Below are 115,343 nucleotides of genomic sequence, written 5' to 3'. Positions count from 1 at the left end.
CGGCCTGGGAGCTGGTGAAGTACATCACCACGGACACGGACGCGGTGGTGGACTTCTCCAACGCCATCCACAACGTGCCCTCGACGCTGGCGGCCCTGAAGTCCCCGAAGCTGACGTACGACCCGCGCTTCAAGACGTTCCTGGAGATCGCCGCGAACCCGGCCTCCACCACGGCTCCCGCCTCGGTCAACGGCGGTGTCTACCTCACCACGATCCAGGAGTTCGGCTACGCCTACGAAAGCGGCAAGGCCACCGATCTCAAGGCCGGTTTGAAGAAGACGGCCGCGCAGATCGACACGGACATCGCGCAGGCGAAGTAGGCCATGAGCACCTCTGCCCTGCGGGCGAAACACCGCCGCTCGACCCTGCGCACCCTCGCCTTCCTCTCCCCCTGGCTGATCGGCTTCACGGGCTTCTTCGCCTACCCCCTGATCTCCACCGTCTACTTCTCCTTCATGCGCTACGACGGCTTCAGGCCGCCCGCGTGGAGCGGCCCGAAGAACTGGACGTACGTCTTCGCGCACTACCCCCTCTTCTGGCCCGCCCTGCGCAACACCCTGTGGCTGGTCGCCGTCATGGTCACGCTCCGGGTCGCCTTCGGCCTGGGCGTGGGCCTGCTGATCACCAAGATCAAGACGGCCACCGGTGTCTTCCGCACCCTCTTCTACCTGCCCTACCTCGCCCCGCCGGTGGCGGCCACGATGGCCTTCGCCTTCCTCCTCAACCCCGGCACGGGCCCGGTCAACTCCCTCCTCGGGAAGACCGGACTGCCGGCCCCGGGCTGGTTCAGCGACCCCGCCTGGTCGAAGCCGGCCCTCACCCTCCTGGCCCTCTGGGGCATCGGCGACCTGATGGTCATCTTCATGGCCGCCCTGCTCGACGTGCCGAAGGAGCAGTACGAGGCGGCGGAACTGGACGGCGCGACGCCCTGGCAGCGCTTCCGCTACGTAACGCTGCCGAACATCTCGCCGATCGTCATGTTCGCGGTCGTCACGGGCGTGATCCAGACGATGCAGTACTACACGCAGCCGCTGATCGCCGGGAAGGTCGCGTCGGGCGTGATCCAGGGCGCAGGCACGCAGTTCGAGCCCGGCTACCCGGACAAGTCCACCCTCACGCTCCCCCAGCTCGTCTACAACCTGGGCTTCCAACGCTTCGACTACGGCTCGGCCTGCGTCGTCGCCCTGGTCCTCTTCGCCCTCTCCATGGCCTTCACGGGACTTCTGATGCGCCGCAGGGGCGGCCTGATCCAGGCAGGTGAACGATGACGCAGGTACTCGACACACCCCTGGATTCGAAGGCGCCGCCCTCACCGGCGGAGCGCACGGCCCGTCGCAGGGGCCTCCTGGAATGGGTGGCGATCCACTCCCTCGGCATCGCGGCGGCCCTCTTCTTCGTCCTCCCGTTCGTCTTCGTCCTCCTCACCTCCCTCATGAGCGACAGCCAGGCGCTCAGCCGCGACCTGATCCCCCGCACCTGGGAGTGGGGCAACTACACCAAGGTCTTCGACACCCCCGGCTTCCTCACCTGGTGGAGGAACACCCTGGTCTACGCGGGCCTGGGCACGGTCCTCACGGTCGTCTCCTCGATCCCCGTGGCCTACGCCCTGGCCAAGTTCCGCTTCCGCGGCCGCAGTCTGGCCCTGATGCTGGTCATCTCGATGATGATGCTGCCGCCGCAGGTGATCATCATCCCGATGTACCTGTTCTGGGCGAAGCAGCTGGACCTGTCCGGCACGCTCTGGCCGCTGATCATCCCCATGGCGTTCGGCGACGCGTTCTCGATCTTCCTGCTGCGCCAGTTCCTGACGACGATCCCCGACGAGTACGTGGACGCGGCCAAGGTGGACGGCTGCGGCGACCTGCGCACGCTCCTGAAGGTCGTTCTCCCGATGGCCAGACCGGGCATCGCCGCGGTGGCGCTCTTCCAGTTCTTCTACGCGTGGAACGACTACTTCGGCCCCCAGATCTACGCCTCGGAGAACCCGGGCGCCTGGACCCTCTCCTACGGCCTGGAGTCGTTCAAGGGCGCCCACCACACCGACTGGAACCTCACCATGGCCGCCACCGTGCTGGTCATGGCCCCCGTGATCCTCGTGTTCTTCTTCGCCCAGAAGGCGTTCGTGGAGGGTGTCACGCTCACCGGAGTAAAGGGTTAGACCTGTATGAAACTCACCGTGGTCGGCGGAGGCTCGACCTACACCCCCGAACTCGTGGACGGCTTCGCCCGCCTGAGGGGCACCCTGCCCGTCGAGGAACTGGTCCTGATGGATCCCGCGCAGGACCGCCTGGACCTGGTCGGCGGCCTGGCCCGCCGCATCTTCGCCCGCCAGGACCACCCGGGCCGCATCACCACGACCAGCGACCTCGACGAGGCGGTGGACGGCGCGGACGCGGTCCTGCTGCAACTGCGCGTAGGCGGCCAGGCGGCCCGCGAGCAGGACGAGACCTGGCCCCTGGAATGCGGCTGCGTGGGCCAGGAGACGACCGGCGCCGGCGGCCTGGCGAAGGCCCTGCGCACGGTCCCGGTGGTCCTGGACATCGCGGACCGGGTCCGCCGCACCAACCCCCGGGCCTGGATCATCGACTTCACCAACCCGGTCGGCATCGTGACCCGCGCCCTGCTCCAGGCGGGCCACAAGGCGGTGGGCCTGTGCAACGTGGCGATCGGCCTGCAGCGCACGTTCGCGGCCCTGCTGTCCGTGGAGCCCTCCGAGATCCACCTGGACCACGTGGGCCTCAACCACCTCACTTGGGAGACGGCGGTACGCCTGGGCGGCCCGGAGGGCGAGGACGTCCTGCCGACCCTGCTGGGCGAGCACGGCGACACGATCGCGGCCGGCCTCCGCCTGCCCCGCCCTCTGCTCGACACCCTGGGCGTGGTCCCCTCCTACTACCTGCGCTACTACTACGCACACGACGAGGTCGTACGGGAACTCGGGACCAAGCCGTCCCGTGCGGCCGAAGTGGCCCAGATGGAACGGCGGTTGCTCGCGCTGTACGCCGACCCGGCCCTGGACGGGAAGCCGGAGCTGCTCGCCGAGCGGGGCGGTGCCTTCTACTCGGAGGCGGCGGTGGACCTGGCGGCGGCCCTGCTGGGCGGCGGCGGCTCGCCGTACCAGGTGGTGAACACGTACAACCGGGGCACGCTTCCGTTCCTCCCCGACGACGCGGTGATCGAGGTCCAGGCGGCGGTGGGCGCCAAGGGCGCGTCCCCCCTCCCCGTACAGCCCGTGAACCCGCTCTACGCGGGCCTGATGGCCAACGTCACGGCCTACGAGGACCTGGCCCTCCAGGCCGCCCTGCACGGCGGCCGGGAACGCGTCTTCCGCGCCCTCCTCTCCCACCCGCTCATCGGCCAGCACGCGTACGCCGAGACGCTCACCGACCGGCTGATCGCACACAACCGGGAGCACCTCGCGTGGGCCTGACCGTCCTCGCCATCGACGCGGGCAACAGCAAGACGGACGTCGCGATCGTGACGGCGGCCGGGGAGGTCCTCGCCACGGCACGCGGGGGCGGCTTCCGCCCACCGGCCGTGGGCGTGGACACGGCGATGGACGGCCTGGCCGAAACGGTGGCGCAGGCCCTCACCGCCGCGGGGCTCACCTCGGTCACCCACGTCTCGGCATGCCTCGCCAACGCCGACTTCCCCGTCGAGGAGGAACAACTGGCCGCGGCGCTGCGGGCGCGCGCCTGGGGCACGACGGTGACGGTCCGCAACGACACCTTCGCGATCCTGCGGGCCGGTGTCACCGAACCCCGGGGTGTCGCGGTCGTCTGCGGCGCGGGCATCAACTGCGTGGGCATGCGACCCGACGGCCGCACGGTCCGCTTCCCCGCGCTCGGCCGGGTCTCGGGCGACTGGGGCGGCGGCTGGGGCCTGTCCGAGGAGGCCCTCTGGCACGCGTCCCGGGCGGAGGACGGCCGCGGCGCCCCCACCGCCCTGTCCCGCACCCTCCCCGCCCACTTCGGCCTGCCCTCCGTGTACGCCCTCGTCGAGGCGCTGCACCTGGAGCGCCTCCCGGCCCTCCGGCGCCACGAGCTGACCCCGGTCCTCTTCGCGACGGCCTCCGGCGGTGACCCGGTAGCCCGGTCGATCGTGGAGCGCCAGGCCGAAGAGGTGGTCGCCATGGCCGTCGTCGCCCTGACCCGCCTGGGCCTCCTGTCCGAGGAGACCCCGGTCCTCCTGGGCGGCGGCGTCCTGGCGGCCCGTCATCCCCAGCTGAACGACCGCGTCGCCCACTTGCTCACGGAACGTGCCCCCAAGGCGGCACCGCAGGTGGTGACGGCGAGCCCGGTGCTCGGCGCGGCGCTGCTGGGCCTGGACAGAGTCGGCTCGTGTGAAGGGGCGCAGGGGCGGTTGCGGAGGTACTACGAGGTGTGAATCGCAGGGCTGTTGCCCCTCAGGCCGGGTGGGCGCGCAACTCGGCGTGACGAGGTGCCGCCTGCGCCCACCCTCCCCCAAGCTCTCGGCTTCGCTCGAGCAGGGGGACCCCCATCGCCCCAGGCGGCACACATGCCCGCAGCCAGGGCGGCCCGCACCCGCCGTACGACGCAAGGGGACGTGTCGGGGGTGTCCGCCCGCAGCGGTTGGCGCGTCAACGGACAGTCAGTCGGCGTGAGACCCCATCGCGCCGTTCCGAGGACGGACACCCCCCGACGCGGCCCCGACCCACCCCCGGCGGCAGGCGAAGCCGCGCACCCCCACCCACGGGAACCGAACCCCCTCCCCGTACGTGTTCCTGAGCGAGGGGTGGTACGAGGGGGCGCGAGGCACGCTCCACGCTGCGATCCGATCAAGATCGAGGCAAGGCCGGTGCGGATGTCAGTCCCGGCAGCGATACTTGCGGGCGACGGATGACCACGGGGGAGGTCACAGTGACGTACACGCCGAAGAGCAGCCCGCCACCACCCGGCCCGGGCCTGCCCGTCCTGCCGGCGGTACCGGCACAGGCGGCACCCCCGGCCCGGCCCCCCGACAACACCCCGGCGCCCTCGGCACCCCCGGCGGGCCCCCGCCGCACCGCGTTCGCCGAGGGCCTCGACCAGCTCCGCGCCGCCGCCACCACGGAACCCGGCCGGCTCCGCATCATCGGCGCTCTCCTGGCCCTCCTCGTCATCGGCTTCGGCGCCGTCGCCTCCTGGCAGATGACCGGCCGCGCGGCCGCCGCCGACGACGTCCTCACCCGCAGCCAGCCCCTCAGTTCGGACGCCGCCGACATCTACCGCTCCCTCGCGGACGCCAACACCGCCGCCTCCAGCGGTTTCCTCGCCGGCGGCCAGGAGTCGTCCACCACCCGCGACCGCTACGAGCGGGACATCCGCACAGCCGCCGAGAAGCTCGTCAACGCCGCCGCCAACGCCGACCCGGACTCCCCGTCCACGGCGACGATCGCGAAGCTCAACAGGCTCCTCCCGGAGTACAAGGGCCTGGTGGAGCGCGCCCGCACGTACAACCGCCAGGGCTTCCCCGTCGGCGGCGCCTACCTCCGCTACGCCAACGAGAAGATGCAACAGCAGATGCTCCCGGCGGCGGAGGACCTCTACAAGAAGGAGAACCAGCGCCTCAGCGCGGACTACGCCGCCGCCACGCCCTACCCCTGGGCGGCCATCGCCCTCGGCATCGCCGCCCTGGCCGCCCTCGCCTGGGCCCAGCACCGCAACTACCAGCGGACGAACAGGGTTCTGAACCACGGCCTGGTGGCCGCCACAGCGACGGCGACGGTCGTCCTCCTGTGGCTGGTCGTGGGCCACACCGTCGCCCGCGCGGGACTGGACGACTCCTACGACCACGGCGTCCGCTCCCTGAACGTGCTGCACGACGCGCGCATCGCCTCCCTGAAGGCCAGGGGCAACGAGAACCTCACCCTGGTGGCCCGCGGCGCGGAGACGAAGAAGGTCGGCGAAGAGACCTACGACGCCTACGACTACGACTTCGGCACGGACATCAAGGCCCTCGCCGCCCACCTGGCGGCAGCGGAGAAGCTCGCCGACGACTCCTCGGGCGAACGCCCCGTCACCGCCGCCGTGGGCAACATGACGGAGTGGAAGAAGCGCCACACCGCGGCCCGCGAGCAGGACGAGAACGGCAACTACCAGCAGGCGCTGGACAAGGTCATCGGCACCAAGGGCGCGACGGGCGAGTGCTTCGACAGCGTCGACGACAACCTGCGCACGGCACTCGCGCACGAGGAGACGGAGTTCAGGCGCGCGGCGGGCGACGGCCGTGACGCGCTGACGGGCATGCCGGCCGGTGCGGCCGTCCTCGCGGTGCTGGGCGCCGCGGGCGCGGTCCTGGGCATCGGCCGCAGGCTGTCGGAGTACCGATGAACGGGCCAGGGGCGAAGGGAGGAACGACCGTGCGAGACGCGCTCAGGGGCTGGGGCGGAGTGACCGCGATGGCAGTCGTCTGCGCCCTGGTGGCGCTGGTGGCCCTCTGCCTACCGCTCACCACGGCCACCACGGCCACCCAGAGCACCACCGCGACCCGGACAGCCCAGACCATGGCGGAGGAAGACTGCGAGGCCCCCGAGAAGCAGACCCTCTCCCCCTCCTCCGCCGACGGCGACACCATCCGGGCGATCAAGAACCGCGAGGGCGAGAAGCGCAAACTGATCGTCGGCGTCGACCAGAACAGCTACCGCTGGGGCTACCGCAACCCCAACAGCGGCAAGACCGCGGAGCTCGAGGGCTTCGACATCGACCTGGTCCACCGCATCGCCGAGGACATACTCGGCGACCCGGACGCCGTCCAGTTCAAGGCGATCCCCACCGACCAGCGCATCCCGGCGATCCAGGACGGCCGCGTGGACATGGTCGTCCGCACGATGACGATCAACTGCGCCCGCATCGCCGACGTCGCCTTCTCCGCGCCCTACTTCAAGACGGGCCAGCAGGTCCTGGCCCCGAAGTCCTCCCCCGTCAAGGGCTACGACGACACGCTCGCGGACCGCAAGATCTGCACGGCGGCCGGCTCCACGGCGTACTCCACGCTGGAGGCGGACCAGAAGGCGGGCGAACTCCCCGCCGGCACCGACATCTCCACCACCGTCCCCAACCAACTCGACTGCCTGGTGCGGCTCCAGCTCGGCGAGGTCGACGCCGTGGTGACCGACGGCGCGCTCGCGGCGAGCCAGGCGGCACAGGACCCGACGGTCCAGCTCAAGGGGGACGCCTTCACTGCCGAGTACTACGGCGTGGCGATGAAGAAGGACGCGGACGATCTGGTACGCCGGGTCAACCAGATCCTGGTGGACTACCGCAAGGACACCGCGAACGGCTGGCAGGCGTCGTACGACCAATGGCTGTCGGCAACACTGGGCAAGGATGCGAAGAAGTCGGAACCACCGGCACCGCAGTACCTCCGCACCACCTGACACCCTGCTGAACCCGCGCACATCGCACACCAGAAGACGACAGACGACACGCGACACACAACCGCAGCGAGAGGTGATCGATGGGCGTCACGGGACCCACCGGGCCGGTGATGGACCGGGACGAGGTGGACCGTGCGCTGGCGCGGCTCGGGGCGGAGCACGAGGCGATCGAGACCTCGCTCCTCGCCCTGCAGGACCACGCGGGCCGCAGACTCCTGGAAGGCGCCGAGCTCACCGGCGTCACCCAGGAGCGCTGGACGTCCACGGAGGCGTCGATCACGCTGCTGTGGACGTACTTCGACGCGTACACCGACGCGCTGCGCTCCGCCCGCGACATCCGGGCCCGCCGCCGCTGGTCCAGCCGCGAGGACCTGGTGGAGCTGACGGAACTGCTGAACGGCGACTCGGTCACCGTGGCGGGCAGTGCCACGGCGACGGCCAACGCCCCCACCCTGCACGGCAGTCCGACGAAACTCAGCGAGCGCTTCTCGCTCACCACCCTCGTCGACCGGATGAACGAGCTGTACGCGACGAGTCTGGACATGGTGGTCGCCGCGGACGCGGTCTGGTCGGCCCTGCCGGCCCGGATCGATCTGCTGGCGGCGGAACTCCAGCGCACCCGGCGGCTCGCGCACTCGGTCGGTGTGCGCCCCGGCGAGCACCCGGCGGGCGACGACCTGGAGCGCATCACGCGGATACTGACGAAGCTGCGCGAGCAGGTGGTCTCGGACCCGCTGGCGTTCTGGCTGGCCGCGGAGGGCAGCTCGGCGCCCGGCGGCGGCAGACCGGACACGACGGTGTACGACCGCGAGGCACGCGCGCTGGAGGACGTACGCCGTGAGATCGACGCCGTACTGACGGTTCGCCAGGACGCCGAGAAGCGGATCGTGCAGCTGCGGGACATCCTCAGCCGCGCGGACCGCACGCTCGCCGAGGCGCGCACGGCACGCGGCGAGGTCCTCGCGAAGATCGCGGCGACGGAGGTGCCGGTCGTCAGCGGCCCGCCCACCGTGCTGCAGGAGCAGGTGGCGGCGGCCGCCGAGTACCGCAGGCAGGCGCAGTGGCACCGGCTGTCCCCGCTGCTGGAGTCGCTGGAGCAGAAGGCCGAGGACGAACTGCTGCGCGCCCGCGAGTCCTTGACGGCGGTCACCGCCCCGCTGGCGGTCCGCGCCGAGCTGCGCGGCCGTCTCGACGCGTACAAGGCGAAGGTGGCCCGGCACGGCTTCGCCGAGGACACGTTGCTGGTGGAGCGGTACGAGAAGGCGCGCCGCATGCTGTGGAGCGCGCCCTGCGACCTGCGCGCCGCCGAGCAGGCGGTGCTGCGCTACCAGCACGCGGCCGCGGAGCTGCTCGGCGGCCCGCGGGTGCCGGGGCAGGGCGTGCCCGAGGACGACCGGAGGGGGCCGGGCGCATGAGCGACGAGGGTGAGTCCATGAGTCAGGCACCGCACGAGCCGGCCGGCACGCCTCCGCGCACCTGCCAGCGCCCCACCTGCGGCGGCACCTACGAGGACGTGGGCGGCGGCGAGCTGTACTGCGACACCTGCGGTCTCGCCCCGGTCGTCGCGGCGAGCGGCCTGGTCGGTTCGCCTCCCACCGGCATCACCGCCGGAGGCAGGGGCGGCTCCCGCGGGTCGGCCGGCAGCGGCAGTTCCCGCTCCAGCAACCGCAGTTCGCGGACGTCGTCCCAGTCCTCGAAGTCCCGCCGCTCGGTGTCGGGGCGCCTGTCGCGGTCCCTGTCGGGCAGGTCGACGGGCCGCTCGGTGTCGGTGCGCAGCTCCGGCTCGACCGCCGGTTCCGGGTCCCGGGGCCGGCTGGGCGCCGGGCTGGTGCAGGTGCCGCCGATCCCGCGGCCCGACCCGCGCGCGATGGTCCTGGACAACCCCGAGGTTCCCGAGCGGAAGCGATTCTGCTCGCGCTCCGACTGCGGCGCCCCGGTGGGCCGGGCGCGCGGCGACCGGCCGGGCCGTACCGAGGGCTTCTGCACCAAGTGCGGGCACCCGTACTCGTTCGTGCCGAAGCTGAGGGCCGGGGACGTGGTACACGGCCAGTACGAGGTGGTCGGCTGCCTCGCGCACGGCGGGCTCGGCTGGATCTACCTCGCCGTCGACCGGGCCGTCTCGGACCGCTGGGTGGTCCTCAAGGGCCTGCTGGACACGGGCGACCAGGACGCCATGGCGGCGGCGATCTCCGAGCGGCGCTTCCTCGCGGAGATCGAGCACGCCAACATCGTGCGGATCTACAACTTCGTGGAGCATCTGGACCAGCGCACGGGTTCGCTCGACGGCTACATCGTCATGGAGTACGTCGGCGGCAAGTCCCTCAAGGAGATCGCCAACGCCCGCCGCACCGCACAGGGCAGGCGCGACCCGCTGCCGGTGGAGCAGGCCTGCGCGTACGGCATCGAGGCGCTGGAGGCGCTCGGGCATCTGCACAGCCGGAACCTGCTGTACTGCGACTTCAAGGTCGACAACGCCATCCAGACCGAGGACCAGCTCAAGCTGATCGACATGGGCGCCGTGCGCAGGACGGACGACGAGGAGTCGGCCATCTACGGCACGGTCGGCTACCAGGCGCCCGAGGTCGCCGAGGCCGGCCCGTCGGTGGCGAGCGACCTCTACACCGTCGCCCGCACCCTGGCCGTCCTGACCTTCGACTTCCAGGGCTACACGAACGTCTACGTCGACTCCCTGCCCGACCCGGACCACATCGAGGTGTTCCGGCAGTACGAGTCGTTCTACCGGCTCCTGGTCCGCGCCACGGACCCCGACGCGGCCCGCCGGTTCGCCTCCGCGCAGGAGATGACCGAGCAGCTGACGGGCGTCCTGCGGGAGGTCGTCTCCCTCCAGACGGGCCGCGCCCGCCCTGCCCTGTCCACGCTGTTCGGACCGGAACTGCGGGTCACGGACACGGAGTTGTTCCCCAAGCCGGCCGGCGAGGTGTCCCGCCTGGGGGCCCGGGCGGTGCGGGCCCGGACGCGCGCCGGCGCTCCTGCCGCCCTGCCGCATCCGCAGCGGCCCGAGGGCCCGCACAGCCTCGTCAAGCCCGTCGATGCGCCCGCTGCCGCCTTCGCCCTGCCCGTCCCCCGCGTCGACCCGACCGACCCCAACGCCGGTTTCCTCGCGGGCCTGATGACCTCCGCCCCGGCCGAACTGCTCGGCGCCCTGGCAGCCGCCCCGGCCCCGTCGATCGAGACGCGGCTCCGGCAGATCCGGGCCTGGCTGGAGACCGGCGAGCCGGGCGCCGCGCTGCAGGCCCTGGTCGCGCTGGAGGGCGAGCGGCCCGACGACTGGCGGGTGGTCTGGTACCGGGGCGTGGCCGCGCTGGTGACGGGCGACGACGAGGGCGCCGCACTCGCCTTCGACGCGATCTACGACGCCTTCCCTGGCGAGATCGCGCCCAAGCTGGCGCTGGGCCTGTGCGCGGAGGTGCTGGGCCAGCTCGACAACGCCGCCGAGTACTACCGGCTGGTGTGGTCGACCGACCCCAGCTATGTGAGCGCGGCGTTCGGCCTGGCCCGGGTCCAGCTGGCGACCGGGGACCGGCGCGGTGCCGTACGGACGCTGGAGTCGGTCCCGGAGTCCTCCATCCACTACACGCCCGCGCGGGTGGCGGCCGTCCGGGCGCGGCTGCGGCAGCGCACCGCGACCGCGTCCGACGCGCCGTTCCTGGGGGATCTGACGGCCGCCGCGGCGCAGGTCGAGGCGCTGGAGGCGTACGGTCTGGATCCGGCGCGCCGGGAGCAGTTGTCGGCCGAAGTCCTCGGTTGCGCGCTGGACTGGGTACTCTCCGGGGGCCAGGGTTCCGCCCCTCCCGCCGCCGGGGGACGGACGCTGCTCGGCAGCGGCCTGGACGAGCGGGGCCTGCGTTTCGGCCTGGAGCGCTCGTACCGCACGCTGGCCCGGCTGGCGCGGGGCGGCGAGGAGAGGATCGACCTGGTGGAACGTGCCAATCGTTACCGCCCCCGGACGTGGGTGTAGTTGATGTCGCAGATGCCCCAGTTGTCCGCCTGCCCGAGCTGCGAGGAACCCCTCGAGTCGGGTGACCGTTTCTGCGGCGCGTGCGGATACGACCTGTCCGCCGTGCCGGCACGGCCTCAGGACAACCCGACCATCACCATGAACGGCTCGGTGCCCGCCCAGGGCGCCCCGGCCGGTGCGTATCCCGAGCCCCCGCCGGCGCCACCCGCCGGCGCGGCCTGGCCCGCACCGGGGCCGGACGGCGCCGGTGCCCCGGACGCGGTGCACCTGCCGGCGGACCTCCCGGGCACGGACTCGGGCGGCTCCGCCCTGCCGCCTCAGGCGCCCCCGCCGCCGAGCGCCCCGCCGGCCGCGGCCGCGGGTGTGCGCTTCGACCGGCCGCCGCAGCCCGACGGGTCTGCCGCGTCGCCGGAGATCTACCAGACACAGCCCGACGAGTACCTCCTCCAGGCACCGGACCCACGGGCGTCCGCCGAGCCGGCGGCCCAGGCCGCGGGCGCCGGCGGCAAGGTCTGCGTCGCCTGCCGGGCCGGCCGCGTGGACGACGACGGCTACTGCGAGAACTGCGGCCACGCCCAGCCGCGCGAACGGGACCACATGGAGCAGGAGTCCGGCCCGGTGGCCGCGGTCAGCGACCGCGGCCTGCGCCACCACCGCAACGAGGACGCGTTCGCCATCGGCACCACCGCGCTGCCCGACGGCTCCCCGGCCTCCGTCGCGATCGTCTGCGACGGCGTCTCCTCGGCGACCCGCCCCGACGACGCCTCCGCGGCCGCGTCGAAGGCGGCGGGCGAGACGCTGCTGGCGGCCCTGCCGCGCGGCACGCACCCGCAGCAGGCGATGCACGACGCGATCCTCGCCGCCTCGCGCGCCGTCAACTCGCTCGCCGCGGAGCCCGCCACGGCCCTCGAGCAGGCACCTCACCAGAACGCCCCCGCCTGCACCATCGTCGGCGCCGTGGTGACGTCGGGCCTGCTGATCGTCGGCTGGGTCGGCGACAGCCGCGCCTACTGGGTGCCGGTCGACCGCGGCGCTCCCCCCGCCCGGCTCACCGAGGACGACTCGTGGGCCGCGCAGATGGTCGCCGCGGGCCTGATGAACGAGGCCGAGGCCTACGCCGACGAGCGCGCCCACGCGATCACCGGCTGGCTCGGCGCGGACGCCTACGAACTCGAACCGCACACCGCCGCGTTCAAGCCGGACCGGCCCGGCGTGGTGGTGGTCTGCACGGACGGCCTGTGGAACTACGCGGAGGCGGCCGACGAGATGGCCAGGGTCCTCCCGCTCGACGCGGCCGGTCATCCGCTGCACAGCGCCCGGGTGCTCGTCGGCCACGCCCTGGACGGCGGGGGCCACGACAACGTAACAGTGGCGCTCGTGCCGTTCCCGGCCGTGCCCCAGGGGGCAGGATCGGCCTGAGGCCACGTACGGGGACGCCTCGGCGGACCGGAGGGGACCGGTCCGCCTACCGTCATCACCCCGCTGAAGGTGGGGGCTTTCGAGGGGGATCGAAGCAGGCATGGCCATTTTCTCGAAGTCGAACGTGCCCCAGTTCACGGTGGACGTGTACCAGAACGAGTACCTGCCGGAGGGCGCCGGCGAGGTCAACGCCATCGTCACGGTGACGGCGACCGGCGGCGGCACGATCGGCAGCGCGGTCGCGGCGCCCCACCTCTACTCGCCCGGCCAGGGCCCGTCCGCGGCCGTGGCGGTCATGGTCGACTGCTCGGGGTCGATGGACTACCCGCCGACGAAGATGCGCAACGCCCGCGACGCCACGGCCGCGGCGATCGACACCCTGCGCGACGGCGTGCACTTCGCGGTGATCGGCGGGACGCACGTGGCGAAGGAGGTCTACCCGGGCGGCGGGCGCGTCGCGGTCGCCGACGCCACCACCCGCGGGCAGGCCAAGCAGGCACTGCGCTCGTTCAGCGCGGGCGGCGGTACGGCCATCGGCACCTGGCTGAAACTGGCCGACCGCCTGCTGTCGTCCGCGGACGTCGCGATCCGGCACGGCATCCTGCTCACCGACGGCCGCAACGAACACGAGTCGCCCCAGGACCTGAAGGCGGCGCTCGACGCGTGCGCCGGGCGCTTCACGTGTGACGCACGCGGCGTGGGCACCGACTGGGAAGTGAAAGAAGTCACAGGGATCGCCTCCGCCCTGCTCGGCACCGCCGACATCGTCGCCGATCCCGCCGCGCTCGCCGCCGACTTCACACAGATGATGGAGACGGCGATGGGCAAGGAGGTCGCGGACGTCTCCCTGCGGCTGTGGACCCCCGTCGACACGACCGTGAAGTTCGTCAAGCAGGTCGCGCCGACGGTCGAGGACCTGACCGGCCGGCGCACCGAGGCGAGTCCGCGCGCCGGCGACTATCCCCTTGGTTCCTGGGGAGATGAGTCCCGTGACTACCACGTCTGCGTCGAGGTCCCGGTCGCGAACATCGGCCAGGAGATGCTGGCGGCCCGGCTCTCACTGGTCATTCCGCAACCCGACGGCAGCGTCCAGAACCTGGGCGCGCAGGGTCTGGTGCGGGCCGTGTGGACGGACGACATGGTCGCGTCGACGTCGATCAACCCTCAGGTCGCCCACTACACCGGGCAGGCCGAACTGGCGCAAGTCATCCGACAAGGGCTGGATCTTCGCAAGTCGGGCGATATGGATGGAGCAACGGCCAAACTGGGCCGGGCCGTTCAGCTCGCGAGTGCCTCCGGGAACGCCGATACTGCGAAACTGCTTGCGAAGGTGGTGGACGTGGTCGATGCCGCGACCGGTACTGTGCGACTGAAGGCGAAGGTCGCGGAGGCTGACGAGATGACGCTCGAAACCCGTTCCACCAAGACTGTTCGCGTGAAGAAGTGACCTGAAGAGATCGAAGGAGGGACGCGCCGACATGCCGACCTGCCCGAACGGACACCAGTCGGGTTCCGACGACTGGTGCGAGGTCTGCGGTCACCGCATGGCGGGTGCCGTGCCTCCGCCTCCTCCCCCGCCGCCGCCCGGCGGCTACGGCTTCCCGCCCCCCGCCGGCGGCCCGGGTGGCCCCCAGGGCCCCGGTGGCCAGCCCGGCGGACGCCCGCCGCACCTGTCCTCCGTGCCGAACGCCGAGCCGGAGCTCTGCCCGCAGTGCCGTACGCCGCGTGAGGGCGGCGCGCCGTTCTGCGAGGAGTGCCGGTGGAACTTCCTGACGAACACGGCGACGTCGTACACCCCCGCGGCCCCGCCGCCCGGCCCCGGTGTGCGTTTCCAGCCACCGGGCCAGCAGGGCGGCCCGCCCCCCGGCCCGTCGTACGGCGGCGGTGACTCCTACGAGTACCAGGGCTCCCGCCCGTCGCAGGTGAACCGCCCGGCCGAGCCGATCCCGCCGTTCGGCGGCGACCCGTCCGGCCGCCCCGGCCCGGGCGGCCCCGGCGGCCCTCAGGGCGGTGGCTACGGCTACCCGCAGCCCGGCCCTGCCCCGACCTCGCCCGGCCCGGGCGGCCCCGGTGGCTTCGGCGGCCCTCCCGGCCCGGGTGGTCCCGGTGGCTTCGGCGGCCCTCCCGGCCCGGGTGGTCCCGGTGGCTTCGGTGCCGACCCCTCCCGGCCGGTCCCGCCCCCGCCCGGACCCGGTGGTCCCGGTGGACCCGGTGGTCCCGGTGGACCCGGTGGTCCCGGCGGTGCTCCGCAGGCCTTCCACCAGTCCGGCCCCCCGGCCCCGCCCGGATTCCCGCAGGAGACCCAGCGGCCCGGGCAGCAGGGCGGTCCGTCCTTCGGCGGTGACGACGACTGGGTGATCTCCCCACCGACATCCGGCCCGGGCGGCCATGGCGGTCCCGGCGGTCCCGGCCAGGGCGGCTACGGCTACCCGCAGCCCGGCGCGACCCAGGCCCCGCCCGGCCCCGGTGGCTTCCCGCAGCAGCCGCAGGGACCCGCGACGTGGACGGCGACCATCGGCCCGGACCGCGACTACTTCATGGCGATGATGCAGCGCTCCGGCCCGGAGGCCACCGGCCTGAACCTGCCCGCGTACTCGCCCGAGCAGCAGCGCACGCTCACCGGCAACCAGCTCACGATCGGCCGCCGCCGGCACTCCACCGGCGACACCCCCGACATCGACCTGTCGACGCCACCGGAGGACCCGGGCGTCTCGCACCAGCACGCGGTGCTGGTCCAGCAGCCGGACGGCAGCTGGGCGGTCGTCGACCAGAACTCGACGAACGGCACGACGGTCAACGGCTCGGAGGAACCGATCCAGCCGTTCGTCCCCGTACCGCTGCAGGACGGCGACCGGGTGCACGTGGGCGCCTGGACGACCATCACCATCCGGCGCGGCTGAGACCCGTCACGACGGGAGGGGCCAGGCGTACGGCCCCTCCGGGTCGTCCAGCCAGGCCCACTCCCGCTCACCGCTGACCGTGATGCCGTAGCGCTCGCGCTGCGGCCTGCCCTCCTGCTCCCACAGCGCGTGCGCCTCCTGGGGGTCGAGGCTGCCGCGGGTCAGGGCCAGCAGGAACCGGAACAGGTCGTCCTCCCGGGCCCGGCGCGGCACCCCGCCCAGCTGGACCGGCTCGCCCCCGGGCCGGCCGGCGCCGCGCAGCGGCACGAAGTAGGCGGGCGTGTGCAGGAAGGGTCCCTCGGCATGCCCCGCACCGGTCACCGTGAGCACGATCAGGCCGGTGGCGAGCGGCATGAGGATCCGGCCGCCGGGGCGGCTCTGGGCCACCCAGGCGCGTGGCACGCCGCTCAGGGCGCAGGTGGCGATGATCCGGTCGAACGGCGCGCGCTCCGGCACGCCCCGGGCGCCGTCGCCGGTGACGACGACCGGGTGGTACCCGGCCGCGGCCAGGTGCCGGCGGGCCGACTCGGTGATCTCCGGGTCGAGGTCGACGGTGGTGACCTTGTCGTCGCCCAGCCGATGGGCCAGCAGCGCCGCGTTGTAGCCGGTGCCGGCGCCGATCTCCAGGACCGTATGGCCGTCCGCGACGCCCAGCGCGGCCAGCATGCCCGCCATCAGGGACGGCTGGCTGCTGGAGGACAGCAGCTCGCCGTCGCGCAGCCGGGTGGCCAGCGGGGTGTCCTCGTAGGCGCCCCGCAGCCACCGCTCGCGCGCCGCGGGGTCGGTGCTCTCGCCCCAGCGGCGTTCGTAGCCGCCGGCGACACCGACGTAGTAGTACGGCACGAAGAGGTGCCGCGGGACCGCCGCGAAGGCCTCCCGCCAGCCCGGATCGGCCGCCCAGGCCCCGCTCTCCTCGATCCGCCGCACCAGCGCCGCCCGCGCGGCGGCGGCGAGATCGTCGAGCTTCCTGCCGGGTGCGTAACCGCCCATGTCTCCACAGTAGGGGCGGGCAGGGTCCTAGGTCTTGAGTCCTATGCCGGGGCGTCTGAGACCATGGATCGCGTGAATGAGATTCGGCGCGGCACGCTTCAGGAGCAGACCTTCTACGAGCAGGTCGGCGGGGAGGAGACCTTCCGTCGGCTCGTCCACCGTTTCTACGAGGGAGTCGCCGAGGACCCGCTGCTGCGGCCCATGTACCCCGAGGAGGACCTGGGCCCGGCCGAGGAGCGCTTCACGCTGTTCCTCATCCAGTACTGGGGCGGCCCCACGACGTACAGCGAGAACCGCGGCCACCCGCGGCTGCGGATGCGGCACGCGCCCTTCGCGGTCGACCGGGCGGCGCACGACGCGTGGCTGAAGCACATGCGGGTCGCCGTCGAGGAACTCGGCCTGTCCGAGGAGCACGAGCACACGCTGTGGAACTACCTGACGTACGCGGCGGCCTCGATGGTCAACACCGAGGGCTGACGGACTTCGAGGGCCAGGTCAGCGGACGCTGACGTCCAGCGCCCCGAGCCCGGCACGTCGTACGGCGATGGACCCGTACGGCGTGCGCAGCCTCAGCCACGCGCCCGACGAGAACAGCGCCGGCGGCACCCCGGGCCGCAGGAAGCCGAGGGACTGCGCCGCGTGCACGGCCCGGACGGGGAGCCGGGTGTCCCCGACCGTACGGGACCAGATGTCCCGCCCGATGCGGTCCAGCTCGGCCCGTGTCCGCTGCTCGGAGGGCAGCTCCTGGGTACGGGAGCGGAACTCGGCGACCACGGCGGCGACCAGGGACCGCAGGTCGTCCGGCGCCGGCAGCCCCGGCTCGGCGCGCCAGCCTCCGCGGGGTGGCAGCACACCCGCCCATGGCGGCCCGGTCACCGCGCCCGGCACGACGGCCGTCGCGGCCTTCTCGTCCACCGACTCCAGGAACTCACCGGCGGACACGGTCACGTCCAGCGTGGCCTCGAGCCCCTTCTCGTACGGCTTGGCCAGCCGCACCGCCCGCACGGCGAGCACCTCGAAGGACGGCGGCCGCCCGAAGACGGCCAGTGCGGTGCCCGCCGCCTGCAGACGCACCGCGGCTCCACGGTCGTAGTGGAGCAGCCGGGAGAGGAAGGCCGCGAGATCCGCCGCCTCCCCCTCGTCGGCGAGGTGGAGCACCGTCATGCGGCGACGGCCTCCTCCTCGGCGTCATCCCTGTACTCGCGGAGGAACTCGCGTTCCTCCGCGGTGATCCGGCGCGGGCGCTGCGCTTCGAAGTCGAACGGCACGATCACCGTCGAGGCCCGCACATAGACCTGGTCGTCGTCCTTCACCTCGTAGGTGAGGGTGAAGGACGCGGCCCTGATCTCGGTGACCCACAGCTCGATGTCCACCGGGTGGTGCCGGTGGACGAGCTGCCGCTTGTAGTCGATCTCATGGCGTGCCACCACGGACCCCTGCTTGAAGTCCTTCTCCGGGCGGAACAGGAAGTCGATACGGGCTTCCTCCAGGTAGCGGAGGAACACCACGTTGTTGACGTGGCCGTACGCGTCCATGTCCGCCCAGCGCAGTGGGCAGCGGTAGATGTGCCGCAAGATCGATCAGCCCCGGGTCAGCTTCTTGTAGGTGGCGCGGTGCGGACGGGCGGCGTCCGGACCGAGCCGCTCGATCTTGTTCTTCTCGTACGACTCGAAGTTGCCCTCGAACCAGAACCACTTGGACTCGCCCTCGTAGGCGAGGATGTGCGTGGCGACCCGGTCGAGGAACCACCGGTCGTGGGAGACGACCACGGCCGCACCCGGGAACTCCAGCAGCGCGTTCTCGAGGCTGCTGAGGGTCTCGACGTCGAGGTCGTTCGTCGGCTCGTCGAGGAGCAGCAGGTTCCCGCCCTGCTTGAGGGTGAGCGCGAGGTTCAGGCGGTTGCGCTCACCGCCGGAGAGCACGCCGGCCGGCTTCTGCTGGTCCGGCCCCTTGAACCCGAAGGCCGAGACGTAGGCACGCGACGGCATCTCGACCTGGCCCACGTTGATGTAGTCCAGCTCGTCGGAGACGACGGCCCACAGGGACTTCTTCGGGTCGATGTTCTCGCGGCTCTGGTCGACGTAGGAGATCTTGACGGTGTCGCCGACCTTGATGGCGCCGGAGTCCGGCTCCTCGATGCCCTGGATCATCTTGAACAGGGTGGTCTTACCGGCACCGTTCGGGCCGATGATCCCGACGATCCCGTTCCGCGGAAGCGTGAAGCTGAGGTCGTCGATGAGCAGCTTGTCGCCGAAGCCCTTGCTGAGGTTGTTGACCTCGACGACGACGTTGCCCAGACGCGGGCCCGGCGGGATCTGGATCTCCTCGAAGTCCAGCTTCCGCATCTTGTCGGCCTCGGCGGCCATCTCCTCGTAGCGGGCCAGACGCGCCTTGGACTTGGCCTGGCGCCCCTTGGCGTTGGAGCGCACCCACTCCAGCTCTTCCTTGAGCCGCTTCTGCCGCTTGGCGTCCTTCTGGCCCTCGACCTTGAGGCGGGCGGCCTTGGTCTCCAGGTACTTGGAGTAGTTGCCCTCGTAGGGGTAGAGGCGACCGCGGTCGACCTCGCAGATCCACTGGGCGACGTTGTCGAGGAAGTACCGGTCGTGGGTGACCGCGACGACGGTGCCCGGGTACTTGGCCAGGTGCTGCTCCAGCCAGTTCACCGACTCGGCGTCGAGGTGGTTGGTGGGCTCGTCGAGCAGCAGCAGGTCGGGCTGCTCCAGCAGCAGCTTGCACAGCGCGACGCGGCGGCGCTCACCACCGGACAGGTTGGTGACGGGCCAATCGCCGGGCGGGCAGCCCAGGGCGTCCATGGCCTGCTCCAGTTGCGCGTCCAGGTCCCACGCGTTGGCGTGGTCCAGATCCTCCTGGAGCTTGCCCATCTCGGTCATGAGCTCGTCGGTGTAATCGGTCGCCATCTGCTCGGCGATCTCGTTGAACCGGTCGAGCTTGCCCTTGATCCCGGCGACACCCTCCTGGACGTTCTCCAGGACGGTCTTGTCCTCGGTCAGCGGGGGCTCCTGGAGCAGGATGCCGACCGTGTAACCGGGAGTGAGGAAGGCGTCACCGTTGGACGGCTGCTCGATCCCGGCCATGATCTTCAGGATCGTCGACTTTCCGGCGCCGTTCGGGCCGACGACGCCGATCTTCGCCCCCGGAAGGAAGCTGGTCGTCACGTCGTCGAGGATCACCTTGTCGCCGTGCGCTTTGCGCGCCTTGCGCATGGTGTAAATGAACTCAGCCAAGAGAAACCGTCCGGCAGCTTGAAACTGGCAGTGGGCAGATACACCCCATCTTGCCGTACCGCTACCCCTGGGTGGAAACGCGTATGGGTGGGGGGCTGTGACCTGGGGGTTCGTGGTGGCGACCGGGGGACTCGACCGTCGTTGACGGTCGCCGCCGGTACCGCGCCGGGCTATGGTGCCGCCGTGACAAGCGCGGAGCGCACCCTTCTCTTCCTTGACGTCGATGGTCCGCTCATCCCCTTCGGCTCGTCGTGCGGTCACCCGCAGGCCGCCCCTGTCGGCGCCCCGACGTCCGCAGATCAAGGCAACCCGCTGTTGAGGCGGCTCGACGCCGAGGTCGGGGCGCGTCTCATGGCGCTGGACTGCCGTCTCGTCTGGGCCACGACCTGGATGGAGGAGGCCAACGAGGTCGTCGCCCACTACCGGATCCCGGAAAGGGCGAGCAGGTCCCTCTCGCAGCCTGACCCCGATCCCGGGGCGGCCGGTGCAAGGCGCCGTCTCACCGGGTAGCGTGGCGGTCTTCGGCCGGCGGAAGCCGTACGGAGTCCACGAAGGCCGGGCCTCTCATGCCTCTCGCCCCAAGTCCGGCACGCCGCCGCCTCAGCGCCGCCCTGGAGAACCTCTCCGTCACCTTCCGCGGCATGACCGCGCACCCGGACGAGCACAACTGCGAATGCCACTGGGGCAGCCCGGAAGAACTCTCCCTTCTGAAGACGCCGGATGTGGAGCTGGAGCCGGACCTTCTGCGCCGGACCTGGCAGGCCATCGACTGGACCGATCACGCGGCCGTGCTGCGCCGCGTCCTGCCGCAGTTCGCCACGGTCCTGGTCGCGGGTCGGGCGGAACCCCTGTTCGGCTTGGAAGAGGCCGGATTCTCGTTCGCCCGCGGCCGCTGGCAGCAATGGCCCGAAGAACAGGCCGCTTCGGTACGCGAGTTTTTGCATGCCTGGTGGGTACAGACCCTCACCGATCCCGATGCGGCCGTCCCGGCGCACCAGGTCTTCGCAATGTGTGCCGAGGCGTCCGGAACGCTCGGACCTTGGCTTGCCGACTGGGAAGAGCAGACCGGGTACCTCAGCGGCCGACGTCTCGTCGAGGCGGCCTCGGAATGGGAGTGCGAGCTCCTGGGAGAGCGGCTGCCGTGGGGCGTCGGCTGGTACGAGCACGACGCGGAGGAGCTGCGCGCCGAACTGGTCGCCTGGCTCCTCGGCCACGCTGCGGTGCGGCTCCGCGAGTCGGGCGCATCGGCGGATCTGCGGCACCGGGTACGGCTGCTCGGGCTCACCGGTGAGGACCGCTGGGCCGATCCGCACTGGCCCGGCTACCGGTGACTGACGGCCGGCGGGCGCGAGGGCTCCCGTGGCCGCACGCCCCGTTCCGGCTGGCCTCTGGTCGGCCGTGGACCCGAAGGCGTGTGTGTCTGGAGGGGTCATAGGCTCCGGACCATGATTCGTCCGGGGCCTTGGCCGACGCCCGCCCCTTGCCGTACGGCTGCCCATGGGTGGTCATTCGCAGGGAGCGGGGGCTGTTGGCTGGGGTTTCGCGGCTGAGGGGGAGGCCGCTCGCGCGGGGCGGCCGCCGGCGCTCAGTCACCTCGAATGCCGGACGCACCCGCCCCTGCGCGAGCAGCACCACCTCGGCGCCCGAGGGCCGATGCGGCGTTCGCCGCGAGTCACTCCCCCGCCGTCGCCTCCCGGCGCCGCAGCACGATCAGTGTCGCCCCGCCGATCAGGACGAAGCCGATGGCGACGCCCGCGATCAGGGGAGTCATGCCGGAGCTGCCCGTTTCGGCGAGGTTGGTGTCCGTGGCCGTGCCGCCCACCGTCGCCGGGCTCGGTTCGCTGAGGGTCTGGGTGGTGGTGCCGGTGTCGCTGCCGCGGGTCCGGCAGTCCAGCATGCCGGTGAAGCGCTTCTCGAAGCCGCCGGGGCCGTGGATCGTGAAGTCGTAGGCCTGGTCCTCCTGGAGCGGGACCGTCACCGTGCGGGACTCGCCCGCGGCGATGGTGTGCTCCAGGCCGGCCAGCTCGAAGGTGAACGGCTCGTCGCCCTTGTTGGACGCGATGACGTCGACACCGCCCCCGGCGCAGTTCTTCGCCGCCGACAGCGCCGGGATCGGTCCCTGCTTCGCCCAGGTCGCCCCGGCCGTCGCGGACACCGTCGACTCGCTCGAGCCGGCCAGGATCTGCGTCTGGCTGCGACTCTCGGAGGCGAAGGCACGGCCGACCGGCACGGTGGTGGAGGCCTGCACGGCCAGTTCCGCCGTGCCCGCCGCCGCGTCCTCGGGCACGTCGAAGAACACCTGCCCGCCGTCGGACGTGGAGGTGACGGCCTTGCCCTGCTCGTCGACGATCCGCACCCCGCTCGTCGCAGCGTCCGCGGGCGGGGTGACCGTCGCGCTGCCGGCGTTGGTGCGCACCGTCACCGGTCCGAGCCGCTCCCCCGGCCGGCCGGAGACCGCGGCGGGCTCGAGGGTGAGCGAGGCCCGGGGCTCGGGCAGATTGCGGGCGCTCTTCTCCAGGTGGTCCGCGAGCTGCTCGGCCTGCGGGTCGAGGGCGTCGACGGCCACGTCGTCCGAGTAGCGCCAGATCGCCACCTGTGTACCGGCCGCCGCGTCCTGCTCGGTCAGCGCACCGCGCACCCCCGCCTTGCGCGCCAGCGTCGCGAGGTCGTTCACCTGCGGGTAGGAGTTCTGCAGGATCCAGCGGATCTTGCCGGCGTCCTTGTTGGCGCCCAGGGACGTGCCGCTCCAAGGCGTCTCGTGGTACTTGGCGTCCCGCTGCGTGGGGTTGTGGAGGTCGACGCAGTACGTCTGCAGCATGCCGCCGCCGTCGACGGACATCTCGAACAGGCCCGCCGAGATCTCCTGGTCACCGGTGCCGGCGTGTATGACGGCCGCGCCGTACGTCTTGAGGCCGTCTATCGTCGCGGCCGCTCCGCCCTGTCTCTGCGTCGTCTCGTCGGCGGCCGCCCGGCCGGCACCGGCAAGCCCGCCCGCGGCGACAAGCCCGGACACCACCGTGGCGGTGGCGAGGCGAGCCGCCCCTCGCCTGCGTACGAACAGCTCAGAGAACGAAGCAAACACCAAATTCCCCTTCGAGCAGGACCCGTTGACGTGGGGGGACGGTCCCACCAGCAGAATCAGAAGCCTCACAGGACACAAGAGTCCCGAGAACCATGTCCGGCATCCTAGGGACGTGGGAGACGCCGCCCGCCGGTCAGACGGTCGGACGAGAGATCCGACTCGGAATCGTTATCGCCAAGATCCCCTGCGAGCAGGGCTTATCGACAAATCCACCGCTGGTCGTTGGGTGCACATTCGTCGATAAGCCGCGGTTCGGACGGGCGTCCCGGTGATTGACGTCACGTCAAGGCTGCTGTCTCCAACTGGTGTTGAGTCCCTGCGTCCGCAGGTTCTGCGGAACCCTCCTGTGGTGTCTCCCAGTTGGGCTCCGGTGACGTCGGCGAGGGCACGGTCTCCGCCTTGCCCGCGCGCCTGAAGGCCGAGGTGCCCCAGGCCAGATCGTGGCCGATCGCCACGGCGTCGATGTCCGCCGAGGTCCAGCTCTGCCCCTCGCGTACATCGGTCCGCACCTTCAGCCTGCCCTGCACGATCACCGGCTCGCCAACCGTCAGCGACGCCGCCGTGTTCGTGGCCAGCTGGCGGTTGGCCCACACCGTGAAGAAGTTGGTGTGCCCGTCCGTCCACGCGTTCTTCTCGCGGTCCCAGTAGCGCGCGGTCACCGCCAGCCGGAACCTCGCCGACGGGCCGGACGCCATCTCCCGGTACACCGGCTGCGTCGCCACCCTGCCGACCGCGCAGACCATCGTCTCGTTCATCGCGAACCCTCCCTCGCCCGGACCACGGCACCCGCACCGGGCAGACACGCGTACGGGCCCGTCCCGTACGGCTGCGTCTGCCAGACTGCCGCCGCCGGGCCGGGCCCGCTGAGCGCTGTGGAGCACCGCCCGCCTGTGGACAACGCCGCCACGCGAGGGGGTGACGCCGGGTGGGTGCCCCGTCGCCCCCGAGGGAGACGCCGAGCGCGGGTGGCGGGTATCGGGTGGCGGGTATCGGATGGCGGGTGGCGCGCCGGAGCCACGGCGGCACCGCCTGCGGCCCGTCACAGCCGCCTCGCCCCAAAGTCGCCGCCCCGCCCCGCGTCTCACCGCCGTAGCGGCCCCACCGCCCCGCCCCCGCACCTCACCGCCGTAGCGTCACCGCCCCGCCCCCACCACCCTCCCGTACTGCTCCCGGACCTCCCGGTACCGCAGCAGTTCCGCCGCCACCGGATCCAGTACCCGGGCCCTGCCGCATCCGGCCGCCGCCTCCCGCAATCGGCGTTCCGCCTCCAGGCCGTAGCGCCGGGCCGGGCCGCGGGCCGCCATCCGGCAGCTCCACTCGATGAGCGGGCCGCCGACGATGCCGATCACCATCAGCAGCACCGGCACCCCCAGGTTGGGCGACATGACCCCGATGATCTGACCCAGCAGCCACAGCCCGCCCAGGAACTGCAGGATCGTCATGGACGCCTGAGTGAGGACGGCCACCGGCCACCACCCGGGGCGCGGCGGCCGCCCCGTCGGTGCGCCCGCGCGCACGGTCAGCTCGTCCAGCGCCTCGGGCAACCCCTGCGAGCCGCGAGCGGCAGCCTCGCGCACCGCCTGCGCCCAGGGGGCGGGCAGCCCGGCCGACGCCCGGTCGGCCACGGTCCGCACCGCCTGCTCGACCCGCTGCCGTGCGGTGGCCTCCTCGTCGGCCTGCGTGCGCGAGGGGAGCCGGCCCGTGGTGGGCTCACCGCGGTCCTGGTACCAGCGCCACAGCCGCAGCCAGGGCGTCCCGCAGGCCCGGTTGGCGTTGCGCAGCCACGCCCGCTCGGCCGCCTCGCCCGCCGCCGTGGCGCCCACCGCGTCCGCGAGCCGGTCGGAGAACTCCTCCCGGGCCTGTTCGCTGAGCCCGGTCCGCCGCTGGGTGGCGTAGACGGGCCACAGCCGGGCCGCGGCGATGTCCACGTCGGCCGAGATACGGCGGTTCGCCGCCCCCCGGTCCGAGACGAACTGGCCGAGTGCCTCGCGCAGTTCGCCGACGCCGTCCCCGGTGAGCGCGGACAGCGCGAGCACGGTCGCGCCCGGCTCGCCGTACTCGCCGAGGGCGATGCCGTCCTCGTCGAGGAGCCGCCGCAGATCGTCGAGGACCTGCTCGGCGGCCTCCCCGGGCAGCCGGTCGATCTGGTTGAGGACGACGAACATGACCTCGGCGTGGGCGGCCATCGGCCGCAGATAGCGCTCGTGGAGGACGGCGTCGGCGTACTTCTCCGGGTCGACGACCCAGATGACCGCGTCGACGAGCGCCAGGATGCGGTCCACGTGCCTGCGGTGCTGTACGGCCGCGGAGTCGTGGTCGGGCAGGTCGATCAGGACGAGTCCGCGCAGCGGCGACTCGCCGTCGGCGCTCGGCAGCGGCCGGCGGCGGAGCCGGGGCGGGATGCCGAGCCGTTCGATGAGGCCGGCGCCCCCGTCGCTCCAACTGCACGCGATGGGCGCTGCGGTGGTGGGACGGCGTACGCCGGTCTCCGAGATGGTCACCCCGGCGAGCGCGTTGAACAGCTGCGACTTGCCGCTGCCGGTGGCGCCCGCGATGGCGACGACGGTGTGCTGCCCGGAGAGTCTGCGCCGCGCGGACGCCTCGTCGAGCACCCGGCCGGCCTCCGACAGGGTCCGGCTGTCGAGCCGGGTGCGGGAGAGCCCCACGAGTTCGCGCAGGGCCTCGAGCCGGGAGCGCAGCGGCCCCTCGTACACCAGTGGGGTCACCGTCGGCGGGACGGCGGAGCGGTTGTCCGTCATGGGGAACCGGTCTCCTTCGGCTGTCTCGTTGACCCGGCGCGCGATGAGCCCGTCGTCCCAGGCCTCGGCGGAGTCGGTGCGCGCCGCGCGCTCGCCGTCCGAGGCGCCGCGGAAGGGGCTGCCGGCGGTCCTCGCCTTGTGGGCGCCGTCGTCCGGCTGATCGGCGTGCTCGGTGGGGTCCTGGTCAGTGACGGCGGTCACCGGTCACCTCTCCTTCTGCAGTACGGACAGCGCGGCGATGAGTTCGGCCTGGGGCTCGGGGTGGACGTCGAGCGCGTCGAGCGGGGCGAGCCGGCGCTCGCGTTCGGCGTGCAGGACGCGGTCCACGTGCTCGGTGAGCAGCCGCCCGGCCCGGTCGCGCAGCCGCAGTGCGCCGTGGGCGCCGATCCGCTCGGCGAGTCCCTCCCCGGCCATCCGGCCCCGGCGGCCGCCCAGCAGGGAGGTGGCGACCAGGGCGGCGACCAGCTCGGGGTCGGGCGCGAGGTTGCGGTCGAGTTCGCGCACCTCGTCCTCGGCGTGTTCCTCGAGCTCCCGCCGCCACCGCCGGACGGCGAGTCCGATGCGGTGCTCGGCGCTGTCCGCGCCGGTGTCGCGTGCGGCGAGTTCCGGGGCGGCCGAGGCCGGTTCGCGCCGCCAGGCGTCGTCGACGCGCTCGTCGGCGGCGGTGACGGCGCACAGCAACAGCGCACTGAGGCTCTCCACGAGCGCGTCGAGGAGTTCACCGGCGGTGCAGTCCAGGGGGAAGGCACGCCACCGCTTGAGCGCGTCCCCGGCGAGGACCGCCCCGCTCTGCAACCGGCCCCGCACGCGCGTGTGCTCGCTGTCGTACGCCCCCTCGACGGCGGAGGTGAGCCGCAGTGCGGCGGCGTACTGCGCGGCGGCGGCGCCGGCCAGCTCGGGCATCCGGGATTTCAGGGAGTCGAGGACGCCGTACGCCGTGCGGGCGAGGACGTGCTGCCGGGCCGCGGGATCCTGGGCCTGGTGGATCAGCCAGGTGCGCAACTGGGCGACGGCGGAGGCCGGCAGAAGCCCGCCGCCCCAGGCGGACTCGGGCAGCTCGGGCACGGTGAAGCGCGGCACTTCGCCGAGTCCGGCCTTGGTGAGCAAGGCCCCGTACTGCCGCGACACCTCGTTCACCACCTGGTGAGGCACGCGGTCGAGCACGGTCACGAGGGTGACGTCGAGCTCCTTGGCGGTGCGCAGCATGTGCCAGGGGACGGCGTCGGCGTAGCGGGCGGCGGTGGTGACCATGACCCAGATGTCGGCGGCGCAGATGAGTTCGGCGGCCAGGACGCGGTTGTCGGAGACCAGGGAGTCGATGTCGGGCGCGTCGAGCAGGGCGAGGCCGGGCGGGAGGGTCTCGGTGGTCTCGACGCGCAGCACGCGCGCGGGGTTCTCGCCGGGAAGCAGCAGGTCGTCGGTGGAGTCCTGCTGGGGCACCCACACGCGGGTGAGATCGGGCAGCACCCTCATCCCGCTGAACCAGTGGTGGTCCTCCGGATGGCACACCAGCACGGGGGTGCGTGTCGTCGGCCGCAGCACGCCCGCCTCACTGACCCGCCGTCCCACGAGGGAGTTCACCAGCGTCGATTTCCCGGCTCCGGTCGACCCGCCCACGACGGCCAGAAGCGGCGCTTCGGGGTCCCGCAACCGGGGCACCAAGTAGTCGTCGAGCTGCGCGAGGAGTTCGTCGCGGTTGGCACGCGCGCGTGGGGCCCCCGCCAGGGGCAGCGGGAAGCGTGCGGCGGCGACACGGTCGCGCAGGGCGGAGAGTGCGTCGAGCAGCTGAGGCCGTACGTCCAAGGTCACCACATGTGAAGAATGCCCAATTTTAGGGGAATTCTGAAGCATATGAGCATGTCTGCGCGCCGACAGAACACAAGGGATGGAAGGGACGACTGGGACACCGGCGCACTCCAGGCATAACGAGTGCACAACACCCGATGTCTCTGACGCCAAAAGCGGTGCACGATTCGTACCTGCCTGCGATTATCAGGACCGCTTCACCGAACCTCCACATCGAGCCACGGAGGCGAAGCAACAGGGGCAAGGACGCGGGAGCCCTATCCTTGTCTCCGGCAACGTCACGGATCGGCCCACACCAGGGCACCACGACAGAGGCCACCACACCCGGCCCCCGTAGCTCAGTGGATAGAGCAGGCGCCTTCTAAGCGCTTGGCCGCAGGTTCGAGTCCTGCCGGGGGCGCAAGTCTCCGCCCTCCCGCTTGGGAGGGCGTTTTTCGTGTACGGGCTTCCTTCGCCGTGAAGCCGCCTTGTGGCCGGTTTGCTTCTTGCTCGCCTGTTCGACGTCACATGTCATTGGTTCGAACGTGACGCGACCAACGGGGGGTCTCATCGTGCTGCAGGAGAAAACGGGCCACGGCAGATCCGGAGGCGCCCGCCGTATTCGTGTGCTCCTGGCCGAGGACGCTCCGCTGATCCGTCAGGCGCTGACCGCGTTGTTGTCCCAGGAATCCGACCTGGAGATCGTCGCGGCGGTCGACCACGGTGACCTCATCGTCCCCACCGCCCTGCGCACCCCGCCGGACGTGGCGGTCCTCGACATCGACCTGCCCGGCACCGACGGGATCACGGCTGCCGTGGAGCTGCAAGCCCGGCTGCCCTCCTGTCGCGCCCTGCTGCTGACCAGCGTCGCGCGGCCGGAACACGTACGCCGCGCCCTCTCGGCCAGGGTCGTCGGCTTCGTTCGCAAGGACGCCCCGACCGCGCGGCTCGCGGAGGACATCCGGCAAGTGGCGCAAGGCCGTCGGGTGGTCGATCCCGAGCTGGCCCTCGCGGCCGCGACGGCGACCGAGAATCCACTGACGCCGCGTGAGGTGTCGGTGTTGCGGCTGACGGCGCAGGGGGCGTCGACCCGGGACGTGGCCGCGCAGCTCTACATCTCCGTCGGGACCGTGCGCAATCATCTGTCCTCCGCCGTGGCGAAGACCCAGGCCCGCAGCCGCGTGGACGCGATCAGGATCGCGACCGAGGCGGGCTGGCTCTGACACCGCGTCGGGCCATCGCGTCCGCCTCGTCAGGCCCCGTCCGCGGCACCAGCCCGTCTCCGCTCCAGTGCCCCACCAAGTCCCGGTAGAGCACCGACTGTTCGAGGACCTCTTCGTGCGCGCCGCTCACCACCGTGCCGCCGTCCAGGACGAGTACTTGCCGGGCGCGCAGCGCGGAGCTGATGCGGTGGGCGATCACGAGCAGGGAGCCGGGGCGCCTGACGAATGCCTCCTCCGCCCTGGCCTCTGCGGCCGGGTCGAGGTGGCAGGTCGCCTCGTCGAGGAGCACCAGGGGCGCCGGCGACAGATACGCCCGCACCAGCGCGATCTGCTGGCGCTCGCCCGAAGAGAGCGCGGCGGGGTCGATCACGGTGCCGATCCCCCCGAGCCGCGAAACGAGCGACCCGGCCCCGACGGCCTCGACCGCCGCCCTCACGTCCTCGTCGGACGCGTCGGGCCGCAGGTAGCGCAGGTTCTCGGCGAGGTCGCCGGAGAAGACGTAGGCCTCCTGGGGCACGAGGACGCGCAGGGCGGACAGGGCGGCGGGAGGCAGGGCACCGGGCCGCCGGCCACCGAGCCGGACCAGGCCGCTGTCCGGCTCCAGGGTGCCGCCGATCAGTCCGGCCAGTGTCGACTTGCCGATACCGCTCGGACCGACGACCGCGAGATGCCCGCCCTCCGGAAGCGTGAGGTCGAGGTCCCGGAACACCGGGTCCGCCTGCGGGCCGTAGGCGAAGGTGACGGCGGTCAGTTCGACGTCGTAGGCGGTCGCGATCACAGCCGGTCCGACGTCATGGGCGGTGGCGATCACGGCCGGTTCGGCCTCGTAGGCGGTGGCGATCACGGCCGGTTCGACATCATGAGCAGCGGCGACAGCCGCCGCCCCGTCCCCACTAGCAGACGCAACAGCCCCCGACCCGTCCCCACAGGCAGACGCAACAGCCACCGCCCCACCCCCACGGACAGACGCAGCAACCCCCGCCCCGGCATCCCATGCAGAGTCCCCCGTCCCCCGAGGTGCGCCCGACCCCCACCCCCCAGCCACCCCGCCTCCCGACGGATACGCCTCATGGATCCGCCGCAACGCCACCACCAGACGCAGCCCGCTCCCGCCCAGGCCCTGGATGAGGGACCGGACCGCCGGTTGCAGTCCGCCCGTCACATACGTCGCCGCTCCCAGCACGGCACCGGCGGACAGCCCTTCGGCGCGCAGCCCCGGGGCGGCGACCAGCAGCAGGAGCAGGGGGAGCCAGCCGGCGACGGCCAGGCACAGTACGCGGGCCGGCATCAGGGCGGCGAGGCGGCGGGCGGCGGCCGCCTGGGCGTCGATGTGTGTCACGAGGTCCGCCCGTACGCCGTCCTCCGCACCGCAGGCCACGATGTCCCGGTCGGCCGCGGTCGCGGCACCGGCCGCTTCCGCGACCCGCTCGTCCGCGACGATGGCGTCGCGCTGCGCGCCGGCCATCCGGCGCAGCAGCATCAGGAACAGCCCGATCCCCGCCAGCAGCGGCGGCACGACGAGCAGCAGGATCAGCGGCGCGAGGAAGAGCATGCCGAGCAGAGCCCCGCCCACGGTGAGGAGGAACCCGCGGACGACCATCAGCACGCCGGCGTAGGCCTCGCGCACCATTTCGACCTGGAGGGTCAGCCGGGACACGCCCGAGGCGTCGACGGCCCGGCCCGCCACCGCCTGCCGCAGGGAGCCCTCGGCCACGGTGCGCACGAGGTCGTCCCGGAAGGGCTCGACCACCGCGGCGAGCAGCGGATAGGCCTGCCGTGTCCCCCATGCCCCGGCGAAGACGCCGAGGCCCATCAGGGCGAGCCAGCCCAGCCCGGTGAGGGGCCGGCCGGCCGCGAAACCGTCGTCCACCGCCCGGGCCACGAGCTGGCCCGCGAGCAGGGCGGGAACGGCCTCCACCAAGGACCACAGAACCAGCGCGAGCAGGCGGCCCGGTCGGGCCCGCAGCGGGGCGGCGAGCAGGGGGAGGATCCGGGGTTCAGCCCTCACGACAGCTCCTTACCGGGAGCATCCGCGCTGTCCGCGCTGCGGAATACCTGCCGGTACTCCGGTTCGCCGCCCCACAGTTCGTGATGGGGGCCGACGCGGCGCACTCGTCCGCGGTCGAGCCATACGACGCCGTCCGCGCGGGCGGCGGTGGCCGCGCGGTGGGCGACGATGATCCGGGTCCGGTCGCGCAGGGCGCCGGTGAGGACCTCGCTGATGCGGTGTTCGGTGACGGTATCCAGGCTGGACGTGGCGTCGTCGAGGATCAGCACCCGGCCGGTGTGCGCGAAGGCCCGGGCCAGGCCGATGCGCTGCACCTCTCCCCCGGACAGGGACGCCTCCGCCAGCGGGGTCCGGTACTCGTCCGGGAGCCGCCGGACGAATCCGTCGACGTCGGCGGCGCGTGCCGCCCGCTCGATCCGCTCGGCCGGTACGTGCCGGGCCGCCCGTCCGGTGCCGCGGGCGATGGCGTCGCCCAGCGTCTCGCCGAAGAGCACCGGCCGTTCGAAGGCGTAGCCGACGGCGGCCCGCAGGTCGCGGTGGGTCAGCCCGCGCAGGGGCGCGCCGTCGAGGGTGACGTCCCCGGCCTCCGGGTCCGTCAGCCGTCCGGCGACGGCGGCCAGCAGCGACTTCCCGGAGCCGGACGTGCCCACGACGGCCATGCAGGTGCCTCCGGGGACCGTCAGATCGACGCCGTCGAGGACGCGTTCGCCTCCGGCGCTGACCGATACGCCCCGCAGTTCCAGGCGGCCCGGTCCGGGCGGCAGCCGGTGATCGCCGTACTCCAGGACAGGCTGGGCCAGGACGCCGCGGACCCGCTCGGCCCCCGCCCGCGCCCTGGCCAGCCGGCCCAGCAGCATGGTCGTCATCCCGAGGCCGCTGCCGATGGCGACGTACTGGGCAGCGGCGAGCATCTCGCCCACGGTGATGCGGCCGTCGGCAAGTGCGAATCCAGCCACCGACAGGACCGCGATCTCCAGGAGCGGGGTGATGAGGGCGGTCCGGCCGGCGGCCTGGGTCTGCGCCTGCCACATGCCGTGTCCCAGCCGGTTGAGCTCGGGCAGTTCGCGCAGCACCCGCCGGACTTCGGCGTCCGCCGTGCCCGCGGCGGCGATGGTACGGCGCCCGCCGATGGCCTCCAGCAGCGCGGCCGCCAGACGGCCTTGGGTCTCCTGGTACCGGGTGGAGACGTCGGAGATGCGGCGGGTGAACGCGCGCAGGAGGAGGACGACGGCCGGAAGGCCCAGCAGGAAGGTGCCGGCGAGCCAGGGATCGATGAACCACAGGGCGACGACGCTGCCCGCGGCGGGTACGACCGACAGCGCCGCCCGGACCAGGACGGCCGCGACACCACCGGCCTCGGCGGCGGCCCCGACCATGCGGCTCACCAGGTCGCCGCCGGTGGTGCGGGGTGTGCCCGGCCCGGTCCACGAGACCAGGGTCCCGAGCATCGAGCGCCGCAGCAGGGCGGTTCCGCGGGCGGCTCCGGCCCCGGCGGCAAGCTCGAACAGGGCGTCGGCCGCGGCCATGGCGACGACGGCCGCCAGGCAGCCGATCACCCACCCGCTGATGCCCGCGCCGCCGTCGAGTGCGGAGTCCAGGGCCTTGCCGAGGAAGGCCGGGAACAGGATCTGGGCCGTGGTCGAGAAGACGGCAGTAATGACCAGTACGGCTGTCCAGACGCCGCCCTCGCGCGTGGTACACAGAAGTATCCGGTCCGCCGCACGGCCCGGGAGCCGGGCCGTGCTCTCCAGCGGCTGACGCACGGTCAAAGGACTGCTCCCTGCACGAGGTCCGACGGGCGGCCGGGACGAAAGACGGACCGGCCGGCGGGTGATTGCCCCACCCGCCGACCGGGTCCGCTCACGGCGTGGATGCCGTATCAGGCGACTTCAGCCTGCTGTCGTGCGCAGGCCCGGTGCGCTGGGTTCAGCAGAAGACCCAGCTGGCGTCGGAGCAGTGCTGGCTCCGGCCGCTGCCGAGCACCGTTTCCTCCGAGGACTCGGTGGGCAGCTCCATCTCCTGGAGTTCGAGCAGAGACATGCTGTTTCCTCTCGTCGATGTGTACAGGCCGTCGGTGGGCCGGTTCACCGGCCCGGGGCGGGTCAGCAGAAGACCCAGCTGGCGTCGGAGCAGTGCTGGCTCCGGCCGCTGCCGAGCACCGTTTCCTCCGAGGACTCGGTGGGCAGCTCCATCTCCTGGAGTTCGAGCAGAGACATGGGAATCACCTCCTTCGGGCGCGGATGCGCGTGCCCGCGGTGCGGGCGCCCGCCGTGGTCGGCGGACAGGTCGTGGGGTCCGGGCGCGTCAGCGGCCCAGGAAGGGCAGGTGCACCGGCTCGGTGTGCAGGGCGGAGCCGAGTGCCAGCAGTACACCGGCGGATCCGGTCGCCAGGTCCATCGAGAGCCTCAGCAACTGTTCGCCCGGGAAGGCCAGATGCCCCTGGTACTCCAGTGCGTGCCAGGACAGGGCGTCGATCTGCGCGGCGACGAGCGGGTCGTGGGACGGCGTTCGCTCGGGTGAGACGGCCGCGAGGTGGCTGATGATGCCGGCCCGTCCGTTGAACAGCCCGGACTGGACGTAGAACTGGGAGCTCGACGAGATCAGGGCGCCGGCCGCCGCCGTCCGGAGGCGGTCGTCGTCCCGGTGCCCGCGGAGCAGGTCCAGGACCAGGGCCACACCGGCGCTGCCCTCGGCCAGGTACGGCAGCGAGCGCCAGCCCTCGTTGACGTGGAGGGCGCCGTCGGCCCGGGTGACGCAGCGCCGCAGGTCCTGGCCGAGGGCCGTCGCCGCGAGGTCCAGGAAGACCTCGTCGCCGGTGGCCTCGTAGCAGCGGATGAAGAGCAGGGCCGGGCCCGACGAACCGTGCATGAGGCCCGCGCGGGGATGCCTCCCGCCGCTCAGTTCCGGTACGTCGGTCTCGGAGCCGAGCCGTTCCGCGACGGTGCCGGCCACGTCGAGGGCCGCGACGCGCAGGACGCTGTCACCGGTCGTCCCCGCGAAGTGCAGCAGGTTGAGGCCGACTCCGGCCAGGCCGCTGTACAGGTCCGTGCCGAGGCGCTGCCACTGCTCGCCCATGCAGCGGTCGAGGATCTGCCGGGCGGCGTCGTGATGCCCCAGGTGGCCGAGGGCGTACGCCACTCCGTGCAGCCCGTCGTAGAAGCCGAGCCGGGCCCGCTGCTCCTGCCGTGACGCGCGCTCCAGCAGCCACTGCTCGTACGGCGGGTAGTGGCCCGCGCCCGTGACGTCCAGGGCGTACAGGACGCCCGCGGCGCCGTGGGCGAGGTTGAGCGCGCCGGTGCTGAACTGGGCGATGTCGCCGGGGAACAGCCGGTCGTCGCGGTCGGGAGTCGCGCTGGCCAGGATCGCGCCGGCCAGTGAGGCGCGCACGGAGGGCCAGCCGCGGTCGTCGGCCCGGGGGCGGGGCGGCCGGCCGGCCCGCCCCCGGAGTCTGTCGTGCGAGTCCGGTTGCCGGTCGGCCCCGACGATCTCCCGCACCGCCGAGTCCAGGAACTCCCGCGGCACCGGGAACCGTGCGGCGATCTCGTCGGCCAGTTCCGCCGCCTTGTGCAGGTCCAGCCTCAGCAGTGCGGTCAGCGGCAGGAACACCGCGAGTTTGATGCAGGCCAGGGCGTAGGTGTCGGCGGCGAAGCCCTCGCGGTCCCGGGGCGCGGCGTAGGCGGGATGGCCCAGCATGCGGGCCGCCCCGGACTCGGCCGGTGCCGCGACCTCGAAGTCGATCAGCCCGACCCGGCCGTCGTCCGCGACCAGGATGTTGTAGGGGTGCAGGTCGCCGAAGACGATCCCGCGGGCGTGCACCGAGGCGACGGCGTCCTCCACGGCACGGCAGACGCCCATCGCCCAGTCCGTGTAGTCGGCGATCTCGGCCGGGTCGGCCCGGGGGCCGGTCTCGGGGTACTTGAGGCCGAAGAACTTGCTGAGCGGCTGCCCTTCGACGAGTTCCTGGGCGAGGAAGTGGTGGTCTCCCACGGTGAAGTAGTCGACCACGGCGGGAACCGCGTCGACGCCGGCGAGCCGTTGAAGGACGTCCCGCTCCCACTGGAGCCGGCTGACGGCGTCTCTCCCGTCGGCGGTCAGTCCCGCGTACGGGCGGGCCTCCTTGAGGATGACCTCCTTGCCGGTGCGGGTGTCCTCGGCGATGTACACGCCCCCGCCGTTGGAGAAGTGCACCGGGCGGCGGACGGTGTACGGCAGGCCGGCCAGGGACGCGGCGCGGCGCGCCTCGGCGTGCGGCCGGAGGAACTCCGGAAGCGTCACCCACTCGGGGACGTGGAAGCCGGGCAGGCGGCGATCGGGGACGAGTGTGCCGTCGGGCCGCTCGATGGCGGGCTCCAGCACCCCTTTCTCCGAGACGACGTGCCGCTCGACGAAACCGCCGTAGCGCACGTACAACGGGCCCTGCTGCCACCGCAGATCGCTGAGAATGTACGGTCCGGGCTCGCCGCCGACGAGGCCTTCGACGCCTTCGAGCACCTCGCGCAGTTCCCGCTCGTCCGCCGGGTAGATGGTGACGAGTTTGCCGCTGGCGCCCCGGGAGGCGTACTTCATGTTCCGCAGCTGATGGATGTGCTGGCCGCGCAGGAACTTGAACGGGATTCCCCGCGGGACGCAGAAGGTGTGGACCGCGTCGAGGATCTTCTCGGCGTTGTCCTGGCACCCGGAGGCGTGGACCTTCCAGCCCTGGGCCGGCCGGCGTGTGCCCTCGGGGGTGCAGACCAGCCAGTCGTCCTGGCGGACCTTGCGCCATCCCTCGGGCAGCTCCCGGCCGGCGGCGGCGAAGGCGTACTCCTCGTCCTGTGCTTCCCCCGGTGCGTCGAAGAACGTTCGATCGACCATGCAATACGCGTCGTACCGCATCCCTGCGTCCCCCCGCTTTTCAACACTCTCTCGTTCGATTTCCTCGAACTGATGGGAAACATTTCACACGCCGGAAGAAGCGCACCAGTACACAACGCACAAGTCGACCCGTGAAAAACACATGGTTCCAGGTATTCAAATCGGCCAAATCCTCGGCCTGACACGGTATTTGGCGTTCGATCGCAGGGGTTTCGATAAGCTTTCAGCGCCCACTGCAAGGGAATCCCGCCCGCTCCGAAAGGCACCCGTGATACGACTCGCATGGCGGACCCTTTCGGGCCGCAGGGCCAGCTGGGCAGCCAGTTTCGTGGCGCTCGTGCTCGCACTCGTCATGACAACCGCGTGCGCCGTTCTGCTGGAGTCGAGCACGCGCGCCGACTCCCCTGCCGAGCGGTACGCGGCAGCGGACGTGGTCGTCGGCGGGCAGCCGTTCGTGCCCCGGGCCGAGGAACTCCGTACGACGCTGGACCGGCTGCCGTCCGTCGAGCGGGCCGTGCCCGAACTGTCCTTTCCCACCACGGCGGTGGACGCGTCGGGCAGGACCGTCGAGGCGCCCTGGGACGGGCCGTCCCTGGGGCACTCCTGGGAGAGCGCCGTCCTCGGGCCGTTCGCACTGCGGGCGGGCCGCGCCCCCGGCGGCGACCGGGAGGTCGTGCTGGACAGCGCCCTGGCCGGGCGCCTCGGCGCCCGGGTGGGCGGCACCGTACGCCTGACCGGTCCGGACGGGCTGCGCCCCTACCAGGTCTCCGGCATCGCCGACCCGCCCCGGAAGCCGGCGCGCCAGTACGCCGTGTTCCACACCCCGCGGGAGGCGGAGCGGCTCGCGGCCTCGGCGCAGCCGGTGCGGGCGTTGGGCGTGCTGGCGAAGGGCGGGGCGGACCCCCTGGCGCTCCGGCGGCAGGTCGAGACGGCCGTCGACGGCCTGTACGGGGACGACTCCGGGACCGTCGTGGTCGCCTCCGGCGCCGGGCGGGCGGACGCGGAGTTCTGGGATGTGCCGTCGCCCGCGTCGGTGCTCTCCTCCCTCGTCGGGACGTTCGGAGCGCTGTCGCTGTTCGTGGCGGGGTTCGTCGTCTCCGGCACGCTGACGCTGGCGGTCGCCGGGCGGTTGACCGAGATCGGCCTGCTGCGGGCCGTCGCGGCGACCAAGGGCCAGATCCGCCGGATGATCGCGGTGGAGATCCTCCTGGTGACCGCGGCGGCGGCGCTGCTCGGTGTGCCGGGCGGGGTCGGGGTGGCGGCGCTGCTGCACCGGGTCCTGGTGAACGGTGAGGTGCTGCCCCCGTCGTTCCCGCTGTCCGTGGGGCCCCTCGCGCCCTGGGCGACGGTCGTCCTGGCCTCGGTCGTGGCGCAGCTCGCGGCGTTCGCGGCCGCGCGGCGGGCGTCGCGGGTGCGGCCGGTGGAGGTGCTGCGCGAGTCGGCCGCGCCGGCGCCGAGGCTGGGGTGGCGGCGGGTGCTGCTCGGGGTGTGCGTGCTGGCCGGGGCGGGCGGCTGTCTCGGCGCGGTGGCGGCGGGCCGTCTGGACGGTGGCGGTGGCACGGCCGAGAGCATGGTGCTGGTCCTGATGGTCGGGGTGGCGCTGCTGGCACCGCTGATCTGCCGGGTCGCCGGTGCCGTGCTGCTGATTCCGGTGCGTCCGCTCCTGCCCCGGGACGGCGCGCTGGCGGTCCGCAACCTCCTGCGCCAGCACGTACGGCTGGCCGCCACCGTGACACCGCTCGTGCTGTCCGTCTCCCTCACCGGCACGCTGCTCTGCGTACCGCTGGTCACCTCTCAGGGTGCGCAACAGGCGGAGCACGAACGGCTGGTGGCCGACCACGTGGTGTCCGCGGCCGGGCCGGGCATCGCGCCGGGGTTCGCGGAGCGGGCCGCCCGGCTGCCCGGCGTGGCGGCGGCCTCCGGGCAACTGTCCGTGGGCGGCGAGCTGAGCCGCGCGGACGCCGGTGGGGGTGACGCCGCCTCCGTCATCGGCGGCAGCCTGGTCGCGATGCGGGAGGAGGCCGTGCCCCGCCTCCTGGACCTCGGCGTCCACGACGGCTCGCTCGACCGCCTCGGCGGCACGTCCGTGGCCCTCGGCGACAGCGCGGCCGCGAGCCTGGGGGTCACCGTCGGCGACCGCGTCCGGGTCGACTGGGACGACGGCGGCCGGGACACGTACCGCGTCGCGGCCGTCTACGCCCGCGACCGCGGCTTCGCCGACGCGCTGCTGCCCCGCTCCTCGGCGGCCCGGCACGCGGCCTCCCCGCTGGACGACACCGTCCTCGTACGGACCGCTCCGGGAGCCGATCGGAGCGCGGTCGAGCGGGAACTCCAGGCCCTGGCGGCGGACTTCCCGGGCGCGCGGGTCGGTGACGGGGACACCGGGAGCGCCTCGGGATCCGGCGCCAACCTGTTCGTGCTGCTGCTCCTGATCATGATCAACCTGTTCACCGCCGTCTCCGTGGTGAACACCCTGAGCATGGCGACGGCCGGCCGGCGCCGGGAGTTCGCCCTGCTGCGGCTGGCCGGCGCGCAGTCCGCGCAGGTCCTGCGGATGCTGGCCTGGGAGGCCGTGCTGACCTGCGCGGTCGCGCTGCTGCTGGCCGCCCTGGTCTGCGGGTCCGTACTGGTCCCGCTCAGCATCGCGCTCACCGGCTCGGCCGTCCCGGCCCTGGCAGGCGGCCCGTTGACGGCACTGGCCGCCGGGGCACCCGTGATCACGGTCGCGACGGTCACCCTCGCCGGCCTGCTGGCCCTGCGGAGCTCCGCGGCCACGCCCGGGGGCCTGGCGAGGGCCGTCTCATGACCACCGCCGCACCCCCGGGATCTCACACCTGGCCGGAGGCCCCGTCCGCCACGGTGCCCCGACTCGCGCACGGCAGCGCCACCGCGAGCCGGAACCCGCCCTCACCGTCCGGCCCGGCACTCAGCACACCACCCCGCTCCGCGACCCGCTCCCGGAGATTGCGCAGACCGCTGCCGCCGGATTCCGGACGCGACCTGCCCGGCCCCTCCGCAAGGTGTGACCGAGCCGGTTCCTCGCCCGGAGCGACCCCGTCATTCGTCACCTCCAGGCGCGCCCACACACCGTCCGCCCGCCCGCTGTCCATGGTGAGGCGGATGGCGCAGTGGCGGGCCTTGCTGTGCCGCAGCGCGTTGGTGACGCCCTCCCGGACCACGATGGCCAGCGTTTCGTCGACCGGCCCCGGCAGCGGGCTCCCGGCCAGTTCGACATCGGCACCGACGTGGAGGGACTCCAGCAGCCCGGCGGCCGCCCGCGCCTCCCGCTCCAGGCTCAGCATGCGGTACCCGGCGGACACCGCCCGTACCTCCGACAGCGCATGCCGGGCCAGGGCCTGGGTGCGTGCCAGCTCCTCCTCGGCGCGCTGCGGGTCGCTGCGGACCAGCCATTGGATCTGCTCGCTCTGCAACGCCACGGCCGTCAGCGAGTAGCCGCACAGATCGTGCAGGTCACGCGCGAAGCGCAGCCGTTCACGGTCGACCGCCTGCCGCGCCAGTTCGGTCCGGGCCGCCTGCAGTTCCTCGGCCAGGTCCGCGAGCCGCACCACACCGAACAGGGCCAGGCCGCCCACCACGTGGGACACCGCCGAGTTGAGGCCCTGCCATGCCGTCTCGCCCAGAGCGGCGACGAGCGGCACCTGCAGTGCGGACAGCACGACGAACGCCGTCCACGCGTGCGGCACGGGGCTCGTCAGCAGCACCGCGGCGGCGAGGGACCCCGGGATGCCGACCCAGGTGTCCTGGAAGAAGCAGTACGGCGCATAGGTCACCGCTCCGTGCGCGACCAGCGACCACGGCCACCACGGCTTGCGGCGGCGCACCGCGGCACGTGTGGAGTGCAGCAGATGAAGGCCCAGCGTCACGGCCAGCACGGCCGTCGCCACCACGAGATGGCCGACCCCGTCGCGGTTGGCCGCCGTCGCCCCGACCGAGGCCACGAAGAAGCCGACCGGCACCAGAAACACAATGGCCCGCGCGACGCGCGGACTTCCCCCGTCCCGCCCCATGTCCCCCCTTGTGGAAGTGTTTTGAAGCGTTTCACGAATCCCCCACACGCGAGGATACGCCGCAGCCGACCGATTGGTCGGGTGACAGGGGCAGGCTTCCCGCGCCACCGCCCACGCGCGATCATGACCCCTGGAACCGAACCGTGGGCCGGACCACGGGCCGTGAAAGGGGCACGACGTGCGGCTGCGCTGCGCTGTACTGGACGACTTTCAGCAGGTGGCGACCGAGGTCGCCGACTGGTCGGTGGTCGCGGACAACGTGGAGGTCGTGGCCTTCGACCGCCACATCGAAGGTGAGGACGACCTGGCCGCGGCCCTGGCCGGGTTCGACATCGTGGTGACCCTGCGCGAACGCGTGCCGTTCCCCGGGTCGCTGATCGCCCGGCTGCCCCGGCTGAAACTGATCGTCGCCTCCGGCATGCGGAACTCCGTGATCGACTACGCGGCCGCCGAGGCGCACGGCGTCACGGTGTGCGGCACGGCCAGTTCCTCAACCCCGCCCGTGGAACTGACCTGGGCACTGCTGCTCGGCCTCGCCCGCGGCATCGTCGAGGAGAACACCGCCCTGCGCTCCGGCGGCCCCTGGCAGGGCACGGTCGGCGCCGACCTGCACGGCCGCCACCTCGGGCTCCTCGGCCTGGGGAAGATCGGCAGCCGCGTCGCCCAGGTCGGTCTCGCATTCGGTATGCGGGTCAGTGCCTGGAGCCAGAACCTCACCCGTGAGCGCGCCGACGAGGGCGGTGTGGGACTCGCCTCCTCCAAGGAAGAGCTGCTCGGGAACAGCGACTTCGTGTCGGTCCACCTCGCGCTCGGCGACCGCACCCGCGGTCTGCTCGGCCCCGCCGAACTCGCCCTCCTCAAGCCGACCGCCTACCTGATCAACACCTCGCGCGCCGCGATCGTCGATCAGGACGCCCTCCTCGACGCCCTGTACGAGGGCCGGATCGCCGGTGCCGGCGTCGACGTCTTCGACATCGAGCCCCTGCCCGCCGACCACCCGATGCGCACGGCCCCGCGCCTGCTCGCCACCCCGCACCTCGGTTACGTCTCCCGGGCCAACTACGTGACGTACTACGGCCAGGCGGTCGAGGACATCCAGGCTTTTCTGGCCGGTTCGCCCATACGTCTCCTGGCCCCCCGCTGAGGCGTGCCGACCGGTGACGCCCCGCCAGGCGGTCACGGCGCTCGGGACGTCGGCGGCTGCGACCGGCACGTCCCGCGATACACCCTCAGGCCTCGCCGTGCCCGTTCGCGTGCCGCGCGTACGCACCCGGCTCGTACGGACTACGCGTACCGGTAGATCTGACTGTGGTCCTCCAACTGGTCCGGTGTGACGTTCCACGGCGGCATCCTCTGGTGCCGCGCGAGGACCCGGCCGTGTTGCGCGTCCCCCCGGGCGAGCGGCTTCGCGGGAAGGTAGCGGGCGCCCGGGTGCCGCCGCTGCCAGCGGGACCAGAGAAGGTCCACGAAGGCGTGGTGGAACCAGAAGACGGGGTCGTTGACAGATGCGCCGCCCACCATGTGGCCGCCGACCCAACGGTGGACCCGGTTGTGGGTCCGCCACGAAGCGGCGCCCCGCCCGGGCCCCCACCCTTCCAGCTTGTTGCGGAACCCTTTGCCCGATCCGGAGTTCCAGGGTGCCGTGTCGTAGACGGGATCGTTGAGGACCCCCTCCAGATCCTGGGCCGTGGGCAGCGCGATCGGGTCCCGGGGACGGCCCAGGTCCCGCGTGAGGAACTCCGTGTCGGTGATCCCCACCTTGATCGTCCACATGCCCTGGCGATGGGCGAAGGGGCCGGACATCACCCGCCGGTCGGAACGCCGCCCAGTGCCGCCCAGCAGGTCATCGGTCCACGGTACGGCCGTCGGCGTGCGGTTGCGTGTCCAGTCCCAGTACGGCACGGTCACGGACTCGTCCACGCGACGCAACGCGTTCTCCAGGTCCAACAGGAACCTGCGGTGCCAGGGCAGGAAGGAGGGCGCCATGTGGGCGGCACGCAGGCCGTCCTCACCGTCGGGGGTGTAGTACTCGATGTGCGTACGTACGAACGAATCGTACTCGCCGCGTCGTTTGAGCTCCAGCAGCGCGTTGACGAGCCGGCGTCGTTCGGACCGGGTGAGCGTGCTGACGTCCTTACGCGTGTACACCATGGCCATGCTCCCCCTCGGGGCCCTTGGTCCCGTTCTCCGTGCGGCTGTCCCGCTCACCCGGTGTGCCGAGCCGTGCGCCGGGACCGAGTTCGTCGACGGCGGCGCGCGCGGCGGCGAGCGGGGTCGCGTAGGACTGGTAGTGGTCGACCATGCTCATCCAGCTGCCGTCCGCACGGCGCATCAGATGCAGCGGCCGCCCGTCCACGGTGACGTGCCATGCGCTCGGGCCGTCCTCCCCGGGTCGCCCGGCGTCGGACCTGACACCTGCGATGCGGCGCCCGCGATACGTCTCGTCGAACCGTTCCGCGTCTCCTGTCGGTCCCGGCGCCTTCCCCTCCGGTCCCGGCGCCTTCGGGGTCGTCCCCGACGCCACCAGAACCGGGGCGAGAGCCACCGTGAACGCCGATGCGAACAGCCCCCACAGCGCCCGGCGCCGCACCGTGGCCCTGGCGCGGTGCGCGGCGGGCGACTTCACCGCAGTGCGTGCGGAGTCAGTAGCCGCGAGCGTGGGCGCCGCGGGGCGCTCTGGTTGTGGGTGCAGTGGTTTACCGGTTCGCAATGCCTGCTTCCTCCTCGCCCTGACAGACGGTCGCGTGACACACACTCGACGAGCCGATCCCCTGCGTGGGGAATGGGCCCGCGGGATACTGCTCAGCCCTGCGCCTGCAGTCCGGGAGCCAGTCGAGCGCTCTCGCGGTCGACGGCCTTCTTCGTCTCCTTGGCGGTGCCGGGCAGGAATTCCCTGATCTCCGTGTCGAGCGCCTCCGGCTGGTGGCCCGCCGACCGCTGGTCGACATGCTTCGTGACCTTGTCCGCCTCTTCGGCGAGGTCGGCGGCCTGGACCTTCGACACCTCGAGAGCGACAGCGGGGGTGGCGGCGCCGGTCATGACCAGGGACCCGACAACGAGGGCGGCAGCCTTCAGGCGCTTCATCATGTTCCTTTCTGCGGCAACTCTAAAGTCACGAGTTACTCCATCCCCTTCAACGAGGCCCGGACCGAGCGGAAACCCCGCACGCAGAACTTTCGGCGGCTCACACGGAAGGTCACCCGAATGAAGGCCATGTCTGGTCTCGGCGAGCATGGAAGTTCCTTTCACCGGAGCCCCGCCGGGGGTGGCCTGCACACCTGACGCAGGGTCAGAACGTGCGAACTCGCATGTCTTGCCCTATATGTCCCGAATATCGGTCTAGAGTGACGCGTCGAACCAACCGACAACCTGAAGTTCCCCGTGAAGGAGCAACGCCGGTCATGCGTCACTCCCAAGACCTCTACACCGCGGCACACAGCGGGATTCGCCTGCCTGACGGCCCCTCACAGCAGGACGGCCGTCTTCAAGACTGTCCCGCACGGTGATGACCGGCTGGCCTTCCGGATCGTCACGCGACGCGATGCGGCTGGAAACCTCACCCCGCGTCCTCCACGTCACCCAGCCGGTGGGCGGCGGCGTCGCCGGAGTGGTCACCGAACTGGTGCGCGCCCAGCGGGCGGCCGGTTTCGACGTCTCGGTCGCGTGCCCCGACAGCAGTCTGCGACGGGTGCTGCGGGAACTGGGCGCGGACGTACGGCACTGGCCCGCCGTGCAGGCGCCGGGACCATCGCTTGTCGGTGAGGTGCTCCGGCTCGCCCGCGTCGTCGAAGAGGTTCGGCCCGATGTGCTGCACGCGCACAGCGCCAAGGCCGGACTCGCGGCCCGGATGGCGGTGCGGGGGCGGATCCCGACGGTGTTCCAGCCGCACGCCTGGTCGTTCGAGGCAGTCGGCGGCGGCACCGCGGCAGCCGCCACGGCGTGGGAACGTTGGGCGGCGCGCTGGACCGCCCGCGTGGTGTGCGTCAGTAAGGCCGAACGCGCGCGAGGCCAACGCGCCGGGGTGCGCGCCCACTGGCGGGTGATCCCCAACGGCATCGATCCGGTGCGTTTCCACCCCGCCGCCGTCGCCACCGTACGCCCGGCCCTCGCACCGCTCGCCGGACTGGATCCGGCCGCTTTGCTGGTGGTCTGTGTGGGGCGGCTGTGTCGGCAGAAAGGGCAGGACGTGCTGCTCGATGCGTGGCCCTCGGTGCTGCGACGGGTGCCCGGAGCCCGGCTGGCGCTCGTCGGGGACGGGCCGCAGGAGCGGCCGCTGCGGTACCGCGCGCCCGAGAGTGTGCTGTTCACCGGGGCCGTCACCGATGCCGTCCCCTGGTACCAGGCCGCCGACCTCGTGGTGCTGCCGTCCCGTTGGGAAGGCATGGCGCTCGCCCCTCTGGAGGCGATGGCGTGTGAGCGTCCCACGGTGGTCACGGACGTGGCCGGAGCACGCGAGAGCCTGCCGCCCGGTCACACAACGCACTGTTTGGTGCCCCCGGGCCGGCCGGGACCGTTGGCCGACGCGCTCACCAGGGCGCTGCTCGACCCGCAACTGCGCGCGTCGCTCGGAGCCCAGGGGCGCCGCCATGTACTGGCCGCGCACGACGTGCGGCGCTCGTCCGAGGCGATCGCGGATCTCTACCGCGAACTACTCGGCGTCCGGCGCACGGCGGCCCACCGCGCGGAACCCACCGAGTGCAGGGAGCCGATCCGCTCGTGACCGCCGAACGTACCGTCCCTCCCCCCGGTGGTCCGCCCCCGGAGCGGGGATTCCCTCCCGTCTCGGTCATCCACCCGCGCGGCACCGTCGGCGACCTGCGGCTTCCCGCCGAGCGGCGCACCGCAAGGCGGCGCACCACCGCGCTGCCTCTGCTCGCCGCTGACGCGGCCGCAGCGCTCACCACCGCTCCCGCGCTCCCGCATTACCTGGTGGCCGCGCCCCTGCTGCTCGCCGTCCTCCTGCTGAACGCCCGGGCGGCTTTGTACCGCCCCGCCGCCGTACCCGCCGTCCTCGACGAACTCCCCGCCGTCTGCGCACGGGTCGCGATGAGTTGGTGCGCACTCGCGGCCGCGGTCGCGGCGCTCTCCCCCACACACGCCCTGTCCGTCCGTACGCTGCTGACCGGCAGCGTCCTGCAGTCGGCGGCGAGTTGGGCGGGCCGCGGCGCGGTGCACTGGCACCGGCGCCGGGCGCTCGCCCGCCATCCCGCTGCGGCCCTCGTCGTCGGCCCGGCCGCCACCGCCCCGCGCGTGGCCGCCGCCTTCCTGCGCCACCCCGCCTCCGGCCTCAGGCCGGTCGGTGTCCTGTCCGACGGCGGGGCCGACGGCGGGGGGCTGCCGGTGCTCAGCACGGATGAGGAGGCGCTGCGGGCCGTTGTCCAGAACAGCGTGCGGGCCGTTCTCATCGTGGGCCCTGCAGGCGAACGCACCGCGCTGCTGCGGAAGTTGGCCGATGCGGGCTGCGATCTCTGGGAGGTCGACATGCACCTGCCGGCACCCGGCCGGGCCGGGGACACGGCGTACGACGAGGCCGGAGACCCTCCCCGCCGCCGGTCCCGGCGGGAGCGGATCGCGGGCTTCTCCTGCTGTCGCTTGGAGGTCGACCGACGCCCCGACAGTCCCGCCAAGAGAGGCCTCGACGTCCTTGTCTCCGGGATCCTGCTCGTCCTCGCCGGCCCGGTGCTGATGGTCTGCGCGGTCGTGCTGCGGGTCAGCGACGGGCCCCGGGTCCTCTTCCGTCAGGAGCGTGTCGGCAGGGGCGGCCGCCCCTTCACGCTGCTGAAGTTCCGCACCCATCGCCCGGCCGACCCGCACGAGGCGGCGACCCGCTGGAGCGTGGCGGGCGATCGGAACATGAGCCGCTTCTGCAGCTTCCTGCGCCGCACCTCGCTCGACGAGCTGCCCCAGCTGTGGAACGTCTTCCGGGGCGACATGACCCTGGTCGGCCCCCGCCCCGAACGGCCCTACTTCGTCGCCGTGTTCAGCCATACCTACCCCGGTTACGCCGCTCGCCACCGCATGCGGACCGGCCTCACCGGACTCGCCCAGATCCATGGGCTGCGCGGAGACACCTCCATCGAGGACCGCGCCCGGTTCGACAACGCGTACATCGACAACTGGTCGCTGTGGCAGGACGTGTGCATCCTGCTGCGCACCGTCGCCGCGCTGGTCCGTCCAACAGGGAGCTGAACACCGGTGAGCCACGCCTACGCCCTGCCCGCCGCGCGCGTGCTGACACCCGTCCTGCCGGTGGTCGCGGTGATCGCCCTGCTGGCGCTGCCCGTCGCGCAGGGCGGGCAGGGCGGGCAGGGCGGCGCGACCCTCGCCGACGCCGCGTCCGGTGCCGTCGTACTGTGCTGCGCCGTGCGTCTTCTGTACCTCCGGCGACGCCCCCTGTCGCCCACCGCCGCCGTGGTCCTGGGCCTGCCCGTGGTGGGGCTCGCGGTCGCGGCGGCGGGAGCCGAAGTGCCGGGCACGGCGGTCACGGGCTTTGCGCGATATCTGCAGATCTTCGTCGTCGTACCGGCGGCCGTCGTGCTGCTCGTCCGCGACCGGCGCGACGTCCGGCTGCTGGCCTGGTCGGTGGTGGGGCTCGCGGTGTGGCAGGGAGCCATCGGGGTGCACCAGTACGTGACCGGGACCGGCGCCTCGTACATGGGCCGGGAGATCCGTGCCGTCGGCACCTTCGGCCCCGGCGACATCATGGGGATGGCGACCGTGGTCGCCTTCGGGCTGGTGTGCGCGGTGGGGCTGGCGCTGGGCTCCGCACCGGTACGCAGGGGGCACCTCCCTGCCCGAGCGGAGCCGAGAGCCTGGGAGCGGGGGTGGGCCCTGGTGTGCGCACTGCTGCTGGTGGTGCCGCTGGCGGTGTCCTTCAGCCGGGGCGCATGGATCGCGACGGCCCTCGCATGTACGGTGCAACTGGTCCTGGCGGGCCTGCGACGCGCGGTCAGGGTGGGCGTGGTCGTGGCCGCCGTCGCCGTGATTCTCGTCGGCGGGTTCGGTGTCGGCTCCGCGCTGCTTCACGAGAGGCTCGGCAGCATCGGGCAGGTCGCGGACGCTCCCGACCACTCGGTCTCCGACCGCTACGCCCTGTGGGCGGCAGCCGCCGGCATGTGGCGCGAGCGGCCACTGACGGGCGTCGGCCTCAAGGGCTTCCCCGAGCACCGCGACGGGCATGCCACGCTGGCGCTGTCCTCAGGAAGTGACACGGAGGGCGCGGGCGCGGCGTACCGGAAGCAGCCGCTGCTCTCACCCCACAGCATGTACCTGCTGGTGCTGGGCGAGCAGGGGCTGATCGGGCTTCTGACCCTGGCGGGGAGCTGGCTGGCGCTGCTGGTGCTGGGGCTGCGCAGGCTGGCGCAGGCCCGGCGAGCGAGGAACCCCGGGCTCGACTGCGGGCTCATCGCCTTTGGCCTGCTGGTCTGGCACCTGGTCAACTTCACGTACGCCGACATCGGCGGCCCCTCGACCGTGCTCACCGCCGTCTGCCTCGGTCTGTCGGCGTGGTGGGCGCTGGCCGGTCCCGACGGGACCGTCGCCGAGGAGGCTGCGGCACGATGACCCTCACCCCGCCACGGGCCGAGGACACCACCGACTCCCTGGCGCGCGCCGACGCCCAAGGCCCGGAGACCAGCGGCGTCAGGCCCGTCTCGGAGGGTTTCCTCGCCAGAGCCGCCCTCGTCACCGTCGTTCTCTCCCTGGCAGGTGCTCTGCTCGGCCTCGGCCGGGACCAGGTGCTGGCCCACCTCTTCGGGGCGGGGCGTGAGACGGACGCCTTCCTGGTCGCCTGGACCGTGCCGGAGTTCGCGGCGACACTGCTGATCGAGGACGGGCTGGCCTTCGCACTCGTGCCGGCGTTCAGCGCGGTCCTGGCCCGCCGCGGCCAGGACGACACGGGCGACCCGGTGCGTGCCCTGGTCCGCGGCACGCTGCCTCGTCTGGCACTGGCGTTCTCCGTGGTGTCGGCCCTGGTCGTATGGGGGGCGCCGTACCTGGTCCAGGTGCTGGCGCCAGGGCTCCCGGACCCCGGGCTCGCCGTGGACTGCACCCGGCTGACCGGCACCTGTGTCCTGACCTTCGGCCTCGCCGGCTATTGCAGCGCGGCCCTGCGCGCGCACCGCCGGTTCGTCGCGCCCGCGGCCATCTACGTCGCCTACAACGCCGCCATCATCACGGCGATGTTCGTCCTCGGCGCCCGTTGGGGCGTACGGGCGACCGCTGTCGGAGTCTCGGTGGGCGGCGCACTCATGGTGGTCACCCAACTTCCGTCGCTGCTACGGCGCTTGCACCGCGTGCCGACCGCCGCGGAGACAACCGCGGCAGCCAGGGCAGCATCACGGCACTCCGTGAATCTCGCTCTCATCGTCACGGTCCTGCTCTTCGCCCTGTGCCGCCAGTCCCAGGTCCTCATCGAGCGTTTCCTGGCCTCCTCGCTTCCCGCCGGGGCCATCTCGCATCTGAACTACGCCCAGAAGGTGGCCCAGATGCCGATGGTGCTCGCCCTGATGCTGTGCACGGTCACCTTCCCGGTCGTGTCGCAGGCGCTGGCCCAGGGCAACACCGAGCGGGCCCGCGACCGCGTCGAGCGCGACCTCCGGGCGGTGTCGTCCTTCGTGCTGCTCGGCACCGCGGCCGTCGTCGCCTGCGCCCCGCAGCTCGTCCAGGTCCTGTTCCAGCGAGGCGCGTTCACCGCGCAGGACGCCACGGCGACCGCCGCCGTCATGCGCGTGTACGCGCTCGGGCTGCTCGGCCACGCCCTGGTGGGCGCGCTCGTCCGGTCGTATTTCGCGGCGGGGCGGCCCACCTGGTACCCGGTGGGCGCGATGGCCGCCGGGATCGTCGCCACCTCGTGGATCGGCGCGGTGACGGCCGGCTCGTGGGGCGTCCTGGGAATCGCCGCGGCCAACGCGGCCGGTATCACCCTCACCGCCCTGATCCTGCTGTACGGCATGGATGCGCACGGCGTGCCGATCCGCATCCGGCCACTGCTGGCCGCGATGGGCAGGCCGCTGCGCGCGGCCGTAGTGGCCTGCGGGGCGGGCGGGTTCTGCGCGAGCCTCGTCGACTCCCCCATCGTCGGGTTCGCGGCCGGCTGCACGGTCGTGACCGTCGTCTTCTTCCTGCTCGCCCGGATGCCGGGCGAGCAGCGCCTCGCATCCGCACTCCGCACCGTCACCGGGAGGCTCCCGCATGCTCGTTTCCGCTGACCAAGCGCCTTCCACCGCCCCCCGTCCCGACAGGCTCCGGCCCGGACCGGGCCCGTCCCCCTGGGTAGCGATGTACCACTCCGTCGGCGACTGCTCCGACGACCCGTACCGCGTCACCGTCTCCCCCGGCCGCCTGGACCGGCAGCTCGGCTGGCTCCGCCGCCGGGGCCTGCGCGGCGTCGGTGTGCAGGAGCTGCTCGCCGCGCGCGCCCGGGGCGGGGGACAGGATCTGGTGGGGCTGACCTTCGACGACGGGTACGCCGACTTCCTCACGCACGCCCTGCCGCTGCTGCGCCGCCACGGCTGCGACGCCACCCTGTTCGTGCTGCCGGGCAGGCTGGGCGGCGAGAACGCCTGGGACCCGGACGGTCCGCGCAAGCCACTGCTGTCAGCGGAGGGCATCCGGCACGCCGCCGCCGAGGGTGTCGAGATCGGTTCGCACGGCCTCACGCACGTGGACCTGACCCGGGCCGACGACGCCCTGCTCCGTGCCGAGGTGAGGGACAGCAGAGCAGCGCTCCGCGAGGTGACCGGGGCAGACGTCCACGGGTTCTGCTACCCGTACGGACGGGTGGACCGCCGCGCCGTCGGCGCCGTACGGGACGCGGGCTACGGCTATGCCTGCGCCACCGGCCCCGGTGACCTGTCCGGCCTTCTCGCCATCCCCCGCGTCCACATCGGCGAACGGGACACGGCCTGGCGCCTGCGCCTCAAGCGCGTGCTGCGCCGCCGCCCCGTCGAGGGAGTGTGAGCCTTGGCCATGTCCGGGCTGAAGGTTCTGCACATCATCACCGGCCTCGGCGTCGGCGGTGCCGAACAGCAACTCCGGCTGCTGCTGCGCCACCTGCCCGTCGACTGCGACGTCGTGACGCTCACCAACCCCGGCCCGGTCGCAGAGAGACTGACGGAGGACGGTGTCCGCGTCATCCACCTCGGCATGTCCGGGAACCGTGACCTGTCCGCCCTGCCCCGGCTGGTCCGCCTGATCCGGTCCGGCCGCTACGACCTCGTACACACCCACCTTTACCGAGCCTGTGTGTACGGCAGAATCGCCGCGCGCCTGGCGGGTGTCCGGGCCGTGGTGGCCACCGAACACTCCCTCGGCGCCACACAACTGGAGGGCCGCGCCCTGACCGCCGGCGTGCGCGCGCTGTACCTGGCCGGCGAGCGGCTGGGCCGCACCACGGTCGCGGTCTCGCCCACGGTGGCCGACCGGCTCCGGCGCTGGGGCGTGCCCGAGCCACGCATCGAGGTCGTGCCCAACGGCATCGACGTGGCCCGCTTCCGCTTCGACCCGGTCAGCCGCGAGCACACCCGGCGCCGTCTCGGCCTGCCTCCGGACGCGTATGTCGTCGGCGGCATCGGTCGGCTGACCGCGGGCAAGCGGTTCGGTGTCCTGATCGGCGCTCTGGCTCGGCTCCCCCGCGACTGCCGGCTCCTGCTGGTCGGCGGTGGCCCGGACGAGAACGCGCTGCGGCGCACCGCCCAGCGGGCCGGAGTGACCGACCGGATGCTGTTCACCGGCGAACGGCCGTACGATGCCGACGGCGCCCGAAGCCTCGATCTGCCGTCGCTGACCTCGGCGATGGACGTGCTGGCCTCACCGAGCCCGGAGGAGGCCTTCGGGCTCGCCGTCGTGGAGGGCCTGGCGGCGGGGCTGCCGGTGCTGTACGCCTCCTGCCCGGCGATCGACGACCTGCCGCCCGACTTCACCACCGTCACCCGCCGGGTGACGGGTGGCCCGGACGCGTTCGCCCGCGCCCTGACCGAGACCCGCGCCCTGATCGGGGCCGAGCGGTCGCACCCACCGACCCGTCCGGTGTCCGCCGCCGCCCGCCATTACTGCATCACGCGCAGCGCCGCACAGCTCATGAACGTGTACGCCGCCGCAGTCTCCTGCTCGCCCCCGTCCCCACCCCTGGGAGTGACCGACCGATGACCTCGATGACCTCCACGACCGAATGTCCGGCTCCCCCGGCACCCACACCCCGGAAGCGTCCGCTGCTGAGGCGGCTGAAAGCACTGCCGCCGTGGTCCCTGATCGCGGTAGGCACCGTCACCGGAGGCCTCGCCGGGGGCGCCTACGGCGTCCTCACACCGCCCGCCTACTCGGCCACCTCCTACGTCGTCGTCGTACCGAGCGCCGAGTCGGACCCGCAGTCCGCACTCGGCTTCGCCCAGGCGTACGGCCGGGTCGCCACGCAGCTGGCAGTCCTCGGGGACGCCCAGGTGTGGGCGGGCGTACCGGTGAAGACGCTGCGCGACAGCGTACGGTCGGCGACCTCGCCGGACGCCCCGATGGTCTCCCTGACGGCCACATCGGCGCGCGCCGGTCTCGCCACCGACATGGCCAACGCCGTCTCCCGCTCGCTGATCGAGTACGCCAAGGACACCAAGGGCGCCACGCACGTCGAACTCCTGCAGCTCTCCAGGGCCGTCAAGCCCACGGAGCCGTCCTCGGCACCCCCGGCGCTGACGGGCCTGGTGGGCGCCGGTGCGGGCGTCCTGCTGGGGGGCCTCGCGTTGCTGGTCCGCCCCCGGCCCACCGCCGCCGACGCTGCCCGCACCGTCGCCGTGCCCGGCCCGGCCACCGCCGCCGACGCCCAAGGGCAGCCGTGAGCGGCGCACTACGGGCGGAGGCTGCGGCCCTGCCGACCGGCATCGGCTCCCTGAGGGCCGAACTGTGCACTGACGAGCGGGCGTTCGCCGCCCTGGGACCCGCCTGGGAGCATCTGTACCGCAACTGCGAGGCGGCAACGCCGTTCCAGAGTCACGCCTGGCTCCACTCGTGGTGGACGTCGTACGGGAGGCCGGGCCGGCTGCGGCTGGTACTGGTGCACGACGCCGCAGGCGGCGAGCTCCGCGCGGCTGCGCCGCTGATGTGGACCGGGCACCCGCTGCCCCGGCTCGTTCCGCTCGGCGGGGCGATCTCCGACTACGGGGACGTACTGCTCGACGACGAACACGCGGACCGAGCGGCAACCGCACTCGCCGAGGCCCTCTCGGCCGCTGCCCGCACCGCACTGATCGACTTGCGTGAGGTCCGACCGGGCGGCGCCGCGGAGCGGGTGTACGAGCGCTGGCGCGGCCCCCGGCGGCGGTTGACCGACTCGGTGTGCCTGGAGCTGCCGGCCCGCCCGATGGACGAGTTGCTCAGCCGGCTGCCGACCGGGCGGGCGCAGCGGGTCCGCACCAAGATCCGCAAGCTCGACAAGCTCGGAGTCGAGCACCGCCTCGTCCGGTACGACGAGGTGGACTCTGCCGTGCGTACCATGCTGGAACTGCACCGCCTCCAGTGGCAGGACCGCAAGGTGACCGCCGAGCACCTCCGCCCCCGCTTCCATGAGCACCTGGCCCGCTCGCTCGGCCCGATGGTCCGGTCCGGGGACGCCCTCGTGAGCGAGTTCCGGGTCGGCGGCGAGGTGCTCGCCGTCGACGTGACCCTGCTGTCGCGAAGGCTGGCGGGCGCCTATCTGTGTGGCGCCCATCCGTGGCTGCGGGAGCGGAAGGCGGACGTCGCCACCATGCTGCTGCGCGCCTGCGCCGACCAGGTGGCCGGCGGCGAGCGCCAGGTGCTCAGCCTGCTGCGCGGGGCCGAGCCGTACAAGTCCCGCTGGCGCCCGGACGCCGTGGTCAACCAGAGGCTGCTGCTGGCCCGACGGCGCACCGCCCCGCTGCTGTCGGCGGTCGCCTGCGATGTCGGCACGCGCAGCCGGGGCAGGGCGCTGGTGCGCGGCCGGTGGGAAGCGGTAGCGGCAGCATCTGATCGGCCGCTACCACCGTGAGGCCGATGCATCATCGGCCCCAGGGGGACCACCACGTCGACGACCACCAGTCGCGGCGGATACAGACCCGCCAACCGAGCCAGTGCTCGGCCCAGTCTCCCAGGTCCACCGGCGAGCAGTCCTGGGAAGGCAGTGGCGCCGGGGTGGTCTCGGGCACAGGCGTCGGTGCCGGTGCGGGAGTCGGCGCGGGCTCGGTCCGCCCGTAGAGCGCGGACCGGTACACCGCGGCCGCCTTCGAGTTCTGACGGCACTGCCACACACCGTGCGGGCAGTAGTCGGTGAGAGTGTTGTACAGCGGCTTGTGCTCGTCGATCCAGGCGAGCATGCGCCGCATGTACTCCGGGTTGTCGCCGTTGCGGAACAGGCCCCACTCCGGATACGAAAGGGGCTTGCCGTGCGCCTTCGCGAAGTCCACGTGCGCCCGCAGCCCGTACGGCTCCGCCACCTGCCCGTCGAACGACGTCCCCCGCGGCTGGTCGTAGGCGTCCATACCGATGATGTCGACCGTGTCGTCCCCCGGGTAGCACTCCGTCCAGGGAACCGCGTCGCGCCCACGGCTGGGCGTGAAGTCGAACCGGAACCTCTGGCCCGGCACCGAGCGCATCGCGCCGACGATCCTGTTCCAGTACGCCTTCCACGCCTCCGGGTCCGGTCCGCACCGATGCGTGTACGTCGTGCCGTTCATCTCCCAGCCGAGCACGAGGACGGTGTCCGGCACCTTCAACCCGATCAGCCGCTCCGCCAGGCGGCGGTAGTGCGCGTCGAATTCCCCGGCCGCGCCCCGGCGCAGCAGCGCCCGCACCTCGTCATCGGAGACGCCCTCCTCGTTGCGCTCCAGCATGGGCACGTTGAGCACGAGAATCCGGTCGTCCCTCTCCCGGCGCCAGTCCGCCCAGGCATCGAGGAAGCGGGGGGCACCTTCGATGTTGGTCCAGAGGTCGCCGGGCAGGTAGGTGTGCCCCACACGCAGGTCGGCACCGCCCAGCCACCGACTGAGCAAGGCCATCCGGGCCACGCCTCGGGGGCCGTAGTCGAGGTAGGCGCCGGTGGCGGGTAGCGGGGCAGGTTCGGCGGGAAGGGCAGGCGGTACAAGTGAAGGAGACGATTCGCCGCCGGTAGCCGCTGTCGGCACCGGCCTCTTGGCGGCCCCCTCCGCCCCGGTACCCACCGCGTGCCCCGGACCCGGCAGCAGGGCGGCCGAAACGGCGATACCGGCCACGAGGTGCACGAGCCGTCTGCTGTGGAGCCGTTGCTTCGCGGCCATGGCTGCTCCTTCGTCCGCTCATCGGCAGCAGCAGCGCGCCGCCCGGTTAAGTCGTGTCCACTCCACTGATCAGTCATATGTATGGCCGCTGTGCTCACTGGGTTCTCGGACTGCGTCCAGCCCGACCAGTCCGACCACTCTCATGGGTGAGGGGGGGCGTAGCCACACACTCGTGTGCCGGACGCTGTGCGTCCGGCACACGGAGGAAGTGGGGCCACTACCGACGGGAGGCCGCGCGGCCTCTTCGGAACAGGACGACGCCGCTCGCCGTGAGGATCGCGGCGAGCCCCGTGGCCATCACTGTCTGCTCCCCACTACCGGTTTCAGCGAGGGAGGGCGGCTCAGCCGGGGGCTCTTCGTCGGGCGTGGATGACGTCGGAGGGCTTGCCGGTGGGGTCTCGGGCGTTGACGTCGGCGGCTGGGTCTTCACCGGCGGGTGGGTGTTCGGTGGCTGGGTGGTCGGCGGCTGGGTGGTCGGCGGCTGCGTCGTCGGCGGCTGCGTCGTCGGAGTGTCGCCGTAGCCGGACTCGCCGTCCCCGTAGCCGGACTCGCCGTCCCCGTAGCCGGACTCGCCGTCCCCGTAGCCGGACTCGCCGTCCCCGTAGCCGGACTCGCCGTCCCCGTAACCGGCCTCGTCGCCATAGCCGGCCTCGTCGCCATAGCCGGCCTCGTCGCCATAGCCGGCCTCGTCGCCATAGCCGGCCTCGTCGCCATAGCCGGCCTCGTCGCCGTAGCCGGCGTCATCACCGACGCGATTTCCGCCGTGGCGCATGAGGTTTCCGCTGGGGTCGAAGTCGCGGGCGGCAGCATGCGGGTTCGGGCCGGCGTCGCAGTGTTTCTCGAAGGACGGGGCCACTGAGGCACGCGTGTCACTGGAACTACCGCAGGCATTCGCGGGAACGCCGGACGGGGAGTCCGCGAACGCAGGGGCGCCGTACAGGGGCAGGATGCTTGTCGCGGCGGCGGCCACAAACAATGCCCTGCTCAGGTTCTGTCGCAATGTCGTCGTCTTCCTGCTCGAAGAACTGGTGAAGTCGGTCGTGGAGCCCGAGGTGCGGGATCAGGGCCGGCCATCCACCGTCAATCGGCCGCTGTGCCGACGGTGGTCGGCCGTGTCCGGACGGTAGGTGCTGTGGAAACCCATGCATGTCGCACACCGGGATCAAGGAACGTGCCTGCTGCGGCAGCCGTACCGTCGAAAGCCGCGTCACGGCTCCGCCGGCTCTCGCTTGTCAGGTCTTCCCCCGTCTCCCACGACTGCGCCGGGAAGCGGCTTCACGCCGACCATAGTTTCGCCGCCACCTGATTTTCTCGCTTGTCAGATGATGCGATCCACTGAAATGCCAGTACCGGCAGCAAGGGCACCGATAGATCCGGTCCGGAATCCGCTCCAGCGGCGGCTGTCTGACCAGCCATGCGCGAGCCCCGCCTTCAGTGCGGAACGAGGCCTTGCCCGTTTCCGGACAACGCGGCAGGATGACCGTGTCACGCATTTCCCCTCCGATGCGCGCTCCTGACCCAATCGCCAGAGACGCGGCGATTCGGCGTTTGACCCCCGTGAACCGAAGGCGCCCCTCCCGCGACGGACCAGGCTGCTGCCTGATCCGTCGGCCAGGGAGAGACGCCTTCGGTTTTGGTCACGAATCCTCGGGACACGATTCCTCAGGAATCGAGAATGGCTGCCCATGACCGGCGGACGGGACGTGAACGGTCACCATCCGGGGTTGGGGAGCTCCCTTGGTTGCGCAGGTGTCACTCACACACCGAGAATATCGCCGAGGGTCACCGAGAGCTCGAGACCAGCCTCGGCGTCGGACTCGGCCTCGGCCTCGGCCTCGGCCTCGGCCTCGTTCTCGTTGGTGTTCGTGTTCGTGTTGAAGATGTTGATCTGACCGAACTGGCAGTTCGGAACCGAGCCGTCGCCGGTGACGTCGTCGCCCGCCTCCGCCTCGGTGTTGCCGCAGACGTACGGGTCGTCCACCGGGTGGCCAGTACCCGCGCTGGCAGCCGAGGCGGAACCGGCGACGATGGCCACCGCAGCGAGGGCCGAGGCGGCGCCCAACTTCATGCTCTTACGCATTGAATCTCTCCGTTTCGGTCCTTCTCCGTTGGAAGAACGCAACAGATATTGCCCCAACTCCGAACCGCACACCACTTGAGAGGGCTCTGGCCCATCAACTTCATCCGGATGGCCCCGCATCGCGGGTGATATGAATTACATAAGGCGCAGGTCACGGTACATTGGTCAGCCATTGGAGCGATGCTGCCCTGCTCGTAAACCGAGTCGAATAGGCGCCTGATTCTCCATTCATCAGCGGTGTTCAGCGCTGGACGGTTCGGTGGTCCTCCCGTATTTCCCTCTGCTGTTCGAGGACGGGCCGCGCGTGACGCAGCAGGGTGCGCCGGGTTCCGTGGGTCCGGGGTTGCGGTCCCCCTCTGTGGTCCTCGTTGGAGCGTGAGCCCGTCGCCAGGTGGCGTCCGGACGTTGCGTGTGCCTGTTCCAGCTGGGCGTGAACGCCGCCGCCCAAGGCCAGGTCCGCTTTGTACGCGGGATGCGACGGCGGGCGTGACGGGTCGGACGGGCCGGAAGGTGGAGGAGCGGGCGTATCGCCGGCTCGGCCTCTTCGAGGCCTTCCTGGTCGTGCAGGGTGAGGAGCCACAGCCAAGTGTCGAGACCGCCGGCGGGGTTTGCGGTGAGCATCCAGCCTGTGCTGATCCGCCACACCGGTGCGGGCAGGTTCGCCGGCCCCACGGCGTTGTTGGCGCCGACGCGATCTTCGACCTCGGCGGGGTCGCGGTGCGGGGCGTCGAGGACCTGGATCTGGGTGGGGGGAGCCCGATGATGGCCCCCCCGTGCCGGATACTCGTCGCCGTGATCGAGTAGCGCCAGACCCGTCTTCTGCTCGAAGGCAGGCAGCTTTTCATGTGCCGCCGGGGCGGGTGCGCGTGGCGGACGATCAGCCGCATGCCCTCCGGCCGGCCATCGCGGGCGTTCCGCCCCGTCGACTCCACGGCCCCGCGTCCCGCTTGGAGGCCGCCGTCCCACTTCAGGACATGGGTCGGAGAGCCCGCGCCGTCGACCCGAACCAGGATCTTCGACTGGGAGGAGTGCGGTAGCTGATCCAGCGCGGAGCCAGGGACGCGGCCATGGTGGCCGGGTGCTCGCCCCTGCGGTGCCCGCCCGCAGTTCCATCGCGAAGCTCTCGCCGATGGCCGCCGGCCTGCCGCTTGAACGCGGTGGCGGGAGGGCGCCTTCACCCGCCCGCAGCGTCTCAAGTTCGCGGAGAGCGAGGCAGTCGCCTGGACGTGAACCGGTGAGCGACCGTATCGGGCAGGGAGCGGCCGGGCGGCTCAGGCGCCCTGGGGCCAGGCAATCACAGCGTCTGGACGACGATCACCGCCCGCTGCGGCACCTGTGGGTGGTGGCCCTCCCGGGGGCAGTGAATGGCTGCCGCCGTCCGGTCCTCGCGGAGTGCGGAACGGGCGGCAGCCGCGTCTCTCAGGTGGACGCCGCCGGGGGATGCCGGCGAGGGTGTACCGTCAGCCGCTGCAGATCGTGATGCTCTTCCCCCCGGTCTGCAGGGTGGCGCAGGCCTGCTCGACCTTCGGCACGGTGACACTGACGGCGCGCCGCACACCAGCCTTGACGTCAAGTGTGACGTTCGCGAACTGGGTGTCGCCGGCGGAGATCCTCACCTCGACGGTCCGCGCCTCGGCGCACGTGGCGCTGACGTCGATCGTGCTGGTCGCATCGTTGCTGATCTTCTGAAGCCCGACATCACAGGGGAAGTCCTGCTGCACGGCGGCCTGAGCGGGCGCGGCGGTCCACAGCGGTGCGGAGACAAGGAGCGCGGTGGCCGCCGAACGGAACATGAGGTGAGGCATGGGTCCTTCCACGTTTCACTGGGACAGGCCACCACAGGGACCTGCCCTCGACGAAGGCGCCCGGGGATCCGTTATGCGCCTTTCGGGGTGATGCGACCACGGGTCCATGAGCCCCGCAACCCGCCACGCCCGGATCCCTCCCGGCTCCGCCCCGCGGGTGAACCGGTCTTCTTTCTTCTCGCTTGTCTGTGCGGGGCGTCGGTCGCCTTACAGGGCCGCGATCTCCTTCGCGTACGCCGTCGTCACCTCCTGTCGTGATGAGTCCCTTCGCGGCTGCGGTGCCCTCGCGGGCAAATTCGGCGCCCGAAGCCCGGCGCGAGGAGGACCACGGCCGGAGCCTCGGTCGCGTTTGCTGTAGAGCGTTACGCGCACTTCTCTTCAGCGAACTGCCGGGGCAGGCGGCTCCGGAGTCGTGGGGTCTGCCAGGTCCTCGACCGGCGAACAGCGCACCCCTGGCGCAACCCGGCGGATATTGTCGGCCCGGATGCCGGCGGAGTCCTCGGTGATGTCGAAGAGCACCCGCTCGCCCGCGAGTGGCGTGCGGTCCACACGACCGTGGACCGCGGAACGGCAGGCGACAACATCCGGTGCTCCGTCGTCCCGTGAGATGAGGCCCACTCCCCGGTCAGGATCGAACCACTTCACGGCACCACTCGGCACAGCACCCTCCGATATCCAGCGACAAGGGCGGAGAGTTCACGCACCATCCGCGCACACCTACTCGCCCTCAGCCCGCACACATCTGGCACGCGAGACTTCCAGGTCCGATAAACCCATGCCCACGAACGAGTGACGCGGCCTCCACCGATGCGGGCTATGGCGGGGAATAGCCATCCCTCCCGGCTGCACACGGGCATTGACGGAAACGTGAAGTGCACTGTCGTCTCATGAGGCCTCCTCCGCGAAGGCGGGGCCGCCCAGCGCCGCAGGGCGCACCTTCCAGAGCGGCCCTTGGTGCCCGCACGCCGAAGGCGTGCCGCACCCGGGCCCCGTCGCGCCCACTGAGCGGCGTCGGTGGCGGCGACCAGAGCCGTGGTCGTCATCTGGACCGGCCGCCACTTGGAGGGCGGGTTCCAGCGGTCCGCACTCCGCACACGCGACACGGCCGCCCCGTGCCGGCCTTGGCCGCGAGGGTGCCCAGGGCCTGCTGGAGAGCCGCTTCCATGGCAGTGGGAACAAACAGCGTTCCCACACCGTCGGGCGGAACCAACCAGCGAAGACGCCCTGAGTTCCGGTGCGGCGCTGGTGTCGTGACCCAAGCGCCATGGCCCAGGTACCGGACATCCGTGCCGACCCAGCGGCCTGCGGGATCCGGTGGCAGGAAGAAGCCAACTCTGCGAGCGACTGCATCCGCCAGTACGGGACCGGGTGCCTGCGGCATGCGTAAGAGGGCATCCAGGGCCAGTGCGCCCACATCCACCGGCACACTCAGCACATCCCAGAACCGTCCACAGGCCAGCACCGCGACGCCGCTTTCTCCATGCCACTGCCGTTTGCAGTCGCCAGGATCAGTCGCGGCGGCGGCGAGCCACTCCGTGGCCTGCCTCCTGATGGTTCGCATGAGGTTCCTCCGGATCCATCGAAAACGGCTTTCCCCCTTGCCACCACGGCTGGTCAGGCCCGGCCCGTTCATGATGATGGATTGCTCGATTCCACGGAAGGGGTGGCGCACCATGGCGAATTCCCTCTGACGTGCTCGATACCGGGCCACGCATTCCCCTGGCTTCTGAAAATCTCCCAAGAATATGAATTCATACGTGACCGGGGACTTGCAGGCCTGTTCCTACCAGGGTTTCACCTGAACTTGACGCCCAGTCACCAACACGCACCGCAACCGCCACGTTGCCGAGGTGGCCTCACTGCATCACCCCCCGGCCGGGCCCGCTGCACGGTCACCTCAGTCGGTTCGCTTCAGTCGCCTCGCCATGTCGATCGCCTCCGCGAGGCGGCGCGTCTCGCCGTCCTTCGCGCGGTCCGCCAAGTCGCCTGCTCTCTCGAAGAGTTCGTCGAGACTGAGGGCTCCCGGCAGGGAGGGTCCGGAGGTGCCGAGGGCGTCGGCGAAGTAGGCGGCCGTGGCGGTGGTCCGCAGGCCGCGGTTCGCGCTCCAGACGGAGTCGTCGAGGGCGTCGGCCTCCAGGTCGCCGGTCTCCTCGTGAGGGGCGCGGGTGCCGGGGTCGAGCCAGCGGACGGTGGCCGTGGCGAGGTGGCCCTCGGCGCCGGGCTTGGTGCGCACGGCGTACAGGGCGGTGACGGTGTGGCCGGGGCCGACCTCACCGCCGTCGACGCGGTCGTCGCGGAAGTCCTCGTCGGCGACGCGGCGGTTGTCGTAGCCGACGAGGCGGAACTCCTCGACCGTCTCGGGGTCGAAGGCGACCTGGGCCTTGGCGTCGCGGGCGGTCAGGTCGATGTTGCGCGGGAGCTGCTCGGAGAAGACCTTGCGGGCCTCGTCGGAGTCGGACACGTAGACGGTGTGGCCGTCGCCCTTGTCGGCGAGGTCTTCCATGAGGGCGTCTCCGTAGTCGCTGCCGACGCCGACGCCGAAGAGGGTGATGCCGTGCTCGCGGCGTTCGCCGGCGATGCGCTCCAGGATGGTGTCCGCGTCGGTGTCCCCGGTGTTGGCGAGTGCGTCGGAGACGAGGACGACGCGGTTGGTGGCGCCCTTGCGCAGGCCCTCGACGGCGGTCTCGTAGCCGGTCTCGACGCCGGCGCCCAGGTTCGTGGAGTCCTGGGTGTCCAGGTCGGAGATGGCGTCCTGGATCTCGTCGCGGTTGCCGTCGAGGCGGGTCATGGGCAGGACGGTCTCGGCCTCGTCGCTGAAGGTGACGAGCGCGACCGAGTCGTTGTCGCGCAGCCGGTCCGTCATCACGGAGAGGGACTCCTGGGCGAGGTCCAGGCGGCCCGGTTCGGCCATGGAGCCCGAGACGTCGATGACGAAGGTGAGGGCGGCGGGCGGGCGTTCGCCGGTGCGCTCCGCGGTGCGGGTGGCGAGGCCGACGCGGACCAGGGACCAGTCCTCGTCGTCGGTGCGGGCGCCGTCGACGGTGACCGAGAAGCCGTCGCCGTCGGGGCGGTCGTAGTCCTGGCGGAAGCTGTTGACGAACTCCTCGGGGCGGACGGTCGACGGGTCGGGCAGCCGGCCGTCGGCGAGGGCGCGGCGGGCGTAGTCGTAGGAGGCGGTGTCGACGTCGAGGGCGAAGGTGGAGAGATGGTCGGGGTCTTCCCGGCGGTCGTCCCGCTCCTCGGCGCCCCGGCTCTGGGCGGGTGCGGGCTGGCCCGCGCTGTAGTCGTGACGGTCGGCGGCCTTGCTGCCCTCGCCGGAGTCGGCGCCCCCGCTGCACGCGGTGAGCAGCAGGCCGCTCACGGCCGTGAGGGCGAGCAGCGCTGTTCGTGTCCGGAACCGTTCCATCGTCCGTACCCCCTGCATCCGTTGGCGTCGGCTACTTGTGACTGTGACGGCGCAGGGGGCCCGAACGTGCGGTACGGGGCGTTGCGGAAGCGTCTCGAAGCGGCCACGGGGACCGCCTTTCGAGACCGGTGGGTGATCCTCCGTTGACCTAGGAGACGACGTCCTTGCGGGCGAAACCGCGGAAGGCCAGGGCGAACAGCACGAGCGCGTACGTTACGGAAATCGACGTGCCCTGGATCATGTCCGACCACTCCAGCTGCGGCCGGACGGCGTCGAGCCAGGCGTACTGCCAGTGCGCGGGCAGGAAGTGGCGCCAGTCGCCGAGGGCCGTCACCTCGTCGAGGACGCTGCCGATGATGGTGAGGAACACCGCACCGCCGACCGCGCCGAGCGGTGCGTCCGTGCGGGTCGACAGCCAGAACGCGAGGGCCGCGGTGACCAGTTGGGACACCATGATGTAGGCGACGACGATCAGCAGGCGCTGGGCGGCGGTGCCGGTGGGCAGGGTGCCGCCGGTGGGCAGTTCGAGCGGACCCCAGCCGTAGGCGGCCGTGCCGACGACGAGGGCGACGATCGGCAGCAGGACCATCGCGGCCAGGCTCAGGCTGAGTCCGACGGCGAGCTTGGACCACAGCAGCCGGGCCCGGGGCACGGGGGCCGCGAGCAGATAGCGCAGGGAGGACCAGCTGGCCTCCGAGGCGACGGTGTCGCCGCAGAACAGGGCGACGGGGATGACGAGCAGGAAGCCGGCGGCGGAGAAGAGGTTGACGGCGGCGAAGTTGGCTCCGGACGCGGTCGCCGTGTCCATGAGGTTCACGCGGTTGTTGTTGCCGCCCGGGTCGCCGCCGACCTGGAAGGCGATGAGCAGGACGAGCGGCAGGGCGAACAGGACGCCGCCCATGACCATCGTGCGGCGCCGCTTCAGCTGCCGGACCAGCTCGACGCGGAACGGCAGGGTGCGGCCCGCGCGGTAGCCGTCGGCGACCTCGACGGGCGGCTCGGCGAGCTTGCTCATGCTTCGGCTCCGATCAGGGTGAGGAAGGCGTCCTCCAGGCGGCGGTGGGGGCCGACCGACCGCACCGCCACGTCGAGCCGTACGAGGTCGGCGACCAGGCGCTGCGGGGTGCCGTCGGCGTCGAGCTGGACGAGGAGGCCCTCGTCGGTGCGCACGGCCGAGGCGACGCCCGGCAGGGCGGTGACCTTCTCCATGACGGGCTCGTCCACGGGTGTGGCCGTGCCGACGAGGAGGGTGTCGCCCGAGCCGACGATGTCCTCCACCGGGCCCGCCTGGACGAGCTGTCCGTGGTCCATCACGACCAGGTGGGTGCAGGTCTGCTCGACCTCCGAGAGGAGGTGGCTGGAGACGATGACCGTGCGTCCCGCGGCGGCGTAGCGGATCATCACCTCGCGCATCTCGCGGATCTGGGGCGGGTCCAGGCCGTTGGTCGGTTCGTCGAGGATGAGCAGGTCCGGCAGGCCGAGCATGGCCTGGGCGATGGCGAGGCGCTGGCGCATGCCCTGGGAGTAGGTGCGCACCGCGCGGGCGAGCGCGTCGCCCAGGCCCGCGATCTCCAGGGCCTCCTCCAGGTGCGCGTCCTCGGGCGGACGGCCGGTGGCGCGCCAGTACAGGTCCAGGTTCTCGCGGCCGGACAGGTGGGGCAGGAAGCCCGCGCCCTCGACGAAGGCGCCGACCCGGGAGAGGACCGGGGCGCCGGGGCTGATGGCGTGGCCGAAGACGCGGATCTCGCCGCCGTCGGGCTTGATCAGGCCCATCAGCATGCGCAGGGTGGTCGTCTTGCCCGCTCCGTTGGGGCCGAGGAGGCCCAGCACCTGGCCCTTCTCCACGCGGAAGGACAGGTCCTTGACGGCGTACCGGTCGGAGGACTTGGCGTAGCGCTTGGTCAGGTCCGTGATCTGGAGCGGGACTTCGGCGAGCTCCGGGGCGGGCGGGGCGGGGGCGGCGGTGCGGCGGCGTCCCGTGATGATCAGGGCCAGGGCGATCACGGTGCCGGCGATCGGCATCCACCACACCCAGGCGGGCAGCCCGCCCTGCATGTCGCGCTGCCCCAGCGCCGACGGGACCTTCAGGTCACCCTTGAGGGAGACGGTGTACGTCGCCGGGGAGGCCGGGGAGGCGTAGCCGAGGTCCGTCGAGGCGAGGACCAGGCGCAGCCGGTGGCCGTCGTCGATCTCGTGGTCGATCGCCGGGAGGGTGATCGTGACGTCCTTGCCGGCCTTGGCGCCCTCGACCCTGAGGGGCGTGACGAGCTGGGAGGGCAGGACCGGCTGGGAGCCGCCGCCCGGGCCGACGTCGTAGACCTTGGCGAAGAGCACGGCGTCGTCGCTGGTGGACTTCACGTGGACGGTGGCGGTGGGCGAGCCGGTGATCTGGACGTCTTCGCTGAAGGGCGCCGACTCGAACGCGGCGAACTGGCCGGGGAAGTCGAGCGAGATGCCGATGCCGAGGGTGGAGAGCTGGCTGAGGCCGCCGGCGCCGCCGAGGCCGGGCAGGGCGGAGACGCCGGGCGGGCTGGCGCCCGGCGGATTGTCGAAGCTCTGCTCGCGGCCGGCCAGGGCGATGGAGCGATGCTTGGCCTCCAGGCCGGGGTAGCGGTCCGAGGTCACGCCGGTCAGGCGGGGTTCGCCGTCGCCGGAGCCCAGGCCGAGGGTGCGGGTGACGCGGAAGGCGGGGCCGGTGTCGGCGGCCTTGTCCTGCTTCAGGTAGCGGTCGAACCAGGTCGTGACCCGGTCCTGGACGCGGCCGGTCTCCATGTCGCCCCCGTCGTGGCCGCCCGCGATCCAGTCGACGTCGACGGGGGCGCCGTTGGCGCGGATGGCCTTCGCGGCCTGGTCGGCCTGGCCGAGCGGGAAGAGGGAGTCCGACTGGCCCTGCATCAGCAGGGTCGGCACGTCGATGTCCTTCCCCACGGCGGACGGCGAGCGCGCCTCGAGCAGCTTGCGCGCCTCGGCGTCCGGCGTGCCCGACTCGGCGACCCGCTCGTACATCCGGCACAGCGCGGGCTCGAACTTCTCGCAGCCGCCGCCGGAGTTGACGAAGATGCCGGCCCAGAGCTTCTTGAACACGCCGTTCGGGAAGAGGGCGTCGGCGAGGTTCCAGTAGGTGATCGCCGGGGCGATGGCGTCGACGCGGTCGTCGTGGCCGGCCGTGAGCAGCGCGATCGCGCCGCCGTAGGAGGCGCCGGCCATGCCGACGCGGGGGTCGCCCTTCTTGTCGAGCTCGACCTGGGGCTGCACGGCCAGCCAGTCGATGAGCTTCGAGACGTCGGCGACCTCGCCCTCGGGGTCGTTCAGCCCGATCTTGCCGTTCGACGTGCCGAAGCCGCGGGCCGACCAGGTCAGGACCGCGTAGCCGTCCCGGGCGAGGTCCTCGGCCTGCTGCCGTACGTCGTTCTTGCTGCCGCCGAAGCCGTGCCCGAGCAGGACGGCGGGGCGGCGGCCGGCTCCGCCGGAGGTGAAGTACGAGGTGTCGATGCGGACGCCGTCGCCGGTGGGCAGGGTCCGGTCTTCACGGTGGACCGGGGGCACTTCGTCGTTCGCGACGGCGGTCCACGTGCCCGCGCCCGCGAGGACGACGACGGCGGCCCCGGCGGCGAGGAGCCTCCGGGGCCTCCGAAGCAGCCCGTTCAGCCCGGGCAGTCGAAGATCCATGCATCAACGGTACGGGGTGAACCTGTCGAACAGTTGTCGACCGGAGGCCGAGGTAAGGGCCGTTCCAGGGGTGTACACGGGGTTGCGGCGTACTGCGGGTGGTGTACGGCTCCGAGCTCGGTGCGGCCTCCGCGTTGCCGGGTACGGGTGCGTTGTGGCTATTCGCGCAGTTCCCCGCGCCCCTGAGAAGCCTGCTCGTCCGCCGGGATCGAGATGCGGTGGATGCCTCAGTGGTTGCGCGGGAAGCCCAGGTCCACGCCCGCCGGGGCGTCGGCCGGGTCCGGCCAGCGGGTGGTGACGACCTTGCCGCGGGTGTAGAAGTGCGTGCCGTCGTTGCCGTAGATGTGGTGGTCGCCGAAGAGCGAGTCCTTCCAGCCGCCGAAGGAGTGGTAGCCGACGGGGACCGGGATCGGGACGTTCACGCCGACCATGCCGGCCTCGACCTCCAGCTGGAAGCGGCGGGCCGCGCCGCCGTCCCGGGTGAAGATCGCGGTGCCGTTGCCGAACGGCGAGCCGTTGACGAGGTCCAGGGCCTCCTCGTAGGTCTCCGTGCGCAGCACGCACAGGACCGGGCCGAAGATCTCGTCCTGGTAGGCCTTGGCGGAGGTGGGCACCTTGTCGAGCAGCGAGATGCCGATCCAGTGGCCGTCCTCGAAGCCGTCGACGGTGAGGCCGGTGCCGTCCAGGACGACCTCGCAGCCCTCGCCCGCCGCGCCCTCAACGTAGGAGGCCACCTTGTCGCGGTGGACCTTGGTGATGAGCGGGCCCATCTCGGACGCCGGGTCGTCACCGGGGCCGATCTTGATCTTCTCGGCGCGCTCGCGGATCTTCTCCACCAGCTCGTCGCCGATCGCGCCGACCGCGACGACCGCGGAGATGGCCATGCAGCGCTCGCCGGCGGAGCCGTAGGCGGCCGACACGGCGGCGTCGGCGGCCGCGTCGAGGTCGGCGTCGGGGAGGACCAGCATGTGGTTCTTGGCGCCGCCGAGGGCCTGGACGCGCTTGCCGTTGGCGGAGGCGGTGGTGTGGATGTAGCGGGCGATCGGGGTCGAGCCGACGAAGGAGACGGCCTTGACGTCCGGGTGCTCCAGGAGGCGGTCGACGGCCACCTTGTCGCCGTGGACGACGTTGAAGACGCCGTCCGGCAGGCCCGCCTCCGACAGCAGCTCGGCGATCTTCAGCGAGGCCGACGGGTCCTTCTCGGACGGCTTCAGCACGAAGGTGTTGCCGCAGGCGATGGCGATGGGGAACATCCACATGGGCACCATCGCCGGGAAGTTGAACGGCGTGATGCCCGCGACGACGCCGAGCGGCTGGCGGATGGACGAGACGTCCACGCGGCTCGCCACCTGCGTCGACAGCTCGCCCTTCAGCTGCACGCTGATGCCGCAGGCCAGGTCGACGATCTCCAGGCCGCGGGCCACCTCGCCGAGGGCGTCGCTGTGCACCTTGCCGTGCTCGGCGGTGATCAGCTCGGCGATCGCGTCCCGGTTGGCGTCCAGCAGCGCGCGGAACGTGAACAGGATCGAGGTGCGCTGGGCCAGCGAGGACTGGCCCCAGGTCAGGTAGGCCTCCTTGGCGGCGGCCACCGCCGCGTCCACCTCGTCGACCGAGGCGAACGCGACCTGCGTCGTCACCTCGCCGGTCGCCGGGTTGGTCACCGGCCCGTGCGTGCCCGAGGCGCCTTCGACGGTCTTGCCGCCGATCCAGTGGTTGACGATCTTCGTCATGGCCGGGAACTCCTTCACAGATGGCGGCGTCGGGTGGAGACGTGCCGTTCGTACAGCTCACGTGCCTTGACCGCCGACGGGCGCGTCGCGGTCTCGGCCACGGGTACATCCCACCAGGCCTGCGCGGGAGGCGCGCCCGACACTGTGTCTGCCGTTTGGGTCTCGACGTAGACACATGTGGGAGTGTCGGCCGCCCGGGCCTCGGCGAGGGCCTCCCGCAGGTCCCGGACGGTCTTCGCGCGCAGGACGCGCATGCCGAGGCTGGCCGCGTTGGCGGCGAGGTCCACGGGCAGCGGCGGCCCCGTGTACGAGCCGTCCTCGGCCGGGTAGCGGTAGGCGGTGCCGAACCGCTCGCCGCCCACCGAATCCGACAGGCCGCCGATGGACGCGTAGCCGTGGTTCTGGATGATCAGGACCTTGATCGCGATGCCTTCCTGCACGGCCGTCACGAGCTCCGTCGGCATCATCAGATAGGTGCCGTCACCGACCAGCGCCCACACCGGCCGGTCGGGAGCGGCCATCTTCACGCCGATGGCGGCCGGGATCTCGTAGCCCATGCAGGAGTAGCCGTACTCCAGGTGGTACTGGTCGGGCGACCGCGTCCGCCACAGTTTGTGCAGGTCGCCGGGGAGGGATCCGGCGGCGTTGATCAGGATGTCCGACTCGTCGGCGATCTCGTCCAGGGCGCCGAGGACCTGGGGCTGAGTCGGGCGGGTGTCCGGTTCGGCCACCTCGTAGCAGGCGTCGACGCGCTGCTCCCAGCGCTCCTTGTCCTCGGTGTACTCGGTGGCGTAGGTGCCGGCGACCCGGTGCGCGTGCATCCGGAGGGCCTCGGTGAGCTCCTGCAGGCCGCTGCGGGCGTCCGCGACCAGGGGCTGCCCGGCGAGCTTGTGACCGTCGAAGGGGGCGATGTTGAGGTTGAGGAACCGGACGTCCGGGTTGCTGAACAGGGTGCCGGAGGCGGTGGTGAAGTCGGTGTAGCGGGTGCCGACACCGATCACCAGGTCGGCGGTGCGGGCGAGTTCGTCGGCCGTGGCCGTTCCCGTGTGGCCGACGCCGCCGACGTCCTGGGGGTGGTCGTGGCGCAGGGAGCCCTTGCCCGCCTGGGTGGAGGCGACCGGGATGCCGGTGGCTTCCGCGAACTCGGCGAGGGCCCCCTCGGCACGGCTGTGGTGGACGCCGCCGCCCGCGATGACCAGGGGCCGCTTCGCCGCCCGGATCGTCCGCACGGCCTCGGCGTGTTCGGTCGGGTCGGCGCCGGGACGCCGTACGGTCCAGACGCGCTCGGCGAAGAACTCCTCGGGCCAGTCGTACGCCTCGGCCTGCACGTCCTGGGGCAGGGCGAGGGTGACGGCGCCGGTCTCGACGGGGTCGGTGAGCACCCGCATCGCGCTGAGCGCCGAGGGGATCAGGGCTTCGGGGCGGGTGATCCGGTCGAAGTACTTCGACACCGGGCGCAGGCAGTCGTTGACCGACACATCGCCCGCGTACGGCACTTCGAGCTGCTGGAGGACCGGGTCGGCGGGGCGGGTGGCGAAGGTGTCGCCGGGCAGGAGCAGCACCGGAAGGTGGTTGATGGTCGCGAGGGCGGCACCGGTGACGAGGTTGGTGGCGCCCGGGCCGATGGAGGTCGTCACCGCGTGGGTGGACAGGCGGCCCGACTGGCGGGCGTAGCCGACCGCCGCGTGCACCATGGCCTGTTCGTTGCGGCCCTGGTGGTACGGCATCTCCTCGGCGTGCTCCACGAGCGCCTGGCCGATGCCGGCGACGTTGCCGTGGCCGAAGATGCCCCAGGTGGCGCCGATGAGCCGCCGCCGGACGCCGTCGCGTTCGGTGTACTGGGCGGCGAGGAAGCGGACGAGGGCCTGGGCCACCGTCAGCCTGGTCGTCTGCACGGTCATCGGTACCCCTTTGTGCCTGCTGCGTGGGCCGGATGGAAGCAGATCCGCCACTCCCTCGTGTCGCCCGGGCCCGCCATGACGTTCAGGTAGTACATGTCGTGGCCGGGCTGGGCGATCGACGGGCCGTGCCAGCCGTCGGGGACGAGGACGGCGTCGCCGGAACGGACCTCCGTGAGGACGTCGGAGCCGCCCTCACGCGAGGGGAATACGCGCTGATAGCCGAACCCGTTCGGGCCGTCGATCTCGAAGTAGTAGATCTCCTCCAGCTCCGACTCCTCGCCCGGCCGGTGCTCGTCGTGTTTGTGCGGCGGGTACGAGGACCAGTTTCCGCCGGGCGTGATCACCTCGACCGCGATGAGCTTGTCGCAGTCGAAGGCGTCGGCCGAGGCGAAGTTGCGGACGCGGCGCGTGCAGGTGCCGCTGCCGCGCTCTTCGACGGGGACCTCCGGCGCGGGGCCGTAGCGGGCGGGGAGTTGTCGCTCGCACTTCGCTCCTGCCAAAGCAAAGCGGCCTCCCGCGCCGGAGGCGATCTGGACCCGGGCGTCACGGGGCACGTACGCGAAGTCGGTGACCGACGCGAACACGCTCTCCCTGCCCGAGAGGTGGAACTCATCGTCTTCGACGCGCACGGTGCACGCGCCGTTCAGGGGCAGCACGATCCACTCGCTGTCCCCGGTGGTGAAGGTGTGGGTGCCGTCCGGTGACAGCTCCACGATCCGCAGGCTGCTGTGCGTCCAGCCGGCCCGCTCGGGGTCGATGTCCAGGACGTGGTTCACGTCGGTGGTGGTGCCCTTGGGGACGTACAGCTCACTGGTCATGCCACGGCCCTCACAGCAGTCCGACGGCGGTGTCCACGGCGGCGGCCACGTCGCCGTCCGCCGGGTACAGCAGCGAACGCCCCACGACCAGCCCGCACACGGTGGGCAGTTGGAGCGCGCCGCGCCACTTCTCGTACGCCCCGGCCTGCTCCTCGGCGGAGCCGCCCACCTCGCCGCCGAGCAGCACGGCGGGCAGCGTGGAGGTCGCCATGACCTCGGCCATGTCGTCGGGGTTGTCGGTGACCGGCACCTTGAGCCAGGTGTAGGCGGAACTGCCGCCGAGCCCCGAGGCGATCGCGATCGACTTGGTCACGGCCTCCGCGGAGAGGTCGTTGCGGAGCCGGCCCTGCTCGTCGCGGCGGCTGATGAACGGCTCGACGAAGACGGGGAGTTTCCGGGCGGCCATGGCGTCGACGGCCCGGGCGGTGGACTCCAGGGTGGTCAGCGAACCGGGGTCGTCGTAGTCGATGCGCAGGAGCAGCTTGCCCGCGTCGAAGCCGAGGCGCTCGATGTCCTCGGGGCGGTGGCCGGTGAAGCGATCGTCGAGTTCGAAGCTGGCGCCCTGGAGGCCGCCGCGGTTCATCGACCCCAGGACGACCTTGCCGTCGAGGGCGCCGAGCAGGAGCAGGTCGTCGAGGATGTCGGCGGTGGCGAGGACGCCGTCCACGCCCGGGCGGGACAGAGCCAGGCACAGGCGTTCGAGGAGGTCGGCGCGGTTGGCCATGGCCATGCTGCGCCCGCCGACGCCGAGGGCGCCGCGGGCCGGGTGGTCGGCGGCGACGATCATCAGACGGCCGCTCGAGTTCAGCAGCGGCCGGCGGGGGCGACGGGCCGCGGCCTCGGCGATCGCCTCCGGGTGCCGGCTGCGCAGGCGGACGAGTTCGGAGATGTCGACGGTCACTGGACGGCCCCCGCGGTGACGGCCGCCTCGATCTCGTCCGGCGTGGGCATCGCGGAGGAGCACTCCAGGCGGGAGGCGACGATGGCACCGGCGGCGTTGGCGTGCCGCAGGGTCTTCTCCAGGTCCCAGCCGGCCAGCAGGCCGTGGACGAGACAGCCGCCGAAGGCGTCGCCGGCACCGAGGCCGTTGAGGACGTGCACCGGCAGCGGCGGGACCTCGGCGCTCTCGCCGGCGCTGTTCACCGCGAGGACGCCCTTGGGTCCCTGCTTGACGACGGCCAGTTCGACACCGGCGTCCAGGAGGGCGCGGGCGGCGGCGTGGGGTTCGCGCACGCCCGTGGCGACCTCCACCTCGTCGAGGTTGCCGACCGCGACGGTCGTGTGGCGCAGGGCCTCCGTGTAGAAGGGGCGGGCCGCGTCGGGCCCGCGGCGGGAGCCGCTGATGTCACGGGTCCAGAACATCGGGCGCCAGTCGAGGTCGAACACCGTCGTGCCGGCCTTGGCGCGGTGGGCGAGGGCCGCGAGGGTCGCCGTCCGGCTGGGTTCCTCGCTCAGGCCCGTGCCCGTGACCCAGAAGACCCGGGCGTCCCGGATGGCGTCGAGGTCGAGCTCGTGGGCGTCGATCTCCAGGTCCGGGGCCTTGGGCTGCCGGTAGAAGTACAGCGGGAAGTCATCCGGCGGGAAGATCTCGCAGAAGGTGACCGGGGTGGGCAGGCCGGGGACCGGGGTGACCCAGCGGTCGTCCACGCCGAAGCCGGTCAGGGCCTCGTGGAGGTAGGTGCCGAAGGGGTCGTCGCCGGTGCGGGTGATCACTGCCGTCCGGCGTCCCAGGCGGGCCGCGGCGACCGCGACGTTGCTCGCCGAGCCGCCGAGGAACTTGCCGAAGGACGTGACCTGCGGCAGCGGGACGCCGGTCTGGAGCGGATACAGATCCACTCCGATCCGCCCCATGGTGATCAGGTCGTACGCCATCGGTGTCCCCTCGATGCTCGGCTCTCCCCGGTTTTGTAGCCCCCTCTCGAAGCCCTGTCAATGTTTTGTCCGGACATTCGGACCAGATCATGACAGCGCTTTCCGTATGTCTACGTCCGCGTCCTCACAGTTCCGTAGTCTTCAGCCCCACCTGCCGCCCCGCCTCTCCGGACGGCTGCCGACCGGGCCCGGGTGCCGCGTCAAGGCGCCCCGCCGACACTCCGGCGCGCGTCTTTGCCCCGGGTGTGTCACAAACGCCCCCTCCGTGTCACACATGTCGCGTGTACGCGGGTCTTCCGTCACACCCGGCCCACAGGCCCTGCCCCGTATCACCGGGCGTCGTTGACCGGGCACAGGCTTGTTGATCGCCAGCGCAGCGCCCGGCTCCCCCGGACGGCCGTCCACGGCCGCCGCCGTGGTGCGCGCGGGGAGGTGCACGTCATGACCGACCGAAGGCTCTGGTCCTACAAGGAGATCGCGGCGCACATCCGTGTGCAGCCGGACACTGTGCGGTCCTACCGCAAGCACGGGCTGCTGCCCCCGCCCGACCACGTCGAGAGCGGCAAGCCCTACTGGTACGCCGACACGGTCCGAGCGTGGGTCGCCTCCAGGCCCGGCAACCGCGGCCGAAGAGCCGACTGACCCCGTCGCCCTGTCTCGGCCTCGTGCCCCACCCTCGCGTGGGGCACCGTCGTCGGCCGGTGCGTCAGCTCCACGGCTCGATGACCGTCGCCCCCGCTCCCGGCGCCGTCCCCATCGCGGCCAGCGCGGACGGGACCTCCTCCAGCGTGATCGTCGACGTCACCAGCAGGTCGGGGCGCAGCACGCCGCTGCGGACCAGTTCCAGCATCGGCGGGTAGCTGTGGGCTGCCATGCCGTGGCTGCCGAGGAGTTCGAGCTCCAGGGCGATCGCGCGGGCCATCGGTACGGGTGTCGTGCCGGCCGGCGAGGGCAGCAGGCCGACCTGGACGTGCCGGCCGCGGCGGCGCAGGCCGTTCACGGAGGCGGCGCATGTGCCGGGTGAGCCCAGCGCGTCGAGGGAGAGGTGGGCACCGCCGCCCGTCAGCTCACGGACCGCGGCCGCGGTGTCCGGCACGGCCGCCGCGTCGACACACCGCGCCGCCCCGAACGTCCGCGCCAGGTTCAGGGCGCCGGGCGACACGTCGACGGCCACGACCCGGGCACCCGCGGCGGCCGCGATCATCACGGCCGAGAGCCCGACCCCGCCGCAGCCGTGCACCGCGACCCACTCCCCCGCCGCGACCCGGCCCTGCTGCACCACCGCCCGGTACGCCGTGGCGAACCGGCAGCCGAGCGAGGCCGCCGTCGCGAAGGACAACTCGTCGGGCAGCGCCACGAGGTTCACATCGGCATGGTCCAGCGCCACGTACTGGGCGAAGGAGCCCCAGTGGGTGAAGCCGGGCTGGGTCTGGCGCTCGCACACCTGATGGTCGCCCGCCGCGCAGGACGGGCAGGTGCCGCAGGCGCAGATGAACGGCACGGTGACCCGGTCGCCGGGCCGCCACCGGGTCACCCGGGCGCCCACCGCCTCGACGACCCCGGCGAGTTCGTGCCCGGGCACGTGCGGCAGCGCGATGTCCGGGTCGTGGCCCTGCCAGCCGTGCCAGTCGCTGCGGCACAGCCCGGTGGCCTCGACCCGCACGACGACCCCGTGCTCCGCGGGCTGCGGGTCCGCGACGTCCCGCACCTCGGCCGCTTCCCCGTACCGCTCGAACACCACGGCCCGCATGGACCCACCCGCCTTTCGTTCTGCCGCGCCCGGAGCTCCCGGGGGCGCCGGGTGCCCTCGCGCCCTCGCGTTCAGCACCTCGGGGAACGCTAGCGGTGCACCGAGGGACACCGCGGACCGGGCTCGGCGCCGCTCCGGTCAGCCGGCCGACGCCCCGACCTTGTCCCGGGCCGGTTCCGTTTCTCCCGTCGGCCGTTCCGCCTCCGTCTCGCTCAGGCCGAAGCGCTCGTGGAAACGGCGCAGGGGTCGCGGGGCCCACCACGTGGCGCGGCCGGTGAGGCGCATGACCGCGGGGACCAGGAGACTGCGGACGATCATCGCGTCCATCAGGACCGCCAGGGCGATGCCCAGGCCGAGCATCTTGGTGTTGGTGACCCGGGACGTGCCGATCGCGACCATGACCACGGCCAGGATGACCGCCGCCGCGGTGATCAGCCCGCCGGTGCGTGCCAGGCCGTGGCGGACGGCCTGGTCGTGGTCGCCGGTGCGGTCGTACTCCTCCTTGATGCGGGAGAGCAGGAACACGCCGTAGTCCATGGAGAGGCCGAAGGCCACGCAGAACATCAGGACCGGGAGGGTCGTCTCTATGGAGCCGGGGCTGGTGAAGCCGAGCAGGCCGGACAGGTGGCCGTCCTGGAAGACCCAGACGACCGCGCCGAACATGGCCGTCAGGCTGAGCGCGTTGAGGACGACCGCCTGGATCGGTATGAGCACGCTGCCCGTGAGGAGGAAGACCAGGAGCAGTGTGACGATCGTGATGAAGACCGCCGCGAGCGGCAGGCGCTCCCCTATGGCGTCCTTGGAGTCGACCAGGACGGCCGCCGTGCCGGTCACCTTGGTGTCGAAGGGGGCCCGGGTCTCGCGCAGGTCGCCGACGAGACGCTGGGCCGCGTCGTCCACCGCCTCGCCCTTCGGCAGCACCGTGAAGTACGCCGAGTCGCCCTTCACCAGCGGTCCCTCGACCCGCAGCACGTCGGGCAGTGCGGCGACGCGCTCCTTGTAGGCGCCGTACTGCGCCTCGCTCGCGCGCCCCTCTGCGAGCACTTCGAGGCCGCCGCCGGGGCTGCCCGGGAAGCCCTCCCGGATGTGCTGCTGCACGGTGTGGGACTCGGAGGTCGACGGCAGCTGGCGGTCGTCGGCGGTGCCGAACCGCACGCCCAGGAAGGGCAGTCCGAGCAGGACGAGGACGACGGTGGTGCCGAGGGCGAAGAACGGGGCGCGGCGCATGACGAGCGTCGCCGTGCGGGCCCAGGCCCGGCCCTGCCGGTCGGCGGGCTCCGACCGGTGTCCGCGCCGGATCAGGCGGCGCAGGTCCAGGGCATCGACCCGGTGGCCCAGCAGGATCAGCGCCGCCGGGAGCAGGATCAGCGCGGACGCGGCCGCCAGCAGCACCACGGCGATCCCGGCGTAGGCGAAGGAGCGCAGGAAGTACTGCGGGAAGACCAGCATCGCCGCCAGGGAGACCGCGACCGTGAGGGCGGAGAACAGCACGGTGCGGCCGGCTGTGCGCAGGGTCGTGCCGATCGCGGTCAGGGGTTCGGCGCCCGCGGCCAGTTCCTCGCGGAAGCGGCGGACGATGAAGAGCGCGTAGTCGATGGCGAGGCCCAGGCCGAGGGCCGTGGTGAGGTTGATCGCGAACACGGAGACGTCGGTCAGCTCGGTGAGGCCGCGCAGGATGGCGTTCGTCCCGAGGATGGCGACGATGCCGATGCCGAGCGGCAGCAGGGCCGCGACGGCGCTGCCGAAGACCATCACGAGCAGCACCAGCGTCACGGGCAGGGCGATGAGCTCGGCCCGGGTGAGGTCCTCCTGGATGACCGTCTGCATCTCGTGCCGTACGGCGACCGGGCCGCCGATGGTGACCTCCACCGGGCCGTGCGTGCCGCGGTAGTGGGGCGCGAGGCGCTCCAGGGTCTCGCCGGCGGTCTTCTCGTCGCCGGTGATGCGGGCGGCTATCAGCGCCTCGTGCCCGTCCTCGGCGCGCAGGGCCGGGGCACTGGACTGCCAGTAGGAGCCGACGCCGGTGACGCCCCGCTCGCCCGCCAGACGCTGGGTGAGCCGCTCGGCCTCGGCGGCGACGGCCGGGGCGTCTACCGAGGCGTCGCCCGCGTCGAGCAGGAGCAGCAGGTTGGGCTGGGAGCCGGGGAACTCGCGCTCCAGGGCCTTGGTCGCGTACGTGGACTCGGCGGCCGGGTCCTCCCAGCCGCCCGCGCCGAGCCGGTCGGCGACACCGCTGCCGGCCAGCACCGCGAGGGCGGTGAGCACCAGCGCCACCAGCAGCGACAGTCTGGGCCGGGCGGTGACGAAACGGGTCCAGCCTCCGACGCGCGGCGGTGTGTTGACTTCGGTCATCGTGCGGTGTCCCCTTCACCGTGACCCGTGTCCAGGCGCAGCCTGACAGCGCGGGGCTGCCATAGACTGGCAAACACGAGAGATCGCTCGCATTCCTGCCGACCCCAGAATGCGAGCGACCACTCGCGTTTGTCAATCGCGTTCCGAGACCTGGGGATGACGCGTGCCCGAGAAGACCGAGAAAGCCGGAGCCGGGACGGCCGGAACCGAGACGGCGGCGGCCGAGGACCGGCCGCGCCGCCGCCAGGCCCGCGGCGAGCGCCGGATCGCGCAACTGCTCGAAGCCGCCGCCCGGGTCTTCTCCACGACCGGCTACACGGCCGCCAGCACCAACGCCATCGCCCGCGAGGCGGGCGTCTCCCCGGGGACGCTGTACCAGTTCTTCCCGAACAAGGAAGCGATCGCGATCGAGCTGGGCAGCCGGCTCATGCACGAGATGCGGCAGTCGTACGACGAGGTCCTCACCCCGATCGACCCCGCCGCGACCCCGCTCGAGGAGGTGATCGCCGGGACCGTCGACCGCTTCATCGAGTTCAACTGCCGGCACCCGGCCTTCTTCGCGCTGATGCACGGCCCCGACATCCCGGGCCGCATCGCCGAGGAGCACGACGCGTTGCACACCACGCTGGTCGCCCGGGTCGAGACGATCCTCGCCCCGTTCGCACCCGACGCGCCCCCGGCGGCCGTCACCCGCACCGCCCAGATGTGCGTCGGCATCTACAAGGCCGGCCTGGAGCTGATCCTGGCCCACGAGGACGACGAGCGGGAGGCATACGCCCAGGAGCTGAAGAGCGCCCTCCTGTGCTATCTGCGGCCCCTGGTGGGGACGTCGTGAACCGATACCCCCTAGGGGTACAGTTGGGTGTGCGGATCCCCCAGCGGACCCCACGGCCCCACACGCCTCGACGAGGAGTAACGACATGACCGCCCAGACCGACACCACGGGCCCCGTCACCACCGTCTTCAAGGTGAGCGGCATGAGCTGCGGACACTGCGAGGGCGCGGTCTCCGGCGAGATCTCCCAGATCTCCGGCGTGAGCTCGGTGACGGCCGTCGCCAAGACCGGCGAGGTCACCGTCGTCTCCGCGGCCCCGCTCGACGACGAGGCCGTACGCGCCGCCGTCGACGAGGCCGGCTTCGAACTGGCCGGCCGCGCCTGAGAACCCCGGGCGCGAGCCCCGGCACGACCCGGGCCCGAGAGCCCGGTCAACCCGCCAGGCCTGAGACGTACCAGACTTGGCACTCGTACCCGTGTACGGGCCGTACGGCCGCCGCCCCGGCCCGTACGGCCCGTTCCGCTTCCCGGGCGCCCCGCATCTCCTGGAGTCGAGGACATGACCAGCACCACCGCCCAGGCACCGGCCGACCACGAGCCGGCCCTCGCCGAGGTCGAGCTGCTCATCGGCGGGATGACCTGCGCTTCCTGCGCGGCCCGTGTCGAGAAGAAGCTCAACCGCATGGACGGCGTCACGGCCACGGTGAACTACGCGACGGAGAAGGCCCGGATCACCTGCCCCGAGGGCACCGAGGTCGCCGATCTGATCGCCACGGTGGTGAAGACCGGGTACACCGCCGAGGAGCCCGCGCCCCCGCGGGAGGAGACCGCCGCCGAGGAGGAGGACCCCGAGCTGTCGGCCCTGCGCCGGCGTCTGGCCGTCTCCGCCGCCCTCGCGGTGCCTGTCGTCCTGCTGGCGATGATCCCCGGCCTGCAGTTCGACAACTGGCAGTGGCTCTCGCTCACCCTCGCCGCACCGGTCGTCGTCTGGGGCGGGCTGCCCTTCCACCGGGCGGCCTGGACCAATGCCCGGCACGGCGCCGCCACCATGGACACACTGGTCTCCCTCGGCACCCTGGCCGCGTTCGGCTGGTCCCTGTGGGCGCTGTTCCTCGGTGACGCGGGCATGCCGGGCATGCGGCATCCCTTCGAGCTCACGGTCTCGCGCGGCGACGGCTCCTCCTCGATCTACCTGGAGGTCGCCTCCGGCGTCACGGCGTTCATCCTGCTGGGCCGCTATCTGGAGGCACGCTCCAAGCGCCGTGCGGGGGCGGCCCTCAGGGCGCTGATGGAGCTGGGCGCCAAGGACGTGGCCGTGCTGCGGGACGGGCGCGAGGTGCGGATCCCGGCACAGCGGCTGGCCGTCGGCGACCGGTTCGTCGTGAGGCCCGGCGAGAAGATCGCCACCGACGGCACGGTCGTCGAGGGCGCCTGCGCGCTGGACGCCTCGATGCTGACCGGCGAGTCGGTGCCGGTGGACGTGACGGCCGGGGACCCGGTCACCGGCGCGACGGTCAACGCGGGCGGCCGGCTGGTCGTCGAGGCCACCCGGGTCGGTGCGGACACGCAGCTCGCGCGGATGGCGAAGCTGGTGGAGGACGCGCAGAACGGCAAGGCCGAGGTGCAGCGGCTCGCCGACCGGATCTCCGGGATCTTCGTGCCGGTGGTGCTGCTGATCGCCGTCGCCACGGCCGGGGTGTGGCTCGGACTGAACGGTGACAGCGTCGCCGCGTTCACCGCTGCCGTCGCCGTCCTGATCATCGCCTGCCCGTGCGCCCTGGGCCTGGCCACCCCGACCGCGCTGATGGTCGGCACGGGCCGCGGCGCCCAGCTCGGCATCCTCATCAAGGGCCCGGAGGTCCTGGAGTCCACGCGCCGGATCGACACGGTCGTCCTGGACAAGACCGGCACCGTCACCACGGGCCGGATGACTCTCCAGGAGGTCCACATCGCCGAGGGCACCGACGAGAAGGAGGTGCTGCGGCTCGCGGGCGCCGTCGAGCACGCCTCCGAGCATCCCGTCGCCCGTGCGATCGCGCTGGGCGCCGAGGAGAGCGCGGGGCGGCTCCCGGAGGCCGAAGGGTTCGAGAACGTCCCCGGGCGGGGCGTACGCGGGCGTGTGGAGGGCCGTGACGTCGCCGTGGGGCGGCTCTTCGACGACGTACCGCCGGAGCTGGCCCGCGCGCGGGACGAGGCCGAGCGGGCCGGGCGCACGGCCGTCGTGGCCGGCTGGGACGGGACGGCGCGGGCCGTGCTGGCCGTGGCGGACGCGGTCAAGGAGACCAGCGCCGAGGCCGTGCGCGACCTGCGTGCACTGGGGCTCACGCCGGTGCTGCTGACCGGGGACAACCGTGCGGTGGCGGAGACGGTGGCGGCGGCCGTGGGGATCGAGAAGGTGGTGGCCGAGGTGCTGCCCGAGGACAAGGTCGACGCGGTGCGGCGGCTGCAGGCCGAGGGGCGGGTCGTGGCCATGGTGGGCGACGGCGTCAACGACGCGGCCGCACTCGCCGCCGCCGATCTGGGCCTGGCCATGGGCACCGGCACGGACGCGGCGATCGAGGCGGGTGATCTGACGCTGGTGCGCGGCGATCTGCGGGTGGCCGCGGACGCGATCCGGCTGTCCCGCCGGACACTGGCCACGATCAAGGGCAATCTGGTGTGGGCCTTCGGCTACAACGTGGCCGCGCTGCCGCTGGCCGCCGCGGGCCTGCTGAACCCGATGATCGCCGGGGCCGCGATGGCCTTCTCGTCGGTCTTCGTCGTCACGAACAGTCTGCGGCTGCGGACATTCCGGTGAAGTCCCCCGAATTCCCCGTAAGTTCACGGCGAACGCGATTTGAGTCCCTCTGGAGTCCCGGGCCCGGCTCACATAAGCTCTTCACAAGGCTCACGCATCTTCCTTACGCTTGGGTCCCGGACGGCATATCCGGGTTCTTGCGCATCTAGCGGACATACGCAAGAGACGCAGATCACAGTGATGTGAACGTAACCATCGAAGGGGTTCGAAGGTCTAAGTTGACGATGTCAGGGAGCGTCTTGGGGGGCGCGACCTGCCGTCTGGGGATGTCTTGGGGGACTTCTCCAGAGATGCGTTGCCGGGGCACGTACACCGGGAAGCTTTGAGCGGCCCTCCCGGGCGTGCGCTGTCCCGGCAGATCGCACACCCCAGCAGTACGGCGAGTTTTGCCCGTTCTGCTCAACAGCGATTCAGGCGCTGTCCTCACAGACGCCCGGCCGGATCCCGTGGGGGGAATCCGTACCGGGACTGGGAAGGCGCCCTGGTCGTCGGCCCGTGGGGGGACCGGCGCCGGGGCGCCTTCTTCATTGCGTAAGAAATCCCGTGAGAGATCCCGTGATCTCTCACGGGAGGCCACGCGAAAGCCCCCGTACCCGGCAGGCGGGTACGGGGGCCGAAGCGGTACTGCGCCTCAGCGCTCCTCGACGGGAACGAAGTCGCGCTCGACCACGCCCGTGTAGATCTGGCGCGGGCGGCCGATGCGGGAGCCGGGCTCCTTGATCATCTCGTGCCACTGGGCGATCCAGCCCGGCAGCCGGCCGAGGGCGAACAGGACCGTGAACATCTCGGTCGGGAAGCCCATGGCCCGGTAGATCAGGCCGGTGTAGAAGTCGACGTTCGGGTAGAGGCTGCGCTCGACGAAGTAGTCGTCGGAGAGTGCGTGCTCCTCCAGCTTCAGCGCGATGTCCAGCAGCTCGTCGGACTTGCCGAGCGCGGACAGCACGTCGTGCGCGGCGGCCTTGATGATCTTGGCGCGCGGGTCGAAGTTCTTGTAGACCCGGTGGCCGAAGCCCATCAGGCGGACGCCGTCCTCCTTGTTCTTCACCTTGCGGATGAAGGAGTCGACGTCACCGCCGGCGTCGCGGATGCCCTCCAGCATCTCCAGCACGGACTGGTTGGCGCCGCCGTGCAGCGGGCCCCACAGGGCGTTGATGCCGGCGGAGATCGAGGCGAACATGTTCGCCTGCGAGGAGCCCACCAGGCGGACCGTGGAGGTCGAGCAGTTCTGCTCGTGGTCCGCGTGCAGGATCAGCAGCTTGTCGAGCGCGGAGACCACGGTCGGGTCCGGCACGTACTCCTGCGCGGGGACCGAGAAGGTCATGCGGAGGAAGTTCTCGACGTAGCCGAGGTCGTTGCGCGGGTAGACGAACGGGTGACCGATCGACTTCTTGTACGCGTACGCCGCGATCGTCGGAAGCTTGGCGAGCAGCCGGATCGTGGAGAGGTTGCGCTGGCGCTCGTCGAACGGGTTGTGGCTGTCCTGGTAGAACGTGGACAGCGCCGAGACGACCGAGGACAGCATGGCCATCGGGTGGGCGTCGCGCGGGAAGCCCTTGTAGAAGTTCTTGACGTCCTCGTGCAGCAGGGTGTGCTGCGTGATGTCGTTCTTGAACGTCGAGAGCTCGTCGACCGTCGGCAGCTCGCCGTTGATCAGCAGGTAGGCGACCTCCAGGAAGGTGGAGCGCTCGGCCAGCTGTTCGATCGGGTAGCCGCGATACCGCAGGATGCCCGCTTCGCCGTCCAGGTAGGTGACGGCGGATTTGTACGCGGCGGTGTTGCCGTAACCGCTGTCCAGCGTCACCAGACCGGTCTGGGCGCGGAGCTTTCCGATGTCGAAGCCCTTGTCACCGACGGTGCTGTCGATCACCGGGTAGGTGTACTCGCCGTCGCCGTACCGCAGTACTACAGAGTTGTCGCTCACGTCTTCCCTCACCGACGTTGTGCCTCATCTTCGAGGTTGCCCTGACTGTCTCTACCATCCCCCACTTGGCTCAGGAGAGTGCACTCGGGGTCGACCATCGGGCCTATTGACGGCACTGAGTGCCGCCAACTTGCTCATCCTGCCCCCTGAGTTCCCCTTCTGGAAGTGCCTTGTGACCTTCACGACTCATTTGATCGATCATTTTTTGCTGAACCGAGCCGAAAGTCGAGTGCCGTGCACCGCCGGCCCGCCGAAACGGTGCGCACCGCCTGGCCGATCGCCTTGCGCGAACCGACGAGGACGACCAGCTGCTTGGCCCGGGTGACCGCCGTGTAGAGCAGGTTCCGCTGGAGCATCATCCAGGCGCCCGTGGTGACCGGGATGACGACCGCCGGGTACTCGCTGCCCTGGGACCGGTGGATCGTCACGGCGTACGCGTGGGCCAGCTCGTCGAGCTCGTCGAACTCGTACGGCACCTCCTCGTCCTCGTCGGTGAGCACCGTCAGGCGCTGGTCGACCGGGTCGAGCGAGGTGACCACACCGACGGTGCCGTTGAAGACACCGTTCTCGCCCTTCTCGTAATTGTTGCGAATCTGGGTGACCTTGTCGCCGACGCGGAACACCCGTCCGCCGAATCTCTTCTCGGGCAGGTCGGGGCGGCCCGGGGTGACGGCCTGTTGCAGCAGGCCGTTGAGGGTGCCCGCGCCGGCCGGGCCGCGGTGCATGGGGGCGAGGACCTGGACGTCCCGGCGCGGGTCCAGCCCGAACTTGGCCGGAATGCGACGGGCGGCCACATCGACGGTGAGCCGCCCGGCGGCCTCGGTGTCGTCCTCGACGAAGAGGAAGAAGTCCTTCATGCCGTCGGTGACCGGGTGTTGGCCGGCGTTGATCCGGTGTGCGTTCGTCACCACGCCCGACTGCTGGGCCTGCCGGAAGACCCGGGTGAGACGGACCGCGGGGACCGGGCCGCCGTCGGCCAGGAGGTCCCGGAGGACCTCGCCCGCGCCGACGCTGGGCAGTTGGTCGACGTCCCCGACGAAGAGCAGATGCGCGCCCGGCGGGACCGCCTTCACCAGCTTGTTGGCGAGGAGCAGGTCCAGCATGGAGGCCTCGTCGACCACGACCAGGTCGGCGTCCAGCGGGCGGTCCCGGTCGTAGGCCGCGTCTCCGCCGGGCTTGAGCTCCAGCAGGCGGTGGACGGTGGAGGCCTCGGCGCCGGTGAGCTCGGACAGGCGCTTGGCGGCCCGGCCCGTGGGGGCGGCGAGTACGACCTTCGCCTTCCTGGCGCGGGCCAGCTCCACGATCGAGCGGACCGTGAAGGACTTGCCGCAGCCAGGGCCGCCCGTGAGGACGGCGACCTTCTCGGTCAGCGCCAGCTTGACGGCGGCCTCCTGCTCCGGGGCGAGATCGGTGCCCGTACGCCCCTTCAACCAGCTCAGCGCCTTGTCCCAGGCCACGGACCGGAAGCCCGGCATCCGGTCCTCGTCGGTGCGCAGCAGACGCAGCAGCTGGGCGGAGAGGGAGAGTTCGGCGCGGTGGAAGGGGACGAGGTAGATCGCGGTGACGGGCTCCCCGCCGCCGGGGCCCGGCACCTTCTCCCGCACGACGCCGGGGTCCTCGCCGTCCTGAGGGGGTTCGGCCAGCTCGGCCAGGCATTCGATGACCAGGCCGGTGTCGACCTGGAGGAGCTTCACCGCGTCCTTGATCAGCTGCTCCTCCGGGAGGAAGCAGTGGCCCTGGTCGGTGGACTGGGACAGCGCGTACTGCAGTCCCGCCTTGACGCGCTCGGGGCTGTCGTGCGGAATGCCGACGGACCGGGCGATCTTGTCGGCGGTGAGGAAGCCGATGCCCCAGACGTCGGACGCGAGCCGGTACGGCTGGTTCTTCACGACCGAGATGGAGGCGTCGCCGTACTTCTTGTAGATGCGCACCGCGATGGACGTGGACACCTCGACGGTCTGGAGGAAGAGCATGACCTCCTTGATGGCCTTCTGCTCCTCCCAGGCGTCCGCGATCTTCTTGGTCCGCTTGGGGCCGAGCCCGGGGACCTCGATAAGCCGCTTGGGCTCCTCCTCGATGATCGTGAGGGTGTCCATGCCGAAGTGCTGGGTGATGCGGTCGGCGAAGACCGGGCCGATGCCCTTGACCAGTCCTGAGCCGAGGTAGCGGCGGATGCCCTGGACGGTGGCCGGCAGGACGGTCGTGTAGTTCTCGACGTGAAATTGTTTTCCGTACTGCGGGTGGGAGCCCCAGCGGCCCTCCATGCGCAGGGACTCGCCGACCTGCGCGCCGAGCAGCGCGCCCACGACCGTGAGCAGGTCGCCGGCGCCTCTGCCGGTGTCGACCCGGGCGACCGTGTAGCCGTTCTCCTCGTTGGCGTACGTGATGCGCTCGAGTACGCCCTCCAGCGTGGCCAGTCGCCGCTCGCCCGCCTGGGCGGCCCCCGCCTGATCGGTCATGATCCGAAGGTACCGCCCGGGTACGACAGCGCGGCGGTGCCTGAGCCCCGGCGGCTCTCGCATCAAGCGACCGATCAGTATGCGGGCCGGGGTTCACCTTTCACCGCGGATTCACAAGAGGGCCCGAAGCTTTACAGTTCAAGCATCCGGATGGCCCCTTTTGCGATTCTTTCCCGTGGAAGAATTCAGGGGTTCAGTGAAAAGGGGGCGGACTCGATTCCGGAGCGACCGTGATGCCGATGCGTCCCCCAGGCCCGAGCGCCCCTCGGCGCGTGCACACCGCGGGCACGCTTCTCGTCGGCCTGTGCGCCGTCGGCACGTTGGCACTGCTCGTGACCTCTCCGGCGATTTCCGGGAACCACTCGATCGTGGCCCCGGGGCCTTCCGCGCCGAATCAGGCACCCGTGCCGGAATTCCGACCTCGTCCCAGCCCGGGACCGGGCTGATTCGCCCCGCCTTCCGTCCCACCCATTGCCTTCTCCCAGGCACCCCGAATGACGACGAGGAACGATGTCACCCCAGGCCCAGAGCGTCGCCCTGTGGATCATGTCCCTGGCCGTCAACATCACGGCGGCGTGCGCGGGGATCGTATGGGGCTGGGAGGCCTTCGCACAGTTCCTGCTGCCGGCGTTCGGGTCGGTGGTGGGGGCGTCGATGGTGAGCTACAGCCTGCGGCGGTGAGGGCGCCTGCGGCTGTCCTGGCGGCGCGAAACCCGATTGCCGCTCTGCCTCCCGCCTGGCTAGCGTCCGTCCCATGCCCCCGACCCTGCATACCGCGCGCCTGCTCCTGGACCCTTACACCCCGGACGACGAAGAGGGTTTCGTCGCCCTGTTCCAGGACGTCAGGGTGTCCCGGTGGATGGGTGACGGGCCCTCTTCCGAGGAGGACGACCGGGCCCTGTTCGGGCGGATCTTCAGCAAGGTCTACGCGCGGGACCTGTTCGACGTATGGGCGGTCCGGCGCGACGGGCGGCTGATCGGGCATGCGGAGATCAAGCGGACCGACGCGGTGGACGGGTACGAGATCGTCTACGCGCTGGCTCCCGAGGCCTGGGGAAGCGGACTGGGGACCGAACTCGCCGAGGCACTCCTGGCCTACGGCTTCGGGACGCTCGGGCTCGCCGGGGTGCACGCCACCGTCGCCGCGGTGAACGAGGTCCGCTGCGCCTGCTCGGGCGGATCGGATTCGAGCACGTGCGCGACATCGAGGAGGACGACGGGGGCCTCACCCGCGTGCTCACAGCCCGCCGACGGCGACTCGGCACCGGGTCCGGTCCGCGGTGAGCACGCCGTCGGGGGCTCTCGAGAATCCGGCAAGAATTTCTTACTCCGCCGTGCAACCCTTTCTGTCCCTTGCGGGTCGTACTGGGCGTCAGGGCTTCTGGAGGGGGATCCGGGGGGATCGCGGGGGTTCCTGACGGGAGGGGAAAGGCCGGGGGGGCCGGGTCGACGGACCGGGCCCCCTCGAAACCGTTCACAGGCCTCTCGCGGGCGTCAGAAGAAGACGCCGCACCTCAGCAGGACGTTCGCGTACGGCCGTGCCTCGCCCGTGCGGACGACGAGCCGGGCTCCCGCGGACAGCTCCTTGAGACGTTCGTGCGCCACGAGGTCCAGCCCGGGGAAGTGCCCTTCCAGCAGCGACGACGCCTCCGGATTGGCTTCGCGCAGCTCCTGCGCCGCCGTCGCCCCCTCGACCACCAGCTCGGCCAGCAGCCCGTCCAGCACCTCGGCGAACGCCGGCACCCCGGCCCGGAAGGCCAGGTCCACCACCCGGGGCCCGTCGGGGATGGGCATGCCCGCGTCGCACACCAGCACCCCGTCGCCGTGGCCGAGTTCGGCCAGCGCACCGGCGAGGTGACGGTTCAGTATTCCGGTCTTCTTCACGGTGCGGCGACCTCCGCCGCCGTCGGGAAGGACGCCTGCGCGCCCTCCTTCGTCACGGTCGCGGCACCCACCCGCGCCGCGTACGCCGCCGCCCGGTCCAGGGACTCGCCCGCCCCCAGCCGGCAGGCCAGCGCGGCGGTGAAGGAGTCGCCCGCTCCCGTCGTGTCCACCGCGTCCACCCGTACGGCGGCCACGCGCGAGACACCCGCCCCCGACGCCACCAGCGCGCCCTCCGCGCCCAGCGTCACCACCACCGACTTCGGGCCCTTGGCGAGGAGGATCCGCGCCCAGTCCTCGGGGGTGTCCCCGACGGCGGAGTCGCCCAGGATCACCTTCGCCTCGTGCTCGTTCACGATCAGCGGGTCGCAGGCCGCCAGCACCTCCGTCGGAAGGGGCCGCGGCGGCGAGGGGTTCAGCACGAAACGGCTCCCCGGAGCCAGGTTCCGTACGACCTCCACCACCGTCTCCAGCGGGATCTCCAGCTGCGCCGACACCACCCGCGAGCCCTGGAAGAGGCACCCGGCGGCGCTCACGTCCTCCGGGGTGAGGCGGCCGTTGGCGCCGGGCGAGACGACGATGCTGTTGTCCCCGGACGGGTCGACCGTGATCAGCGCGACGCCGGTCGGTGCGCCGCCCACCAGGACACCCACCGTGTCGACGCCCGCCTCGCGCTGCGAGTCCAGCAGCAGCCGGCCGTGCGCGTCGTCGCCGACCCGGGCCAGCAGCGCCGTACGGGCGCCGAGCCGGGCGGCGGCGACCGCCTGGTTCGCGCCCTTGCCGCCCGGGTGGACGGCCAGATCGGAGCCGAGCACGGTCTCGCCGGCACCGGGCCGGCGCTCCACTCCGATCACCAGGTCGGCGTTGGCCGACCCCACGACCAGGAGGTCGTAGTCGTACATGAGTTGTCTCCCCACGTGAGTGACATGGGCGGGCGGTCCCACACGCCGTGTGACCGCCCGCCGTTCCCCGATGTCAGCCGCTGAAGCCGGCCACGTTCTCCTTGGTGACCACCTTCACCGGCACCTTCACCGTCTCCTCGACCTTCTCGCCCTTCAGGGCCCGCAGGGCGTTGTCCACGGCGATCTTCCCGAGCTGGGACGGCTGCTGCGCCACGGACGCGTACAGCGTGCCGCCCTCGACCGCCTTGAGTCCGTCAGGCGTGCCGTCGAAGCCGACCACCGAGACCGACGTGCCGGCCTTGGAACCCAGCGCCTTGATCGCGCCGAGCGCCATCTCGTCGTTGGCGGCGATGACGCCCTGGACGTCCGGGTGGGCCTGGAGCAGGTTCGACATGACGTCGAGGCCCTTGGTGCGGTCGAAGTCGGCGGGCTGCTGGGCCACGACCTGGATGCCCGGGAAGGCCTTGAGGCCGTTCGCGAAGCCCTGCGCACGCTCCCGGGCCGCGGACGTTCCGGCCTGGCCCTGGAGGATCACGATCTTGCCCTTGCCGCCCAGCTTGTCGGCGACGGTCTTGGCGGCGAGTTCACCGCCGGCGACGTTGTCGGAGGCGACCAGGGCGTCCACCGACGCCTTGTTGACGCCCCGGTCGACCGCGATGACCGGGATCTTCGCCTTGTCGGCGGCCTTCACGGAGTTGCTCGCGGCGTCCGAGTCCACCGGGTTGACGATGATCGCGCCGAGGCCGGAACTGGTGAAGTTCTGCAGCTGGTTGGCCTGCTGGGAGGCGTCGTTCTGGGCGTCGGTGACGGTCAGGTCCACGCCCCGCTTCTTCGCCTCGGCCTGGGCGCCCGCCCGGATCTGCACGAAGAAGGGGTTGTTGAGGGTGGACAGCGACAGGCCCACCTTCGGGCTGCTCGTGGCGGAGGAGCCGTTGTGCAGGAAGGACGTGGCGCCGACGATCGCGACGGTGACGACGGCCGCGAGACCGTACGTCGCCGCCTGCTTGCCCTTCGGGCCGCCTGCGCCGGACGCCGCCGGGGTCGCCCCCGCCTTGCGCCGCAGCGTGTCGAACAGCACCGCGAGCGCGATGACGACACCGATGACGACCTGCTGCCAGAACGCGGAGACGTTCAGCAGGTTCAGCCCGTTGCGCAGCACGGCCAGGATCAGTGCGCCGATGAGCGTGCCGGACGCCTTGCCGGTGCCGCCCGCGAGGGAGGCGCCGCCGATGACGACGGCGGCGATCGCGTCCAGCTCGTAGCCGTCGGCGGCCTGGGGCTGCGCGGAGGAGAGCCGGGCGGCGAGGACGACACCGGCGACGGCGGCGAAGACACCCGAGAAGGCGTAGATGGCGAGCTTCTGCTTCTTCACGCGCAGGCCGGACAGCCGCGCGGCCTCCTCGTTGCCGCCGATCGCGTACATGGAGCGGCCGATGTAGGTCCGGCCGAGCACGAAGGCGGCGATCAGGCCCATCACGACCATCACCAGGACCGGCACCGGCAGCCAGCCGCCGAGCGTGTCCCCGAGGTGGGAGACGGAGTCGGGGAGGGCGATCGGGGAGCCCTCGGAGATCACGAGGGACAGGCCGCGGGCCACGGACAGCATGGCCAGGGTGGCGATGAACGGCGGGAGCTTGCCGTAGGAGATCAGGATGCCGTTGACCAGGCCGCAGGCGATACCCGTCGCTATGGCGAGGAGGACGGCGAGGAAGACCGGGGCCCCTGCCGACGTGGCGCTCCAGGCGAGGACCGTGGCGGAGAGCGCGGCGACCGAGCCGACCGACAGGTCGATGCCCGCGGAGACGATCACGAAGGTCACGCCGAAGGCCAGGATGGCCGTCACGGCCGCCTGCACACCGACGTTGAGGAGGTTGTCCGTCGTCAGGAAGTCGCCCGAGAGGGCCGACATGGCGATGACGAGGACGATGAGCGCGGTGAGCGCTCCGTTGTCGAGCAGGAGGCGGCGCAGGCCCCCCGAGGCGCCACCCGCGCCCGTCGTGCTCTTGAGCGTGTCAGTGGCCACGGGAGGCCTCCGTTCCGTTCGTGGTCGTGGTCGTGGGGGTGCTGACGGCGAGTGCCATCACGGCGTCCTGGGTCGCCTCGTCGGCGGAGAGTTCACCGGCGATCCGGCCCTGCGCCATCACCAGCACCCGGTCGCTCATGCCGAGCACCTCGGGCAGATCGCTGGAGATCATCAGGACGGCCGCGCCGGCGGCGGTGAGTTCGTTGACCAGCTGGTAGATCTCGACCTTGGCGCCGACGTCGATGCCGCGCGTCGGCTCGTCGAGGATCAGCACCTTGGTGTCGGCGAGCAGCCACTTGCCGATGACGACCTTCTGCTGGTTGCCGCCGGAGAGTGTGCGCACCTGCTGGCCGAGTCCGGCCATCCGCACGCCGAGCTGCCCGGCGACCCGCTCGGCCGCCTCGCGCTGGCCCTTGAGGTCGACGAGGCCCGCACGCGTGGCGGACCGCAGCGTCACCAGGCCGAGGTTCTCCTCGACCGACGCGTCCAGCACCAGGCCCTGGCCCTTGCGGTCCTCGGGGACGAGTCCGATGCCCGCGGTCATCGCCGCGTTGACGTCGTACTTGGCGATCGGGGCGCCGGAGACCTTCACGGTGCCGTGGTCGTACGCGTCGGCCCCGAAGACCGCCCGTACGACCTCGGTACGGCCCGCGCCGACCAGTCCCGCGATGCCGACGACCTCACCGGCGTGCACCTCGAAGCCGACGTCGTGGAAGACGCCGTCGCGGGTGAGGCCCTCGACGGACAGCAGGGCGGCGCCGCGGTCGGCCCGCTCCCGCGGGTACTGCTGCTCGATGGAGCGCCCCACCATGAGCCGTACGAGTTCGTCCTCGGGCGTGGCGGCGGGGACCTGGCCGACGCTCCTGCCGTCCCGGATGACCGTCACCCGGTCGCCGAGCGCGGCGATCTCCTCGAGGTGGTGGGTGATGAAGACGATCCCGACGCCGTCCTCGCGCAGTGTGCGCACGATCGCGAAGAGCTTGTCGACCTCCTCGGAGGTGAGCACGGCCGTCGGCTCGTCCATGATCAGCACACGGGCGTTCAGGCTGAGCGCCTTGGCGATCTCGACCATCTGCAGGCGTGCGATGCCGAGGTCGCGGACCCGCGCACGGGGCGAGACGTTCACGCCGACCCGTCGCAGCAGGACCTCGGCGTCGGCCTCCATCTTCTTCCGGTCGATCATCCCGAACCGGCGCGGCTGACGCCCGAGGAAGATGTTCTCGGCGACCGTCAGATCGGGTACCAGGTTGAACTCCTGGTAGATCGTGGCGATCCCGAGCCGCTCGGAGTCCTGCGCACCCTGGATGCGCGTCTCCTCGCCGCCGACCAGGATCCGACCGGCGTCGGGGGTGTAGGCGCCGGAGAGCATCTTGATGAGAGTGCTCTTGCCAGCACCGTTCTCACCGAGCAGCACGTGCACCTCGCCCCGGCGCAGGTCGAAGTCGACGCCGTCCAGCGCGACCACGCCCGGGAAGGTCTTCCGTATGCCCTCGATGCGCAGCAACTCGTCCGCGTTGCTCACGTCGTGCTCCTTTGCACTGGGGTGGGGATCTCGCCGCACGAGCGGCGTACGACGAGCCGGGCGGGGAGGGTGACGGACTCGCCGGGCCGCCCCTCGATGCGGTCGACCAGGGCCCTTACGGCGGCCCGGCCCAGCTCGCCCGTGGGCTGGGCGATCGCGGTGATCGGCGGATCGGTGTGCACGAACCACCGGATGTCGTCGAACGCGGCCAGCGCGAGGTCGTCCGGTACGCGCAGGCCACGCGCGCGTACCGCGTCCAGCGCGCCGAGCGCCATCAGGTTGTCGGCCGCGAAGACGACCTCGGGCGGCTCGGTCAGGTCGAGGAATCCCTCGGTGACCAGACGGCCGCTCTCGGCCTGGAAGTCGCCCTGCCCTATGTAGGCGTCGGGCAGTTCGAGCCCGTACGCGCCGAGCGCCTTCCGGAAGGCCTCGACGCGCTCGCGGCCGGTCGTGGTCGCCGCCGGGCCCGCGATGATGGCGAGCCTGCGGTGCCCCAGCCCGTGCAGATGCGCCACGAGGTCCCGTACGGCGGCCTGCCCGTCGGCCCGCACCACCGGCACGTCCACACCCGGGATCCACCGGTCCACGAAGACCATGGGCGTCCCGGCCCGCGCGGCGTCCAGCATCAGCGGCGAGCCGCCGTCCGTGGGAGAGACGAGCAGGCCGTCGATGCGGCGGTCGAGGAGGGTGCGTACGTGGTGGTCCTGGAGGTCCGGCCGCTCGTCGGCGTTGCCGATGATGACGCTGTAGCCGAGCGCGCGGGCCTCCTCCTCGACGGAGCGGGCCAGTTCGGTGAAGTACGGGTTCATCACGTCGCTGATGACCAGGCCGAGGGTGTGGGTCTGGTCGGTGCGCAGCGAGCGGGCGACGGCGTTCGGGCGGTAGCCCAGGGTCTCGACGGCGGCCAGCACGCGGGTGCGTGCGTCGGCGCTGACCGACGGGTGGTCGTTCAGGACGCGCGAGACCGTGGCGACGGAGACGCCGGCCTCGGCAGCGACGTCCTTGATGCTGGCCACCGCCGCTCCACCTCCTTGTGGATCAGTCGTGGGAGCGCTGGTGAGCGCTCATGGAATCGATTACATCGACGGGTGGATGGAATCGATTACACGCCGGTAAATCAAGACCCCCCGGGCACCTCTTGACCGGATCGTGATGTCGCGGGGCGCGGCCGGGCGTCCCAGGCTGGGAGGAAAGGGGTTCTTCGAGGGATGCCCCGAGACCCGGTCGGGCCGGAGCGGAGGAGCCATGACGGCGACCACTCGTGACGACGTACCCGTAGCGCTCGAGGGCGACGGCGTGGAGCTGCGCATCACGCCGCTCGGGGGGCGGCCTGTCGGTGGGCTACATCGGCCTGCCCCGGGGCACGGACATGGGCCCGGCCCTCAAGGGCCTGCCCGACGACGCGTGCCAGTGCCCCCACTGGGGCTACATGCTCAAGGGCCGGATCAGGATGCGTACGGCCTCGGGCGAGGAGGAGTACGAGGCGGGGCAGGCGTACTACTGGGGTCCGGGCCATGTGCCGCCGGCGCTGGAAGACAGCGAAATGGTGGAGTTCTCGCCGAGCGAGGACTTCCGGCAGGTGATCGACCACGTGGTGGCGCAGGCCGGGTGAGCCGCGGAGAAACCCGGGCCGCCTCCGCCGTCCGCCGATGAGTTTTGCCCGCCCGGGCGGTCTGCCCCTCATCGACCACAGGAGGAGCGCCGTGTCCCAACTGCTGCGCGTACAGAACTTCACCGTCTCGAGTGACGGCTTCGGTGCCGGTGAGGGCCAGAGCCTGGAGCGGCCGTTCGGCCACGCCAACCCCGGCACGATGTTCGCCTGGGCCGGGGCCACGGCCAGCTGGCCCAACCGCACCGACCCGGGCGGGAGCCGGGGCCTCGACGACTACTTGGTGCGCGACTTCCACCACAACATCGGCGCCGAGATCATGGGCCGCAACAAGTTCAGCCCGCAGCGCGGCCCGTGGGACAACTACGAGTGGCAGGGCTGGTGGGGCGACGAACCTCCGTTCCACACGCCGGTGTTCGTGATGACCCACCACGAGCGCCCCTCGTTCACCCTCTCCGATACGACGTTCCACTTCGTCGGCGGGGATCCGGCCGAGGTCCTCGCCCAGGCGCGCAAGGCGGCCGGGGGCAAGGACGTACGGCTCGGCGGCGGGGCGGAGACCATCCGGCAATTCTTGGACGCCGACCTGGTGGACACGCTGCACGTGGCGGTCTCGCCCGGCGTGGTGCTCGGGTCCGGCTCACGGCTGTGGGAGTCGCCCGAGGAACTGCTCGACCGCTTCCACCGCGATGTCGTGCCGAGTCCGAGCGGGGTGGTTCATCACCTGTTCTGGAGGAGGTGACGGCAGGTCAGGCGCCCTTGCCCCAGTCCAGACGGTCGGCGAGCCCGGCGGCGGTGAAGGCTGCCGCCAGTTCGTCGCGGCCCTCGGTGAAGTGGGCCCAGCTGTCGTAGTGGACGGGGACCACGCGGCGGGCGCCGAGGACCTGCGCGGCCTCGGCGGCCATCGCGCTGTCCAGGACGATGACCTGGTTGTCGAAGAGCACCGGGAAGCGGGGAGCGCCGGCGAAGAGCACGGCGGTGTCGACGGGCCCGAAGCGGCCCGCGATCTCGCGGACGGCGTCGAGTGAGGCGTTGTCGCCGCTGACGTAGACGGTGGGCAGGCCCTCGCCGGTCAGGACGAAGCCGACGACCTGGCCGGTGAACGGCTCGACCTGCTCGCGGGGGCCGGGGCCGTGCAGGGCGGGGACGCCGGTCACGGTGACCGTGCCGCCGCCGGGCCGCTCCAGTGCGACGGACTCCCAGTCGGCCAGACCCCGGACCCTGCCCCCGAGGCTCTCCCCCAGGCGCTTGCCGCCGCCGGGCGTGGTCAGGGTCAGAGGTATGCCGTCCAGCAGAGCCCGGCCTGAGGTGTCGAGGTTGTCGGGGTGCTCGTCGTGGGAGAGCAGCACCACGTCGATGCGGCCGAGGTCGCCGGGGCCACCGGCGGAAGGCGCGGTCTTGGTCAGGAGCGGGCCCCCGGGCCGGCCGTAGTCGCCGGGGGCGTCGAAGGTCGGGTCGGTCAGGAAGCGCAGGCCGCCGTACTCGAAGAAGGCGGTCGGGCCACCGAGGACGCGGACGGGGAAATCGGTCGTCACGGGAACAGAAGACATGCAGCACCTCACGGATAGACGCGGTCGAACCGTGAGATGACCGTAGCTGCTTCTCACGGATGCAGGCAAGCCGTACCATGAGAAGCATGGAGGAGCCCGTGACAGAACAGCCCGCCCCGCCGCCCGCACAGGGCGAGGAGGAGCACCCCTCCCTGGCCCTCGCCAACACCGCGATCGCCCTGCCCGGCGGGCGCACACTCGATCTCGTGGGCACCCCCGCGCAGGCGAACCACTGGCTCACACAGCGCGGTCTCGCCCCGGTCGACGCCGGCATGTTGGAGATGTGCGCGGCCCAGCTGCGGTCGCTGCGCGAACAGATCAGGTCGCTGTTCGCCGCCCGGGCCGACGGCGTGCCCGCCCTGCCTGCGGCGATTGCGGCCGTCAACGACGCGATGACCAGGGTCCCCACGGCCCCGCTGCTGCGCTGGGACGACAAGACCGGCCCCTACCGCACGGCCCCCCACCCCACCACCGCGATCGTCGACCTCGCCCTGGCCACCCTCGCCGCCGACGCCGCCGACCTGCTCACCTCCCCCGCGGCCGAGCGCCTCACCGCCTGCGGTTCCCCGCCCTGCAACCGCTACCTGCTCCGCCACGGCCGCCGCCACTGGTGCTCCACCCGCTGCGGCGACCGCGCCCGCGCGGCCCGCGCGTACGCCCGCCGCAGCGAGCAGCGCTGAGTCCGTCATGGTCATGGCGGGGGCCTGCGGGTGAGCCGCGCCCCTCTGCTCTCCGCGACCCTCTTGACGTCCCGCAGGGACTCGCTGAGCCGCCGGGCCAGGTAGTGCAGTTCCGCGCCGGCCACCCGGTGCTCCGCGAGGAGTTCGGCGGCGTGTCCGAGCAGATGGTCCGCCATGTCGATCTGCACGTCCTCGATCTCGTCGGCGAGCCGTGAGACGTAGCCGGTTCCGTCGCCGACGAGATAGCACGGCCCCCCGTCGGCCCTGCTCCACGGCAGCAGCCGTCCGGCCACCGCGTGGTCGCGCGCTCCGCCGGTCATGCGTTCACCTCCGCCAACAGGTAGGGGCGCACCAGTCGGTTGTCCTCTCCCCGGAGCGGACACTCATCGGGGCGGCAGCGGACCGCCGGACGCGCGTACGGGCACGGGAGTGGTGCCGCCGATCGCCGTCGCCTCCCCCGGGGCGGGAGGAGGAAGCGGAGAAGTGGTTCGAGGAGCCGGGCGATGAGGTCTGTCACGTCTGTCTGCCTGTCTTCTCACCTGTGGTGACTGCGTTCTGTGGCGAATCACTCACAGAGTGAGGTCGGCTCTGGCTACGCTGCCAGGGGGTGGAGCTTGACATCGGGCTTGTCAAGAAGAGGAGTTGGCCGATGGACGAACGTCGCGTGCTTCGAACGCCGCGTGAGAAGTACGGGGAGGAGATGCGGCTGAGGCGGACCGCCGCTCGCCTCACCCAGGAGGAACTGGGCGAGCAGGTGGTGTGCTCGCCCACGCTGATCAGTCATTTCGAGGCGGGCAGACGCCTCCCCAAGCCGGATGACGCGCAGCGGATCGACCGGGCACTGGGGACGGACGGGTTCTTCGCGCGGTGGCTGGAGGACCTGGAGTCGCACTACACCGACCATTTCGCGGCGGTGGCCGAGCTGGAGCAACTGGCGACTCAGATCCAGCAGTTCGCCCTCTCCCTGGTTCCCGGAGTGCTTCAGACCGACGACTACGCACGCGCCCTCTTCGGGGCCTACCGTCCGAACCACACGACCGAGGAACTTGACGAGCTCGTTGTCATTCGAACGCAACGCCGCCGAATCCTCGACGGGCCTAAACAACCCGTCGTCTGGACACTGCTCGACGAGGCAGTCCTCCGTCGCCGCGTCGGCGGGCCGCGGGTCATGGCAGAGCAGCTGCACAAGGTGGCGAACATGGCCGAGTCGGGACGGTTGCGCCTGCATGTGCTCCCCTACGGCGTGGGGGCGCACGCACTCATGCAGAGTCTGCTCACGCTCATGACCTTCGAGGACTCGGCCCCCGTGGCCTACGTCGAGGGCTTCCAGACCGGCAACTTGATGGACGATCCGGCTCTGGTGAGTGCCTGTCATACCGCCTACGCTCTGGCTCTGAGCGACGCGTTGTCGCAGCAGGAGTCACTGGCCCTCGTCAGGGCGGCAGCGGAGGAACATGCGCATGATCAGTGAGCACATCGCCCTCACCGGTTGGTACAAGTCCAGCTACAGCGGTGGGGATCAAGGCGAGTGCCTCGAAGTCGCCCCCGGCCGCCCCGACGTCCCCGTGCGGGACAGCAAGACCGCCCACGGCCCCGCCCTGGTCTTCTCGCAGCGCGGCTGGGCGGCGTTCGTCACCGCCGTCAAGGACGGGCACGTCAGGGGCTAAGCAGGCAGCGTGAGACCCAAGGGCGGGTAGCTCTCGCCGCCCACGCGTTCGGCCGCCTCGATGTAGTCGGCCAGGGCGTCCCGGGACTGGGCGAGGCTCGCCAGCTGGTCGTCCAGCCGCCGCAGCCGCGACCTCATCGCGGCCAGCAACTCGGGGCATCCGACCAGCGCCGGGGCCTCCCCGGTCGCACAGGGCAGCAGGTACGCGATGTCCTCCGAGGACAATCCGGCGCCGAGCAGGTGGCGGATCTGCTTCACCCGCAGCAGGGCGCTCTCGTCGTACTCGCGGTAGCCGTTCGCTCCGCGGGCCGGCTCCAGCAGGCCCTGGGACTCGTAGTACCGCAGCTGATGGGCGTTGACGCCCGTCCGTCGGCTCAGTTCCCCGATCCGCATCGACAACCTCACTTGACCTTCACACCGGTATCAACGTTGACGATGCTGCCATGGACGAAATCACCCCAACACCCGTGACAGTCATCGGACTCGGCTTGATGGGCCGGGCACTCGCCGGGGCGTTCCTGAAGGCAGGGCACCCCACGACCGTGTGGAACCGTACGGCCGGCAAGGCCGACCGGCTGGTGGCCGAGGGCGCGCGGCCGGCCCCGACCGTCGGCGACGCGATCGAGTCCGGTCGCCTGACGATCATCTGTGTCACCGACTACCGAGCCGTGCGCGAGGTGCTCGGCACGAGCGATGTCGAACTGGACGGCACGACGCTGATCAACCTGACCTCGGGCGACTCGGGCCAGGCCCGGGAGACCGCCCGGTGGGCGCAAGCGCGAGGCGCCCACTACCTCGACGGCGCCGTCATGGCCATCCCCTCGGCCATCGGGACTCCTGACGCGGTGATCCTGCAGAGCGGGGCGCGCCCGGACTTCGACGCGCACGAGTCGGCACTCGGCGCGCTCGGCACCGTCACCTACCTCGGTACGGACCACGGTCTGGCGTCGCTGTACGACGCGGCCGGACTGGCCATGATGTGGTGCGTGCTGAACGCCTGGCTCCAGGGCACGGCCCTGCTCAGGACGGCGGGGGTCGACGCCGGGACGTACGCGCCGTTCGCGCGGCACATCGCCGCCGGTGTCGCCGACTGGCTGCCGGGGTACGCCGAGCAGATCGACAGAGGCTCGTTCCCGGCCGAGGTGTCGGCGCTGGAGACCGACGCGCGGGCGATGGCGCATCTGATCGAGGAGAGCGAGGCGGTGGGCGTCAACGCCGAGCTGCCCAGGCTGATCAAGGCGATGGCCGATCGTGCGATCGCCGCCGGGCACGGCAAGGAGCAGTATCCGGTGCTGATCGAGGAGTTCGGCAAGCCCGGCGCCGCTGACCGGGGCTGACGCGTCACGCCGAGTCGTTCAGCAGCCTGCTCAGGTGCTCGCTCCCCGGCCCCAGGAGGTCGGGCAGGGGCGGTGCCTCCTCGTACCAGCGCTTCTCGTACTCCCAGCACAGCCAGCCGTCCCAGCCGTGGCGGGAGAGGATCTCCACGCATTCGGCCAGGGGCAGGACGCCCTCGCCGAGGGGCAGGGGGGTGGTGTCGTCGGCGGAGCGGATGTCCTTGACCTGGACGTAGCCGAGGTGCGGGGAGAGTGCCGCGTAGGTCTCGGAGGGCTGTTCGCCGCCGAGCCAGGTGTGCATCACGTCCCAGAGGGCGCCGACCTGGCGGTGCCCGACAAGGCCGAGGATCCGCATCGCGTCGGCGGCGGTGCGGTGCGAGTCATGGGTTTCGAGGAGGATGCGTACGCCCAGGTCATTGGCGTACTCGGCGGCCGTGCCCAGGCGTCGGGCGGCCGTCGCGTCGGCCTCTTCGGGGGTCTGCACGTCGAGGTCGCCGCCGGGGAAGACCCGGATGTACGGGGCACCCAGATCGTGGGCCAGGTCCAGGAGGGCGCGGATCTCGGCCAGGACGGGCTCGTCGTCGCCCGGCGCGGCGACCCGTACGCAGCCCGCCAGGCCCAGGAGCTCTACGCCCGACCCTTTGAACTCGGCCGCGACGTCCGCCCGTTCGGCGGGGCCGAGGCCGGTGTGGACCGGTTCCTCGGGGTGGGTGCGCAGTTCCACGCCGTGATAGCCGTGGGCGGTCGCGAGCCGCAGGACGTCGGGCAGGGGCAGGCCGGGGACACCGAGGGTGGAGAACGCCAGCTTCATGTTGACGGACCCTACCCGGGACTCCCGCGGGCGACTCTCCTTCGTCACTCGGGTGTTGCGTGAAGATCCAGTCGCCGGTCCTGGCCGGTCAGCTCCTGACCGAAGGAACGGTGCGGTTTCTCCGCGACCAGCACGAAACCGTGGCGCTGGTAGATGCGGCGGGCCGCGCCGAGGATGTCGTTCGTCCACAGGACGACCTCGCGGTGGCCGGCCTCGCGCGCGAAGTCGACGAGCGTCCCGACCAGGCGGTCGCCGATGCCGAGGCCGCGCGCGTCCGGCTCGACGAGCAAGAGCCGCAGACGGGCGGCGCCGGGCGCGTCGTCCCGTACGCACATCACGCAGCCCACCGGGCGGCCGTCCAGCTCGGCGATCCAGGTCCGCTCCAGATGCGGGTCGTGGTCCTCGGCGTAGTCGGCGACGATCCTCGCCACCAGTCCCTCGTAGTCGACGTCGAAGCCGTACTCGGCCGCGTACAGCGCGGCGTTGCGCTGCACGATCCAGCCGAGGTCGCCGGGGGCGGGCTCGCGCAGGACGACGTCCTCGGGGCGGGGGGCCGGGGCCCGGCCGTCGCCCAGGAGCGTCCGGACGGTCCGCATGGCTTCCGCCGGCCGCGGCCGGTCCTCGGCCCGGACCGTGTCCAGCATCGCCCCGACCGTCGAGCCTAGACGTCCAGGGCATCCGGGACCAGACACGAGGTGATCCCGACGGGCGGCCGGCAAAAGGAACCGGCGATGGCCGATGAGTTCTTCCTTGTTCCCCAGTCAGAAGAGGTGTTCGTGCGTCGCAGCCACGAGTGCTGTGGAAGCGTGCACCGACGGAAGCTGCCGAGAACCCGACATGAGATACCGAGGAACCCCGGATGCGTACTCTGATCAGCACCGCTTTCGTCTCGCTCGACGGCGTCGTGGAGGCCCCGGGCGGCGAGCCCGGTTACCGGAACTCCGGGTGGACCTTCAAGGACGTCGAGTTCCTTCCCGAGGCGTTCGAGATCAAGGGCCGGGAGCAGAAGGAAGCCACCGCGATGATGCTGGGTCGCACCAGCTATGAGGCATTCAGTCAGGTGTGGCCCGACATGGAGGATTTCGCCGACTACAAGGTGATGCCGAAGTACGTCGTCTCCACCACCCTCACCGAGGACGACCTGGTGTCGAACTGGGGCGAGACCACGATCCTGCGCTCGCTCGACGACGTCGCCGCGCTGAAGGAGACCGAGGGCGGCCCGATCATCATCCACGGCAGCGCCTCCCTCAACCGGGCCCTGTCGGACGCCGGCCTGATCGATCGCTACCACCTGCTCGTCTTCCCCCTCCTGCTCGGGGCGGGCAAGCGGCTCTTCAGCGCCACGGACAAGGACACCCAGAAGCTGCGGCTCGTCGAGCACGAGGCCTACGCCAACGGGCTGCAGAAGAACGTCTTCGACGTCGTTCGCTGACGAGGCCCCCGCACGCGTCCCGCCGCCGCGTTCCCGGACGTGACACTCGCACGCGTCCCGCCGCCGCGTTCCCGGACGTGACACTCGCCGGAGGGCCGACCCGGCGGGTGTGGGATCACGTGAGGACGAGGCCGTTCAGGCCGAGGCGGGCGGTGCGGGCCGAGGCGGGCGCGGGCCGACCGAAGCGGGGCGCGTTCAGGCCGAGGCCGGGCGCGTTCAGGCCGAAGCCGAGCGCGTACCGGCCGAAGCCGAGCGCGTACCGGCCGAAGCAGGGCGCGTTCAGGCCGAAGCCGAGCGCGTGCCGACCGAAGCCGGGGCGGGGCGCGCCCGCGGGGCGCCGACTCCATGCCCTCAAAGCCCAGCGCCCGCACCCCAGCAGCCAGCACCAGCCACGAGCCCCCTCAAACCCCAGCACCCGCACCCCGGCACCGACCCCGAGCCCTCTCAAGACACAGCACCTCAAGAAGTCCGCGGCACCCCGGAGGACCCCCGCACCATCAGCTCCCCCCGGACCGACGCGATCCCCCCGGGCGGCGCCTCCTCACGCCCCATCGCGATCCGCCCGGCCCGGGCCCCGGCCTCGCCCAGCGGCAGCCGCACCGTCGTCAGCGAAGGCACCGCGTCGATGCTGAACGGCAGATCGTCGAACCCCGCCACCGACACGTCCTCCGGAATCCGCAGGCCCGAGTCCCGCAGCGCGGCGCACGCCCCCAGGGCGACGGAGTCGTTCGCCGCGACGACCGCCGTCAGCGACGGATCACGCCGCAGCAGCTCCAGCGTCGCCTCGTAGCCGGACCGCCGGTCGTAGCGCCCGTGCACCGTCCACCGCGGGTCCTCCTCGATGCCGTGCGCGGCCAGCGCGGCCCGGTGCCCTTCCAGCCGGTGCCGTGTGGTCGTCCGCTCCTCCGGGCCCGCGATGTAGCCGAGCCGGCGGTGCCCGAGCCCGATGAGGTGCTCGGTGAGCTCCTGCCCGCCGCCGCGGTTGTCGAAGGTCAGCGCGATCGCCCCGGTCTCCGGCGCCGGCGGCCGCCCGCACAGCACGACCCGCGTCCCGGCCTCCGTCAGCTTCCGCACCTTCGCGTCCATCGCGGCCTGGTGCGCCGCGTCCTCGATCGCCCCGCCGGTCAGCACCACGGCCGCGGCACGCTGCCGTTGCAGCAGCGTGAGGTACGTCAGTTCCCGCTCCGGGGAGCCGCCCGTGTTGCAGACCACGGCGAGTCTCTCCCCGCCCGCCCGGCCGCCCGGCCCGCCGATCTCGGCCTGGATCGCGCTCGCCATGATCCCGAAGAACGGGTCGGCGATGTCGTTCACCAGGATCCCGACCAGGTCGGAGGTGGCGGCGGCCAGGGCGCTGGCGGGCCCGTTGAGCACGTAGTCCAGCTCGTCCACGGCCTTCAGCACCCGCTCGCGGGTGGAGGCCGCCACGGGGTAGTTCCCGTTCAGCACGCGCGACACCGTCGCGGGCGAGACCTGCGCGCGGGCCGCCACGTCCGCCAGGGTCACCGTCATCTCGTCGTCCTCCGGTCGCGCATCTCGTCTCCGCCCTCGTACACACCCAGACCACTGGCCATGGTTCCGAGCGGAACAGCAGGTCGACCGCCGCTGCCCCGACGAACCCATGGCCATGGTTCCGAGCAGACCTTAAGCCCCCGACCCCGGGTTGTTCGCCCCCTCGAACAACTCGTCCTGGTCACGGTCTTGTCCGGACCGCGGTTCAGAGGCTAGCTTCTCTGCATGTAGAAAGCGCTTGCTGCAACGCTCACCAGTCCACGGGTGGCCCACCGGGCCGCCCGTGACGGGTGGGGCGTACGCGGCGCGACGACCGCGTACGAAGGGAACGACGTGACACGCAAGACGGTGCGTATCGCCATGAACGGCGTGACCGGGCGCATGGGCTACCGCCAGCACCTGGTCCGCTCCATCCTGGCCCTGCGCGAGCAGGGCGGCCTCGACCTCGGCGACGGCACCGCGCTGTGGCCCGAGCCGATCCTGGTCGGCCGCCGTGAGCACGCGCTGAAGGCGCTGGCCGAGCGGCACGGGCTGGAGCACTGGTCGACGGACCTCGACGCGGTCCTCGCCGACGAGACGGTGGACATCTACTTCGACGCGCAGGTCACCTCCGCCCGCGAGGAGGCGCTGAAGAAGGCCATCGCGGCCGGCAAGCACCTCTACACCGAGAAGCCGACCGCCACCGGCCTCGACGGCGCCCTGGACCTCGCCCGGCTGGCGAACGCGGCCGGCATCAAGCACGGCGTCGTCCAGGACAAGCTCTTCCTCCCGGGCCTGCTGAAGCTGAAGCGCCTGATCGACGGCGGCTTCTTCGGCCGGATCCTGTCCGTGCGCGGCGAGTTCGGCTACTGGGTCTTCGAGGGCGACTGGCAGACCGCCCAGCGCCCGTCGTGGAACTACCGCGCCGAGGACGGCGGCGGCATCGTCGTCGACATGTTCCCGCACTGGGAGTACGTGCTGCACGAGCTGTTCGGCCGGGTGAGGTCCGTCCAGGCGCTCACCGCCACGCACATCCCGCAGCGCTGGGACGAGAACGACAAGCCGTACGACGCGACCGCCGACGACGCCGCGTACGGCGTCTTCGAGCTGGAGGGCGGCGCGATCGCCCAGATCAACTCCTCCTGGGCCGTGCGCGTCAACCGCGACGAGCTGGTGGAGTTCCAGGTGGACGGCACGGAGGGCTCGGCTGTCGCGGGCCTGCGCAACTGCCGCGTCCAGCACCGCAGCGCCACCCCCAAGCCGGTCTGGAACCCGGACATCCCCGCCACGGAGGTCTTCCGCGACCAGTGGCAGGAGGTCCCGGACAACACCGAGTTCGACAACGGCTTCAAGGCCCAGTGGGAGCTGTTCCTCAGGCACGTCTACGCCGACGCCCCCTACCACTGGGACCTGCTGGCCGGTGCCCGCGGTGTCCAGCTCGCCGAGCTGGGCCTGAAGTCCTCGGCCGAGGGCCGCCGTCTCGACGTCCCGGAGATCGCGCTGTGACCATCCGACTCCCCGGTGCCGACGGGGCGTTGCGGACCTACGAGCCGCGCACCGAGCCCCTGGCCGTGACCCCCGGCACGCCCTTCACCTCCCGCACGGTCTTCTCGGCGGCACATGTCGTCGCCGACCCGTTCGCGGACGTCTCCCCCGACTCGCCCGCCGCGGTCGACTGGGACGCCACCCTCGCCTTCCGCCGCCACCTGTGGTCCCACGGGCTGGGCGTCGCCGAGGCCATGGACACCGCCCAGCGCGGCATGGGTCTGGACTGGGCGGGCGCGGCGGAACTGATCCGCCGGTCGGCGGCCGAGGCCAGGTCGGTCGGCGGCCGTATCGCCTGCGGCGTGGGCACCGACCAGATCGCCTCCGGCTCGCCGGCGGAGGTCCGCGCGGCCTACGAGGAGCAGCTCGCTCTCGTCGAGGAGTCCGGCGCGCAGGCCATCCTGATGGCGTCCCGGGCGCTCGCGGCGGCGGCCTCCGGCCCCGAGGACTACCTGGAGATCTACGGCCACCTGCTGCGGCAGGCCGCCGAGCCGGTGGTGCTGCACTGGCTGGGCCCGATGTTCGACCCGGCGCTGGCGGGCTACTGGGGGTCGGCCGACCTGGAGGCGGCGACGGACACGTTCCTGGACGTGATCGCCGCCCACCCCGACAAGGTCGACGGCATCAAGGTCTCCCTGCTGGACGCCCAGCGCGAGATCGACATCCGGCGCCGCCTCCCGCAGGGCGTGCGCTGCTACACGGGTGACGACTTCAACTACCCCGAGCTGATCGCGGGTGACGAGCAGGGCTTCAGCCACGCGCTGCTCGGCATCTTCGACCCGCTGGGCCCGCTGGCGGCTCAGGCGGTCCGGGTCCTGGACACCGGCAACGTGCGGGGCTTCCGCGATCTGCTGGACCCCACGGTCGAACTCTCCCGGCACCTCTTCCAGACCCCGACCCGCTTCTACAAGACGGGTGTGGTGTTCCTGGCCTGGCTGGCGGGCCACCAGTCGCACTTCACGATGGTCGGCGGCCTGCAGTCGGCCCGGTCGCTGCCGCACTTCGCGACGGCGTACGAACTGGCCGACGGGCTGGGGCTGTTCCCCGACCCGAAGCTGGCGGAGGAACGGATGAAGACGCTGCTGAGCGTGTACGGGGTGAACCAGTGAGCGCGTCGCCGGCACGCTTCTCCATCAACCAGATGACGGTGAAGCAGCTGTCGCTGCCGGAACTCGTCGACGGCTGCGCCCTGCTGGGCATCCGCAACGTGGGGCTCTGGCGCGAGCCGGTGCAGGCGCACGGCCTGGAGGCCACGGCCAAGCTGGTCCGGGACGCGGGGCTGACGGTGACGACGTTGTGCCGGGGCGGCTTCTTCACGGCGATCGACCCGCGCGAGCGGGCCGAGGCCCTGGCCGACAACCGCCGCGCGATCGACGAGGCGGCGACGCTGGGCACGGACACCCTGGTCCTGGTCTCGGGCGGTCTCCCCGCGGGCTCGAAGGACCTGCACGGCGCCCGTGAACGCATCGCGGACGCCCTGTCGGAACTGGGCCCGTACGCGGAGCGGCACGGCGTCCGCCTGGCCATCGAGCCGCTGCACCCCATGTACGCCTCGGACCGCTGCGTGGTGTCGACCCTGGCCCAGGCCCTGGACCTCGCCGAACGCTTCCCGGCGCACCAGGTCGGAGTCGCGGTCGACACCTACCACGTCTGGTGGGACGACACCGCGCCCGCGCAGATCGCCCGGGCGGGAGCGGGTGGCCGCATCCACACCTTCCAGCTCGCCGACTGGACGACTCCCCTCCCGGAGGGCGTCCTCACCGGCCGCGGCCAGATCGGCGACGGGTCGATCGACATGCGGGAGTGGCAGGGCCACGTGGAGGCGGCCGGCTACACCGGGGCCATCGAGGTGGAGCTGTTCAACGACGCCCTCTGGGCCCGGGACGGCCAGGAGGTCCTGGCCGAAACGGTGGAGAGGTTCGCCGCGCACACCCGCTGACCCCACCCCGGCCCCCACCCACTGCCCTGCCCCACGGACCCCGGGGGCGGGGCGGCGGTGTGTCCGGGGCCGTCCTGCCGCTCCGGCGTACGGGCCCGCACCGGCCTGGACGCCCGGCTCTGCGAGGTCGACCCGCATCTGTCGGTCGACCTGGTGGCGAAGGGCGTGGGGCGCGGGCCGCTGCCCGCCGGGGTGGTGGAGGTGCCGCTCGATCCGATGCCGGTGCGGCGGCTGTACGCGCTGTGGCCGACGGGGGCGGCCCGCCATCGCGGAGTTCGTGCGGGTGCTCGGTGAGCAGTGGCCGAACGTGGCGGCTCATCCGCCCCGTTGAGCCCCTGGTTCACCTCGCGTCCCGACTTGCGGAAATCCGGGCCGAGCGGGGAACCCGGGCCGGACCGTCCCCGTCCAATCGCAGGCCGCCGGAGAGTCACCACGGTGCGGTGTCGGCCCTCGCCACTGGCTGCGATCGCTGACCACCCTCTCCGCCGTACCGCGGCCGGCGGCACCGCCGCCATCGGCGCGTCCCCCTCCAACCGCGCCGGTGGCGGCCCCCGTGCGGTTACTGTGCATTCCCTTGACTGGCAGAAACTTCCCCGTTATTGCTGGCAGCTTGGAAGTTTCCTTCAGCGGATCCGAGCGGATCACCCTCCGGAAGGAGCGCACGTGCACGACACCGGCACGGGAAGCACGGGAAACACGGCACAGCCCTCCAGACGTACCGTCCTCGCCGCCACGGCCGGCGTCACCGCCGCCCTCGCGGCCGCCGGGCCCGCGCACGCCGCCGCCCCGGACGACAGCCGGCTGCGCGCCCTCATCTCCCGCATGACGCTCCAGGAGAAGGTCGGCCAGCTCTTCGTGATGCGGGTCTACGGCCACTCCGCCACCGCCCCCGACCAGGCCGACATCGACGCCAACCTCAGGGAGATCGGGGTCCGTACGGCCGCAGAGCTGGTGGCGAAGTACCGGGTCGGCGGCATCATCTACTTCACCTGGGCGCACAACACCCGCGACCCGCACCAGATCGCCGACCTGTCCAACGGCATCCAACGGGCCTCCCTGGGACTGCCGCGCGGGCTGCCCGTGCTCATCTCCACCGACCAGGAGCACGGGATCGTCGCCCGGGTGGGCAAGCCGGCGACGCTGTTCCCGGGGGCCATGGCCGTCGGCGCGGGCGGGTCGCGGTCCGACGCCCGTGCGCTCGGGCGGATCGCGGGCGCCGAGCTGCGCGCGATGGGGATCCGGCAGGACTACTCCCCCGTGGCCGACGTGAACGTCAACCCGGCCAACCCGGTCATCGGCGTGCGGTCCTTCGGCGCCGACCCGCGGGCCGTGTCCGCCCTGGTGGCCGCCGAGGTGGCCGGGTACCAGGGGTCGGGGGTCGCCGCGACCGCGAAGCACTTCCCCGGGCACGGGGACACCAACGTCGACAGCCACACCGGCTTCCCCACCATCACGCACAGCCGGGAGCTGTGGGAGAAGCTGGACGCGCCGCCGTTCCGGGCCGCGATCGCCGCGGGCATCGACTCGATCATGACCGCGCACCTGATGGTCCCGGCCCTCGACGACTCCGGCGACCCGGCCACCCTCTCCCGCCCGATCCTCACCGGCATCCTGCGCGAACAGCTCGGCTACGACGGGGTCGTCGTCACCGACTCCCTCGGCATGGAGGGCGTACGGACCAAGTACGGCGACGCCCGCGTGCCGGTGCTCGCGCTGAAGGCGGGCGTGGACCAGCTGCTCAACCCGCCCGACCTCGACCTCGCCTGGAACGCCGTCCTGACCGCCGTGCGCGAGGGCGAGCTCACCGAGGCCCGGCTCGACGAATCGATCCTGCGGGTGCTGCGGCTGAAGTCCGGACTGGGGCTGTTCCGTTCGCCGTACGTCAGCCAGGGCGGTGTGGACCGGACCGTCGGCACCCGTTCGCATCTGGCGGCGGCCGGTCGGATCGCCGAGCGGACCACCACGCTGCTCGTCAACGAGGGGCGGCTGCTGCCTCTGCCGCGGCGCCGGTACCCCAAGGTGCTCGTGGTCGGCGCGGATCCGGCCTCGCCGTCCGGCACGACGGGACCGCCCACGGGCGTGCTCGCCGGCGCGCTGGGCGAACTGGGCTTCACCGCCACCGCCCTGTCGACCGGCACGGCCCCTTCCGCGGTGGCCGTCGCGAAGGCGGTCGCGGCGGCCCGGGACGCGGACGCGGTGGTGGCCGCCACCTACAACGTCACCGCGAGCAGCAGCCAGAAGGCGCTGGTGGAGCAGCTCGTGGCGACCGGGAGGCCGGTCGTGGCGGTGGCGATCCGCAATCCGTACGACGTGGCCCAGCTGCCGTCCGTGCCGGCCTGCCTGGCCGCCTACTCCTGGACCGACGTCGAACTGCGGGCCGTCGCACGGGTGATCGCCGGGCGGGTGAAGCCGCGCGGGAAGCTGCCGGTGGTGGTGCGGCGGGCGGATGATCCGGAGCAGGTGCTGTACCCCATCGGCTACGGGCTGTCGTACTAGACGTACGCCACGGACCGGGCGCACCACCCCCAACGTGCGCAAACCGCCCCATGTGCCTGGCGTGCGCCCGCAACGGCGGGTCACGCTGGGCGAGCACACTCGGGGGGTCGGCGATGCGTGAGCGAAGTGCTGTGGGGGTGGTCTGCGGGCTCCTGGTCCTGCTGGGCGCGCTGCTGACCGGCTGCCAGAGCCCGTCGGGCGGCGTGGCCGAGGACGGCCGGCTGGGCGAGCCGGCGACCGGGAGGACCGCCACGGTGTCGCCGGTGCCGACCCGGCCGTCCGGGTTCGGGGCGGTGTTCCTCGCGGTCGGCGAGTGCAGTTCGTTCGGAACGACGAGCTTCACCGAGGTGCCGTGCACCGGTGAACGGGCGGCGGCCCGGGTCGCCGCGCGGCACGACGGCACCGTGCGGGACGGTCCGCGCTGCCCGGAGACCACCGACTTCGTGCTGCACATCAGCGAGCAGCGGTCCGCGTCCGACGAGGACGGCGACGGGGCGGTCCCGCGGGGCTACGCCTGTATGCGCAACCTCCAGCCCCCGCATCCCGGTGACCCGGGCGGCGGGGGCGGGCCCCGCACGATCGTCGGCGACTGCGTCTACGGTTCCGGCGACGGGCAGGTCCGCGAGACCGCCTGCGACGGCACGGGCAGGCACGAGCCTCAGTACGAGGTGACCCGGGCGGTCGCCGAGCGGGCCGACTGCCCCCGCCCGACGGCCCTGTACGTCCGGCTGGGCGGGAAGCGGCCCGTGGGGTGCGCCCGGCCGCTGTGAGGCGGCCGGGCGCGACGGCGACGTGCTTACGGACGCAGCGTCATCTCACGCCGGGTGTCCCGCTTGTCGAGCTTGGCGTCGAACTTCGCCAGCGGCTTCGCCGCCTGCGGGTCCGCCTGCACCGCGCTCGGGGCGACACCGGCCCAGTCGAGGATGCGGGCGGTGGCCAGGGCCTTCTGCTCGGGCACGAGACCCGCGACGTTGGCGCCGTGGTTCATGCCGGGGGCGGTCATGACGTAGGAGTCCTTCGCGCCCTTGCCGACGCGGAAGGGCTCCGCGCTCCACGGGTCGTTCTGTCCGTTGACGAACAGCATGTGGCGGGCGTTGTGGCGGACCCAGGTGTCGATGTCCCGCATCGCCGACGGCTGGAACTTCATGGGGATGTCCCGGGGGACGAAGTTGCGCGGCGGCTGGTAGCCGTAGCGGATGTACTGCTTCTCGACGTGCGGGAAGCGGATGGTCGGCGCGCCGAGCTGGGTGCCGGCCTGGTAGTAGTACGGCGTGTAGGTCGCAAGGCCCTGGTCGGCGTAGGCGGAGAAGCCGGCGATCGTGTCGACGGAGTCCCAGATCTCGTCGTCCGTGGCGTTCTTGGCGTCGGCCGGGATCTGATCGCAGTCGGACAGCAGGCTGTACTGCCAGAAGCCCCACACGTAGTCGAGGACGGTCGCCTCGTAGGCCTTGTCCAGGCTGCCGATGGTCGTGAAGGTGAGGCCGTTGTCCTGCGCGAAGGCCGCGTACTTCTTCTCCAGCGGCTCGCGGCGCACCAGCGCCTCGCGCTGCACGCCGTTCAGCCGGTCGCGGCACTCCTTGGTGCCGACGCGGGCGAAGAAGCGGTCGTAGGCCGAGTCCTCCTTGTTCACCACGTCGTTGGGGGCGACGTAGGCGACGACGCCGTCCATGTCCCGCGGGTAGAAGCGCTCGTAGTAGGTGGCGGTCATGCCGCCCTTCGAACCGCCCGTGGAGATCCACTTCTTGCTGTAGACGCTCTTCAGGGCCTTGAAGACGCGGTGCTGGTCGCTGGCCGCCTGCCAGATGTCCAGCTTGGACCAGTCGGCCGGGGCGGGCCGGGACGGGGTGAAGAAGCGGTACTCCAGGGAGACCTGGTTGCCGTCCACGATCTGGGTGGGCTCGCTGCGGCGGGGCGTCGTGGAGACGTTGTAGCCGCTGGTGAAGAACACCGTCGGGCGGGAGACGTCCTTGTGCAGCACGGTGATGCGCTGCTGGAACGTGCCCTTCGACGGCTTGTGGTGGTCGACCGGCTGCGTGTAGTTCAGGACGAAGAAGCGGTAGCCGGTGTACGGCTTCTCCTCGACCAGGCTCATGCCCGGTATGGAGAGCAGCCTCTCCTTGATGTCGGTGGTGCCGGCGGCGTCGGCGGCGGTGGCCGCTCCCGCCGTGCCCAGTGTGCCTATGAGCACCGTGAGCGCCAGCAGCCATCTGAGCGCCTTGCGCATGCGCACTCCCCTGTGAGACAGATGTGCGCCGGAAGGTAGCGGACCAACTCACCGGAGCACCAGGGGACATGGGGAAAACCCTGTGCGCGGGGGGCGTGTTGCCGGGTGCGGTGCGGCGTCAGCAGAGGATCCAGCCGGAGCTGAACTTCCCCCTGCCGACCTGGCCCTTGAGCCAGACGCAGCGACGCCCGGCGTGCACGGTCACCGGGCCCGCGTGGTAGGCGTACTTGCCCTCGTCGACGACGGGCCGGTTGCCGCGCGCCTGCACGCTCACCGACATCTTGCGCTTGGCGCCGGGCTTCTTGGTGCGGGTGACGGCGCAGACGTAGCCGCCGCGCTTGTAGACGAGCACGGTCCCGGTGGAGAACGGCAGGGTGCGGACCTTGCGCCCGGGGCAGAACGCGGAGGTGGCGGCCTGCGCGTCGCCGGGCGCCGCGACGGCGAGCAGCCCGGAGGCGGTCAGCACGGCCAGCCCGAGCGCGAGCCGCCGGCGTATCGCTCCACTGTGCACTGTCGTCCTCCCGTACCGCGTCGTCCGCGACCATCGGCGTACGCCTGTACGGACGCATGACGTATGTCGGATGGTTGCACGAGCGTTACGAAAGCGCCGCCGGCCGCCGCCGTCAGCGGGACGCGCCGACCGGCTCCTCCGGCTCGGCGGCACCGATGAACGTCCGCCACAGCTCCGCGTACCGGCCGCCGCGTGCGAGCAGCTCCTCGTGCGTGCCGTCCTCGATGACCCCGCCGCGGTCCATGACGACGACCCGGTCGGCGCGGGCGGCGGTGGTGAGGCGGTGGGCCACGACGAGAGTCGTGCGGCGGCCCGCGAGGCGGTCGGTGGCCTGGTTGACCTGGGCCTCCGTGGCCAGGTCCAGGGCGGCCGTGGCCTCGTCGAGCAGCAGGACGTCCGGGTCGACCAGCTCGGCGCGGGCCAGGGCGATCAGCTGGCGCTGCCCGGCGGACAGGTTGCGGCCGCGCTCGGCGACCTCGTGGAGGTAGCCGCCCGTAAGCCGGGCGATCATGTCGTGCGCGCCGACCGCGCGGGCCGCCGCCTCGACCTCGGCGTCGGTGGCGTCCGGACGGCCGTAGGCGATGGCGTCGCGGACCGTGCCCTGGAAGAGGTACGCCTCCTGCGGGACCACCCCGAGACGGTGCCGGTACGAGGTGAGGTCGAGGGCCCGCAGATCGGTGCCGTCGACGGTGACCCGGCCGCCGGTGGGGTCGTAGAAGCGGGCCACGAGCTTCACCAGGGTCGACTTGCCCGCGCCGGTCTCGCCGACGAAGGCGACGGTCTGCCCGGCGGGGATGCGCAGGTCGACTCCGTCCAGGGCCTCTTCGTCGTCACCGTAGGCGAAGTGCACGTCCTCGAAGGCGATCTCGCCCCGCAGGGACGGGACGTCCAGGGGTTCGTCGGCGGACTTCGTCGACGTCGGCTCCTGGAGCAGCTCCCGGATGCGGCCCAGCGAGACGGACGCCTGCTGGTAGCCGTCGAAGACCTGGGACAGCTGCTGCACGGGCGCGAAGAACAGGTCGATGTAGAGCAGGTACGCCACCAGCGAGCCGATCGCCAGCGTGCCGTTGTCGACCCGGGCACCGCCCACGATCAGCACGGCCGCCGCGGCCACCGACGACAGGAACTGCACGAACGGGAAGTAGACCGAGATCAGCCACTGGCCCCGGATGCGCGCCTGGCGGTAGCTGTCGCTGCGCTCGGCGAACCGCCGCCCGCCGTCCCGCTCGCGCCGGAAGGCCTGCACGATCCGCAGCCCGGACACCGACTCCTGCAGGTCGGCGTTGACCGCCGAGACCCGCTCTCGGGCCAGTTCGTACGCCTTCACGCTCGCCCGGCGGAAGAAGTACGTGGCGATGATCAGCGGCGGCAGCGTCGCGAAGACGACCAGCGCGAGCTCCACGTCGATCACCAGCAGGGCGACCATGATGCCGAAGAAGGTGACGACCGAGACGAAGGCCGTGACCAGGCCCGTCTGGAGGAACGTCGACAGCGCGTCGACGTCGGTCGTCATCCGGGTCATGATCCGCCCGGTCAGCTCACGCTCGTAGTAGTCGAGCCCCAGGCGCTGGAGCTGGGAGAAGATCTTCAGCCGGAGCGAGTACAGGACCCGCTCGCCGGTGCGCCCGGTCATCCGGGTCTCGCCGATCTGGGCAGCCCACTGCACGGCCACCGTCAGCAGCCCGAGCAGGGCCGCCGCCCACACGGCGCCGAGCGCGGCCTGGGTGACGCCCGAGTCGATGCCGTGCCGGATCAGCACGGGCAGCAGCAGGCCCATGCCCGCGTCGGTGGCGACCAGGGCGAGGCTGACCAGCAGCGGCAGCCCGAAGCCGCGCAGCAGCCGGCGCAGGCCGTAGGACTCCTCCGGCTGGACGGCCTTCGACTCGTCGACGTCCGGCACGTCGGTCGCCGGGGGCAGCGCCTCGACCTGGGCGAGCAGCTCGGGGGTCGCGGGGCTCTCGGCGAGGGCGGCGTCCTTGCGCTCGCGGTCGCCGGTCCACAGCCGCGGGGTGACCCCGCGCTCGGCGTCGTACTCCGCGTCGAGCTCGTCCCGTACGGAGGTGTCCTCCTGGGGGCAGGCCGGCTGGGTGTGGCCCGGGGAGACCGCGCCCAGCTCGTCCGGGTCGGTGAGCAGGCGCCGGTAGAGGGCGGAGCGCCGCTGGAGTTCCTCGTGGGTGCCGATGTCGGCGAGGCGGCCGCCGTCCAGGACGGCGATGCGGTCGGCGAGGTTCAGGGTGGAGCGGCGGTGGGCGATCAGCAGGGTCGTGCGGCCCCGCATGACGCCCTTGAGGGCCTCGTGGATCTCGTGCTCGACCCTCGCGTCCACGGCGGAGGTGGCGTCGTCCAGGACCAGCAGGCGCGGGTCGCTGAGGATGGCGCGGGCGAGGGCGACGCGCTGGCGCTGGCCGCCGGAGAGGGTGAGGCCGTGCTCGCCGACCGTGGTGTCGTAGCCCTCGGGCAGCTCGCTGATGAAACGGTCCGCCTGGGCGGCGCGGGCGGCCTTCTCGATCTCCTCCTGGGTCGCGTCCGGGCGGCCGTAGGCGATGTTGCTGCGGACCGTGTCGGAGAAGAGGAACGAGTCCTCCGGGACCAGCCCGATCGCCGCCCGCAGCGACTGAAGGGTCAGCTCCCGTACGTCGTGCCCGCCGACCAGGACGGCCCCGCGGGTGACGTCGTAGAAGCGCGGCAGGAGGAGGGACACGGTGGACTTGCCGGAGCCGGAGGAACCGACGACGGCGAGGGTCTCGCCGGGACGGATCTCGAAGGACAGGCCGTCGAGGACGGTGCGGTCGTCGTCGTAGCCGAAGGAGACGTCGTCGAACTCGACCGTCGCGGGGGCGTCGGCGGGCAGGTCCTTGCGGCCGTCCTCGATCGACGGCTCGGTGTCGATCAGCTCCAGGACGCGCTCGGTGCCGGCGCGGGCCTGCTGGCCCACGGTGAGGACCACGGCGAGCATGCGGACCGGGCCGACGAGCTGGGCGAGGTAGGTGGAGAAGGCGACGAACGTGCCGAGCGTGATGTGCCCGCGTACCGCGAGCCAGCCGCCGAGGGCCAGCATCGCGACCTGGCCGAGGGCGGGGACGGCCTGGAGGGCCGGGGTGTAGACCGAGTTCAGGCGAATGGTGCGCAGCCGGCCGGCGAACAGCCGGCGACCGACCTCCCGGAGCTTGCCGGTCTCCTGCTCCTCCTGCCCGAAGCCCTTCACCACGCGTACGCCGCTGACGGCGCCGTCGACCACGCCCGCGACGGCGGCGGCCTGGGCCTGGGCGTACCAGGTGGAGGGGTGCAGCCGGGTGCGGCTGCGCTTGGCGATCCACCAGATGCTGGGCGCGACGGCCAGGGCGACCAGGGTGAGCGGCCAGGACAGCGACGCCATGATCACCAGGGAGATCAGGAACAGCAGGAAGTTCCCGATCGTCATCGGGAGCATGAAGAGCAGGCCCTGGATCAGCTGGAGGTCGCTGGTCGCCCGGCCGATCACCTGGCCGGTGGACAGCTCGTCCTGGCGGCGGCCGTCGAGCCGGGTGATCGCGCCGTACATCTCCGTCCGCAGGTCGTGCTGGACGTCGAGGGCGAGGCGGCCGCCGTAGTAGCGGCGGATGTAGGTGAGGACGTAGACGACCAGCGCGGCGGCGACGAGGAGGCCGGCCCAGGTGGTCATGTCCCTGGTGTGGTCGCTGATGACGTCGTCGATGATCACCTTGGTGACCAGCGGGACGAGAGCCATCACGGCCATGCCGGCCAGTGAGGAGCCGAGGGCGAGTACGACGTCCTTCGGGTGGCGCCACGCGTAGGCCCACAGTCGTCGTGCCCATCCCCGTTTCGGTGTCACGCCGGTGCCTTCCAGTCGTCGTCCTGAGCTGCCGGAAGGCATCAACGCGGAACGCACCCGTTTTCATCCCCCGGCGCCGCTTGCCCGACCAGGGGACGAGGCACACCCGACCGAGGGCCTAGGCCGTGTCCGCAAAGTCCCGCCTGCCCCGCGACGCCTGGCACGCACTCTCGCCGCACCGGGCGAAGCCTCAAGTACGTCCAGTACGAGGGGCTCCTCCCGGCACGCCGAGAGCACGCACCAGACGCCGCGGGGCCCGCCCTCCGGGCGGACGGCGGGACTTTGCGGACACGGCCTAGGACTAAGGTTGCCGGTCATGATGTCCTCACTCGCCCAGGTGTGGCGGCGACCGCGCTTCGCGCGCGCCGAGACCGTGGTGGCCCTGTGCGCCGCCCTGTGCTGGCGGGGGCTCGCCTTCGCCATGTACGCGGAGGGCTACGACCTCGACCCGAGCGCACCGCGCCAGATGTCCGGGCACACGGAGGTCGCGAGCCTGGCCGTGCTCCTCGCGGTCTCGGTAGCGGTGACCTGGTCGCTGCGTCTGCTGCCCTGGCCGCCGCTGCGCACCGCGGTGGACGCACTCGCCGTCGTGCGGCTCGCCGCGGTGCTGCTGCTGTCCGCGGTGATGGTCCTGGCCCTGCTCACCGGGGTCCGCGTCCCGCTGCTGGGCTGGGAGATGTGATCGGACCTCCCGTTCGGTGAGACCTGTTCGCGCGGGAAGTGACGGTCAGGCTCACCAGGCGGTCGGCCGGGCGAACGTCGGCCGTTCCGGTGAGTCGGCCACTCGGGCAGCCATCCGCCCGACTTGAGGTCGTTTGCCCGGATATGGAAAACATCCTTTCCCCGTGCTCTTCACCCTCCTCGCCTTCGTCAGGAGGTTCCTGGACCTCGGCTGGATAAGGCCGTCAGCTCGCCGCCAGATCCTTGTGGATGACCTTGGCCACGGCCTGGATGGTGGCGATGCCGTAGTTCATCGTGCTGTTGCCGTGGGACAGCACCGTCATCACGTAGTCGTGGCCGCCGCCCTTGAACGCGCCGACGCTGTGCACCCGCCATCCGTTCGTGGAGCGTTGCAGCCAGCCGTTCTTGACGGCCACGCTGACGCCTGAGGGCACTCCGTACGGGGTGCCCCAGCGCTGGGACGAGACGACCTGGCCCATCAGCTTGAGGATGTAGGCGCGGGAGTTGTCGCTCAGGACCGCGTTCTTGGCGGTGAGGAGCTTCAGCAGCTTCTGCTCGTCGGTGACGGTGATCTGGGTGAGGCCCCAGTAGCCGTTCGCGCCGGGCTTGGTCTGCGTCATGCCGGCGGCCTTGAGGAAGTTCTTGATCTTCGTCATGCCGAGCTGCTTCCACAGGGTGGAGGTCGCCGCGTTGTCCGACTTGGTGATCATCGCCTTGGCGAGGGTGTTCTCGCGGTCGGTGAGATACCGGTGCGTCTTCTTCGCGTCCCACAGCAGCGTGGCGAGGACGGCGACCTTGACGACGCTGGCCGAGTCGTAGGCGGAACTCGCGCGCAGGGTGCAGGTCGTGTTGGTGCTGCGGTCGTAGAGGCCGACGGCGACCGTGCCCTTGCGGGTGGCGAGCGCGGCGGTGATGTCCTTCTTCAGCTTGGCGGCGAGCCCGGCCTTGGCGGACGTACACGTCACGGCCGGAGCGGCAGCGGCGGCGGGCGTGGCGGCGACGACGAGCGGCACGAGGACGCCCGTACCCACGGCCGCCGCCAGCACTCTCGCGCGGCGGGATATCCCAGAAGTCATGCACCCCTTGACTCCCGGGCACGGGCGAAAGGTTGCACGAGTGGTGAAGGCTTGTACGAGTCGTTATCGGGGGCCGCCCGCTTTCACAGGCGGCGGCCAGCTTCGGCACAGCGGCCTCCAACCGGGGCTGTCCACCATGCTCGGGTGACATCTGCCACCGAAACCCAGCTCCGCGCCGCCGAGCCGCCTCCGGCCCCGCCGCAGGACGCCGCCACCGCGCCGCGTTGGTCCCTGCCCGCGCTGCTCGCGACCCTCGCCCTGGCGGCGGTGCTCTACTCCTGGAACCTGTCCGGCTCCGGCCTCAACAGCTTCTACAGCGCTGCCGTGCTGAGCGGCACCGAGAGCTGGAAGGCCTGGTTCTTCGGCTCGTTGGACGCCGGGAACTTCCTCACCGTCGACAAGCCGCCGCTCGCGCTGATGGTCATGGGCCTGTCCTGCCGGGTCTTCGGCTACGGCACCTGGCAGATGATGGCGCCGATGATCGCGGCGGCGCTGGCCACGATCTGGATCCTGCACTCCTCCGTGAAGCGGGTGTTCGGGCACGCGGCGGCGGCCGTGGCGGCCCTCGTCCTGGCCCTCACCCCGATCACGGTCGCCATCAACCGGGACAACAACCCCGACACCCTGCTGGTGTTCCTGATGGTGGCCGGCGCGGCACTCGCCCTGCGCGCGACGCGCAACGGCCGCCTGCTGCCGCTGCTCGGCTCGGCGGCCTGCTTCGGACTCGCCTTCAACACCAAGATGCTGCAGGGCTACATCGCGCTGCCGGCCGTGTTCGTGGTCTATCTGTACGCGGCGAAGCCGGCGGTGGTGAAGCGGATCGTCCATCCGGTCCTCGCCGGAGTGGCACTGGCCGTCTCCAGCTTCTGGTGGGCCGCGGCCGTGTCGCTGGTCCCGG

The 115,343-nt window shown here is 71.9% G+C and carries 94 protein-coding genes, 1 tRNA gene and 4 pseudogenes (2 of these 99 only partly in view); 48 read left to right on the top strand and 51 right to left on the bottom strand.

Annotation, left to right across the window (positions count from 1 at the left end; translation table 11 throughout):
• The 12 genes from G3I77_RS00740 to G3I77_RS00685 all read left to right on the top strand — a co-directional run.
• Positions 1-320, top strand: partial view of an ABC transporter substrate-binding protein gene (locus G3I77_RS00740; protein WP_248500442.1) — the end only. Its footprint begins 1,018 nt before the window's first position; only the last 320 of its 1,338 coding nucleotides appear in the window; its start codon lies off the left edge, out of view; it ends in the stop codon at positions 318-320.
• A 3-nt stretch (positions 321-323) separates the two neighbouring features.
• Positions 324-1,268, top strand: a complete 945-nt coding sequence (locus G3I77_RS00735) for a carbohydrate ABC transporter permease (protein WP_248500441.1) — start codon at positions 324-326, stop codon at positions 1,266-1,268.
• Positions 1,265-2,158 carry a carbohydrate ABC transporter permease gene (locus tag G3I77_RS00730; protein WP_248500440.1) on the top strand — a complete coding sequence of 298 codons (894 nt, stop codon included), beginning with the start codon at positions 1,265-1,267 and terminating at the stop codon, positions 2,156-2,158. Before G3I77_RS00735 ends, G3I77_RS00730 begins: the two co-directional genes overlap by 4 nt.
• 6 nt (positions 2,159-2,164) lie before the next feature.
• Entirely contained in the window at positions 2,165-3,430 is a 1,266-nt protein-coding gene (locus tag G3I77_RS00725) for a 6-phospho-beta-glucosidase (protein WP_248500439.1), read from the top strand.
• On the top strand, positions 3,421-4,386 hold the full coding sequence (locus G3I77_RS00720; RefSeq protein ID WP_248500438.1) for a BadF/BadG/BcrA/BcrD ATPase family protein: 966 nt from the start codon (positions 3,421-3,423) through the stop codon (positions 4,384-4,386). The genes G3I77_RS00725 and G3I77_RS00720 overlap by 10 nt, the downstream gene beginning before the upstream one ends.
• Positions 4,387-4,880: 494 nt before the next feature.
• Positions 4,881-6,332, top strand: a complete 1,452-nt coding sequence (locus G3I77_RS00715; RefSeq protein ID WP_248500437.1) for a hypothetical protein — start codon at positions 4,881-4,883, stop codon at positions 6,330-6,332.
• Positions 6,329-7,378: a glutamate ABC transporter substrate-binding protein gene (locus G3I77_RS00710; protein ID WP_248500436.1), complete on the top strand. Its 1,050-nt coding sequence runs from the start codon at positions 6,329-6,331 to the stop codon at positions 7,376-7,378. The genes G3I77_RS00715 and G3I77_RS00710 overlap by 4 nt, the downstream gene beginning before the upstream one ends.
• An 80-nt stretch (positions 7,379-7,458) precedes the next feature.
• Complete coding sequence (locus G3I77_RS00705; protein WP_248500435.1) at positions 7,459-8,793, top strand: hypothetical protein; 1,335 nt, start codon at positions 7,459-7,461, stop codon at positions 8,791-8,793.
• A 17-nt stretch (positions 8,794-8,810) separates the two neighbouring features.
• Positions 8,811-11,357, top strand: a complete 2,547-nt coding sequence (locus G3I77_RS00700) for a serine/threonine-protein kinase (protein ID WP_248501428.1) — start codon at positions 8,811-8,813, stop codon at positions 11,355-11,357.
• A gap of 3 nt (positions 11,358-11,360) precedes the next feature.
• A complete protein-coding gene (locus tag G3I77_RS00695) occupies positions 11,361-12,776 on the top strand; it encodes a PP2C family serine/threonine-protein phosphatase (protein ID WP_248500434.1) in 1,416 nt (471 codons plus the stop codon).
• 100 nt (positions 12,777-12,876) lie between these two features.
• Entirely contained in the window at positions 12,877-14,223 is a 1,347-nt protein-coding gene (locus G3I77_RS00690; RefSeq protein ID WP_248500433.1) for a VWA domain-containing protein, read from the top strand.
• A gap of 31 nt (positions 14,224-14,254) precedes the next feature.
• The gene (locus tag G3I77_RS00685) at positions 14,255-15,676 is read left to right on the top strand and encodes an FHA domain-containing protein (RefSeq protein WP_248500432.1); all 1,422 of its coding nucleotides are present in this window, start codon (positions 14,255-14,257) and stop codon (positions 15,674-15,676) included.
• A gap of 6 nt (positions 15,677-15,682) precedes the next feature.
• On the opposite strand, the gene G3I77_RS00680 is transcribed toward G3I77_RS00685, so the two are convergent.
• Positions 15,683-16,666 (bottom strand): methyltransferase domain-containing protein, encoded by a 984-nt coding sequence (locus G3I77_RS00680; RefSeq protein ID WP_248500431.1) that lies wholly within the window; start codon positions 16,664-16,666, stop codon positions 15,683-15,685.
• Positions 16,667-16,729: 63 nt separating this feature from the next.
• Here G3I77_RS00680 and G3I77_RS00675 point away from each other — a divergent pair, with 63 nt between their 5' ends.
• Positions 16,730-17,143 (top strand): globin, encoded by a 414-nt coding sequence (locus G3I77_RS00675; RefSeq protein WP_248500430.1) that lies wholly within the window; start codon positions 16,730-16,732, stop codon positions 17,141-17,143.
• Between the two features lie 18 nt (positions 17,144-17,161).
• Here G3I77_RS00675 and G3I77_RS00670 read toward each other — a convergent pair whose 3' ends face one another.
• The 3 genes from G3I77_RS00670 to ettA are packed head-to-tail and all read right to left on the bottom strand — an operon-like array spanning position 17,162 to position 19,911.
• Positions 17,162-17,830 carry a hypothetical protein gene (locus G3I77_RS00670; protein WP_248500429.1) on the bottom strand — a complete coding sequence of 223 codons (669 nt, stop codon included), beginning with the start codon at positions 17,828-17,830 and terminating at the stop codon, positions 17,162-17,164.
• Positions 17,827-18,240, bottom strand: a complete 414-nt coding sequence (locus G3I77_RS00665; RefSeq protein ID WP_248500428.1) for a thioesterase family protein — start codon at positions 18,238-18,240, stop codon at positions 17,827-17,829. Before G3I77_RS00665 ends, G3I77_RS00670 begins: the two co-directional genes overlap by 4 nt.
• Positions 18,241-18,246: 6 nt before the next feature.
• Positions 18,247-19,911 carry an energy-dependent translational throttle protein EttA gene (ettA, locus tag G3I77_RS00660; protein WP_142163897.1) on the bottom strand — a complete coding sequence of 555 codons (1,665 nt, stop codon included), beginning with the start codon at positions 19,909-19,911 and terminating at the stop codon, positions 18,247-18,249.
• A 183-nt stretch (positions 19,912-20,094) separates the two neighbouring features.
• Between ettA and G3I77_RS00655 the strand changes: the two are divergent.
• Both G3I77_RS00655 and G3I77_RS00650 read left to right on the top strand, forming a co-directional pair.
• Positions 20,095-20,328, top strand: a pseudogene (locus G3I77_RS00655) (hypothetical protein); the annotation flags it as partial.
• Between the two features lie 149 nt (positions 20,329-20,477).
• Positions 20,478-21,242, top strand: a complete 765-nt coding sequence (locus tag G3I77_RS00650) for a hypothetical protein (protein ID WP_248500427.1) — start codon at positions 20,478-20,480, stop codon at positions 21,240-21,242.
• A gap of 341 nt (positions 21,243-21,583) precedes the next feature.
• Here the strand turns inward: G3I77_RS00650 and G3I77_RS00645 are convergent, their stop codons facing one another.
• The 4 genes from G3I77_RS00645 to G3I77_RS00630 form a co-directional block, all read right to left on the bottom strand.
• On the bottom strand, positions 21,584-22,993 hold the full coding sequence (locus G3I77_RS00645) for a Cys-Gln thioester bond-forming surface protein (protein WP_248500426.1): 1,410 nt from the start codon (positions 22,991-22,993) through the stop codon (positions 21,584-21,586).
• Between the two features lie 278 nt (positions 22,994-23,271).
• Complete coding sequence (locus G3I77_RS00640; RefSeq protein WP_248500425.1) at positions 23,272-23,748, bottom strand: single-stranded DNA-binding protein; 477 nt, start codon at positions 23,746-23,748, stop codon at positions 23,272-23,274.
• A gap of 378 nt (positions 23,749-24,126) precedes the next feature.
• Positions 24,127-25,953 (bottom strand): YfjP family GTPase, encoded by a 1,827-nt coding sequence (locus G3I77_RS00635; protein ID WP_248500424.1) that lies wholly within the window; start codon positions 25,951-25,953, stop codon positions 24,127-24,129.
• A gap of 3 nt (positions 25,954-25,956) precedes the next feature.
• Positions 25,957-27,564 carry a dynamin family protein gene (locus G3I77_RS00630; RefSeq protein ID WP_248500423.1) on the bottom strand — a complete coding sequence of 536 codons (1,608 nt, stop codon included), beginning with the start codon at positions 27,562-27,564 and terminating at the stop codon, positions 25,957-25,959.
• A gap of 321 nt (positions 27,565-27,885) precedes the next feature.
• Here G3I77_RS00630 and G3I77_RS00625 point away from each other — a divergent pair.
• Positions 27,886-27,958, top strand: a tRNA-Arg gene (locus G3I77_RS00625).
• Between the two features lie 151 nt (positions 27,959-28,109).
• Positions 28,110-28,760: a response regulator transcription factor gene (locus G3I77_RS00620; RefSeq protein WP_248500422.1), complete on the top strand. Its 651-nt coding sequence runs from the start codon at positions 28,110-28,112 to the stop codon at positions 28,758-28,760.
• On the opposite strand, the gene G3I77_RS00615 is transcribed toward G3I77_RS00620, so the two are convergent.
• The 5 genes from G3I77_RS00615 to lanKC form a co-directional block, all read right to left on the bottom strand.
• Complete coding sequence (locus G3I77_RS00615) at positions 28,729-30,768, bottom strand: ATP-binding cassette domain-containing protein (protein ID WP_248500421.1); 2,040 nt, start codon at positions 30,766-30,768, stop codon at positions 28,729-28,731. The genes G3I77_RS00620 and G3I77_RS00615 overlap by 32 nt on opposite strands.
• On the bottom strand, positions 30,765-32,531 hold the full coding sequence (locus tag G3I77_RS00610; protein ID WP_248501427.1) for an ABC transporter ATP-binding protein: 1,767 nt from the start codon (positions 32,529-32,531) through the stop codon (positions 30,765-30,767). The genes G3I77_RS00615 and G3I77_RS00610 overlap by 4 nt, the downstream gene beginning before the upstream one ends.
• 163 nt (positions 32,532-32,694) lie before the next feature.
• Entirely contained in the window at positions 32,695-32,808 is a 114-nt protein-coding gene (locus G3I77_RS00605) for a SapB/AmfS family lanthipeptide (protein WP_248500420.1), read from the bottom strand.
• A gap of 62 nt (positions 32,809-32,870) precedes the next feature.
• Positions 32,871-32,984, bottom strand: coding sequence for a SapB/AmfS family lanthipeptide (locus G3I77_RS00600; protein ID WP_248500420.1), 114 nt, complete (start codon positions 32,982-32,984; stop codon positions 32,871-32,873).
• A gap of 88 nt (positions 32,985-33,072) precedes the next feature.
• A complete protein-coding gene (gene lanKC, locus G3I77_RS00595) occupies positions 33,073-35,643 on the bottom strand; it encodes a class III lanthionine synthetase LanKC (protein WP_282572365.1) in 2,571 nt (856 codons plus the stop codon).
• Positions 35,644-35,764: 121 nt separating this feature from the next.
• Between lanKC and G3I77_RS00590 the strand changes: the two genes are divergently transcribed.
• Positions 35,765-38,428: an ABC transporter permease gene (locus G3I77_RS00590; protein WP_282572364.1), complete on the top strand. Its 2,664-nt coding sequence runs from the start codon at positions 35,765-35,767 to the stop codon at positions 38,426-38,428.
• Between the two features lie 22 nt (positions 38,429-38,450).
• Here the strand turns inward: G3I77_RS00590 and G3I77_RS00585 are convergent, their stop codons facing one another.
• The gene (locus G3I77_RS00585) at positions 38,451-39,599 is read right to left on the bottom strand and encodes a histidine kinase (protein WP_248500417.1); all 1,149 of its coding nucleotides are present in this window, start codon (positions 39,597-39,599) and stop codon (positions 38,451-38,453) included.
• A gap of 229 nt (positions 39,600-39,828) precedes the next feature.
• On the opposite strand from G3I77_RS00585, the gene G3I77_RS00580 reads away from it, so the two are divergent.
• The gene (locus G3I77_RS00580; RefSeq protein ID WP_248500416.1) at positions 39,829-40,794 is read left to right on the top strand and encodes a D-2-hydroxyacid dehydrogenase family protein; all 966 of its coding nucleotides are present in this window, start codon (positions 39,829-39,831) and stop codon (positions 40,792-40,794) included.
• A gap of 140 nt (positions 40,795-40,934) precedes the next feature.
• Here G3I77_RS00580 and G3I77_RS00575 read toward each other — a convergent pair whose 3' ends face one another.
• The 3 genes from G3I77_RS00575 to G3I77_RS00565 all read right to left on the bottom strand — a co-directional run bounded on the left by G3I77_RS00575 (position 40,935) and on the right by G3I77_RS00565 (position 42,737).
• A complete protein-coding gene (locus G3I77_RS00575; protein ID WP_248500415.1) occupies positions 40,935-41,801 on the bottom strand; it encodes a tyrosinase family protein in 867 nt (288 codons plus the stop codon).
• Positions 41,785-42,276 carry a tyrosinase cofactor gene (locus G3I77_RS00570; protein ID WP_248500414.1) on the bottom strand — a complete coding sequence of 164 codons (492 nt, stop codon included), beginning with the start codon at positions 42,274-42,276 and terminating at the stop codon, positions 41,785-41,787. The genes G3I77_RS00575 and G3I77_RS00570 overlap by 17 nt, the downstream gene beginning before the upstream one ends.
• A gap of 176 nt (positions 42,277-42,452) precedes the next feature.
• Positions 42,453-42,737, bottom strand: a complete 285-nt coding sequence (locus G3I77_RS00565; protein WP_248500413.1) for a hypothetical protein — start codon at positions 42,735-42,737, stop codon at positions 42,453-42,455.
• Positions 42,738-43,191: 454 nt separating this feature from the next.
• Here G3I77_RS00565 and G3I77_RS00560 point away from each other — a divergent pair, with 454 nt between their 5' ends.
• The 8 genes from G3I77_RS00560 (at position 43,192) to G3I77_RS00525 (ending at position 52,644) form a co-directional block, all read left to right on the top strand.
• Positions 43,192-44,370, top strand: a complete 1,179-nt coding sequence (locus G3I77_RS00560; RefSeq protein ID WP_248500412.1) for a glycosyltransferase family 4 protein — start codon at positions 43,192-43,194, stop codon at positions 44,368-44,370.
• Complete coding sequence (locus G3I77_RS00555) at positions 44,367-45,839, top strand: exopolysaccharide biosynthesis polyprenyl glycosylphosphotransferase (RefSeq protein ID WP_248500411.1); 1,473 nt, start codon at positions 44,367-44,369, stop codon at positions 45,837-45,839. The genes G3I77_RS00560 and G3I77_RS00555 overlap by 4 nt, the downstream gene beginning before the upstream one ends.
• A 6-nt stretch (positions 45,840-45,845) precedes the next feature.
• Positions 45,846-47,213 (top strand): O-antigen ligase family protein, encoded by a 1,368-nt coding sequence (locus tag G3I77_RS00550; protein ID WP_248500410.1) that lies wholly within the window; start codon positions 45,846-45,848, stop codon positions 47,211-47,213.
• Entirely contained in the window at positions 47,210-48,859 is a 1,650-nt protein-coding gene (gene murJ / locus G3I77_RS00545; RefSeq protein ID WP_248500409.1) for a murein biosynthesis integral membrane protein MurJ, read from the top strand. Before G3I77_RS00550 ends, murJ begins: the two co-directional genes overlap by 4 nt.
• A 70-nt stretch (positions 48,860-48,929) precedes the next feature.
• Positions 48,930-49,610, top strand: coding sequence for a polysaccharide deacetylase family protein (locus G3I77_RS00540; RefSeq protein WP_308311350.1), 681 nt, complete (start codon positions 48,930-48,932; stop codon positions 49,608-49,610).
• 18 nt (positions 49,611-49,628) lie between these two features.
• Entirely contained in the window at positions 49,629-50,798 is a 1,170-nt protein-coding gene (locus G3I77_RS00535; RefSeq protein WP_248501426.1) for a glycosyltransferase, read from the top strand.
• On the top strand, positions 50,795-51,478 hold the full coding sequence (locus tag G3I77_RS00530) for a lipopolysaccharide biosynthesis protein (RefSeq protein WP_374385071.1): 684 nt from the start codon (positions 50,795-50,797) through the stop codon (positions 51,476-51,478). Before G3I77_RS00535 ends, G3I77_RS00530 begins: the two co-directional genes overlap by 4 nt.
• A 29-nt stretch (positions 51,479-51,507) precedes the next feature.
• The gene (locus G3I77_RS00525; RefSeq protein WP_248501424.1) at positions 51,508-52,644 is read left to right on the top strand and encodes a GNAT family N-acetyltransferase; all 1,137 of its coding nucleotides are present in this window, start codon (positions 51,508-51,510) and stop codon (positions 52,642-52,644) included.
• A 10-nt stretch (positions 52,645-52,654) separates the two neighbouring features.
• On the opposite strand, the gene G3I77_RS00520 is transcribed toward G3I77_RS00525, so the two are convergent.
• The 14 genes from G3I77_RS00520 to iolC all read right to left on the bottom strand — a co-directional run bounded on the left by G3I77_RS00520 (position 52,655) and on the right by iolC (position 71,189).
• Complete coding sequence (locus tag G3I77_RS00520) at positions 52,655-53,908, bottom strand: glycoside hydrolase family 26 protein (protein ID WP_248500407.1); 1,254 nt, start codon at positions 53,906-53,908, stop codon at positions 52,655-52,657.
• A gap of 217 nt (positions 53,909-54,125) precedes the next feature.
• A complete protein-coding gene (locus G3I77_RS00515; protein WP_248500406.1) occupies positions 54,126-54,764 on the bottom strand; it encodes a hypothetical protein in 639 nt (212 codons plus the stop codon).
• Between the two features lie 900 nt (positions 54,765-55,664).
• The gene (locus G3I77_RS00510; protein WP_248500405.1) at positions 55,665-55,988 is read right to left on the bottom strand and encodes a hypothetical protein; all 324 of its coding nucleotides are present in this window, start codon (positions 55,986-55,988) and stop codon (positions 55,665-55,667) included.
• A 1,460-nt stretch (positions 55,989-57,448) separates the two neighbouring features.
• A complete protein-coding gene (locus tag G3I77_RS00505) occupies positions 57,449-57,781 on the bottom strand; it encodes a hypothetical protein (RefSeq protein WP_248500404.1) in 333 nt (110 codons plus the stop codon).
• A gap of 390 nt (positions 57,782-58,171) precedes the next feature.
• On the bottom strand, positions 58,172-58,438 hold the full coding sequence (locus tag G3I77_RS41065) for a cold-shock protein (protein ID WP_374385070.1): 267 nt from the start codon (positions 58,436-58,438) through the stop codon (positions 58,172-58,174).
• Positions 58,439-58,832: 394 nt separating this feature from the next.
• A complete protein-coding gene (locus G3I77_RS41060; protein ID WP_248501423.1) occupies positions 58,833-59,354 on the bottom strand; it encodes a bifunctional DNA primase/polymerase in 522 nt (173 codons plus the stop codon).
• A gap of 336 nt (positions 59,355-59,690) precedes the next feature.
• Positions 59,691-61,199, bottom strand: coding sequence for a von Willebrand factor type A domain-containing protein (locus G3I77_RS00495; protein ID WP_248500403.1), 1,509 nt, complete (start codon positions 61,197-61,199; stop codon positions 59,691-59,693).
• A 148-nt stretch (positions 61,200-61,347) separates the two neighbouring features.
• Entirely contained in the window at positions 61,348-62,214 is an 867-nt protein-coding gene (locus G3I77_RS00490; RefSeq protein ID WP_248500402.1) for an ABC transporter permease, read from the bottom strand.
• Entirely contained in the window at positions 62,211-64,868 is a 2,658-nt protein-coding gene (locus G3I77_RS00485) for a CocE/NonD family hydrolase (protein WP_248500401.1), read from the bottom strand. Before G3I77_RS00485 ends, G3I77_RS00490 begins: the two co-directional genes overlap by 4 nt.
• A gap of 227 nt (positions 64,869-65,095) precedes the next feature.
• Positions 65,096-66,598: a CoA-acylating methylmalonate-semialdehyde dehydrogenase gene (gene mmsA / locus G3I77_RS00480; RefSeq protein WP_248500400.1), complete on the bottom strand. Its 1,503-nt coding sequence runs from the start codon at positions 66,596-66,598 to the stop codon at positions 65,096-65,098.
• A 14-nt stretch (positions 66,599-66,612) separates the two neighbouring features.
• Entirely contained in the window at positions 66,613-68,499 is a 1,887-nt protein-coding gene (iolD, locus tag G3I77_RS00475; RefSeq protein WP_248500399.1) for a 3D-(3,5/4)-trihydroxycyclohexane-1,2-dione acylhydrolase (decyclizing), read from the bottom strand.
• Positions 68,496-69,317, bottom strand: a complete 822-nt coding sequence (gene iolB / locus G3I77_RS00470) for a 5-deoxy-glucuronate isomerase (RefSeq protein ID WP_248500398.1) — start codon at positions 69,315-69,317, stop codon at positions 68,496-68,498. Before iolB ends, iolD begins: the two co-directional genes overlap by 4 nt.
• Before the next feature lie 10 nt (positions 69,318-69,327).
• The gene (locus tag G3I77_RS00465) at positions 69,328-70,218 is read right to left on the bottom strand and encodes a deoxyribose-phosphate aldolase (RefSeq protein WP_248500397.1); all 891 of its coding nucleotides are present in this window, start codon (positions 70,216-70,218) and stop codon (positions 69,328-69,330) included.
• Positions 70,215-71,189, bottom strand: coding sequence for a 5-dehydro-2-deoxygluconokinase (gene iolC, locus G3I77_RS00460; RefSeq protein WP_248500396.1), 975 nt, complete (start codon positions 71,187-71,189; stop codon positions 70,215-70,217). The genes G3I77_RS00465 and iolC overlap by 4 nt, the downstream gene beginning before the upstream one ends.
• A gap of 441 nt (positions 71,190-71,630) precedes the next feature.
• Between iolC and G3I77_RS00455 the strand changes: the two genes are divergently transcribed.
• On the top strand, positions 71,631-71,831 hold the full coding sequence (locus G3I77_RS00455) for an AlpA family transcriptional regulator (RefSeq protein WP_031130605.1): 201 nt from the start codon (positions 71,631-71,633) through the stop codon (positions 71,829-71,831).
• Positions 71,832-71,895: 64 nt separating this feature from the next.
• On the opposite strand, the gene G3I77_RS00450 is transcribed toward G3I77_RS00455, so the two are convergent.
• Together G3I77_RS00450 and G3I77_RS00445 are read right to left on the bottom strand one after the other, a co-directional pair.
• Positions 71,896-72,939: a zinc-dependent alcohol dehydrogenase family protein gene (locus tag G3I77_RS00450; protein ID WP_248500395.1), complete on the bottom strand. Its 1,044-nt coding sequence runs from the start codon at positions 72,937-72,939 to the stop codon at positions 71,896-71,898.
• Positions 72,940-73,077: 138 nt separating this feature from the next.
• On the bottom strand, positions 73,078-75,291 hold the full coding sequence (locus tag G3I77_RS00445; RefSeq protein WP_248500394.1) for an MMPL family transporter: 2,214 nt from the start codon (positions 75,289-75,291) through the stop codon (positions 73,078-73,080).
• 163 nt (positions 75,292-75,454) lie between these two features.
• Between G3I77_RS00445 and G3I77_RS00440 the strand changes: the two genes are divergently transcribed.
• From G3I77_RS00440 to G3I77_RS00430, 3 genes are all read left to right on the top strand, one after another.
• Positions 75,455-76,126: a TetR/AcrR family transcriptional regulator gene (locus tag G3I77_RS00440; RefSeq protein WP_248500393.1), complete on the top strand. Its 672-nt coding sequence runs from the start codon at positions 75,455-75,457 to the stop codon at positions 76,124-76,126.
• 85 nt (positions 76,127-76,211) lie between these two features.
• Positions 76,212-76,451 carry a heavy-metal-associated domain-containing protein gene (locus G3I77_RS00435; protein ID WP_248500392.1) on the top strand — a complete coding sequence of 80 codons (240 nt, stop codon included), beginning with the start codon at positions 76,212-76,214 and terminating at the stop codon, positions 76,449-76,451.
• Positions 76,452-76,625: 174 nt separating this feature from the next.
• Positions 76,626-78,863, top strand: coding sequence for a cation-translocating P-type ATPase (locus G3I77_RS00430; protein WP_248500391.1), 2,238 nt, complete (start codon positions 76,626-76,628; stop codon positions 78,861-78,863).
• 631 nt (positions 78,864-79,494) lie between these two features.
• Here the strand turns inward: G3I77_RS00430 and G3I77_RS00425 are convergent.
• Both G3I77_RS00425 and G3I77_RS00420 read right to left on the bottom strand, forming a co-directional pair.
• Positions 79,495-80,784, bottom strand: a complete 1,290-nt coding sequence (locus tag G3I77_RS00425; RefSeq protein WP_248500390.1) for a citrate synthase — start codon at positions 80,782-80,784, stop codon at positions 79,495-79,497.
• Between the two features lie 179 nt (positions 80,785-80,963).
• Entirely contained in the window at positions 80,964-83,243 is a 2,280-nt protein-coding gene (locus tag G3I77_RS00420) for an ATP-dependent RecD-like DNA helicase (protein WP_248500389.1), read from the bottom strand.
• 510 nt (positions 83,244-83,753) lie between these two features.
• Here G3I77_RS00420 and G3I77_RS00415 point away from each other — a divergent pair.
• Positions 83,754-83,924 carry a hypothetical protein gene (locus tag G3I77_RS00415; protein WP_248500388.1) on the top strand — a complete coding sequence of 57 codons (171 nt, stop codon included), beginning with the start codon at positions 83,754-83,756 and terminating at the stop codon, positions 83,922-83,924.
• 73 nt (positions 83,925-83,997) lie between these two features.
• Positions 83,998-84,527, top strand: a pseudogene (locus G3I77_RS00410) (GNAT family N-acetyltransferase).
• 210 nt (positions 84,528-84,737) lie between these two features.
• Here G3I77_RS00410 and rbsD read toward each other — a convergent pair.
• The 5 genes from rbsD to G3I77_RS00385 form a co-directional block, all read right to left on the bottom strand.
• Entirely contained in the window at positions 84,738-85,127 is a 390-nt protein-coding gene (rbsD, locus tag G3I77_RS00405; RefSeq protein WP_248500387.1) for a D-ribose pyranase, read from the bottom strand.
• Entirely contained in the window at positions 85,124-86,026 is a 903-nt protein-coding gene (locus tag G3I77_RS00400; RefSeq protein ID WP_248500386.1) for a ribokinase, read from the bottom strand. Before G3I77_RS00400 ends, rbsD begins: the two co-directional genes overlap by 4 nt.
• Before the next feature lie 73 nt (positions 86,027-86,099).
• Positions 86,100-88,049 carry a substrate-binding domain-containing protein gene (locus G3I77_RS00395; RefSeq protein ID WP_248500385.1) on the bottom strand — a complete coding sequence of 650 codons (1,950 nt, stop codon included), beginning with the start codon at positions 88,047-88,049 and terminating at the stop codon, positions 86,100-86,102.
• Positions 88,039-89,571, bottom strand: coding sequence for a sugar ABC transporter ATP-binding protein (locus G3I77_RS00390; RefSeq protein ID WP_248500384.1), 1,533 nt, complete (start codon positions 89,569-89,571; stop codon positions 88,039-88,041). The genes G3I77_RS00395 and G3I77_RS00390 overlap by 11 nt, the downstream gene beginning before the upstream one ends.
• Entirely contained in the window at positions 89,568-90,587 is a 1,020-nt protein-coding gene (locus G3I77_RS00385) for a LacI family DNA-binding transcriptional regulator (protein ID WP_248500383.1), read from the bottom strand. Before G3I77_RS00385 ends, G3I77_RS00390 begins: the two co-directional genes overlap by 4 nt.
• A 229-nt stretch (positions 90,588-90,816) precedes the next feature.
• Between G3I77_RS00385 and G3I77_RS00380 the strand changes: the two are divergent.
• Both G3I77_RS00380 and G3I77_RS00375 read left to right on the top strand, forming a co-directional pair.
• A pseudogene (locus G3I77_RS00380) lies at positions 90,817-91,183 on the top strand (hypothetical protein).
• Between the two features lie 91 nt (positions 91,184-91,274).
• Complete coding sequence (locus tag G3I77_RS00375) at positions 91,275-91,922, top strand: dihydrofolate reductase family protein (protein ID WP_248500382.1); 648 nt, start codon at positions 91,275-91,277, stop codon at positions 91,920-91,922.
• A gap of 7 nt (positions 91,923-91,929) precedes the next feature.
• On the opposite strand, the gene G3I77_RS00370 is transcribed toward G3I77_RS00375, so the two are convergent.
• Positions 91,930-92,730, bottom strand: a complete 801-nt coding sequence (locus G3I77_RS00370) for an MBL fold metallo-hydrolase (protein ID WP_248500381.1) — start codon at positions 92,728-92,730, stop codon at positions 91,930-91,932.
• An 86-nt stretch (positions 92,731-92,816) separates the two neighbouring features.
• Between G3I77_RS00370 and G3I77_RS00365 the strand changes: the two genes are divergently transcribed.
• Positions 92,817-93,410 (top strand): ABATE domain-containing protein, encoded by a 594-nt coding sequence (locus tag G3I77_RS00365; protein ID WP_248500380.1) that lies wholly within the window; start codon positions 92,817-92,819, stop codon positions 93,408-93,410.
• A gap of 11 nt (positions 93,411-93,421) precedes the next feature.
• Here G3I77_RS00365 and G3I77_RS00360 read toward each other — a convergent pair whose 3' ends face one another.
• Positions 93,422-93,730: a hypothetical protein gene (locus tag G3I77_RS00360; RefSeq protein ID WP_248500379.1), complete on the bottom strand. Its 309-nt coding sequence runs from the start codon at positions 93,728-93,730 to the stop codon at positions 93,422-93,424.
• Between the two features lie 329 nt (positions 93,731-94,059).
• On the opposite strand from G3I77_RS00360, the gene G3I77_RS00355 reads away from it, so the two are divergent.
• Together G3I77_RS00355 and G3I77_RS00350 are read left to right on the top strand one after the other, a co-directional pair.
• On the top strand, positions 94,060-94,881 hold the full coding sequence (locus tag G3I77_RS00355; protein WP_248501422.1) for a helix-turn-helix transcriptional regulator: 822 nt from the start codon (positions 94,060-94,062) through the stop codon (positions 94,879-94,881).
• Complete coding sequence (locus tag G3I77_RS00350) at positions 94,871-95,077, top strand: DUF397 domain-containing protein (RefSeq protein ID WP_248500378.1); 207 nt, start codon at positions 94,871-94,873, stop codon at positions 95,075-95,077. Before G3I77_RS00355 ends, G3I77_RS00350 begins: the two co-directional genes overlap by 11 nt.
• Here G3I77_RS00350 and G3I77_RS00345 read toward each other — a convergent pair.
• Complete coding sequence (locus tag G3I77_RS00345) at positions 95,074-95,469, bottom strand: MerR family transcriptional regulator (RefSeq protein ID WP_248500377.1); 396 nt, start codon at positions 95,467-95,469, stop codon at positions 95,074-95,076. The genes G3I77_RS00350 and G3I77_RS00345 overlap by 4 nt on opposite strands.
• A 50-nt stretch (positions 95,470-95,519) precedes the next feature.
• On the opposite strand from G3I77_RS00345, the gene G3I77_RS00340 reads away from it, so the two are divergent.
• Positions 95,520-96,413: an NAD(P)-dependent oxidoreductase gene (locus G3I77_RS00340; protein WP_248500376.1), complete on the top strand. Its 894-nt coding sequence runs from the start codon at positions 95,520-95,522 to the stop codon at positions 96,411-96,413.
• A 4-nt stretch (positions 96,414-96,417) separates the two neighbouring features.
• On the opposite strand, the gene G3I77_RS00335 is transcribed toward G3I77_RS00340, so the two are convergent.
• Together G3I77_RS00335 and G3I77_RS00330 are read right to left on the bottom strand one after the other, a co-directional pair.
• Positions 96,418-97,221, bottom strand: coding sequence for a sugar phosphate isomerase/epimerase (locus tag G3I77_RS00335; protein ID WP_248500375.1), 804 nt, complete (start codon positions 97,219-97,221; stop codon positions 96,418-96,420).
• A 44-nt stretch (positions 97,222-97,265) separates the two neighbouring features.
• Entirely contained in the window at positions 97,266-97,982 is a 717-nt protein-coding gene (locus tag G3I77_RS00330; protein WP_374385337.1) for a GNAT family N-acetyltransferase, read from the bottom strand.
• 98 nt (positions 97,983-98,080) lie between these two features.
• Between G3I77_RS00330 and G3I77_RS00325 the strand changes: the two genes are divergently transcribed.
• Complete coding sequence (locus G3I77_RS00325) at positions 98,081-98,653, top strand: dihydrofolate reductase family protein (RefSeq protein WP_248500374.1); 573 nt, start codon at positions 98,081-98,083, stop codon at positions 98,651-98,653.
• A gap of 115 nt (positions 98,654-98,768) precedes the next feature.
• Here the strand turns inward: G3I77_RS00325 and G3I77_RS00320 are convergent, their stop codons facing one another.
• Both G3I77_RS00320 and G3I77_RS00315 read right to left on the bottom strand, forming a co-directional pair.
• Positions 98,769-99,008: a hypothetical protein gene (locus G3I77_RS00320; RefSeq protein ID WP_248500373.1), complete on the bottom strand. Its 240-nt coding sequence runs from the start codon at positions 99,006-99,008 to the stop codon at positions 98,769-98,771.
• Positions 99,009-99,112: 104 nt separating this feature from the next.
• Positions 99,113-100,162: a LacI family DNA-binding transcriptional regulator gene (locus tag G3I77_RS00315; RefSeq protein WP_248500372.1), complete on the bottom strand. Its 1,050-nt coding sequence runs from the start codon at positions 100,160-100,162 to the stop codon at positions 99,113-99,115.
• A 333-nt stretch (positions 100,163-100,495) separates the two neighbouring features.
• On the opposite strand from G3I77_RS00315, the gene G3I77_RS00310 reads away from it, so the two are divergent.
• The 6 genes and pseudogenes from G3I77_RS00310 to G3I77_RS00285 all read left to right on the top strand — a co-directional run bounded on the left by G3I77_RS00310 (position 100,496) and on the right by G3I77_RS00285 (position 106,891).
• Entirely contained in the window at positions 100,496-101,647 is a 1,152-nt protein-coding gene (locus G3I77_RS00310; RefSeq protein WP_248500371.1) for a Gfo/Idh/MocA family protein, read from the top strand.
• Positions 101,644-102,795, top strand: coding sequence for a dihydrodipicolinate synthase family protein (locus G3I77_RS00305; RefSeq protein WP_248500370.1), 1,152 nt, complete (start codon positions 101,644-101,646; stop codon positions 102,793-102,795). The genes G3I77_RS00310 and G3I77_RS00305 overlap by 4 nt, the downstream gene beginning before the upstream one ends.
• 32 nt (positions 102,796-102,827) lie before the next feature.
• Complete coding sequence (locus tag G3I77_RS00300) at positions 102,828-103,625, top strand: sugar phosphate isomerase/epimerase (RefSeq protein ID WP_248501421.1); 798 nt, start codon at positions 102,828-102,830, stop codon at positions 103,623-103,625.
• Positions 103,626-103,790: 165 nt separating this feature from the next.
• Positions 103,791-103,956, top strand: a pseudogene (locus tag G3I77_RS00295) (LysR family transcriptional regulator); the annotation flags it as partial.
• A gap of 332 nt (positions 103,957-104,288) precedes the next feature.
• Complete coding sequence (locus tag G3I77_RS00290; RefSeq protein ID WP_248500369.1) at positions 104,289-106,121, top strand: glycoside hydrolase family 3 protein; 1,833 nt, start codon at positions 104,289-104,291, stop codon at positions 106,119-106,121.
• 113 nt (positions 106,122-106,234) lie between these two features.
• Positions 106,235-106,891 carry a hypothetical protein gene (locus G3I77_RS00285; protein WP_248500368.1) on the top strand — a complete coding sequence of 219 codons (657 nt, stop codon included), beginning with the start codon at positions 106,235-106,237 and terminating at the stop codon, positions 106,889-106,891.
• Positions 106,892-106,917: 26 nt separating this feature from the next.
• On the opposite strand, the gene G3I77_RS00280 is transcribed toward G3I77_RS00285, so the two are convergent.
• The 3 genes from G3I77_RS00280 to G3I77_RS00270 all read right to left on the bottom strand — a co-directional run bounded on the left by G3I77_RS00280 (position 106,918) and on the right by G3I77_RS00270 (position 112,688).
• Positions 106,918-108,345 carry a S28 family serine protease gene (locus tag G3I77_RS00280; protein WP_248500367.1) on the bottom strand — a complete coding sequence of 476 codons (1,428 nt, stop codon included), beginning with the start codon at positions 108,343-108,345 and terminating at the stop codon, positions 106,918-106,920.
• Positions 108,346-108,463: 118 nt separating this feature from the next.
• Positions 108,464-108,856, bottom strand: a complete 393-nt coding sequence (locus G3I77_RS00275) for a hypothetical protein (RefSeq protein ID WP_248500366.1) — start codon at positions 108,854-108,856, stop codon at positions 108,464-108,466.
• Positions 108,857-108,968: 112 nt separating this feature from the next.
• The gene (locus tag G3I77_RS00270; protein ID WP_248500365.1) at positions 108,969-112,688 is read right to left on the bottom strand and encodes an ABC transporter ATP-binding protein; all 3,720 of its coding nucleotides are present in this window, start codon (positions 112,686-112,688) and stop codon (positions 108,969-108,971) included.
• Between the two features lie 316 nt (positions 112,689-113,004).
• Here G3I77_RS00270 and G3I77_RS00265 point away from each other — a divergent pair, with 316 nt between their 5' ends.
• Complete coding sequence (locus G3I77_RS00265; protein WP_248500364.1) at positions 113,005-113,370, top strand: hypothetical protein; 366 nt, start codon at positions 113,005-113,007, stop codon at positions 113,368-113,370.
• Positions 113,371-113,593: 223 nt separating this feature from the next.
• Here the strand turns inward: G3I77_RS00265 and G3I77_RS00260 are convergent, their stop codons facing one another.
• Positions 113,594-114,445, bottom strand: a complete 852-nt coding sequence (locus G3I77_RS00260) for a serine hydrolase (RefSeq protein ID WP_248500363.1) — start codon at positions 114,443-114,445, stop codon at positions 113,594-113,596.
• Positions 114,446-114,589: 144 nt separating this feature from the next.
• Here G3I77_RS00260 and G3I77_RS00255 point away from each other — a divergent pair, with 144 nt between their 5' ends.
• Positions 114,590-115,343, top strand: the start of a protein-coding gene (locus G3I77_RS00255) for a glycosyltransferase family 39 protein (protein ID WP_248500362.1). The gene runs 1,463 nt beyond the window's last position; 754 of the gene's 2,217 nt are visible here — the first part of the coding sequence; its start codon is at positions 114,590-114,592; its stop codon lies off the right edge, out of view.

The sequence above is a fragment of the Streptomyces sp. D2-8 genome (assembly GCF_023184515.1).
Lineage (GTDB): Bacteria > Actinomycetota > Actinomycetes > Streptomycetales > Streptomycetaceae > Streptomyces.
Note: the sequence above shows the minus strand (reverse complement) of the source record. Positions and strands in the feature narration are given on the sequence as shown.

Bases quoted from the DNA above. Each gene is read 5' to 3' on its own strand.
- G3I77_RS00735 (WP_248500441.1), top strand. From the start codon at position 324: ATGAGCACCTCTGCCCTGCGGGCGAAACACCGCCGCTCGACCCTGCGC.
- G3I77_RS00730 (WP_248500440.1), top strand. From the start codon at position 1,265: ATGACGCAGGTACTCGACACACCCCTGGATTCGAAGGCGCCGCCCTCA.
- G3I77_RS00725 (WP_248500439.1), top strand. From the start codon at position 2,165: ATGAAACTCACCGTGGTCGGCGGAGGCTCGACCTACACCCCCGAACTC.
- G3I77_RS00710 (WP_248500436.1), top strand. From the start codon at position 6,329: ATGAACGGGCCAGGGGCGAAGGGAGGAACGACCGTGCGAGACGCGCTC.
- G3I77_RS00705 (WP_248500435.1), top strand. From the start codon at position 7,459: ATGGGCGTCACGGGACCCACCGGGCCGGTGATGGACCGGGACGAGGTG.
- G3I77_RS00700 (WP_248501428.1), top strand. From the start codon at position 8,811: ATGAGTCAGGCACCGCACGAGCCGGCCGGCACGCCTCCGCGCACCTGC.
- G3I77_RS00695 (WP_248500434.1), top strand. From the start codon at position 11,361: ATGTCGCAGATGCCCCAGTTGTCCGCCTGCCCGAGCTGCGAGGAACCC.
- G3I77_RS00690 (WP_248500433.1), top strand. From the start codon at position 12,877: ATGGCCATTTTCTCGAAGTCGAACGTGCCCCAGTTCACGGTGGACGTG.
- G3I77_RS00685 (WP_248500432.1), top strand. From the start codon at position 14,255: ATGCCGACCTGCCCGAACGGACACCAGTCGGGTTCCGACGACTGGTGC.
- G3I77_RS00680 (WP_248500431.1), bottom strand. From the start codon at position 16,666: ATGGGCGGTTACGCACCCGGCAGGAAGCTCGACGATCTCGCCGCCGCC.
- G3I77_RS00675 (WP_248500430.1), top strand. From the start codon at position 16,730: ATGGATCGCGTGAATGAGATTCGGCGCGGCACGCTTCAGGAGCAGACC.
- G3I77_RS00670 (WP_248500429.1), bottom strand. From the start codon at position 17,830: ATGACGGTGCTCCACCTCGCCGACGAGGGGGAGGCGGCGGATCTCGCG.
- G3I77_RS00650 (WP_248500427.1), top strand. From the start codon at position 20,478: ATGCCTCTCGCCCCAAGTCCGGCACGCCGCCGCCTCAGCGCCGCCCTG.
- G3I77_RS00640 (WP_248500425.1), bottom strand. From the start codon at position 23,748: ATGAACGAGACGATGGTCTGCGCGGTCGGCAGGGTGGCGACGCAGCCG.
- G3I77_RS00605 (WP_248500420.1), bottom strand. From the start codon at position 32,808: ATGTCTCTGCTCGAACTCCAGGAGATGGAGCTGCCCACCGAGTCCTCG.
- G3I77_RS00600 (WP_248500420.1), bottom strand. From the start codon at position 32,984: ATGTCTCTGCTCGAACTCCAGGAGATGGAGCTGCCCACCGAGTCCTCG.
- lanKC (WP_282572365.1), bottom strand. From the start codon at position 35,643: ATGCGGTACGACGCGTATTGCATGGTCGATCGAACGTTCTTCGACGCA.
- G3I77_RS00590 (WP_282572364.1), top strand. From the start codon at position 35,765: ATGGTTCCAGGTATTCAAATCGGCCAAATCCTCGGCCTGACACGGTAT.
- G3I77_RS00575 (WP_248500415.1), bottom strand. From the start codon at position 41,801: ATGGTGTACACGCGTAAGGACGTCAGCACGCTCACCCGGTCCGAACGA.
- G3I77_RS00565 (WP_248500413.1), bottom strand. From the start codon at position 42,737: ATGATGAAGCGCCTGAAGGCTGCCGCCCTCGTTGTCGGGTCCCTGGTC.
- G3I77_RS00560 (WP_248500412.1), top strand. From the start codon at position 43,192: ATGCGGCTGGAAACCTCACCCCGCGTCCTCCACGTCACCCAGCCGGTG.
- murJ (WP_248500409.1), top strand. From the start codon at position 47,210: ATGACCCTCACCCCGCCACGGGCCGAGGACACCACCGACTCCCTGGCG.
- G3I77_RS00540 (WP_308311350.1), top strand. From the start codon at position 48,930: ATGTACCACTCCGTCGGCGACTGCTCCGACGACCCGTACCGCGTCACC.
- G3I77_RS00530 (WP_374385071.1), top strand. From the start codon at position 50,795: ATGACCTCGATGACCTCCACGACCGAATGTCCGGCTCCCCCGGCACCC.
- G3I77_RS00520 (WP_248500407.1), bottom strand. From the start codon at position 53,908: ATGGCCGCGAAGCAACGGCTCCACAGCAGACGGCTCGTGCACCTCGTG.
- G3I77_RS00510 (WP_248500405.1), bottom strand. From the start codon at position 55,988: ATGCGTAAGAGCATGAAGTTGGGCGCCGCCTCGGCCCTCGCTGCGGTG.
- G3I77_RS00505 (WP_248500404.1), bottom strand. From the start codon at position 57,781: ATGTTCCGTTCGGCGGCCACCGCGCTCCTTGTCTCCGCACCGCTGTGG.
- G3I77_RS41060 (WP_248501423.1), bottom strand. From the start codon at position 59,354: ATGCGAACCATCAGGAGGCAGGCCACGGAGTGGCTCGCCGCCGCCGCG.
- G3I77_RS00495 (WP_248500403.1), bottom strand. From the start codon at position 61,199: ATGGAACGGTTCCGGACACGAACAGCGCTGCTCGCCCTCACGGCCGTG.
- G3I77_RS00490 (WP_248500402.1), bottom strand. From the start codon at position 62,214: ATGAGCAAGCTCGCCGAGCCGCCCGTCGAGGTCGCCGACGGCTACCGC.
- G3I77_RS00485 (WP_248500401.1), bottom strand. From the start codon at position 64,868: ATGGATCTTCGACTGCCCGGGCTGAACGGGCTGCTTCGGAGGCCCCGG.
- mmsA (WP_248500400.1), bottom strand. From the start codon at position 66,598: ATGACGAAGATCGTCAACCACTGGATCGGCGGCAAGACCGTCGAAGGC.
- iolD (WP_248500399.1), bottom strand. From the start codon at position 68,499: ATGACCGTGCAGACGACCAGGCTGACGGTGGCCCAGGCCCTCGTCCGC.
- iolB (WP_248500398.1), bottom strand. From the start codon at position 69,317: ATGACCAGTGAGCTGTACGTCCCCAAGGGCACCACCACCGACGTGAAC.
- iolC (WP_248500396.1), bottom strand. From the start codon at position 71,189: ATGGCGTACGACCTGATCACCATGGGGCGGATCGGAGTGGATCTGTAT.
- G3I77_RS00455 (WP_031130605.1), top strand. From the start codon at position 71,631: ATGACCGACCGAAGGCTCTGGTCCTACAAGGAGATCGCGGCGCACATC.
- G3I77_RS00450 (WP_248500395.1), bottom strand. From the start codon at position 72,939: ATGCGGGCCGTGGTGTTCGAGCGGTACGGGGAAGCGGCCGAGGTGCGG.
- G3I77_RS00445 (WP_248500394.1), bottom strand. From the start codon at position 75,291: ATGACCGAAGTCAACACACCGCCGCGCGTCGGAGGCTGGACCCGTTTC.
- G3I77_RS00435 (WP_248500392.1), top strand. From the start codon at position 76,212: ATGACCGCCCAGACCGACACCACGGGCCCCGTCACCACCGTCTTCAAG.
- G3I77_RS00430 (WP_248500391.1), top strand. From the start codon at position 76,626: ATGACCAGCACCACCGCCCAGGCACCGGCCGACCACGAGCCGGCCCTC.
- G3I77_RS00420 (WP_248500389.1), bottom strand. From the start codon at position 83,243: ATGACCGATCAGGCGGGGGCCGCCCAGGCGGGCGAGCGGCGACTGGCC.
- G3I77_RS00415 (WP_248500388.1), top strand. From the start codon at position 83,754: ATGTCACCCCAGGCCCAGAGCGTCGCCCTGTGGATCATGTCCCTGGCC.
- G3I77_RS00400 (WP_248500386.1), bottom strand. From the start codon at position 86,026: ATGTACGACTACGACCTCCTGGTCGTGGGGTCGGCCAACGCCGACCTG.
- G3I77_RS00370 (WP_248500381.1), bottom strand. From the start codon at position 92,730: ATGTCTTCTGTTCCCGTGACGACCGATTTCCCCGTCCGCGTCCTCGGT.
- G3I77_RS00365 (WP_248500380.1), top strand. From the start codon at position 92,817: ATGGAGGAGCCCGTGACAGAACAGCCCGCCCCGCCGCCCGCACAGGGC.
- G3I77_RS00360 (WP_248500379.1), bottom strand. From the start codon at position 93,730: ATGACCGGCGGAGCGCGCGACCACGCGGTGGCCGGACGGCTGCTGCCG.
- G3I77_RS00355 (WP_248501422.1), top strand. From the start codon at position 94,060: ATGGACGAACGTCGCGTGCTTCGAACGCCGCGTGAGAAGTACGGGGAG.
- G3I77_RS00350 (WP_248500378.1), top strand. From the start codon at position 94,871: ATGATCAGTGAGCACATCGCCCTCACCGGTTGGTACAAGTCCAGCTAC.
- G3I77_RS00345 (WP_248500377.1), bottom strand. From the start codon at position 95,469: ATGCGGATCGGGGAACTGAGCCGACGGACGGGCGTCAACGCCCATCAG.
- G3I77_RS00340 (WP_248500376.1), top strand. From the start codon at position 95,520: ATGGACGAAATCACCCCAACACCCGTGACAGTCATCGGACTCGGCTTG.
- G3I77_RS00335 (WP_248500375.1), bottom strand. From the start codon at position 97,221: ATGAAGCTGGCGTTCTCCACCCTCGGTGTCCCCGGCCTGCCCCTGCCC.
- G3I77_RS00325 (WP_248500374.1), top strand. From the start codon at position 98,081: ATGCGTACTCTGATCAGCACCGCTTTCGTCTCGCTCGACGGCGTCGTG.
- G3I77_RS00315 (WP_248500372.1), bottom strand. From the start codon at position 100,162: ATGACGGTGACCCTGGCGGACGTGGCGGCCCGCGCGCAGGTCTCGCCC.
- G3I77_RS00300 (WP_248501421.1), top strand. From the start codon at position 102,828: ATGACGGTGAAGCAGCTGTCGCTGCCGGAACTCGTCGACGGCTGCGCC.
- G3I77_RS00285 (WP_248500368.1), top strand. From the start codon at position 106,235: ATGCGTGAGCGAAGTGCTGTGGGGGTGGTCTGCGGGCTCCTGGTCCTG.
- G3I77_RS00280 (WP_248500367.1), bottom strand. From the start codon at position 108,345: ATGCGCAAGGCGCTCAGATGGCTGCTGGCGCTCACGGTGCTCATAGGC.
- G3I77_RS00265 (WP_248500364.1), top strand. From the start codon at position 113,005: ATGATGTCCTCACTCGCCCAGGTGTGGCGGCGACCGCGCTTCGCGCGC.
- G3I77_RS00260 (WP_248500363.1), bottom strand. From the start codon at position 114,445: ATGACTTCTGGGATATCCCGCCGCGCGAGAGTGCTGGCGGCGGCCGTG.